This is a genomic window from Amycolatopsis sp. NPDC051102, from assembly GCF_040682815.1.
In the GTDB taxonomy this organism is placed as follows: Bacteria; Actinomycetota; Actinomycetes; order Mycobacteriales; family Pseudonocardiaceae; genus Amycolatopsis.
In genome coordinates this window covers 57,672-169,039 of record NZ_JBFBBT010000005.1, presented here as the reverse complement: position 1 = coordinate 169,039, position 111,368 = coordinate 57,672, and the positions used below count along the sequence as shown (strand labels likewise).

117 protein-coding genes and 1 pseudogene (2 of these 118 cut by a window edge) are annotated in these 111,368 nt (G+C 72.7%); 48 read left to right on the top strand and 70 right to left on the bottom strand.

Annotated features, from left to right (window positions below; all coding sequences use genetic code 11):
- Both phoA and AB0M93_RS18020 read left to right on the top strand, forming a co-directional pair.
- A protein-coding gene (phoA, locus tag AB0M93_RS18025) for an alkaline phosphatase (RefSeq protein WP_364274773.1) crosses the window boundary here: on the top strand, nt 1-655 show its end. Its footprint begins 740 nt before the window's first position; the window shows 655 of its 1,395 coding nt (coding positions 741-1,395); its start codon lies off the left edge, out of view; its stop codon occupies nt 653-655.
- Between the two features lie 102 nt (nt 656-757).
- Nucleotides 758-1,852 carry a serine hydrolase domain-containing protein gene (locus AB0M93_RS18020; protein ID WP_364274770.1) on the top strand — a complete coding sequence of 365 codons (1,095 nt, stop codon included), beginning with the start codon at nt 758-760 and terminating at the stop codon, nt 1,850-1,852.
- Between the two features lie 85 nt (nt 1,853-1,937).
- On the opposite strand, the gene AB0M93_RS18015 is transcribed toward AB0M93_RS18020, so the two are convergent.
- The 4 genes from AB0M93_RS18015 to ggt form a co-directional block, all read right to left on the bottom strand.
- The gene (locus AB0M93_RS18015) at nt 1,938-2,444 is read right to left on the bottom strand and encodes a flavoprotein (RefSeq protein WP_364274767.1); all 507 of its coding nucleotides are present in this window, start codon (nt 2,442-2,444) and stop codon (nt 1,938-1,940) included.
- On the bottom strand, nt 2,441-3,865 hold the full coding sequence (locus tag AB0M93_RS18010; RefSeq protein WP_364274764.1) for a transcription antitermination factor NusB: 1,425 nt from the start codon (nt 3,863-3,865) through the stop codon (nt 2,441-2,443). Before AB0M93_RS18010 ends, AB0M93_RS18015 begins: the two co-directional genes overlap by 4 nt.
- Complete coding sequence (gene fmt / locus AB0M93_RS18005) at nt 3,862-4,788, bottom strand: methionyl-tRNA formyltransferase (protein ID WP_364274761.1); 927 nt, start codon at nt 4,786-4,788, stop codon at nt 3,862-3,864. Before fmt ends, AB0M93_RS18010 begins: the two co-directional genes overlap by 4 nt.
- A 302-nt stretch (nt 4,789-5,090) precedes the next feature.
- Nucleotides 5,091-6,890, bottom strand: a complete 1,800-nt coding sequence (gene ggt / locus AB0M93_RS18000; protein ID WP_364274758.1) for a gamma-glutamyltransferase — start codon at nt 6,888-6,890, stop codon at nt 5,091-5,093.
- A 204-nt stretch (nt 6,891-7,094) separates the two neighbouring features.
- Here ggt and AB0M93_RS17995 point away from each other — a divergent pair, with 204 nt between their 5' ends.
- Together AB0M93_RS17995 and AB0M93_RS17990 are read left to right on the top strand one after the other, a co-directional pair.
- Entirely contained in the window at nt 7,095-7,895 is an 801-nt protein-coding gene (locus tag AB0M93_RS17995; protein WP_364274755.1) for a lysozyme, read from the top strand.
- 196 nt (nt 7,896-8,091) lie between these two features.
- Nucleotides 8,092-9,444, top strand: a complete 1,353-nt coding sequence (locus tag AB0M93_RS17990; protein WP_364274752.1) for a hypothetical protein — start codon at nt 8,092-8,094, stop codon at nt 9,442-9,444.
- Between the two features lie 226 nt (nt 9,445-9,670).
- Here AB0M93_RS17990 and AB0M93_RS17985 read toward each other — a convergent pair whose 3' ends face one another.
- The 13 genes from AB0M93_RS17985 to pyrR form a co-directional block, all read right to left on the bottom strand.
- Nucleotides 9,671-11,767 carry a primosomal protein N' gene (locus AB0M93_RS17985; RefSeq protein WP_364274749.1) on the bottom strand — a complete coding sequence of 699 codons (2,097 nt, stop codon included), beginning with the start codon at nt 11,765-11,767 and terminating at the stop codon, nt 9,671-9,673.
- 183 nt (nt 11,768-11,950) lie between these two features.
- Nucleotides 11,951-13,153, bottom strand: a complete 1,203-nt coding sequence (gene metK, locus AB0M93_RS17980; RefSeq protein WP_364274747.1) for a methionine adenosyltransferase — start codon at nt 13,151-13,153, stop codon at nt 11,951-11,953.
- Between the two features lie 93 nt (nt 13,154-13,246).
- Entirely contained in the window at nt 13,247-14,467 is a 1,221-nt protein-coding gene (coaBC, locus tag AB0M93_RS17975) for a bifunctional phosphopantothenoylcysteine decarboxylase/phosphopantothenate--cysteine ligase CoaBC (RefSeq protein WP_364274745.1), read from the bottom strand.
- Nucleotides 14,460-14,729 (bottom strand): DNA-directed RNA polymerase subunit omega, encoded by a 270-nt coding sequence (gene rpoZ, locus AB0M93_RS17970; RefSeq protein ID WP_072480291.1) that lies wholly within the window; start codon nt 14,727-14,729, stop codon nt 14,460-14,462. Before rpoZ ends, coaBC begins: the two co-directional genes overlap by 8 nt.
- Complete coding sequence (gene gmk, locus AB0M93_RS17965; protein ID WP_364274743.1) at nt 14,726-15,379, bottom strand: guanylate kinase; 654 nt, start codon at nt 15,377-15,379, stop codon at nt 14,726-14,728. The genes rpoZ and gmk overlap by 4 nt, the downstream gene beginning before the upstream one ends.
- A complete protein-coding gene (mihF, locus tag AB0M93_RS17960) occupies nt 15,376-15,693 on the bottom strand; it encodes an integration host factor, actinobacterial type (protein WP_013224622.1) in 318 nt (105 codons plus the stop codon). The genes gmk and mihF overlap by 4 nt, the downstream gene beginning before the upstream one ends.
- 107 nt (nt 15,694-15,800) lie before the next feature.
- Entirely contained in the window at nt 15,801-16,649 is an 849-nt protein-coding gene (gene pyrF, locus AB0M93_RS17955; RefSeq protein WP_364274741.1) for an orotidine-5'-phosphate decarboxylase, read from the bottom strand.
- Nucleotides 16,646-19,960 (bottom strand): carbamoyl-phosphate synthase large subunit, encoded by a 3,315-nt coding sequence (gene carB, locus AB0M93_RS17950; protein WP_364274739.1) that lies wholly within the window; start codon nt 19,958-19,960, stop codon nt 16,646-16,648. Before carB ends, pyrF begins: the two co-directional genes overlap by 4 nt.
- Nucleotides 19,960-21,081, bottom strand: coding sequence for a glutamine-hydrolyzing carbamoyl-phosphate synthase small subunit (gene carA, locus AB0M93_RS17945; RefSeq protein ID WP_364274736.1), 1,122 nt, complete (start codon nt 21,079-21,081; stop codon nt 19,960-19,962). The genes carB and carA overlap by 1 nt, the downstream gene beginning before the upstream one ends.
- On the bottom strand, nt 21,078-21,572 hold the full coding sequence (locus tag AB0M93_RS17940; protein ID WP_364274734.1) for a transporter: 495 nt from the start codon (nt 21,570-21,572) through the stop codon (nt 21,078-21,080). The genes carA and AB0M93_RS17940 overlap by 4 nt, the downstream gene beginning before the upstream one ends.
- The gene (locus tag AB0M93_RS17935; RefSeq protein WP_364274732.1) at nt 21,572-22,858 is read right to left on the bottom strand and encodes a dihydroorotase; all 1,287 of its coding nucleotides are present in this window, start codon (nt 22,856-22,858) and stop codon (nt 21,572-21,574) included. Before AB0M93_RS17935 ends, AB0M93_RS17940 begins: the two co-directional genes overlap by 1 nt.
- Nucleotides 22,855-23,787 carry an aspartate carbamoyltransferase catalytic subunit gene (locus AB0M93_RS17930; RefSeq protein WP_086841743.1) on the bottom strand — a complete coding sequence of 311 codons (933 nt, stop codon included), beginning with the start codon at nt 23,785-23,787 and terminating at the stop codon, nt 22,855-22,857. The genes AB0M93_RS17935 and AB0M93_RS17930 overlap by 4 nt, the downstream gene beginning before the upstream one ends.
- Entirely contained in the window at nt 23,784-24,401 is a 618-nt protein-coding gene (gene pyrR, locus AB0M93_RS17925) for a bifunctional pyr operon transcriptional regulator/uracil phosphoribosyltransferase PyrR (protein ID WP_364274730.1), read from the bottom strand. Before pyrR ends, AB0M93_RS17930 begins: the two co-directional genes overlap by 4 nt.
- Nucleotides 24,402-24,649: 248 nt before the next feature.
- Between pyrR and AB0M93_RS17920 the strand changes: the two genes are divergently transcribed.
- Nucleotides 24,650-25,138 (top strand): helix-turn-helix domain-containing protein, encoded by a 489-nt coding sequence (locus AB0M93_RS17920; RefSeq protein WP_003096372.1) that lies wholly within the window; start codon nt 24,650-24,652, stop codon nt 25,136-25,138.
- Between the two features lie 196 nt (nt 25,139-25,334).
- On the top strand, nt 25,335-25,694 hold the full coding sequence (locus tag AB0M93_RS17915; protein WP_364274727.1) for a VOC family protein: 360 nt from the start codon (nt 25,335-25,337) through the stop codon (nt 25,692-25,694).
- 23 nt (nt 25,695-25,717) lie between these two features.
- Here AB0M93_RS17915 and nusB read toward each other — a convergent pair whose 3' ends face one another.
- Genes nusB through AB0M93_RS17900 form a run of 3 tightly spaced genes read right to left on the bottom strand, consistent with a single transcriptional unit; the run spans nt 25,718 to nt 27,871 of the window.
- Nucleotides 25,718-26,173 (bottom strand): transcription antitermination factor NusB, encoded by a 456-nt coding sequence (nusB, locus tag AB0M93_RS17910; RefSeq protein ID WP_003096361.1) that lies wholly within the window; start codon nt 26,171-26,173, stop codon nt 25,718-25,720.
- Nucleotides 26,173-26,736: an elongation factor P gene (gene efp / locus AB0M93_RS17905; protein WP_176176226.1), complete on the bottom strand. Its 564-nt coding sequence runs from the start codon at nt 26,734-26,736 to the stop codon at nt 26,173-26,175. The genes nusB and efp overlap by 1 nt, the downstream gene beginning before the upstream one ends.
- 46 nt (nt 26,737-26,782) lie before the next feature.
- Nucleotides 26,783-27,871, bottom strand: coding sequence for a Xaa-Pro peptidase family protein (locus AB0M93_RS17900; RefSeq protein ID WP_364274724.1), 1,089 nt, complete (start codon nt 27,869-27,871; stop codon nt 26,783-26,785).
- 68 nt (nt 27,872-27,939) lie between these two features.
- On the opposite strand from AB0M93_RS17900, the gene AB0M93_RS17895 reads away from it, so the two are divergent.
- Nucleotides 27,940-28,359 carry a B-4DMT family transporter gene (locus tag AB0M93_RS17895; protein ID WP_364274722.1) on the top strand — a complete coding sequence of 140 codons (420 nt, stop codon included), beginning with the start codon at nt 27,940-27,942 and terminating at the stop codon, nt 28,357-28,359.
- Between the two features lie 75 nt (nt 28,360-28,434).
- Here the strand turns inward: AB0M93_RS17895 and AB0M93_RS17890 are convergent, their stop codons facing one another.
- The 9 genes from AB0M93_RS17890 to AB0M93_RS17850 all read right to left on the bottom strand — a co-directional run bounded on the left by AB0M93_RS17890 (nt 28,435) and on the right by AB0M93_RS17850 (nt 36,143).
- Nucleotides 28,435-29,916: a beta-xylosidase gene (locus AB0M93_RS17890; RefSeq protein ID WP_364274719.1), complete on the bottom strand. Its 1,482-nt coding sequence runs from the start codon at nt 29,914-29,916 to the stop codon at nt 28,435-28,437.
- A gap of 126 nt (nt 29,917-30,042) precedes the next feature.
- Nucleotides 30,043-30,957, bottom strand: a complete 915-nt coding sequence (locus tag AB0M93_RS17885; protein ID WP_364274717.1) for a GNAT family N-acetyltransferase — start codon at nt 30,955-30,957, stop codon at nt 30,043-30,045.
- Nucleotides 30,954-31,385 (bottom strand): type II 3-dehydroquinate dehydratase, encoded by a 432-nt coding sequence (gene aroQ / locus AB0M93_RS17880; RefSeq protein ID WP_364274715.1) that lies wholly within the window; start codon nt 31,383-31,385, stop codon nt 30,954-30,956. The genes AB0M93_RS17885 and aroQ overlap by 4 nt, the downstream gene beginning before the upstream one ends.
- Complete coding sequence (gene aroB / locus AB0M93_RS17875) at nt 31,382-32,491, bottom strand: 3-dehydroquinate synthase (RefSeq protein ID WP_364274713.1); 1,110 nt, start codon at nt 32,489-32,491, stop codon at nt 31,382-31,384. The genes aroQ and aroB overlap by 4 nt, the downstream gene beginning before the upstream one ends.
- A gap of 8 nt (nt 32,492-32,499) precedes the next feature.
- The gene (locus AB0M93_RS17870; RefSeq protein ID WP_364274712.1) at nt 32,500-33,024 is read right to left on the bottom strand and encodes a shikimate kinase; all 525 of its coding nucleotides are present in this window, start codon (nt 33,022-33,024) and stop codon (nt 32,500-32,502) included.
- Nucleotides 33,021-34,208, bottom strand: coding sequence for a chorismate synthase (gene aroC / locus AB0M93_RS17865; RefSeq protein ID WP_364274710.1), 1,188 nt, complete (start codon nt 34,206-34,208; stop codon nt 33,021-33,023). The genes AB0M93_RS17870 and aroC overlap by 4 nt, the downstream gene beginning before the upstream one ends.
- Before the next feature lie 411 nt (nt 34,209-34,619).
- Nucleotides 34,620-35,261, bottom strand: coding sequence for a zf-HC2 domain-containing protein (locus AB0M93_RS17860; RefSeq protein ID WP_364274708.1), 642 nt, complete (start codon nt 35,259-35,261; stop codon nt 34,620-34,622).
- Nucleotides 35,258-35,770, bottom strand: a complete 513-nt coding sequence (locus AB0M93_RS17855; RefSeq protein WP_364274707.1) for a sigma-70 family RNA polymerase sigma factor — start codon at nt 35,768-35,770, stop codon at nt 35,258-35,260. The genes AB0M93_RS17860 and AB0M93_RS17855 overlap by 4 nt, the downstream gene beginning before the upstream one ends.
- Before the next feature lie 4 nt (nt 35,771-35,774).
- The gene (locus AB0M93_RS17850) at nt 35,775-36,143 is read right to left on the bottom strand and encodes a hypothetical protein (RefSeq protein ID WP_364274705.1); all 369 of its coding nucleotides are present in this window, start codon (nt 36,141-36,143) and stop codon (nt 35,775-35,777) included.
- Between the two features lie 105 nt (nt 36,144-36,248).
- On the opposite strand from AB0M93_RS17850, the gene AB0M93_RS17845 reads away from it, so the two are divergent.
- Entirely contained in the window at nt 36,249-36,686 is a 438-nt protein-coding gene (locus AB0M93_RS17845) for a Rieske (2Fe-2S) protein (protein WP_364274703.1), read from the top strand.
- 114 nt (nt 36,687-36,800) lie between these two features.
- Here AB0M93_RS17845 and AB0M93_RS17840 read toward each other — a convergent pair whose 3' ends face one another.
- Nucleotides 36,801-37,256, bottom strand: coding sequence for a PTS glucose transporter subunit IIA (locus tag AB0M93_RS17840; protein WP_364274701.1), 456 nt, complete (start codon nt 37,254-37,256; stop codon nt 36,801-36,803).
- A complete protein-coding gene (locus tag AB0M93_RS17835) occupies nt 37,253-37,492 on the bottom strand; it encodes a PTS glucose/sucrose transporter subunit IIB (protein WP_072482356.1) in 240 nt (79 codons plus the stop codon). The genes AB0M93_RS17840 and AB0M93_RS17835 overlap by 4 nt, the downstream gene beginning before the upstream one ends.
- A 243-nt stretch (nt 37,493-37,735) precedes the next feature.
- Between AB0M93_RS17835 and AB0M93_RS17830 the strand changes: the two genes are divergently transcribed.
- From AB0M93_RS17830 to AB0M93_RS17815, 4 genes are all read left to right on the top strand, one after another.
- On the top strand, nt 37,736-38,524 hold the full coding sequence (locus AB0M93_RS17830) for a GntR family transcriptional regulator (protein ID WP_364274699.1): 789 nt from the start codon (nt 37,736-37,738) through the stop codon (nt 38,522-38,524).
- Entirely contained in the window at nt 38,521-39,756 is a 1,236-nt protein-coding gene (locus AB0M93_RS17825; protein WP_364274697.1) for a PTS transporter subunit EIIC, read from the top strand. The genes AB0M93_RS17830 and AB0M93_RS17825 overlap by 4 nt, the downstream gene beginning before the upstream one ends.
- Nucleotides 39,757-39,812: 56 nt before the next feature.
- Nucleotides 39,813-40,079 (top strand): HPr family phosphocarrier protein, encoded by a 267-nt coding sequence (locus AB0M93_RS17820; RefSeq protein WP_103335999.1) that lies wholly within the window; start codon nt 39,813-39,815, stop codon nt 40,077-40,079.
- An 83-nt stretch (nt 40,080-40,162) separates the two neighbouring features.
- Nucleotides 40,163-40,978 (top strand): serine hydrolase domain-containing protein, encoded by an 816-nt coding sequence (locus tag AB0M93_RS17815; protein ID WP_364274695.1) that lies wholly within the window; start codon nt 40,163-40,165, stop codon nt 40,976-40,978.
- Between the two features lie 192 nt (nt 40,979-41,170).
- Here AB0M93_RS17815 and AB0M93_RS17810 read toward each other — a convergent pair whose 3' ends face one another.
- Nucleotides 41,171-42,106, bottom strand: coding sequence for a D-2-hydroxyacid dehydrogenase family protein (locus AB0M93_RS17810; RefSeq protein WP_364274693.1), 936 nt, complete (start codon nt 42,104-42,106; stop codon nt 41,171-41,173).
- Between the two features lie 115 nt (nt 42,107-42,221).
- On the opposite strand from AB0M93_RS17810, the gene AB0M93_RS17805 reads away from it, so the two are divergent.
- Nucleotides 42,222-42,635, top strand: a complete 414-nt coding sequence (locus AB0M93_RS17805) for a hypothetical protein (RefSeq protein WP_364274690.1) — start codon at nt 42,222-42,224, stop codon at nt 42,633-42,635.
- 19 nt (nt 42,636-42,654) lie between these two features.
- Nucleotides 42,655-43,314, top strand: a complete 660-nt coding sequence (locus AB0M93_RS17800) for a TetR family transcriptional regulator (RefSeq protein ID WP_364274687.1) — start codon at nt 42,655-42,657, stop codon at nt 43,312-43,314.
- A 19-nt stretch (nt 43,315-43,333) separates the two neighbouring features.
- Here AB0M93_RS17800 and AB0M93_RS17795 read toward each other — a convergent pair.
- The 7 genes and pseudogenes from AB0M93_RS17795 to AB0M93_RS17765 all read right to left on the bottom strand — a co-directional run.
- Nucleotides 43,334-43,897: pseudogene (locus tag AB0M93_RS17795) on the bottom strand (GrpB family protein); the annotation flags it as partial.
- 125 nt (nt 43,898-44,022) lie between these two features.
- Entirely contained in the window at nt 44,023-44,853 is an 831-nt protein-coding gene (locus tag AB0M93_RS17790) for a shikimate dehydrogenase (protein ID WP_364275160.1), read from the bottom strand.
- A 16-nt stretch (nt 44,854-44,869) separates the two neighbouring features.
- Nucleotides 44,870-46,987, bottom strand: coding sequence for an endolytic transglycosylase MltG (gene mltG / locus AB0M93_RS17785; RefSeq protein ID WP_364274684.1), 2,118 nt, complete (start codon nt 46,985-46,987; stop codon nt 44,870-44,872).
- On the bottom strand, nt 46,984-47,445 hold the full coding sequence (ruvX, locus tag AB0M93_RS17780) for a Holliday junction resolvase RuvX (protein ID WP_217709689.1): 462 nt from the start codon (nt 47,443-47,445) through the stop codon (nt 46,984-46,986). Before ruvX ends, mltG begins: the two co-directional genes overlap by 4 nt.
- 31 nt (nt 47,446-47,476) lie before the next feature.
- Nucleotides 47,477-50,137, bottom strand: a complete 2,661-nt coding sequence (gene alaS / locus AB0M93_RS17775) for an alanine--tRNA ligase (RefSeq protein WP_364274680.1) — start codon at nt 50,135-50,137, stop codon at nt 47,477-47,479.
- Between the two features lie 74 nt (nt 50,138-50,211).
- Entirely contained in the window at nt 50,212-50,517 is a 306-nt protein-coding gene (locus tag AB0M93_RS17770) for a hypothetical protein (RefSeq protein ID WP_091308341.1), read from the bottom strand.
- Nucleotides 50,514-50,900 carry a DUF948 domain-containing protein gene (locus AB0M93_RS17765; RefSeq protein ID WP_013224580.1) on the bottom strand — a complete coding sequence of 129 codons (387 nt, stop codon included), beginning with the start codon at nt 50,898-50,900 and terminating at the stop codon, nt 50,514-50,516. The genes AB0M93_RS17770 and AB0M93_RS17765 overlap by 4 nt, the downstream gene beginning before the upstream one ends.
- Nucleotides 50,901-51,029: 129 nt before the next feature.
- On the opposite strand from AB0M93_RS17765, the gene AB0M93_RS17760 reads away from it, so the two are divergent.
- Nucleotides 51,030-51,911: a hypothetical protein gene (locus AB0M93_RS17760; protein ID WP_364274678.1), complete on the top strand. Its 882-nt coding sequence runs from the start codon at nt 51,030-51,032 to the stop codon at nt 51,909-51,911.
- Here AB0M93_RS17760 and AB0M93_RS17755 read toward each other — a convergent pair.
- From AB0M93_RS17755 to AB0M93_RS17745, 3 genes are all read right to left on the bottom strand, one after another.
- Complete coding sequence (locus AB0M93_RS17755) at nt 51,908-52,753, bottom strand: NAD(P)-dependent oxidoreductase (protein WP_364274675.1); 846 nt, start codon at nt 52,751-52,753, stop codon at nt 51,908-51,910. The genes AB0M93_RS17760 and AB0M93_RS17755 overlap by 4 nt on opposite strands.
- 37 nt (nt 52,754-52,790) lie before the next feature.
- Nucleotides 52,791-53,168, bottom strand: coding sequence for a VOC family protein (locus AB0M93_RS17750; RefSeq protein WP_364274672.1), 378 nt, complete (start codon nt 53,166-53,168; stop codon nt 52,791-52,793).
- A gap of 117 nt (nt 53,169-53,285) precedes the next feature.
- Nucleotides 53,286-54,662 (bottom strand): replication-associated recombination protein A, encoded by a 1,377-nt coding sequence (locus AB0M93_RS17745; RefSeq protein WP_364274669.1) that lies wholly within the window; start codon nt 54,660-54,662, stop codon nt 53,286-53,288.
- 143 nt (nt 54,663-54,805) lie between these two features.
- Here AB0M93_RS17745 and AB0M93_RS17740 point away from each other — a divergent pair, with 143 nt between their 5' ends.
- From AB0M93_RS17740 to AB0M93_RS17730, 3 genes are all read left to right on the top strand, one after another.
- Nucleotides 54,806-55,501 carry a TetR/AcrR family transcriptional regulator gene (locus AB0M93_RS17740; RefSeq protein ID WP_364274666.1) on the top strand — a complete coding sequence of 232 codons (696 nt, stop codon included), beginning with the start codon at nt 54,806-54,808 and terminating at the stop codon, nt 55,499-55,501.
- Between the two features lie 32 nt (nt 55,502-55,533).
- Entirely contained in the window at nt 55,534-56,745 is a 1,212-nt protein-coding gene (locus AB0M93_RS17735) for a cytochrome P450 (protein ID WP_364274663.1), read from the top strand.
- A 62-nt stretch (nt 56,746-56,807) separates the two neighbouring features.
- Nucleotides 56,808-57,536 (top strand): YfcE family phosphodiesterase, encoded by a 729-nt coding sequence (locus tag AB0M93_RS17730; RefSeq protein ID WP_364274661.1) that lies wholly within the window; start codon nt 56,808-56,810, stop codon nt 57,534-57,536.
- Here AB0M93_RS17730 and AB0M93_RS17725 read toward each other — a convergent pair.
- From AB0M93_RS17725 to AB0M93_RS17675, 11 genes are all read right to left on the bottom strand, one after another.
- On the bottom strand, nt 57,508-58,389 hold the full coding sequence (locus tag AB0M93_RS17725) for an SGNH/GDSL hydrolase family protein (protein WP_364275158.1): 882 nt from the start codon (nt 58,387-58,389) through the stop codon (nt 57,508-57,510). The genes AB0M93_RS17730 and AB0M93_RS17725 overlap by 29 nt on opposite strands.
- A gap of 139 nt (nt 58,390-58,528) precedes the next feature.
- Nucleotides 58,529-59,713 carry a phosphotransferase gene (locus tag AB0M93_RS17720; RefSeq protein WP_364274658.1) on the bottom strand — a complete coding sequence of 395 codons (1,185 nt, stop codon included), beginning with the start codon at nt 59,711-59,713 and terminating at the stop codon, nt 58,529-58,531.
- Between the two features lie 79 nt (nt 59,714-59,792).
- The gene (locus AB0M93_RS17715) at nt 59,793-60,740 is read right to left on the bottom strand and encodes a DUF389 domain-containing protein (protein ID WP_364274655.1); all 948 of its coding nucleotides are present in this window, start codon (nt 60,738-60,740) and stop codon (nt 59,793-59,795) included.
- Nucleotides 60,740-62,515 (bottom strand): aspartate--tRNA ligase, encoded by a 1,776-nt coding sequence (aspS, locus tag AB0M93_RS17710; RefSeq protein ID WP_364274652.1) that lies wholly within the window; start codon nt 62,513-62,515, stop codon nt 60,740-60,742. The genes AB0M93_RS17715 and aspS overlap by 1 nt, the downstream gene beginning before the upstream one ends.
- Before the next feature lie 156 nt (nt 62,516-62,671).
- Nucleotides 62,672-63,274: an organomercurial lyase gene (gene merB, locus AB0M93_RS17705; protein ID WP_364274649.1), complete on the bottom strand. Its 603-nt coding sequence runs from the start codon at nt 63,272-63,274 to the stop codon at nt 62,672-62,674.
- 166 nt (nt 63,275-63,440) lie between these two features.
- Nucleotides 63,441-65,330, bottom strand: a complete 1,890-nt coding sequence (locus AB0M93_RS17700; protein ID WP_364274646.1) for an intein-containing Rv2578c family radical SAM protein — start codon at nt 65,328-65,330, stop codon at nt 63,441-63,443.
- Nucleotides 65,331-65,418: 88 nt separating this feature from the next.
- Nucleotides 65,419-66,831, bottom strand: a complete 1,413-nt coding sequence (gene sthA / locus AB0M93_RS17695; protein ID WP_364274643.1) for a Si-specific NAD(P)(+) transhydrogenase — start codon at nt 66,829-66,831, stop codon at nt 65,419-65,421.
- Between the two features lie 484 nt (nt 66,832-67,315).
- Nucleotides 67,316-68,620 carry a glutamine synthetase gene (locus AB0M93_RS17690; protein ID WP_364275156.1) on the bottom strand — a complete coding sequence of 435 codons (1,305 nt, stop codon included), beginning with the start codon at nt 68,618-68,620 and terminating at the stop codon, nt 67,316-67,318.
- Nucleotides 68,617-70,350 carry an IucA/IucC family protein gene (locus AB0M93_RS17685; RefSeq protein WP_364274640.1) on the bottom strand — a complete coding sequence of 578 codons (1,734 nt, stop codon included), beginning with the start codon at nt 70,348-70,350 and terminating at the stop codon, nt 68,617-68,619. Before AB0M93_RS17685 ends, AB0M93_RS17690 begins: the two co-directional genes overlap by 4 nt.
- Entirely contained in the window at nt 70,347-71,630 is a 1,284-nt protein-coding gene (locus AB0M93_RS17680) for a SidA/IucD/PvdA family monooxygenase (protein ID WP_364274637.1), read from the bottom strand. The genes AB0M93_RS17685 and AB0M93_RS17680 overlap by 4 nt, the downstream gene beginning before the upstream one ends.
- A complete protein-coding gene (locus AB0M93_RS17675) occupies nt 71,627-73,279 on the bottom strand; it encodes an aminotransferase class I/II-fold pyridoxal phosphate-dependent enzyme (RefSeq protein ID WP_364274634.1) in 1,653 nt (550 codons plus the stop codon). Before AB0M93_RS17675 ends, AB0M93_RS17680 begins: the two co-directional genes overlap by 4 nt.
- 144 nt (nt 73,280-73,423) lie before the next feature.
- Between AB0M93_RS17675 and AB0M93_RS17670 the strand changes: the two genes are divergently transcribed.
- From AB0M93_RS17670 to crcB, 3 genes are read left to right on the top strand one after another with little or no spacing between them, the layout of a single operon-like run.
- Nucleotides 73,424-73,831, top strand: coding sequence for a CrcB family protein (locus AB0M93_RS17670; protein WP_364274631.1), 408 nt, complete (start codon nt 73,424-73,426; stop codon nt 73,829-73,831).
- Nucleotides 73,831-74,163, top strand: a complete 333-nt coding sequence (locus AB0M93_RS17665; RefSeq protein ID WP_364274628.1) for a DUF190 domain-containing protein — start codon at nt 73,831-73,833, stop codon at nt 74,161-74,163. The genes AB0M93_RS17670 and AB0M93_RS17665 overlap by 1 nt, the downstream gene beginning before the upstream one ends.
- Nucleotides 74,160-74,534 (top strand): fluoride efflux transporter CrcB, encoded by a 375-nt coding sequence (gene crcB, locus AB0M93_RS17660; RefSeq protein WP_364274625.1) that lies wholly within the window; start codon nt 74,160-74,162, stop codon nt 74,532-74,534. The genes AB0M93_RS17665 and crcB overlap by 4 nt, the downstream gene beginning before the upstream one ends.
- Here the strand turns inward: crcB and AB0M93_RS17655 are convergent.
- From AB0M93_RS17655 to AB0M93_RS17635, 5 genes are read right to left on the bottom strand one after another with little or no spacing between them, the layout of a single operon-like run.
- On the bottom strand, nt 74,531-74,908 hold the full coding sequence (locus AB0M93_RS17655) for a hypothetical protein (RefSeq protein WP_364274623.1): 378 nt from the start codon (nt 74,906-74,908) through the stop codon (nt 74,531-74,533). The two genes, crcB and AB0M93_RS17655, sit on opposite strands and share 4 nt — an antisense overlap.
- A 55-nt stretch (nt 74,909-74,963) precedes the next feature.
- Nucleotides 74,964-75,914: an LLM class F420-dependent oxidoreductase gene (locus AB0M93_RS17650; protein WP_364274620.1), complete on the bottom strand. Its 951-nt coding sequence runs from the start codon at nt 75,912-75,914 to the stop codon at nt 74,964-74,966.
- Nucleotides 75,911-78,010, bottom strand: coding sequence for a prolyl oligopeptidase family serine peptidase (locus tag AB0M93_RS17645; protein ID WP_364274617.1), 2,100 nt, complete (start codon nt 78,008-78,010; stop codon nt 75,911-75,913). The genes AB0M93_RS17650 and AB0M93_RS17645 overlap by 4 nt, the downstream gene beginning before the upstream one ends.
- Before the next feature lie 20 nt (nt 78,011-78,030).
- Nucleotides 78,031-78,882, bottom strand: coding sequence for a PPK2 family polyphosphate kinase (locus AB0M93_RS17640; RefSeq protein ID WP_364274614.1), 852 nt, complete (start codon nt 78,880-78,882; stop codon nt 78,031-78,033).
- A 17-nt stretch (nt 78,883-78,899) separates the two neighbouring features.
- Nucleotides 78,900-79,055 carry a hypothetical protein gene (locus AB0M93_RS17635; RefSeq protein WP_364274611.1) on the bottom strand — a complete coding sequence of 52 codons (156 nt, stop codon included), beginning with the start codon at nt 79,053-79,055 and terminating at the stop codon, nt 78,900-78,902.
- A 108-nt stretch (nt 79,056-79,163) separates the two neighbouring features.
- Between AB0M93_RS17635 and rocD the strand changes: the two genes are divergently transcribed.
- The 3 genes from rocD to AB0M93_RS17620 all read left to right on the top strand — a co-directional run bounded on the left by rocD (nt 79,164) and on the right by AB0M93_RS17620 (nt 83,211).
- Nucleotides 79,164-80,396, top strand: coding sequence for an ornithine--oxo-acid transaminase (gene rocD, locus AB0M93_RS17630; RefSeq protein ID WP_364274608.1), 1,233 nt, complete (start codon nt 79,164-79,166; stop codon nt 80,394-80,396).
- A gap of 82 nt (nt 80,397-80,478) precedes the next feature.
- Complete coding sequence (locus tag AB0M93_RS17625; protein ID WP_364274605.1) at nt 80,479-81,828, top strand: DUF2252 domain-containing protein; 1,350 nt, start codon at nt 80,479-80,481, stop codon at nt 81,826-81,828.
- A gap of 84 nt (nt 81,829-81,912) precedes the next feature.
- A complete protein-coding gene (locus AB0M93_RS17620) occupies nt 81,913-83,211 on the top strand; it encodes a hypothetical protein (protein ID WP_364274603.1) in 1,299 nt (432 codons plus the stop codon).
- Here AB0M93_RS17620 and AB0M93_RS17615 read toward each other — a convergent pair.
- The gene (locus tag AB0M93_RS17615) at nt 83,198-84,079 is read right to left on the bottom strand and encodes an FAD-dependent oxidoreductase (RefSeq protein WP_364274600.1); all 882 of its coding nucleotides are present in this window, start codon (nt 84,077-84,079) and stop codon (nt 83,198-83,200) included. The genes AB0M93_RS17620 and AB0M93_RS17615 overlap by 14 nt on opposite strands.
- A 27-nt stretch (nt 84,080-84,106) precedes the next feature.
- Between AB0M93_RS17615 and AB0M93_RS17610 the strand changes: the two genes are divergently transcribed.
- Nucleotides 84,107-84,721 (top strand): phosphatase PAP2 family protein, encoded by a 615-nt coding sequence (locus AB0M93_RS17610; protein WP_364274597.1) that lies wholly within the window; start codon nt 84,107-84,109, stop codon nt 84,719-84,721.
- Here the strand turns inward: AB0M93_RS17610 and zapE are convergent.
- Nucleotides 84,675-85,694, bottom strand: a complete 1,020-nt coding sequence (gene zapE / locus AB0M93_RS17605; RefSeq protein ID WP_364274595.1) for a cell division protein ZapE — start codon at nt 85,692-85,694, stop codon at nt 84,675-84,677. The genes AB0M93_RS17610 and zapE overlap by 47 nt on opposite strands.
- A gap of 89 nt (nt 85,695-85,783) precedes the next feature.
- On the opposite strand from zapE, the gene AB0M93_RS17600 reads away from it, so the two are divergent.
- The 11 genes from AB0M93_RS17600 to AB0M93_RS17550 all read left to right on the top strand — a co-directional run bounded on the left by AB0M93_RS17600 (nt 85,784) and on the right by AB0M93_RS17550 (nt 92,637).
- Entirely contained in the window at nt 85,784-86,524 is a 741-nt protein-coding gene (locus tag AB0M93_RS17600) for a pyrimidine reductase family protein (protein ID WP_364274592.1), read from the top strand.
- Nucleotides 86,521-87,075, top strand: coding sequence for a sigma-70 family RNA polymerase sigma factor (locus tag AB0M93_RS17595; RefSeq protein WP_364274589.1), 555 nt, complete (start codon nt 86,521-86,523; stop codon nt 87,073-87,075). Before AB0M93_RS17600 ends, AB0M93_RS17595 begins: the two co-directional genes overlap by 4 nt.
- A complete protein-coding gene (locus AB0M93_RS17590) occupies nt 87,075-87,494 on the top strand; it encodes an Asp23/Gls24 family envelope stress response protein (RefSeq protein ID WP_364274587.1) in 420 nt (139 codons plus the stop codon). Before AB0M93_RS17595 ends, AB0M93_RS17590 begins: the two co-directional genes overlap by 1 nt.
- A gap of 83 nt (nt 87,495-87,577) precedes the next feature.
- On the top strand, nt 87,578-88,015 hold the full coding sequence (locus AB0M93_RS17585; protein ID WP_364274584.1) for an Asp23/Gls24 family envelope stress response protein: 438 nt from the start codon (nt 87,578-87,580) through the stop codon (nt 88,013-88,015).
- Entirely contained in the window at nt 88,012-88,215 is a 204-nt protein-coding gene (locus tag AB0M93_RS17580) for a hypothetical protein (protein WP_364274581.1), read from the top strand. Before AB0M93_RS17585 ends, AB0M93_RS17580 begins: the two co-directional genes overlap by 4 nt.
- 39 nt (nt 88,216-88,254) lie before the next feature.
- Nucleotides 88,255-88,431 carry a hypothetical protein gene (locus AB0M93_RS17575; RefSeq protein ID WP_013224542.1) on the top strand — a complete coding sequence of 59 codons (177 nt, stop codon included), beginning with the start codon at nt 88,255-88,257 and terminating at the stop codon, nt 88,429-88,431.
- Nucleotides 88,428-88,778: an Asp23/Gls24 family envelope stress response protein gene (locus tag AB0M93_RS17570; protein ID WP_364274578.1), complete on the top strand. Its 351-nt coding sequence runs from the start codon at nt 88,428-88,430 to the stop codon at nt 88,776-88,778. Before AB0M93_RS17575 ends, AB0M93_RS17570 begins: the two co-directional genes overlap by 4 nt.
- Nucleotides 88,779-88,780: 2 nt before the next feature.
- Nucleotides 88,781-89,317 (top strand): DUF6286 domain-containing protein, encoded by a 537-nt coding sequence (locus AB0M93_RS17565; RefSeq protein WP_364274575.1) that lies wholly within the window; start codon nt 88,781-88,783, stop codon nt 89,315-89,317.
- Nucleotides 89,314-89,913 (top strand): alkaline shock response membrane anchor protein AmaP, encoded by a 600-nt coding sequence (locus AB0M93_RS17560; RefSeq protein ID WP_364274572.1) that lies wholly within the window; start codon nt 89,314-89,316, stop codon nt 89,911-89,913. Before AB0M93_RS17565 ends, AB0M93_RS17560 begins: the two co-directional genes overlap by 4 nt.
- A 27-nt stretch (nt 89,914-89,940) precedes the next feature.
- Nucleotides 89,941-91,020: an ATP-dependent DNA ligase gene (locus AB0M93_RS17555; protein WP_364274570.1), complete on the top strand. Its 1,080-nt coding sequence runs from the start codon at nt 89,941-89,943 to the stop codon at nt 91,018-91,020.
- A 69-nt stretch (nt 91,021-91,089) separates the two neighbouring features.
- The gene (locus AB0M93_RS17550; protein ID WP_364274567.1) at nt 91,090-92,637 is read left to right on the top strand and encodes an alpha/beta hydrolase; all 1,548 of its coding nucleotides are present in this window, start codon (nt 91,090-91,092) and stop codon (nt 92,635-92,637) included.
- Nucleotides 92,638-92,772: 135 nt separating this feature from the next.
- Here the strand turns inward: AB0M93_RS17550 and AB0M93_RS17545 are convergent, their stop codons facing one another.
- From AB0M93_RS17545 to AB0M93_RS17530, 4 genes are all read right to left on the bottom strand, one after another.
- The gene (locus AB0M93_RS17545; protein WP_364274564.1) at nt 92,773-93,915 is read right to left on the bottom strand and encodes a DUF6596 domain-containing protein; all 1,143 of its coding nucleotides are present in this window, start codon (nt 93,913-93,915) and stop codon (nt 92,773-92,775) included.
- 3 nt (nt 93,916-93,918) lie between these two features.
- Nucleotides 93,919-94,356: a VOC family protein gene (locus AB0M93_RS17540; RefSeq protein WP_364275154.1), complete on the bottom strand. Its 438-nt coding sequence runs from the start codon at nt 94,354-94,356 to the stop codon at nt 93,919-93,921.
- Between the two features lie 11 nt (nt 94,357-94,367).
- A complete protein-coding gene (locus AB0M93_RS17535; protein WP_364274561.1) occupies nt 94,368-94,778 on the bottom strand; it encodes a YciI family protein in 411 nt (136 codons plus the stop codon).
- A 134-nt stretch (nt 94,779-94,912) separates the two neighbouring features.
- On the bottom strand, nt 94,913-95,155 hold the full coding sequence (locus tag AB0M93_RS17530; protein ID WP_364274558.1) for a DUF2630 family protein: 243 nt from the start codon (nt 95,153-95,155) through the stop codon (nt 94,913-94,915).
- A gap of 87 nt (nt 95,156-95,242) precedes the next feature.
- On the opposite strand from AB0M93_RS17530, the gene trxA reads away from it, so the two are divergent.
- A complete protein-coding gene (trxA, locus tag AB0M93_RS17525; RefSeq protein WP_354819370.1) occupies nt 95,243-95,614 on the top strand; it encodes a thioredoxin in 372 nt (123 codons plus the stop codon).
- A gap of 56 nt (nt 95,615-95,670) precedes the next feature.
- On the opposite strand, the gene AB0M93_RS17520 is transcribed toward trxA, so the two are convergent.
- Both AB0M93_RS17520 and pruA read right to left on the bottom strand, forming a co-directional pair.
- The gene (locus tag AB0M93_RS17520; protein ID WP_364274555.1) at nt 95,671-96,600 is read right to left on the bottom strand and encodes a proline dehydrogenase family protein; all 930 of its coding nucleotides are present in this window, start codon (nt 96,598-96,600) and stop codon (nt 95,671-95,673) included.
- A 25-nt stretch (nt 96,601-96,625) separates the two neighbouring features.
- On the bottom strand, nt 96,626-98,254 hold the full coding sequence (gene pruA / locus AB0M93_RS17515; protein WP_364274552.1) for an L-glutamate gamma-semialdehyde dehydrogenase: 1,629 nt from the start codon (nt 98,252-98,254) through the stop codon (nt 96,626-96,628).
- 117 nt (nt 98,255-98,371) lie between these two features.
- On the opposite strand from pruA, the gene AB0M93_RS17510 reads away from it, so the two are divergent.
- Both AB0M93_RS17510 and AB0M93_RS17505 read left to right on the top strand, forming a co-directional pair.
- Nucleotides 98,372-99,925 (top strand): helix-turn-helix domain-containing protein, encoded by a 1,554-nt coding sequence (locus tag AB0M93_RS17510; RefSeq protein WP_364274549.1) that lies wholly within the window; start codon nt 98,372-98,374, stop codon nt 99,923-99,925.
- Nucleotides 99,926-99,944: 19 nt separating this feature from the next.
- Nucleotides 99,945-100,601, top strand: coding sequence for a maleylpyruvate isomerase N-terminal domain-containing protein (locus AB0M93_RS17505; protein ID WP_364274546.1), 657 nt, complete (start codon nt 99,945-99,947; stop codon nt 100,599-100,601).
- Between the two features lie 31 nt (nt 100,602-100,632).
- Here the strand turns inward: AB0M93_RS17505 and AB0M93_RS17500 are convergent, their stop codons facing one another.
- The 4 genes from AB0M93_RS17500 to AB0M93_RS17485 form a co-directional block, all read right to left on the bottom strand.
- Nucleotides 100,633-100,851, bottom strand: a complete 219-nt coding sequence (locus AB0M93_RS17500) for a hypothetical protein (RefSeq protein ID WP_364274543.1) — start codon at nt 100,849-100,851, stop codon at nt 100,633-100,635.
- Between the two features lie 217 nt (nt 100,852-101,068).
- Nucleotides 101,069-102,055: an LLM class flavin-dependent oxidoreductase gene (locus tag AB0M93_RS17495; protein WP_364274540.1), complete on the bottom strand. Its 987-nt coding sequence runs from the start codon at nt 102,053-102,055 to the stop codon at nt 101,069-101,071.
- Between the two features lie 36 nt (nt 102,056-102,091).
- Entirely contained in the window at nt 102,092-102,484 is a 393-nt protein-coding gene (locus AB0M93_RS17490) for a DUF6221 family protein (RefSeq protein ID WP_103350506.1), read from the bottom strand.
- Between the two features lie 494 nt (nt 102,485-102,978).
- On the bottom strand, nt 102,979-103,995 hold the full coding sequence (locus AB0M93_RS17485) for a DNA polymerase domain-containing protein (RefSeq protein ID WP_364274537.1): 1,017 nt from the start codon (nt 103,993-103,995) through the stop codon (nt 102,979-102,981).
- A gap of 88 nt (nt 103,996-104,083) precedes the next feature.
- Between AB0M93_RS17485 and AB0M93_RS17480 the strand changes: the two genes are divergently transcribed.
- From AB0M93_RS17480 to AB0M93_RS17440, 9 genes are all read left to right on the top strand, one after another.
- Entirely contained in the window at nt 104,084-104,806 is a 723-nt protein-coding gene (locus AB0M93_RS17480; protein ID WP_364274534.1) for a TVP38/TMEM64 family protein, read from the top strand.
- Between the two features lie 57 nt (nt 104,807-104,863).
- Entirely contained in the window at nt 104,864-106,531 is a 1,668-nt protein-coding gene (locus AB0M93_RS17475) for a serine/threonine-protein kinase (protein WP_364275152.1), read from the top strand.
- 53 nt (nt 106,532-106,584) lie between these two features.
- Nucleotides 106,585-106,890, top strand: coding sequence for a hypothetical protein (locus AB0M93_RS17470; protein WP_364274531.1), 306 nt, complete (start codon nt 106,585-106,587; stop codon nt 106,888-106,890).
- A 19-nt stretch (nt 106,891-106,909) separates the two neighbouring features.
- Complete coding sequence (gene msrB / locus AB0M93_RS17465) at nt 106,910-107,332, top strand: peptide-methionine (R)-S-oxide reductase MsrB (RefSeq protein ID WP_086849491.1); 423 nt, start codon at nt 106,910-106,912, stop codon at nt 107,330-107,332.
- A gap of 73 nt (nt 107,333-107,405) precedes the next feature.
- Nucleotides 107,406-108,305, top strand: a complete 900-nt coding sequence (locus AB0M93_RS17460; protein ID WP_364274528.1) for a TIGR04222 domain-containing membrane protein — start codon at nt 107,406-107,408, stop codon at nt 108,303-108,305.
- A 66-nt stretch (nt 108,306-108,371) separates the two neighbouring features.
- Nucleotides 108,372-109,295: a TIGR04222 domain-containing membrane protein gene (locus AB0M93_RS17455; RefSeq protein WP_364274525.1), complete on the top strand. Its 924-nt coding sequence runs from the start codon at nt 108,372-108,374 to the stop codon at nt 109,293-109,295.
- Nucleotides 109,288-110,088: a DUF692 domain-containing protein gene (locus AB0M93_RS17450; RefSeq protein WP_364274522.1), complete on the top strand. Its 801-nt coding sequence runs from the start codon at nt 109,288-109,290 to the stop codon at nt 110,086-110,088. Before AB0M93_RS17455 ends, AB0M93_RS17450 begins: the two co-directional genes overlap by 8 nt.
- A complete protein-coding gene (locus tag AB0M93_RS17445; RefSeq protein WP_364274519.1) occupies nt 110,085-110,423 on the top strand; it encodes a hypothetical protein in 339 nt (112 codons plus the stop codon). Before AB0M93_RS17450 ends, AB0M93_RS17445 begins: the two co-directional genes overlap by 4 nt.
- A gap of 64 nt (nt 110,424-110,487) precedes the next feature.
- Nucleotides 110,488-111,368: the 5' portion of a pentapeptide repeat-containing protein gene (locus tag AB0M93_RS17440; protein WP_364274516.1), read on the top strand. Its footprint extends 211 nt past the window's final position; 881 of the gene's 1,092 nt are visible here — the first part of the coding sequence; the start codon lies at nt 110,488-110,490; its stop codon lies beyond the right edge, outside the window.

Sequence of the window (111,368 nt, the reverse complement as noted above, 5' to 3'; positions counted from 1 at the left end):
GGCCAAGGCGGCCGGCTACAACGTCGTCAACACCGCGGCTGACCTGGCCGCGGCGAAGAAGGGCAAGCCGGTCCTCGGCCTGTTCGCCGACGGCAACATGCCGGTGAACTGGAGCGGCCCGGCGGCCGTGCACGGCGGCACCGCGCCGTCGCGCTGCACGCCGAACGCGAAGGTGCCGTCCACCCAGCCGAAGCTGGCCGACCAGACCCGCAAGGCGCTGGAGCTGCTGGACGACCGCCACAGTGACAAGGGCTTCTTCCTGCAGGTCGAGGGCGCGAGCATCGACAAGCAGGACCACGCGGCCGACCCGTGCGGCCAGATCGGCGAGACGATCGACTTCGACGCGGCGATCGCGGCGGGCACGGCGTTCGCCCGCAGCCACCCCGACACGCTGGTGCTGGTGACCGCGGATCACGGCCACAGCAGCCAGATCGTCGAGCCCACCGTCACGCCGGGCCTGACCGCGACCCTGATCACCAACGAGGGCGCGAACATGACGCTGGCCTACGGCACCGCGGAAGCGGGCGGCTCGCAGTCGCACACGGGTACCCAGGTGCGCATCGCGGGCCTCGGCCCGCAGGCGGCCAACATCGTCGGCCTGACCAACCAGACCGACCTGTTCGGCACCCTGAAGCGCGCCCTGAAGCTGCGCTGAGTGGTGGGGCGGGCCCCCGGGTGTCCCGGGTGGCCTGCCCCATGCCCCCTGGTGCCGGCGTTCCCTAGCGTGGGAAGCACCGAGACACCAGGGGGTTTTCTCATGCGGAAGTCATTGCGGGCGGTCACCGCCGGCACGCTCGTCGCGCTGCTCGCAGCTACGACGGCGGCACCGGCGCTGGCGGCGACCGGCCCGCTCCAGAAGAGCCTGGACGCGCTGACCGCCCAGGACGGCGTACCGGGAGCGGCGGCGGTCGTCCAGGACGGCAGGCGGACCGAGGTCACCCGCAGCGGCACGGGCGACGTCGCCACCGGGAAACCGTTCCCGCGCAACGGTTCGTTCCGCGCGGGCAGCGTCACGAAGACGTTCGTGGCGACGGTCGTGCTGCAGCTGGTCGCCGACGGCCGGGTGCGGCTGGACGCGCCGGTCGCGCGGTACCTGCCGGGGCTGCTGCCGGACCAGCGGATCACCGTCCGTCAGCTGCTGCAGCACACGAGCGGCCTGTACAACTACACCGACGACTTCGACCGGACCGACCCGGAAGCGTTGCGCCACCGCGGCGCGGAGCCGGCCGAGCTGGTGGCGATGGCGCTGAAGCACCCGGCGCTGTTCCCGCCCGGCACGAGCTGGTCGTACTCGAACACGAACTACATCGTGGCGGGGATGCTCGTGGAGCGCGTCACCGGACACGCACTGGCGGCCGAGATCGCCCACCGGATCACGGGCCCGCTCGGCCTGCGCGACACGTACCTCCCCCGCCGCGGCGACGAGAAGCTCCCGGCCCCGCACGCGATCGGCTACCTGCCGGCGGGCGGAAAGCTGGTGGACTTCAGCGACTTCGACGCCACGATCGCGGGCGCGGCGGGCGGCCTCGTGTCGACCCCGGCGGACCTCGACCGGTTCTACGGGGCCCTGCTGGCAGGACGGTTGCTGCGCCCGGCCGAGCTGGCGGAGATGCGCCGGACGGTCCCGGCGGACCTCGGCATCCCGGGCGCCGGTTACGGCCTCGGGCTGGGCAGCATCCCGGTGTCGTGCGGAGTGCTGTGGGGCCACGAAGGGGGCATCCCCGGCTTCACGAACTTCGCGGGAGTGGGGCCGGACGGCCGACGGGTGACGGTGGTGCTGAACGAGAACCCGACCCCGGCGGAGACGAGCGGACACCTGATGGCGGCTGTGGACGCGGCGGTGTGTTCGTAGCTCGGCGGCCCGAAACTGTCGGTGGTCACCGGTAGCGTGGAAGACGGGGGGCGCCCCCGCGGGCCGCTGTTCGTGCAGCGCGGCATCACCGGGCTGACGGCAGCAGATCCAGCGCCTCGGTCCACGGCCGCCGCACGTCGAGGCGGTGCAGCGTCACCCCGGCGCCCGCGAGGGTGTCGAGGTGGCGCTGCCACGCCGGGTGGTGCACCCGGGTGTCCTGGATCTGGTACGCCACCACCACCGTGATCCCCGGCGCGCCCAGCACGTCGCCGAGCACCGTCAGCGCCTGGTTGTCCGCGATCCCCAGCGCCAGCTTCGCCACCGAGTTCGCCGACGCCGGCGCGAACAGGAACACGTCCGGGTCCGGGTGCGGCCGCGGCTCACCCGGCAGCCGCGACACGCTGCGGACCGGCAGGTCCGTGCAGGCGGCCACGTCGGCGAGGACGCCGGCCGCGTCGAGCCAGCGGTGGGCCGTCGGCGTCAGCGTGATCGCCGGGCGCCAGCCGCGTTCGGCGGCCGGGCGGGCCAGCTCGGCGGCGAACCGGACGTCCAGCCCGCCGCACGAGCCGGCGACCAGCCCGAGGTTCCTCACGGTTTGCGCAGCACGGCGCAGAACATCGCGTCCGTGCCGTGGCGGTGCGGCCACAGCTGGACGTACGGCCCGTCCCCGAGCTCCGGGACGCCCGGGAAGAACTCGCGCGCGTCCAGCACCTCGGCCTTCAGCCGCCGCGCCGTCTCCGCGAAGACGCCTTCCGTCTCGGCCAGGTGCGGCGAGCAGACCACGTAGGTGAGCGCGCCGCCCGGCCGCAGCAGGTCGTAGGCCGCGGTGATCAGCTCGCCCTGCAGCTTCGTCAGGTCCGCGACGTCGGACGGCTGACGGCGCCAGCGCGCCTCCGGCCGCCGCCGCAGCGCGCCGAGCCCGCTGCACGGCGCGTCGACGAGGATCCGGTCGTAGCCCGGCTCCAGGCCGCTCTCGCGACCGTCGGCCACGTGCACCTTCACCGGCAGGCCGGTCGTGGCCTTCTCGACGAGCTTCGCGCGGTGCGGCGCCTTCTCGACGGCGTCGACGGCCGCCCCGCTCAACGCCGCCAGCGCGCCGAGCAGCGCAGCCTTGCCGCCGGGGCCGGCGCACAGGTCGAGCCAGCGCTCGTCGGAGCCTTCGACCGGCACCTTCGTCGCGGCGATCGCGCAGAGCTGGCTGCCCTCGTCCTGGACCGCGGCCAGCCGCTCGCGGATCGGTTCGGCGTCGGCCGGGTCGCCGGCGCCGGCGGGCAGGCGCACGCCGTAGGGCGAGTAGGGCGCCGGGTCGCCGCCGGTGATCGCGGCGAGCTCGTCGGCGCTGATCTCGCCGGGGCGGGCGACGAGGTGCACCTCGGGCCGGGCGTCGTCGGCTTCCAGTGCGGCCTTGAGCCCGGCGCCCTTGTCACCGAGGGCTTCGGCGAAGGACCGGGCGATCCAGCGCGGGTGCGCGGTGCGCAGCGCGTAGGCCCCGATCGGGTCGGCCGACTCGTCCGGCGCCAGCTCGTCGAGCCACGCCGCTTCGTCCTTTTCGGACACCTTGCGCAGGATGGCGTTCGCGAAACCCGTGGCCCACGAACCGGCTTCCGCGCGCACGAGGTCCACAGTGGACGTCACGGCGGCGTGCTCGGGGATGCGCGTGCGCAGCAGCTGGTAGACGCCGAGGCGCAGCGCGTCGAGCACGGCCGGGTCGGTCTGCTTGAGCGGGCGCTCGGCGCAGGACTCGATGACCGCGTCGAGCAGGCCCTGCGCCCGCGACGCGCCGTACGCCAGTTCGGTGGCCAGCGCCGCGTCCCGGCCGGTGATCCGCCGCTCGCGCAGCAGGTCCGGCAGGACGAGGTTGGCGTAGGCGTCCTTGGTCCGGACGGCCGCGAGGACGTCGAACGCGGCCTGCCGGGCCGGGTCGACCTCCGGCGGGCGGCGCGGCCCTTCCTTGCGCGGTGCCGGACGGCCTCGCTGCGGCCGTGACGGGCGTCGTTCCCTGTGGTCGTTCACCGGAGGCGCTCTCCCTGGTCGATCCTTGTCCCGCGCGCCCAGTCGGTGGCCGCCATCCGTTTCTTGCCGGGTGCCTGGACGTCGCCGAGCCGCAGCGGCTTCGTCGCCGTCCCGACCAGCACCCGTTTGCGTTCGACCACGATCTCGCCCGGCGGCGGGCCGGGTTCGTCGAGCACCGTGACCGGGCCGAGCTTGAACCGCTCGCCGCGGAACTCCGCCCAGGCGCCCGGGTCCGGGCTGACCGACCGGATCTGCCGGTCGACGGCCGAGGCCGGATCGGCGAAGGACACCCGCGCGTCCTCGACGGTCACCTTGGGCGCGTAACTGACACCTTCGGCGGGCTGCTCCCGCGCGACCAGGCTGCCGTCGGCGAGACCGTCCACGGTGGACAGCAGCAGCTTGGCCCCGGACTCCGCGAGCCGCCCGAGCAGGGCGCCGGCGGTGTCGGTGGCCCCGATGGCCTCGGTGACGACGCCGTAGACGGGGCCCGCGTCCAGTTCCTTGACGATCCGGAAGGTCGAGGCGCCGGTGATTTCGTCCCCGGCGCGGATCGCGGCCTGCACGGGCGCGGCGCCGCGCCACGCGGGCAGCAGCGAGAAGTGCAGGTTCACCCAGCCCAGCCGCGGGATGTCGAGGGCGGCTTGCGGCAGCAGCGCCCCGTAGGCGACGACCGGGCAGGCATCCGGCGCGAGCTCGGTGAGCCGCGCGAGAAAGGCGGGATCCCCGGCGCGCGAGGGCGTGAGAACCTCGATGCCGTGTTCGTCGGCGAGGGCACCGACGGGCGACCGGACGACCCGCCGGCCGCGCCCGGCCTGCGCATCGGGCCGCGTGACGACGGCGACGACCTCGTGCCGCCCGGAGTCGAGCAGGGCGCGCAGGGCGGGGACCGCGGGGTCGGGGGTGCCGGCGAAAACGAGCTTCATCGGCCCACCCCCGGCGGAAGCAGGGTTTCAGGTGGCTGGAACATCGCGCCTGAGTCTAGAAGGCCCACCCGAGCAGGGCGCGCCCAGCTCAGGCCTGGTTGTCCACAGGCCGGTCCGGTTGGGGACAACCAGGCACCGGCGGCGCGCTTTCCGGCCTTTCCGTCGGGGGGTGCCGATAGGCTGGACAAGGGCACGCCCCCCAGGGAGGGCGGGGGAGTTTTCGCCGGCCGGTGCCGCCCCGGAGCACAATCCGGCCGGCCCGCCTCACCCGAATCGGGAAAGGCGGGCACCGACCTCGGGCCCTACCAGTGCGCCGGCCACACCACCTGAGCCGCGCCCTGGCCTCGGCGCACCGGTTCGGCCGCGGCCAGCCAGCGGCCGTCGCGCAAGTGCTCCACGCCCGTTGCCGCGCCGATCTCCGCCGGGGCCGTCGAGAAGCCCTGGCCCCTCGCCCGCAGGTCCGCCGTCTCCGGCTGGTCCAGGAATGCCTGCTCCACCTGGGCCTGCGCCGCGTTGCGCTGGGATGCGCGCGGTGCCGCGATCGCGTCCTCCAGCGACAAGCCGCGGTCCAGGCGGCCGAGGATCACCTGCAGCACCGTCGTGATGATCGATGCTCCGCCCGGCGAGCCCGTCGCGAAGAACGGGCGTCCGTGGTCGAGGATGATCGTCGGGGCCATCGACGAGCGGGGGCGCTTGCCCGGGCCCGGGAGGTTCGGGTCCGGGACGCCCGGTGTCACCGGCGTGAACGAGAAGTCGGTCAGCTCGTTGTTGAGCAGGAACCCGCGGCCCGGCACCACGATGCCGCTGCCGCCCTCCTGCTCGATCGTCAACGTGTACGCGACGACGTTGCCCCACTTGTCCGCCACCGTCAGGTGCGTCGTGTTCTCGCCCTCGTACGGCGTCGGCGCGGCCGTCGCGCCCGCCCCGCACGGGACCGGGTGCCGGGGGTCGGCCGGGGCGACCGGGCTGGTCGCCGCCTTGTCCTCGGAGATCAGGCACGCCCGCGTGTCGGCGAAGCGCTGGCTGAGCAGCTCGCGCGCCGGGACGTCGACGAACGCCGGGTCGCCGATCCAGCGGTTGCGGTCGGCGAAGGCGAACCGGGTCGACTCCAGGAAGTACTGCAGGTAGTCGGCCTTGCTCGCGTGCTTCAGGTCGAAGTTCTCGAGGATGTTGAGCGCCTCGCCGACCGTCAGCCCGCCCGACGACGGCGCGGGCATGCCGTAGACGTCGAGCCCCTCGTAGCGCGCGTGGGTCGGGTCGCGCTCGATGGCGCGGTAGGCCGCGATGTCGGCCGCGGTGAGCTTGCCGGGGCGGACGTTCAGCGTCGAGGCCGGGTCGACCGGCGGTTTCTGCACGGTCTTGGCGATGTCCGTGCCGATCGGGCCGCGGTACAGCGCGTCGACGCCGTTGCGTTCCAGCTGCGCGTACGTGGCGGCCAGGTCGGGGTTCTTGAAGACCGTCCCGGGGGCCGGGGGCGCGCCGCCCGGCAGGTACAGCGAGCGCGTCGACGGGAACGCGGCGAACCGCGTGGCGTTGTTCGCGATCTGCGTCTGGAACGTCTGGTCGACGACGAAACCGTTGCGTGCGAGGTTCTCGGCCGGCTTGAGCGACTTCGCCAGCGACCGCGTCCCCCACTTGCGCAGGGCCTCGGCCCAGGTGGCGGGCGTGCCGGGGACGCCGACGCTCAGCCCGCTGGTGACCGCGTCGGCGAACGGCAGCGGCTTGCCGTTCTCGACGAAGAGGTTCTCGTCGGCGGTCTTCGGCGCGGTCTCGCGGCCGTCCAGGGTGTGCACGCGGTGGGTCTTGGCGTCGTAGTAGACGAAGAACCCGCCGCCGCCGACCCCGGCGGAGAAGGGGTCGGTGACCCCGAGCGCGGCCGCGACCGCGACCGCGGCGTCGACGGCGTTCCCGCCGTCGCGCAGCACCTGGGTGCCGATCGCGGTGGCGTCGGCGTCGATGCTGGCGACGGCACCCCCGAACCCGGCGGCGACCGGTGACTTGGGCGTGGGTGTGGCCGCGGAGGCGGGTCCGCTCGCGACGGTGGTCGCGAGCGCGCCGGCAGCGGCGATGACGAGGATTCGGCGGCATCTGTGCGCGGACATGCGGGCGAGTCTGCTCCTCGCGTCCGGTTGCTTCAAGACGGCAAAGGACGCGATTCGCCCGCATTGTCAACTTTTCACACGCTTTAGGGGTTCGAGAAATTAAATCACATGGAGCAGTGACGTTCCGGGGCGCCCTGTAACAGAATCGTGCGGCGCGGCCTGCACACCGCGCACAGCGAGGGCAACCGGAAGGAACAACCGAAGATGACTGCACCAAGACGGACGTGGCGCCGCCTGCTCGGCGCCGCGCTGACGGTCTCGGCCTCCCTGCTGGTCGTGACCGCCGGCACCGCCGGCGCCGCACCGGAGCCGGACAACCACGAGATGGGCGCCTCGATCCGCGCCCACGACGGGGTGGCCCCGGCCGGGCTCGCGCCGGCGTCGGTGGACGCGAGCGTCCCCGGCATCGACGTCAGCTCCTACCAGGGCAACGTCAACTGGGCGTCGTACTGGAGCGCGGGCAAGAAGTTCGCCTACGTCAAGGCGACCGAGGGCACCGGCTACCAGAACGCGTACTTCAGCCAGCAGTACACCGGCTCGTACAACGTCGGCATGATCCGCGGCGCGTACCACTACGGCCGCCCGGACACCTCGGGCGGCGCGGCCCAGGCGGACTACTTCGTCGCCCACGGCGGCGGCTGGTCGAAGGACGGCAAGACACTGCCGGGCACGCTCGACATCGAGTGGGGCCCGAACAACGCCTGCTACGGCAAGACGCCGGCGCAGATGGTGGCGTGGATCAAGGCGTTCAGCGACGAGTACCACGCGAAGACGACCCGCTGGCCGGTGATCTACACGGCGACGAGCTGGTGGAGCCAGTGCACCGCCAACACGGGCGACTTCAGCTCGACGAACCCGCTGTGGGTGGCGCGCTACGCGTCGTCGGCGGGCACGCTGCCGTACAACTGGGGCTTCTACACGTTCTGGCAGTACAGCTCCTCGCCGATCGACCAGGACACGTTCAGCGCGGACATCACGCGGTTGAAGGTGCTGGCGACCGGCTGATTTCGACGGGCCGGGAGCACGCGCAGCGCGTGCTCCCGGGGTCCAGATCCGCTGCCCGCGGCGCCTTGACCAGAGCTCGGATCCGGCGCCACGAAACGGACCTGCTCGGCCGGCGGATCCCCGACTTATGCGGGTTCCGCGGGTGACGCGACCGGCGAAGACTCGGCCGCGTCGCCCACGACGTGGAGGGAAACCCGTGCGCCTGACCGCCTTGCTGCCCCTGCTCGCCGCCGTTCCGCTGGTCGCGTTGCCCGCGACGGCCACGGCCGCGCCCGGCTGCTTCGACCCCGCCGTCGCGCTGACCGTCGAGGAACAGCGCCTGACCGCCGCGTTGCCGGCCGGCGGTCCCCCGGTCGGCCCGGAGCTCGTCCGGCTGGCCGGGTTCGACCCGCTCGTCGCCGAGGTGAAGCACGACCTGTGCGCGGCGCGCACTCCGCGTCGCGCCGAACGCGTCGTCACGCAGGCCGGTGAGCGGCTGTGGCGGACCGCCGTCGACCGCGCCCAGGGCCGCCGTCCGGACCTGGGCACGCTCGACCGGTTCGACGACCGGCCGCTGTACTGGGCGCGGCTGCAGCTGAGCAGCGCGATCCGGCAGTGGCGGCCGTCGTTCGCGCTGCCGGACCGGGCCGTCCTGCTCACGGCGTTCGACCACGGTTCGCGCGGCCTCGACGACGTCCGGTTCCCGCTCGGGAAGACGCGGCGGGTCATGGTGAGCGGCTTCGACCCGTTCCAGCTCGACGGCAGCGGCGTCCGGATCTCGAACCCGGCCGGGGCGTCCGCCCTGCAGCTGGACGGGCGGGTCCTGGACACGCAGGCGGGCCCGGCGGTGGTGCAGGCGGTGAACTTCCCGGTGGTGTGGGGCTACTTCGACGCCGGCATCGTCGAAGCGGCGTACGGCCCGGCGTTGCGTGACCGCGCCCGGCGGCCGGACGTGATCATGACGATCAGCCAGGGCCGTCCGGGCCGGTTCGACGTCGAGCGCTGGGCCGGCGCCTGGCGCGGCGGCTTCCCGGACAACAACAACGCGTCGGTGACGGGCGGCGTCCCGCCGGCGGCGGGCTGGCCGCAGCCGGACGTCCAGTTCATCGAGACCACGCTGCCGTACCCGCGGATGCTCGAGGTGACCGGCGCCTACCCGGTCAACTTCAACCAGGCGTTCTGCGTGTGGCCGGATGCTTCGCAGCCGGGCACGGGGACGCCGGTGTGCCGGTCGGACGCCCCGGCACCGGGCGAAATCGCGGCGTCGGGCGGCGGCGGGGACTACCTGTCCAACGAGTCGATGTTCCGCAGCAACCGGCTGCGCCTCGGCTTGGGCCTGACCTCCCTGCCGGGCGGCCACCTGCACACGCCGGTGCTGGGCCAGCCGACGGCGCCGGAAGCGTTGACGGACACCGACTTCGAGGCACGCCGGCAGGCGATCGCGGCCGAGGTGGTCTCGCTGGTGACGGCGGCCGCCGCGGGCGGCCCGACACCGGCCACTCCGCCGCGCGCCACGGAATCCCCGCGCGCCGCAATCGAATCGCTGCCAGGCACGGTCTTGCCCGGCTGACGCCGTGTGCCCCCGCCGATCACGCGAGATGCCCTTCTGATCGCGAGTGATGCCCCTCCAGTCACGCGAGATTCCCATCCGAGCACGCGAGATACGCGCTCGATCACGTGAAATCCGGGCTCGGACACGCGAGTGCGGAGCTCTGTCCGCGAACTGCTTGTGCGGTAAGGGGCATCTCGCGTGATTGGAGGGGCATCAAGCGGGATTGAGGGGGCGATAGGGGTTGTTAGATGAGGTCCAGGGGGTCCACCTGGATGCGGATGGGTTCCGTGGCCTTCTTGGCGTCCCGGCGGGCCGCTGCCGCGTGGATCGAAGCCGCCAGGGCCTTGCCCTCGGCCCGGGAGACGCGGACCAAAGCCCGCTCGCGGTCCGCGTTGCCCTCTTCGTCGACCTCGCCCAGGGGAACCGGGCCCAGGACTTCGCCGGACGGAGGCAGGGGCAGGTCCGCCAGGAAGCCGGCCACCGCGTCCGGGCTGCCCTCGACGCTGGCCATCCGCATCGCCGGCGGGAAGCCCAGCTCACGGCGCTCCCCCAGCTCCTGGCCCGCGTGCCAGGCCGGGTCCCAGCGGACCAGGGCCTGGACCACCGCCAGCCCCGCCTCGGCGCCCACGATCACTCGGCCACCCGAAGCGGCCGGGCGCACCAACGCCGCCGCCGCCATCCAGCGGCGCAGCGTCTCCTCGCCCGCCCGGAGGTCCTGGCGGCCCAGCAGGGCCCAGCCGTCCAGCAGGAGCGCTGCGCCGTAGCCGCCTTCGGCCACCGGTTCCGCTCCCGGGGTGCACACCACCAGCGCCGGTTTGCCCGGCACCGACGCCAGCACCTCCGCCGCCCCGGACGTGCGGACCGGGATGCCCGGGAACGCGCGGCCGAGCTCCTCCGCCGTCCGCTTCGCGCCGACGATCACCGCCCGCAGCCGGACCGAACCGCACGCCGTGCAGCGGAACGCCGTTTCCGGGACGCCGCACCAGCGGCACGCCGGGGGTTTCGGCTGCCCGTCGAGCGAACCGCCAGGCAGGGCCAGCGGGCCCGCGCAACGGCGGCAGTGCGCGGGTGTGCGGCAGTTGCCGCAGGCCAGGCCGGGGACGTACCCGCGCCGCGGCACCTGGACCAGCGCCGGGAGGTCCGCCGCGAACGCCTGCCGGGCCGCCTCGAACGCCACCGCCGGCAGGCGTGCCACGCGGGCGGCCTCGTCGCGGACGACGTCGAAGTCCTCGCCCACCGGGGTGACGCGCGGGGCCGCGGACCGCAGCGTCGCGCGGTCGGCCAGGACCGCCGCCGCCCAGCCGGATTCGACGAGCAGCTGGGCTTCGGCCGTCCGGGCGAACCCGCCGACCAGCAGGGACGCCTTCGCCGCGTGCGCGCGGTCCATCAGGACGTCCCGGACGTGCGGGTACGGCGCGTGCTGGTCGAGGTGCAGGTCGTCGCCGTCGTCCCAGACGACGAACAGCCCGGGGTCGTGGACCGGCGCGAACATCGCCGCGCGCGTCCCGACGACCACGCGCACCGCACCGCGCAGCACGGCCAGCCAGCGCCGGTACCGCTCCGCGGGCCCGAGCCCGGCGATGAGCGCCACCACGGCGTCCTCGCCCAGCAGCGCCGCGCACGCCTCGTGCACGCGGGTCAGGTCGCGGTGGTCCGGCACCACCAGCACCGCGCCCCGCCCGGACGCCGCGACGGTCCCCGCGGCTTCGGCGAGCCGGCGCGGCCAGTCCTCGCCCGGCAGGGCCTGCCAGACGGCGTTCGCGGGCTTGCCCTCGGCCAGGGCCTCCAGGAACGCCGGGCCACGCTGGTAGCGCGCCCAGGCCGTCGTGTCGGGTGCCTCCGGGACCGCTGCCGGCGCCACCGCCGGCTCCCCCTCGGCCTTGGCGTGCCGCGGCGGGATCGCCAGGCGCAGGACGTCGGACAGCGTGCCGCCGTAACGGTCCGCCACCGCCCGGCAGAGCGCGTGCAGTGACGGCGGCAGCACCGGCTCGGCCGACGTGACGCGGTCCAGGAACGCCAGCTTGCTGCCGTAGTCGCTGGTTTCGCCGCGCTCGATCAGGTAGCCGTCGACCAGCTGCCCGGCGAACCGGACGCGGACGCGGCAGCCCGGCACGGCGGTCTCGTGCAGCTTCTCCGGCACCAGGTAGTCGAAGGTGCGGTCCAGGTGGGCCAGCGGGATGTCGACGACGATCCGCGCGACCGGCCGCTCGGGCGCGGGCGACTGCGCGCCCTTCGCCTTCTGGCCGGGCTTGGCCGGTTTCCGGGCGCGCGAGGGCGCCGCCTTCGGCGAAGGCGGCGGCTCCGGGAGGTCCCAGAGGGCTGCGGGCTCGGAACTGCTCACGCCGTGATCTCTACCAGACCCCACCGACAACGTGACCGGAGAGGCATCTCGCGTGATTGGAGAGCCATCACGCGTGATTGGAGGGGCGACACGCGTGATTGGAGGGGCGACACGGGTGATTCCAGGGAACACGAGGAAGGCCACCCCGGGAGCAACCCGGGGTGGCCTTCACCGGATCGTGTGTCAGGCGCCCGCCGCGGCCTTGAGGGCCTCGGCGCGGGCCGTGCTCTCCCAGGGGAGGTCGAGCTCGGGGCGGCCGAAGTGGCCGTACGCCGCTGTCGGGGCGTAGATCGGGCGCAGCAGGTCGAGGTCGCGGATGATCGCGGCCGGGCGCAGGTCGAAGACCTCGGTGATGGCCTGCTGGATCTTCGACGGGTCGACCGTCTCGGTGCCGAACGTCTCGACGAACAGGCCGACCGGGGCCGCCTTGCCGATCGCGTAGGCGACCTGGACCTCGGTGCGGGAGGCCAGGCCCGCGGCGACGACGTTCTTGGCCACCCAGCGCATCGCGTACGCGGCGGAGCGGTCGACCTTGGACGGGTCCTTGCCGGAGAACGCGCCACCGCCGTGGCGGGCCATGCCGCCGTAGGTGTCGACGATGATCTTGCGCCCGGTCAGGCCGGCGTCGCCCATCGGGCCGCCGATGACGAACCGGCCGGTCGGGTTGACCAGCAGGCGCGCGTTCGACGTGTCGATGCCCAGGCTCTCGATCTCCGGGCCGACGACGTGCTCCTTGACGTCGACGCTGAGCATCCGCTCGAGGTCGATGCCGTCGGCGTGCTGCGAGGAGACGACGACCGTGTCGAGGCGGACCGGCTGGTCGCCGGCGTACTCGATGGTCACCTGGGTCTTGCCGTCCGGGCGCAGGTACGGCAGCACGCCGTCCTTGCGGACCGCGGTCAGCCGCTTCGAGAGGCGGTGGGCCAGCGCGATCGGCAGCGGCATCAGCTCGGGGGTGTCCGAGCAGGCGTAGCCGAACATCAGGCCCTGGTCGCCGGCACCCTGGCGGTTGATCTCGTCCTCGTCCGACTCGACCCGCGACTCGTACGCGGTGTCGACGCCCTGGGCGATGTCGGGCGACTGCGAACCGATCGCGACGTTGACGCCGCAGGAGTTGCCGTCGAAGCCCTTGGCGGAGGAGTCGTAGCCGATCTTGAGGATGACGTCGCGGACGATCGTCGGGATGTCGGCGTAGGCCTCGGTGGTCACCTCGCCGGCCACGTGCACCTGGCCGGTGGTGATCAGGGTCTCGACCGCGACGCGGCTACGCGGGTCCTTCGACAGCAGGCCGTCGAGGATCGAATCGCTGATGGCGTCGCAAATCTTGTCGGGGTGCCCTTCGGTCACCGACTCCGAGGTGAACAATCTGCTGCTAGACGCGGTCACGGTGGCCGTCACTTCCTCACCTAGACGTCGGATGCCCGGGTACTTAGGCACCCCTTACCTGTGCAAGCGTACTGACTATCGCTCGCGGGACGGTCAACGCTTCATGAAGCTCACAACAGCGTCCCACAGAGTGGACGCCAGTTCAGCTTTCTGCGCCAGAGGTAGGGGTTTTTCCGTGGCATCCGCGCCCAGCAGCCAGCCCGAATTGTCCTCGGTGCCGAACGCCTTGCCGTCGCCGACGGCGTTGACGACCAGCAGATCCGCGCCTTTGCGCTTCAGTTTCGCGCGGGCGTGGTCGAGGACGCTGCCGTGTTCGTCGCCGGTTTCCGCCGCGAATCCCACGACGACCTGTCCCGGACGCCGGTTTTGCACCAGTTCCGCGAGAATGTCGGCATTGCGGTCGAGGGTGATCACCGGGTCCGGCTGGTCGTCGGACTTCTTGATCTTGTGATCGGCCCGGTTGGCCGGCCGGAAGTCGGCGACGGCCGCGGCCATCACGACGACGTCCGCGGACCGGGCCGCGGCGTGCACCGCCTGCCGCAGCTCCTCGGCCGTGGAGACGTGCTCGACCACCGCGCCCGCCGGGTCCGGCAGCGCGACCGTGTGCGCGGCGACCAGGGTGACGTCGGCGCCGCGCTGGGCGGCGACGCGGGCGAGCGCGTAGCCCTGCTTGCCGGACGAGCGGTTGCCCAGGTAGCGGACCGGGTCGAGGGGCTCGCGGGTGCCGCCCGCCGAGATCACCACGCGCACGCCTTCGAGGTCGCGCGGGAGGGCGTCGGGGCGGGCCAGCAGCAGCTTCGCCAGGTCGACGATCTCGGCCGGGTTCGCCAGCCGGCCCTTGCCGGTGTCGGCGCCGGTCAACCGGCCCGCGTCGGGCTCGGTGACGATCATCCCGCGCGAGCGCAGCAGGGCCACGTTGTCGCGGGTCGCCGGGTGCTCCCACATCTCCGTGTGCATCGCCGGGAAGAAGGCGACCGGGCACCGGGCGGTGAGCAGGGTGTTCGTCAGCAGGTCGTCGGCCAGGCCGTGGGCGGCCTTGGCGAGGAGGTTCGCCGTGGCCGGGACGACCAGGACGAGGTCGGCCTCCTTGCCGACGCGGACGTGCTGGACCTCGGGCACCTCGGTGAACACGCCGGTGTGCACCGGGTGGCCGGAGAGGGCTTCGAAGGTCGCCGCGCCGACGAAGTTCAGCGCGGCTTCGGTGGGGACCACGCGGACGTCGTGACCGGATTCGGTCAGCCCGCGCAGCACCTCACAGGCCTTGTAGGCGGCGATGCCGCCGCCCACGCCCAGGACGACGCGGGGTTTACTCACCCTCGGTGTGCTCGAGCAGGCCGCCGTGGATCTCGCGCAGCGCGATCGAGAGCGGCTTCTCGCGCGGGCCCGGCTCGACCAGCGGGCCGACGTACTCGAGCAGACCCTCGCCCAGCTGGGCGTAGTAGTCGTTGATCTGACGGGCGCGCTTGGCCGAGTAGATCACCAGCGCGTACTTCGAGCTGACCTTTTCGAGCAGGTCGTCGATCGGGGGGTTGGTGATGCCCTCGAGCTCTTCGGTCAAGGCCACTTGGCTGGTCACTCGTGGTGCTCCACATCTTCGGAAGACTGATCGGTCATCAAGTTTAGCAAGTGCTCAGCTGCTTCCCGCACGTCGGCGTTGACGAGGCGGTGGTCGAACTCCCCCGCCGCCGCCAGTTCACGCTCCGCTTCGGCCAGCCGGGCCTGCACCGCGGCCTCGTTCTCGGTGCCGCGGCCGGTCAGCCGGCCGACCAGTTCCTCCCACGACGGCGGCATCAGCATCACCAGCCGGGCCTCCGGCATGGCCGCGCGGACCTGGCGGGCGCCCTGCAGCTCGATCTCCAGGACGGCCGGGCGGCCCTCGGCGAGGGCCTTCTCGACCGGCTCGCGCGGGGTGCCGTAGCGGTTGCCGGCGAACTCGGCCCACTCCAGCAGCCTGCCGTCGGCGACCATCGCGTCGAACTCCACGCGGTCGACGAAGTGGTAGTGCGCCCCGTCGACTTCCCCGGGGCGGGGCTTGCGCGTGGTGACCGAAACGCTGAACCAGACGTCGGGCTCCAGCTTCCGCAGCTCGCCCACCACGCTCGACTTCCCGACCCCCGAAGGCCCCGATACGACGGTGAGCCGGTGCCGGGGGAAGTCCCCCGTCACCGGCTCACTGCCGCGGTCGGCGCCCCGGTTCACCGGGTAGTCACGACCGGCGCCGTTCACTCGCCGCTGAACTCGGCCAGCAGCGCCTTGCGCTGCCGGTCGCCGAGGCCGCGAAGGCGACGGCTGGGGGCGATCTCCAGTCGTTCCATGGTCTGCTGCGCGCGGACCTTGCCGACGCCCGGGAGGGCCTCGAGCAGAGCCGAAACCTTCATCTTGCCGAGGACTTCGTTCTCCTCGGCCTGCTTCAGCACGTCGACCAGAGTGGTACCGCCCCGCTTCAGCCGCTCCTTCAGCTCAGCACGGATCTTGCGAGCGGCGGCGGCCTTCTCCAGCGCCGCAGCGCGCTGTTCCTCTGTCAGCTGGGGAAGTGCCACGTTTTCCTCCGGTAGTTCTCAAAACTGGGTGGGTGACGCGACGGTACCCACCCGTGAGCACCGGCCACAATGCGGGGGTGCCTGGTGGGGGCCCGTTCCGGCCCCTGCTATTGGCCGTTTTCCTGCGGGTCGGCCAGCTGTTCGGCGACCCGTTCGACCGCTTGGCGCAAAGCCCGTTGCTCCGGACCGTGCTTCAGGATGTCCCGGGACGACGCAGGCAGCACACCAGGCAGGGACGGGCCGAAAACCGCTCGCAAATCCGCCACCGTGGCTCCCTGGGCCCCGAAACCGGGTGCCAGCACGGGGCCGTTCAGCCGCGAGAGATCGAGCTCCCCGGGCGGAATGGTGGCCCCGACGACGACACCCACATCGCCGAACGGTTCCGCGCCTGCGTTGAGTGCCGTCGCGGAGTCGACGATCGCCTGCGCGACCGTGCGCCCGTCGGGCAGCTTCGCGTTCTGCACTTCGCCCGCTTCGGGGTTCGAAGTCCGGGCAAGCACGAAGATGCCGCGGCCCGCCGAGACGGCTGTGGCGGCGCAGGTGTCCAGCGAGCCGAAGCCGAGGTACGGCGAGACGGTGATGGCGTCGGCCGCGATCGCGGCGCCTTCGGCGACGTACGCGGCGGTGTAGGCCGCCATCGTGGAGCCGATGTCGCCGCGCTTGACGTCCAGCAGGACCAGCGCACCGGCTTCGCGCGCGGTTTCGACGACCCGTTCGAGCACCCGGACACCGGCCGCTCCGAAACTTTCGAAGAACGCCGACTGCGGCTTCACGACGGCCGCGTACGCCGCCAGGACTTCCGTGGCGGACAGCGCGAACCGTTCCAGCCCCGAGACGTCCGCCGGGAGCCCCCACGCCTCGATGAGGCCCGGGTGGGGGTCGATCCCGGCGCACAGCGGGCCGCGGGCCGCGACGGCCTTGGCCAGCCGCGCCCCGAACCGCTCTCCCCCGCTCACGACTTCGCCTTCAGCGCCGCCTGGAGCTCCTGCAGGGACTTGACGCCGATGTCGCCCCGGATCAGCGCCTCGATGCCGTGCACGGCCGCCGCCGCGCCCTGGACCGTGGTCACGCACGGGATGTCCCGCGACACCGCCGCGGTGCGGATTTCGTAGCCGTCGACGCGCGGACCGCTGTTCCCGTAGGGGGTGTTGATCACCATGTCGACGCCGCCGTCGAGGATGACGTCCACGATGTTCGGCTCGGCTTCGGTCGAGCCCTCGTAGTGCTTGCGCACCACGGTGCAGGCGATTCCGTTGCGCCGCAGCACTTCCGCGGTGCCGGAGGTGGCGAGGATCTCGAACCCGAGGTCCGCCAGCCGCTTCACCGGGAACACCAGCGAGCGCTTGTCGCGGTTGGCCACCGAGACGAACACCCGGCCGGACGTCGGCAGCGAGCCGTACGCGCCGCTCTGCGACTTCGCGAACGCCTTGCCGAAATCGACATCGACGCCCATCACCTCGCCGGTGGACTTCATCTCCGGGCCCAGCAGCGAGTCGACGCCGTGGCCTTCGGGGGTGCGGAAGCGGTGGAATGGCAGGACCGCTTCCTTGACCGCGACCGGCGAGTCGGCCGGCATCTGCCCGCCGTCGCCCTCGGCCGGCAGGACGCCGCTTTCGCGCAGGTCCTTGATCGTCGAGCCGGTCATGATCAGCGCGGCGGCCTTGGCCAGCGGCACGGCCGTCGCCTTGGACACGAACGGCACCGTCCGCGACGCGCGCGGGTTGGCCTCCAGGACGTACAGGACGTCGTCCTTGAGCGCGTACTGGACGTTCAGCAGGCCCCGGACGCCCACGCCGCGGGCGATCGCCTCGGTGGAGCGGCGGACGGCCTGCAGGTCGGTGTGGCCCAGGGTGATCGGCGGCAGCGCGCACGAGGAGTCGCCGGAGTGGATGCCGGCCTCCTCGATGTGCTCCATGACGCCGCCGAGGTAGAGCTCTTCGCCGTCGAACAGCGCGTCGACGTCGATTTCGATGGCGTCGTCGAGGAAGCGGTCGACGAGCACCGGGTGTTCCGGGGTGACCTCGGTGGCGCGGCGGATGTAGCCGGCCAGGGTCTCCTCGTCGTAGACGATCTCCATGCCGCGGCCGCCGAGCACGTAGGACGGCCGGACGAGCACCGGGTAGCCGATCTCGTCGGCGATGCGCTTGGCGCCCTCGAACGACGTCGCCGTGCCGTAACGCGGTGCGGGCAGGCCGGCCTCGGTGAGGACTTCGCCGAACGCGCCGCGGTCCTCGGCCAGATGGATGGCCTCCGGCGGCGTCCCGACCACCGGGACACCGGCGTCGGCGAGCTTCTTCGCCAGGCCCAGCGGGGTCTGGCCGCCGAGCTGGACGATCACGCCGGCGACCGTGCCGGACGCCTGCTCGGCGTGCACGACCTCGAGGACGTCCTCGAAGGACAGCGGCTCGAAGTACAGCCGGTCCGAGGTGTCGTAGTCGGTGGACACGGTTTCCGGGTTGCAGTTGACCATGACGGCCTCGAAACCCGCCTCCCGCAACGCGATCGCCGCGTGCACGCAGGAGTAGTCGAACTCGATGCCCTGGCCGATCCGGTTCGGGCCGCTGCCGAGGATGAGCACCTTCGGCTTGTCGCTCTGGACGGCCACTTCGGACTGCGCGTCCGGGTCGGACTCGTAAGCCGAGTAGTGGTACGGCGTCTTGGCCGCGAACTCGGCCGCGCAGGTGTCGACGGTCTTGAACACCGGCCGCACGCCGAGGCGGTGGCGCAGGGTGCGGACGCCGTCCTCCCCGGCCAGTTCCGGCCGCAGGGCGGCGATCTGGCGGTCCGACAGCCCGGTGCGCTTGGCGCGGCGCAGCAGGTCGCCGTCGAGCACGGGCGCGTCGCGGACCTCGGCGCCGACCTCGCCGATGTAGGCGATCTGGTCGATGAACCACGGGTCGATGCCGCTTGCCTCGTGGACCTGCTCGACGGTGGCGCCGAGCCGCAGCGCACGCTCCACTTCGTACAGCCGGCCTTCGTGCGGCGTGCGCAGTTCGTCCAAAGTGGACTCCAGCGTCGCGCCTTCCGGGTCGGGCAGCGTCCAGAACCCGGTCGCCTTGGTCTCGATCGACCGCATCACCTTGCCGAGCGCCTCGGGGAAGCTGCGGCCGAACGACATCGCCTCGCCGACGCTCTTCATCGTCGTGGTCAGCGTCGGGTCCGCGCCGGGGAACTTCTCAAAGGCGAACCGCGGCATCTTCACGACGACGTAGTCCAAAGTGGGCTCGAACGCCGCCGGCGTCTCGCCCGTGATGTCGTTCCGGATCTCGTCGAGCGTGTAGCCGATGGCGAGCTTCGCGGCGATCTTGGCGATCGGGAAGCCGGTGGCCTTCGAGGCCAGCGCGGAAGACCGCGACACGCGCGGGTTCATCTCGATGACGACCATCCGGCCGTCGCGCGGGTTGATCGCGAACTGGATGTTGCAGCCACCGGTGTCGACGCCGACCTCGCGCAGCACGGCGATGCCGACGTCCCGCATCACCTGGTACTCGCGGTCGGTGAGGGTCATCGTCGGCGCGACGGTGACCGAATCGCCGGTGTGCACGCCCATCGCGTCGATGTTCTCGATCGAGCAGACGACCACGACGTTGTCGTGCTTGTCGCGCATCAGCTCGAGCTCGTACTCCTTCCAGCCGAGCACGCTCTCCTCGATGAGCACCTCGGTGACGGGAGATTCGGCGAGGCCGGTGGACGCCAGCCGCTCGAGGTCCTCGGGCGTGTGCGCCATGCCGGAGCCGAGCCCGCCCATGGTGAACGACGGCCGGATGACGACCGGCAGGCCGAGCTCCTTGACGGTGTCGCGGACCTCGTCCATGTCGTGGCAGACGCGGGAACGCGGGACGTCGGCGCCGATGGTGCGCACGATGTCCTTGAACTTCTGCCGGTCCTCGCCGCGCTGGATGGCGTCGATGTCGGCGCCGATCAGCTCGACGCCGTACTTGTCGAGCACGCCCCGCTCGTGCAGCGCGACGGCGCAGTTGAGCGCGGTCTGGCCGCCGAGGGTCGCCAGGAGAGCGTCAGGACGCTCTTCGGCGATGACCTTCTCGACGAAGTCCGGCGTGACCGGCTCGATGTAGGTGGCGTCGGCGAACTCGGGGTCGGTCATGATGGTGGCCGGGTTCGAGTTCACCAGGGAGACGCGCAGGCCTTCGCTGCGCAGCACCCGGCAGGCCTGGGTCCCGGAGTAGTCGAACTCCGCGGCCTGCCCGATCACGATCGGCCCGGAGCCGATCACCAGCACGTGCTGGATGTCCGTCCTCTTCGGCATCAGGCCTTCTTCTCCATGAGCGAAACGAAATCGTCGAAGAGGGGGGCCGCGTCGTGCGGGCCGGCCGCGGCTTCGGGGTGGTACTGGACCGAGAACGCCGGGACGTCGAGCGCGCGGACGCCCTCGACCGTGTCGTCGTTGGGGCAGTAGTGGCTGATCTGCGCCGCCCCGAACGGGGACTCGAAGCGCTGGCCCGGCTCGCCTTCCAACGCAAAGCCGTGGTTCTGGGCCGTGATGGCCACCGACCGGGTCGCCACGTCGATCACCGGGATGTTGATGCCGCGATGGCCGTAGCGCATCTTGTACGTGCCCAGGCCGAGCGCGCGGCCAAGGACCTGGTTGCCGAAGCAGATGCCGAACAGCGGGATCTCGCGGCCCAGGACCTGCTTGGTCAGCTCGGTCGCGTGCGTCGTCGTGGCCGGGTCGCCCGGGCCGTTCGACAGGAACACCCCGTCCGGCTCGATCGCCAGCAGGTCGTCCAGCGTCGACGTCGAGGGCAGCACGTGCACCTCGATCCCGCGCTTGACCATCTGGCGCGGGGTGTTGGACTTGATGCCCAGGTCCAGCGCGACCACGCGGAACCGCGTCTCACCCTCAGGCGACACGACGTACGGCTTCGGCGTCGAGACCTGGCCGGCCAGGTCGGCGCCCTCCATCTTCGGGCTGGCGAGGACCTCGGCGACCATCTCGTCGACGGTGCCGAGCGCGTCGCCGGAGAACACCCCGGCGCGCATCGCGCCGAGCTCGCGCAGGTGGCGGGTCAGCGAGCGGGTGTCGACCTCGGCGATGCCGACGATGCCCTGGTTCACCAGCTCCTCGTCCAGCGAGCGCTTCGAGCGCCAGTTGGACGGCGTGCGCGCGGGGTCGCGCACCACGTAGCCGTTGACCCAGATCTTCGAGGACTCGTCGTCCTCGTCGTTCCAGCCGGTGTTGCCGATCTGCGGGGCGGTCTGCACCACGATCTGCCCGTGGTAGGACGGGTCGGTCAGCGTCTCCTGGTAGCCGGTCATGCCGGTGCAGAACACCGCCTCGCCGAGGGTTCGCCCCTGCGCGCCGTAGGCAGCGCCGCGGAACACCCGGCCGTCTTCGAGTACCAGTGCGGCCTGAGCGCGCGCGTTCACTGGGCACCTCCCTTGATCTTGAGCTGTTCGATCCACTGTGGATAGTCGTCGAGGTCGTCGCCGCGGAAGCCGGTGTCGAGGTCGGCGTCACCGAGGCGCCAGGTGATGACGAGCAGCGCGTCGGTGCCCATCACCTTCCCGGCGATCTTCGTGTCGCGCCGGACGCCGGTGACCGCGTCGCGGGGGATCCAGAAGTCGGGCGCTCCCCCGCGTTCGACGGCGACGCCGCCGTCGTGCAGGCGCCAGACCGCGCCGGTGCGCAGCCCCGCGCCGCGGGTGACGATCCGGTCCTGCCAGTTGCCGGCCGTCGTCGTGGCGAGGTAGACACCGGTCGACTCCAGCAGCACCGCACCCGGGTCCGCCGGGATGGCGGGGAACGGCGGCACCTGGACGCTCTGCGAGCGCGCCTTGCGCCGCCAGCCCACGTACATGCCCCAGACGCAGAGCAGGAAGAAGGCGAAGATCGCCAGCACGAGCCAGAAGCGCTCCATCAGCAGATCTTCCCGTCCCGCGCGGTGAGCCGCCCGCGCAGCAGCGTCGCGGTCACCACGCCGGGCAGCCGCATTCCCTCGTACGGGGTGTTGGCCGCGATGCTGGCCAGCTCCACGCCCCGGACCGTCCACTCGGCGTCCGGGTCGACCAGCGTCAGGTTCGCCGGCTCGCCCACCGCGATCGGGCGGCCCTGGTCGGCCAGGTCGCCGATCTCGGCGGGCCGCTCGCTCATCACGCGGGCGACACCGCGCCAGTCCAGCAGGCCGGGGCGGACCATGGTCTCGGCCACGATGGACAGCGCGGTCTGCAGCCCGAGCATGCCCGGCCGGGCCGCGGTCCACTCGGTGTCTTTGTCCTGCACCGCGTGCGGCGCGTGGTCGGTGGCAACGCAGTCGATGACGCCCTCGGCCAGTGCGGTCCGCAGCTTCGCCGCGTCGGACTCGGTGCGCAGCGGCGGGTTCACCTTGTTCACCGGGTCGTAGGTGGCCAGGCGCTCGTCGGTGAGCAGCAGGTGGTGCGGGGTGACCTCGGCCGACACCTTCGTGCCGCGGTCCTTCGCCCAGCGCAGCACGTCCGCCGTCCCCGAAGTGGAGACGTGGCAGACGTGCAGCCGCGCGTTCGCGTGCAGCGCCAGGAGGCAGTCGCGGGCCACGATGGACTCTTCCGCGGCGGCCGGCCAGCCGGTGTAGCCGAGCCGGGCCGCGCGCTCGCCCTCGTGGGCCTGGGCGCCGACGGTCAGCCGCGGCTCCTCCGCGTGCTGCGCGATGACGACGTCGAGCGCGGTCGAGTACTCCAGCGCGCGGCGCATGAGCAGCGGATCCGCGACGCAGAGGCCGTCGTCGGAGAACACCTTCACGGCCGCTTGCGAGTTCGCCATCGTGCCCAGCTCGGCGAGCTTCTCGCCCTTGAGCCCGACGGTGACCGCGCCGACCGGGTGGACGTCGACCAGGCCGACCTCCTGGCCGCGCCGCCACACGTGCTCGACGATCACGGCGTTGTCGGCGACGGGGTCGGTGTTGGCCATGGCGAACACCGCGGTGTACCCGCCGAGCGCCGCCGCGGCCGAGCCGGTGTCGATGGTCTCGGTGTCCTCGCGGCCGGGTTCGCGCAGGTGGGTGTGCAGATCGACGAAGCCGGGGAGCAGCACCTGCCCGGCGGCCTGGATGACTTCGGCGTCTTCCGGGACGTCGACGGCACCGATCGCGGTGATCACGCCGTCCTCGACCAGGACGTCGACCGGATCGCCCTCGCCGTACGGGCGGGCGCCCTTGATCACGGTGCTCACGCGGCGGCTCCTTCGCTGGCCAGGAGGTGGTAAAGGACCGCCATGCGCACGTGGACGCCGTTGCGGACCTGTTCGGTGATGGCCGAGGCCGGCGAATCGGCGACCGCGCTGGCGATCTCCATCCCGCGCAGCATCGGGCCGGGGTGCAGGACGACCGCGTGGTCCGGCAGCAGCTTCTGCCGCCGTTCCGAAAGGCCGTACGCGATGGAGTACTCCCGTGCGGAGGGAAAGAAACCTCCGTGCATCCGTTCGGCTTGGACGCGCAGCATCATGACCGCGTCGACGGCGGGCAGCTCGGCGTCCAGGTCGTGCGAAACGGTCACCGGAAGGCTTTCCACGCCGTAAGGCAGCAACGTCGGCGGCGCGACGAGCACGACTTCGGCGCCCAGGGCCGAAAGCAGGTGGATGTTCGAGCGGGCGACGCGGCTGTGCAGGACGTCGCCGACGATCGCGATCCGGCGGTCCTTGAGGGACCCCAGGCGCTCCCGCAGCGTCGCCGCGTCGAGCAGCGCCTGCGTCGGGTGCTCGTGGGTGCCGTCGCCGGCGTTGACCACCGACGTGCCGGGCTCGGCCAGCCACTCCGAGAGGCGCTGGGCGGCGCCGCTGGCGGGGTGCCGGACGATCACGCAGTCGGCGCCCGCGGCGGCCAGCGTCAGCGCGGTGTCCCGCAGGGACTCCCCCTTGTTGACCGAGGAGCTGGACGCGGAGACGTTGATCACGTCCGCGCTCATCCACTTCCCGGCGATCTCGAACGACACCCGGGTGCGGGTCGAGTTCTCGTAGAACAGGGTGATCACCGTGCGGCCGCGCAGCGTCGGCAGCTTCTTGACCTCGCGGCCGAGCAGCGTGTGCTTCAGCTCGTCGGCGGTGTCGAGCACGGCCGTGGCCAGCGCCGGGTCCAGGCCGTCGGTGGCGAGCAGGTGCTTCACGAGTCCTCTCCAGGGGCTTCCGCGGCTTCCGGGACTTCTGCGGGGCGCAGCAGGACGGCGTCGCGGCCGTCGATCTCGGCCAGCAGGACGGACACGCCCTCGGTGCGGGCGGTCGGCACGTTCTTGCCCACGTAGTCGGCGCGGATCGGCAGCTCGCGGTGACCGCGGTCGACCAGCACGGCCAGCTGCACGGCGCGGGGGCGGCCGTGATCACGCAGGGCATCGAGCGCGGCCCGGATCGTCCGGCCGGAGAAGAGGACGTCGTCGACCAGGATCACGACCCGGTCGTCGATGCCGTCGGCGGGCAGCTGCGTCTGTTCGAGCGCGCGCGGCGGGCGGCGGCGGAGGTCGTCCCGGTAGAGGGTGACGTCGAGGGCGCCGGCCGGCGGGCGGACCCCGGAGAATTCGCCGATCTTGTCGGCCAGGCGGACGGCGAGCGGCGTGCCCCGGGACGGGATGCCGAGCAACACGGGCGGGGTAGTGCTCTCCGCACCGTTCGCGGTCTTTTCGATGACCTGATGGGCCATTCGGGCGATCGTGCGCGCGACGTCGCCGGCCGTCAGGAGCTCGCGCTCCCCGGCCGAACCAGCCGCGCCACGCGGACGTGACGACAAACCGGACTCCTTCCCCGCCTCGCCGGACGGGTCCTTAAAGGACGTCTGTTCCCCTGCTGGTCGGGGCTTTCCCACCGACAGTAGCAGGCACTTTGCTCAGCCTTCCGGGTGGTGTGGCGTGATTCGCGGCAAGCTCCTGCTTGACCTGGTGACAACAATGCGTAACCATTACTCTGAGTATTCGACTCAGCGAGTCCCCCGGCCCGGTCACCCCGACCGGGAGGGGGTGAAGAACGGAGAACGACCAGATGGGCGATTACGCCAAGGCGCTCGGGGCCAAGCTCCGCGGGATCCGCCAGCAGCAGGGCCTGTCCCTGCACGGGGTCGAGCAGAAGTCCGGTGGGCGATGGAAGGCCGTCGTCGTCGGCTCGTACGAGCGTGGCGACCGCGCCGTCACCGTCCAGAAGCTGGCCGAGCTGGCCGACTTCTACGGTGTGCCGGTGGTCGAGCTGCTGCCCGAAGGCCGCGTCCCCTCCGGTGCCGAGCCCGCCACCAAGATCGTCATCAACCTCGAGCGCCTGCAGCAGCTGCCGGCCGAAAAGGTGGGCCCGCTGGCCCGCTACGCGGCGACGATCCAGAGCCAGCGCGGCGACTACAACGGCAAGGTGCTTTCGATCCGCACCGAGGACCTGCGGTCCCTGGCGATCATCTACGACATGACCCCGGGCGAGCTGACCGAGCAGCTGATCGACTGGGGCGTCCTGCCGCCGGAGGCGCGTCCCTCCAAGGAGGACTGATCGCCCGATGCGCTGCACCGACGAGGTGAGCGTTCCCCGGTGGGGCACCGGAGACGCTCACTGACTCGCCGGGGGGGCTCGTTCGGGGGCGAGCCCGCTCGCGGAGAGCGCGAACCACACTCACTTCACCGTTTCTCGCTGCGCGTTAGGGTGACTCATGCCCCTGGGCACGTACCAAGTCAGAGCTTCGATCGCCGTGTCCGACATTCACCGGGCGGTCGAGTTCTACGAAGGCAAGCTCGGCCTGCGGGCGCTGCAGTCCGGCCCCAGCGCCCACGTCGCCGGCGGCAGCCGGACCTACGGATCCGGCGGCGGACCGGCCCTGAACGTGTACCAGTCCGATACCGCCGGGAAGAGCCCGGCCACCCTGGCGACCTGGTACGTCGACGACCTCGACGAGATCGTCGACGAACTCACCTCGGCCGGCGTCGAGTTCACCCGCTACGACCAGCTCGAACACGACGCGAAGGGGATCACGGCCCGGGCCGGCGGTGGGCGGATCGCCTGGTTTCAGGACCCGGACGGCAACACCTTCGCCATCGAAGCCGACGTCTGAGCGGGCCTGGCCTCCGGCCGCCCCTACAGAACCGCGCGGAGGCGGTCGGCGATCGTGCCGATCCGGCCCAGCACGCCGTTGACGAACCTCGGCGAATCGTCCGTGGACAGTTCCTTCGCCAGGCCGACGGCCTCGTCGATCGCGACCGGGTCCGGCACGTCCTCGGCCCAGAGCAGCTCGTAGACCCCGACCCGCAGCACCGCGAGGTCGACCTTCGGCATCCGCTCCAGGGTCCAGCCCTGCGCGTGCTCGGCCAGCAGCTCGTCGATCCGGGCCTTCCGGCCGGTGACGCCCTCGACCAGGCTGATCGTGTAGTCCGCGATCGGGTCGACGTCCGTCGCGCCGACCCGGTCGGCCAGCAGCGTCACCGCGTCGGTGTCGCGCTGCGCGGCCTCGTACAGCATCTCCACCGCGCGACGGCGCGCCTGCCTGCGGCTGATCGCGCCGCCGCGGTTCGGGTGGGGTTTCGACGTCGGCATCAGCTGGAGACGCGGCCCAGGTAACGGCCGTCGCGGGTGTCGACCTTGATCTTCTCGCCGGTGGACAGGAACAGCGGGACCTGGATCTCCGCGCCGGTCTCCAGCGTCGCCGGCTTGGTGCCGCCGGTGGAGCGGTCGCCCTGCAGGCCCGGGTCGGTGTGCTGGACGACCAGCTCGACCGACGTCGGCAGCTCGACGTACAGCGGCTCGTTCTCGTGCACCGCGACCTGGACCTCGGTGTTCTCGAGCATGTAGTTGGCGTTGTCGCCGACGACCTCGGCGGGCACCGTGATCTGGTCGTAGGTGTCACCGTCCATGAACACGAAGTCCTGCCCCTCCTTGTAGAGGTAGGTCATGTTCCGGCGGTCCACCGTGGCCGTGTCGACCTTCGTGCCCGCGTTGAACGTCTTGTCGACCACCTTGCCGGTGAGCACGTGCTTGAGCGTGGTGCGCACGAAGGCGCCGCCCTTGCCGGGCTTGACGTGCTGGAACGCGGTGACGGTCCAGAGCTGGCCGTCCAGGTTGAGGACGAGCCCGTTCTTCAGGTCGTTGGTCGTGGCCACGAGCTTGCAGTCTCCTGTGTCGATCTTCCGGTGTTCGGGGCCGCCGTCAGACGACCACGAGGTTCTTGGTGCTCAGGGTGAGGAGTTCGGGCTCCCCAGCCCGCACGACGAGCGTGTCCTCGATGCGCACGCCACCGCGTCCCGCGAGGTACACGCCGGGCTCGACGGTGACCGCCATACCGGCGGCCAGTGTACCGACGCCCGTCGCGGCGAAGCTGGGCGCCTCGTGGATCTGCAGGCCGACGCCGTGGCCGAGACCGTGCGCGAAGTGCTCCCCGTGCCCCGCGCCGGCGATCACGTCCCGTGCCGCAGCGTCCACATGGGACACTTCGGCGCCCGGCACGACGGCGTCGACGCCCGCCGCCTGGGCGGTGTGCACGAGGTCGTACACCTCCCGCTGCCAGTCAGCGGGCTCGCCGAGGACGAAGGTGCGGGTCATGTCGGAGTGGTAGCCGTCGACGGTGGCGCCGAAGTCCAGCTTCACGAAGTCGCCGCGCTTGAGCTCGGCGTGCGTCGGCTGGTGGTGCGGGATCGCCGAGTGCGCGCCGGCGGCGACGATGGAGGCGAAGCTGGGCGCGGACGAGCCGTGCTCCAGCATCCGGTTCTCCAGGTCACGGGCGACTTCCAGCTCGGTCCGCCCGGGGCGGAGCCCACCGGCGGCGAGCAGGTCGTCCAGCGCCCGGTCGGCGGCGGCGCAGGCCTGGCGCAGGGCTTCGATCTCGGCTTCGTCCTTGACCTCGCGCAGCCGCTCGACCAGGCCGGGGGTCCGTTCGAGCGGCACTTGCTGCGTCAGGGCTTCGTAGGTCTCGACGCTGACGTGCTGGCTCTCGAACCCGATCCGCCCGTAGGTCTTGGTGTCCTTCGCGGCCCTGGCGGCGAGAGCCGCGGCGCTGGCCCGGTCGACGACCGTTTCGAGGTCGGGCACCTCGGCGGCCGACTGGGTGGTGTAGCGGCCGTCGGTGCAGAAGAGCGTCTTGCCGTCGCCGTCGACGTGGAGGAGAACGGCGGCGTTGGAGCCGGTGAACCCGGTCAGGTAGCGGATGTTGAGCAGGTCGGTGACCAGCAGGGCCTCGACACCGGCTCCGGTCAGGAGCCCGCGCAGCGCGCCGCGACGTCGTCCATGGATTTCAGGCACCCGTCCACCCTAGTGCGCGGGCTTCCCGGGGGAAGCGACTCGCCAGTAGGCCGCCTACACTCCGCAGGATGAGCGCCTGGGTGATTCGCGGACTGGGGATGGCGGTGCTGCACGGCGCGGCCATCACGTTGCTGGCCAAGTACGCCGTCTACCACCCGACGGACCAGACGCTGGTGGTCTCCCTGGCCCTGGCGGTCCTGGTGGGGGCGGCGGCGTTGTGGAGCGCCCTGGACGCGTGGCGCGGCCTGCCGGACCGCGGGCGGGTGTGGTTCATTTCGGCGCTGGTCGCCGGCCCGGTGGCGGGCATCCTGTACGTGATCGGGCGCGCGGTGTTCGTGGACCAGACGGGGGTGTCCGAGCTGGGCGGCGCGCTGACCGGCGGGGCGGCGTTCTCGGCGTTGCTGGTGCTGATCCCGGCGGGGCTGGGGTTGTTCGTCGGCGGGCGGCTCGGGCGGTCCGAAGGATCGGGCGAAGAGCCCCCGGCGTAGTTGCGCCTGGCCTCTGCCGCGGCTGGTCGTGAGTGGTAAGGCGCGTTAGAACGCGCCTTACCACTCACGACGCCCTCAGCCCACCAGGGACGGGCCCTTCGGGTAGCCGTCCCACTGGGCCGCGGTCACCGGGCGGGCCGTCGAGCCGTTGTTGCCCACGATGCCGCCGTCGGGGACCCGCCAGCGCTTGCGGTCGTCGAGCAGGAACGCGAAGCCGCGGTCCGGTGCCTCCACCACTTCCGCCCCCGAACGCAGGCGGGCCGCCACCGGGAGCGTCGCCAGCGCCGGCGGTGCCTTCTCCAGCACCTCGCCGGCCAGCGCCACCGCCACCGTGCGCCGGTCCACCCGCACGCGCGCGCCGGCGCGGACCAGGTCCATCGTGCGTTCCGGGGAGGGGGCCGTCACGCCGTCGAACGTCGCGGCGACCCGGCCGGGGTTCGCGCAGGCCTGGCTGCCCAGCAGGTCCAGCCCGAAGTGCCGCAGGTCGCTCGGCGCGTGCGCCCCGCCCAGCGTGGTCGCGCGCACGAGGTCGAACGGCACCCGGTCGCACGGATCGGCCGAAGAAAGCGGCGCGTGCCCGTCCGCGCGGCGGACCAGCCCCGGCCCCTCCTGCCACGGCCCGGGGATCACCACCGGCTGGAACGGGTGCTCGGTGAAGTCCGCCGTCCAGAAGGTGAGGGTCGTGCCGCCGTCGGTCTCGTGCGCGACGACGAACGCGGCGAGCGCCCCGACCCACATCAAATCGGCGCTGAAGCCGTCGACGACCGACCGGGCGCGCGGCCCCGACGTCGACGTGACCGGCACGAACCCGCCGACGTCCAGCGCCTCCACCCCGGACCCGAACGCCGGGTCGCGCGAGCGGAGCAGGAACTGCCCGGCGCCGTTCGGACCGGCGGCGCGGCCGGTGGTGTCGGTGAACATCAGGTAGAACCAGCCGTCGAGGTAGACGACCGAGGGCTGCCCGGCGCCGTAGACGTTCGCGCGGTGCACGTCGTGCGACGGCCCGAGGATCGGCCGCCCGCCCGCGGCCCGCGTCCAGTGGAGGCCGTCGGGGCTGGTGGCGAGCCCGATCGCGTTGCCGAGCGCGTGATCCCCGGCGGCGCCGGTGTAGTACAGGTAGTACGTCGAGCCGACGCGCAACACGGACGGGTCACAGGTGTGCATGCCGTCGAACTGCCCGGGCGCACCGGAGAACACCGCCGCCGGGATCCCGCCGCCGGGTCCGGTGAACGGCCCGTCGAAGGACTGGGCCTGGGCGTAGAGGATGTCGTCGCCGGCGGGTCCGGCGCCGCCGTACTGGCTGCACCACCACATCCGGGTCTGCCCGCGGTCGAGCATGACGGAGGGCCCGTAGTTGTAGACGGCATCCGCCCCGCCGGCGGCGATCACGCCACCACTCTGCCGGGGGTCACCCGAAGCGAGCTTGACATCGCTGGGACGCGGCTGGACGGCGGTCTTCCCCCCGGCGATCGCCGGCTGTTCCCCGGCAGCCTGCGGCTGAGCGTAACCCTGGGTGCAGCCCGCGAGGAGAAGGCCCGCCAGCGCGCTGGCGAACACGGCACGAGCGGGTCGCCGACCCCCACGACGATACGGGCGCACGACACCGGAGTGTAGCGAGAAGCAACCCGTCCGGGTGGCGGCGCTCCTGTTCCGGCGTCACTCGGCCGAGGGCACCCGACCGGGTTAGGACGCGGCAGGCGGCTCCCCCGCCGCGACCAGCTCGACCTCGAACCCGGCCTCGTTCTCCAGGTAGGCCGCGTAGTGGGCGGGGCCGCCCGCGTGCGGGTAGCGGTCCGCGAACAGCGGGCGCCAGCCGTGTGCTTCCGCCCGGGTGGCCAGGGCGTCGACCTCCGCCCGGCTTGCCACGTGCAGCGCCAGGTGGTTCAAGCCCGGCCGCGTGCGCTCGTGCTCCGTTGCGCTCAGCGCCGGCGATGCCTCGGCCACCAGGTACGTCCCGCCGAGCCGCCAGCTGACGCCCGCCGGCCAGCTCTGGTACTCGCGCCAGCCCAGCTCGCCCAGCAGCCAGCCCCAGCTGCGCTTCGCCTCCGCGAGGTCCGGCACCCACAGCTCGATGTGGTGCGGCCGCCCGTGGACCGCGGGCAGGGCCACCAGCACGCGGTGCCGGTCGCCGTAGTGGACGCCGCCGCCGACGTCCAGGAAACCCAGGCGTCCGGCCACCTTGCGGCTCGCCGCGTTCCGCTCGTGGACCAGGGCCCAGATCGCCGGGAGGCCGAGCGCGCGGAACCCGTGGCCCAGCACCGCGCGGGCGGCCTCGGTCGCCAAGCCCTGCCCGGCGTGCGCGGTCTCGACGTAGTACCCCAGTTCGGCCACGCCGCCCGGCAGCTCCCACGACGGCCGCAGGTGCGCGACGCCGATCACCTCGCCGTCGCGCTCGATCACCCAGTGGCCCTGGCCGGCCGGGCCGCGGTAGGCGAGCCGGCGGTCCACCATCGTGCTCGCCACCGCCGGGTCGGCGAAGTCCGCGGCGAAGAACCGGCTCATCTCCGGGTCGGCGAACACTTTCACGACCGCTTCGCGGTCGGCCTCGGTCAGCTGCCGCAGCTGCAGCCGCGGAGTGCTCAGCGACGGCAGGGTCATCCCGGGTGCGCGGCCAGCCAGCGCAGGGCGAGCGGGTAGCCGTCCACGCCGAGGCCCGCGATCACCGCGGTCGCGACGTCCGACAGCACGCTGTGATGCCGGAACGCCTCCCGCTTGTGCACGTTCGAGATGTGCAGCTCGATCAGCGGCGCGGTCAGCTGCGCCGCGGCGTCGCGCACCGCGATCGAATAGTGCGTCCATGCGCCGGCGTTGAGGACCACCGGGTGACCGCCGTCGGCGGCCTCGTGCAGCCAGCCGACCAGCTCGCCTTCGAAGTCGGTCTGCCGGACCTCGACCTCGATGCCGAGCTCGTCGCCGGTCTTGACGCACAGCGCCGCGAGGTCGTCGTGCGTGGTCGAGCCGTAGACCGACGGCTCGCGCTTGCCGAGCCGGCCGAGGTTCGGGCCGTTGAACACGAACGCCTTCACAGCAGCACGCTCCCGCCGCTGCGCGTCGTCTCCGCCGCGATCGCCGAGTACGCGGCCGCGAGCAGCACCGGGTCCGGGCCTTCGAGCCGGCCGGGCTTGGCGAGGCCGTCGAGGACGACGAACCGCAGCGCGCCCGAGCGGGTTTTCTTGTCGCCCTTCATGGTTTCCAGCAGCTGCGGCAGCGCGTCGGCGTCGTAGGTCGTCGGCAGGCCGAGCAGTTTCAGCACGGACGCGTGGCGTTCGGCCGTGGCGTCGTCGAGGCGGCCGGCCAGCCGCGCCAGCTCGGCGGCGAACACCAGGCCGACGCTGACCGCGGCGCCGTGACGCCACCGGTACCGCTCGCGGCGCTCGATGGCGTGGCCGAGGGTGTGGCCGTAGTTGAGGATCTCCCGCAGGTCGGACTCGCGCAGGTCGGCGGCCACGACGCCGGCCTTGACCTGGATGGACCGGCGCACCAGCTCGGCCAGGACGTCGCCGGCCGGGTCGAGCGCCGCGGCCGGGTCCGCTTCGATCAGCTCGAGGATCCGCGGATCGGCGATGAAGCCCGTCTTCACGACCTCCGCCATCCCGGCGACGAGCTCGTTCGGCGGCAGCGTCTCCAGCGTTGCGAGGTCGACGAACACCGCGCTCGGCTCGTGGAACACCCCGACGAGGTTCTTGCCGGCTTCGGTGTTGATGCCGGTCTTGCCGCCGACCGAGGCGTCGACCATGCCGAGCAGCGTGGTCGGCACGTTGACCAGCCGGACCCCGCGCATCCACGTGCCCGCGACGAACCCGGCGAGGTCGGTCACCGCGCCGCCGCCGAGGCCGACCACGGCCCCGCGGCGGTCCAGCCCGATCCGGCCGAGCACCTCCCAGCAGAAACCCGCGACGGTCAGCGACTTGCCGTCCTCGGCGTCCGGGATTTCGACGCGGTGGGCGTCGAGGCCCGCGGCGTTGAGCTCGTCGCGGATGGCCTCGGCCGTGGCGGTCAGCGTGGGCGGGTGGATCAGCGCGATCTTCGAGGCGTCGGCCAGGTGCTCGGTGAGGTCGCCGAGCAGGCCGCGCCCGACCACGACGTCGTAGGGCTGGGCGGTGGCGACCGGGATGCGCACCGGATCAGACACGGGTTGACTCACTCCTTGGCTTCGGCGGGAGCGGCGAGCTCCGCCACGAGGTGCGCGACGATCTCGGCGGGCGACCGGTCGTCGGTGACGATCTCGACGGTGGCCACCTCGCGGTAGACGGGCACCCGCTCGTCGAGCAGTTTCTTGAAGGTGGCGCGGGGGTTCACCCCGGCCAGCAACGGCCGCGCGGAGGACAGCCCGGTGCGCTGCACCCCCGCGGCGAGGCCGACGTTCAGGAAGACGACGGTGTGCCGGGCCAGCCGGGCCCGGGTGCCCGGGGTGAGCGGGGCGCCGCCGCCGAGGGAGAGCACGCCGTCGTGCTCCGCCAGCGCGGTGGCGACCGCCGCTTCTTCCAGTGCGCGGAAGGCGGGTTCGCCGTCCTCGGCGAAGATGTCGGAGATGCTGCGCCCGGTCCGCGCGACGATGTCGTCGTCACTGTCCCGGAACGCGACGCCGAGCGAAGCCGCCAGCAGCGTCCCGATCGTGCTCTTGCCCGAGCCGGGCGGGCCGACGATCACCGCGCGAGGGCTCACCAGCGCTCCTCGAGGGCCTTGAGGTACGCCTCGGCGTTGCGCTTGCTCTCGGCGAGCGAGTCGCCGCCGAACTTCTCCAGCGCGGCATCGGCCAGGACGAGCGCCACCACCGACTCCAGCACGACCCCGGCGCGCGGCACCGCGCAGACGTCGGACCGCTGGTGGATGGCGACCGCGGGCTCACCGGTCTTGACGTCCACTGTGGACAGTGCTTTGGGGACGGTCGAGATCGGCTTCATCGCCACCCGGACCCGCAGCGGCTCGCCGTTGGTGATGCCGCCCTCCAGGCCGCCCGCGCGGTTGGACCGGCGGGTGACGCCGACCGGGCCGGAGCCGCGGTCGATCTCGTCGTGCGCCTGGCTGCCCCAGCGGCGGGCGGTGGTGAAGCCGTCGCCGACCTCGACGCCCTTCATCGCCTGGACGCCCATCAGCGCGCCGGCCAGCCGCGCGTCGAGCCGGCGGTCCCAGTGGACGTGGGAGCCGAGGCCCGGCGGCAGGCCGTAGGCGAGGACCTCGATCACGCCGCCGACGGTGTCGCCCGCCTTCCGCACGGCGTCGACCTCGGTGACCATCGCGTCGGTGCCTTCCTTGCTGAACGCGCGCACCGGGCTCTCGTCGATGGCGGGCAGGTCGGCCGCGACCGGCAGGGGGCCTTCGGGCGCGTCGGCGCCGCCGATCGAGACGACGTGGCTGAGGATCTCGACACCGAGCAGCTGCTTCAGGTAGTTGCGGGCGACGGTGCCCAGCGCGGTCCGCGACGCCGTCTCCCGGGCGCTTGCCCGCTCCAGGACGGGACGGGCCTCGTCGAAGCCGTACTTCTGCATGCCGGGCAGGTCCGCGTGGCCCGGGCGGGGCCGGGTGAGCGGTTCGTTGCGCGCGAGGCCCTCGAGCACCTGCGGGTCGACCGGGTCGGCCGCCATGACCTGCTCCCACTTGGGCCACTCGGCGTTCTCGATCTGCACCGCGACCGGGCCGCCCTGGGTGAGGCCGTGGCGGACGCCGCCGAGGAACTCGATGTGGTCGGTCTCGAAGCCCATCCGCGGGCTGCGACCGAACCCGAGCCGGCGCCGGGCCAGCTGCTCGGTGACGTCGGCGGTGGTGACGGCGACGCCGGCGGGCATCCCTTCGAGCACGGCGGCCAGCGCGGGTCCGTGCGATTCACCTGCGGTGATCCAGCGCAACATGGGCTCAATCCTGTCACGGGCGGGGTCGGGACCGGGACATGCCTCCGGTCATCCCGCAGCGGGGAAGACGGCGCACCGGGTCGTCCGCCGGATTTTCGGGCGGGCATCACTCCCGTGGGCGAAATCGCGGGGTGGTTCGAGGGGGCGGATCACGCGGGGCCGACCGGCCGGCGTGCTCGGACGGTCGGTTCGCGTGACTGGAGAGTCGACTCGCGTGACTGGAGAGTCGACTCGCGTGACTGGAGAGTCGACTCGCGTGACTCGAGGGTCGACTCGCGTGACTCGAGGGTCGACTCGCGTGACTCGAGGGTCGACTCGCGTGACTCGAGGGTCGACTCGCGTGACTGGAGGGGCATCGGGGCGGGGGTGGGGGCATCCGGGGCCCCCTGCGGCCCGGATGCCCCCTTCCCTTCAGAGGGTCAGGCGGAGGAGGGGGCGGCCGGACGTCAGGCGGACTTCGAGGGCCGTCAGGTCCGAGGTCTTCAGGGCCGTGCCGATCACGATGCGGGCCGTGTTGTCCGGGACCGCCTTCCAGGTCGCCAGCTGCGTCTGGGTGCCGTCGCGGGAGATGGCGACCAGCACGTACTCGCCGCTGCTGCGGTCGCCCGTGTAGCTGCACGACATGTCCACCTGCGTGCCCCACGAGAAGGCGTCGAGGCGGGCGTCCGCGCGGACCGGGAACTCGCCCAGTGCCGTCATCGCCACCGACGGCGGCGGGGCAGGCGCAGGTGCCGAAACCACCACCGCCAGCGCGACGCACGCCGAAACCGCCAGGGCGGCCGACGCGGACGTCACCGCCGTCCGGATCCGGCGGCCGCGCCGGACGCGGTGCAGGACCGACGGCAGCAGGTCCGGCGGGGGCATGGCGAGGTCGGGTGGCACCGCGGGCGCGTCGACCCTGGCCAGCAGTCCCGGCAGGCCCGCCAGCTCGCGCACCGAAGCCGCGCAGCGGTCGCACGTGCGCAGGTGCTCCTCGAAGCGCTGCCGGTCCTCGGGGGAAAGCGCTCCCAGCACGTAAGCGGCGTCGAACGTCGCGAACGGGTCTTCGCTCACTGGGTCACCCCCCTCTCCTCGAGCACCAACCGCAACGCGCGCAACGCGTAGTGCGTGCGCGACTTGACCGTCCCTTCGGCGACGCCCAGCCGCAGCGCGGCGTCCGCCACTGAATAGCCCTGGAAGTAACACAGGACCAGCACCTCGCGGTGCCGTTCCGACAGCTCGGCCAGCGCCTCGGCGACCAGCCAGCCCTGCACCGCGCGATCGGTGCCGTCGGCGACAGCGCCCTCCGGCGGCCGGTCGGTGACCACCTCCGACCGGGCCGACGCCGAGCGCCAGCCGTCGATGGCGATCCGCCGCGCCACCGTGAACAGCCACGCCCGCGCCGAGCCCTGCGACTGGTCCAGCACCGCCGGCGACCGCCAGGCGCGCAGCAGCGTCTCCTGGACGACGTCCTCGGCCCGGATCCGGTCACCGGAGGTCAGGTGCAGCGCGTAGGACCACAGCGCCGTCGCGTGCTCCTCGTGCAGCGCGCGCATGAGCGCCTCTTCGGCGACTTCTCCCACGAACTCAGGCCGCGACCCGGCGCCGGTCCTTCACGAACAGCAGCGCCAGACCGCCCACGATGCAGACCGCCTCCGTGATGACGCCCCAGTACTCCGGCTGGCTGTCGAACTGGTCGTGGTTCCCGGCGAACCCGACCGTCGCGGCCAGCACGTACGCGCCGAGCGTCAGCGCCCCGAAGCCGGCCGCGCCCAGCGCGGGCAGCCAGTGCCGCCAGGCCAGCACCGCGATCGCCAGCACCACCCCGGCGATCGCGTCGAGCAGGAACAGCGGGCCCACGATGCCCGGGTAGTCCTCGGTCCACAGGAAGTAGTGCACGCCCGCCGAGCCCAGCAGCGCGGCCGCCACGACGATGCGCAGAACCCAATTCACCATGATCGTTCCTCCACTCCACACCCACTCCGGTAGATACACGAGGCAGAGGTCGATCCGGTTCACCGGAAATTGAACCGAAGGGGGGCCGGTTTCGTTCAGTAGGACATGACAGCCGAACTGCACTCCCGCCGCACCGTCCTGTCCACCGGTGCCGCCGTCGCCGGTGCCGCCGTCGGCGCCGTCGCACTCTCCGCCTGTTCGTCCGAGCCGGGTGCCAAGCCGGGCACCGCGCAGGCGCCGATCGCCGCCGGGACGCCGCTGGTCGCCCTCGCCGACGTCCCGGTCGGCCAGGCCAAGGCCGCCAAGGCCCCGGACGGTTCCGACGTCATCGTGGCCCGCACGTCGGAGTCGGCGTGCGCCGCGTTCAGCGCCGTGTGCACGCACCAGGGCTGCACGGTCGCGCCGAAGGGCGCCGACCTGGTCTGCCCGTGCCACGGGTCGGTGTTCAACGCGCTCACCGGCGAGGTCAAGCAGGGCCCGGCGAAGAAGCCGCTGCCGTCCGTGCCGGTCAAGGTCGAGAACGGGAAGGTCGTGACCGGCTGACGAGCCGGGCGCACGCGTAGGGCCCTTGTGGACGATCGTCCACAAGGGCCCTGCGCGTGCTTTCGGGGGTCCGGGTGGCGAAGCCCCGGTTGCCCCCAGTGTGACAGAAGCGCCTCAGGCGTCCCAGGCGAAGAGCCGGTCGCCGGCGGCGACCTCGTGTCCGGTGTCCAAACCGGACAGCACGTCCGCCGAGGCGTCCAGCGCGACGACCGGGACGATCGCCGAGTAGCCCGCCGCGGTCACCGCCTCCGGGTCCCAGCTGACGACCGGCTGGCCGGCCCGCACCTGCTCGCCCTTGACGACGTGCAGCGTGAAGCCTTCGCCCTTTTCCTTGACCGTGTCGATCCCCAGGTGCACCAGCACGGCCTTGCCGTCCTCCGTCGCGATGACGTACGCGTGCGGGTGCAGCGTCGCGACCGTGCCGTCGACCGGCGCGACCGCGTCCGACCGGCCGCCCGTGGGCTGCACGGCGATGCCCGGGCCGACCATGGCCTGCGCGAACACCGGGTCCGGGACCTCGGTGATCGGCACCACGCGCCCGGCGACCGGGCTGAGGACCTCGAGGCTCACAGCAGGTCCTCGATGTCGCTGGCGATCGTGTCCGCCTCCGGCCCGACGATCACCTGCAGGGCCGTCGACCCCATCTTCACCACGCCCATCGCGCCGGCCTTCTTCAGCGCCGCTTCGTCGACGAGGCTCATGTCCTCGACCTCGCAGCGCAGCCGCGTGATGCAGCCCTCGACCTCGGTCAGATTGTCCGCGCCGCCGAGTGCCGCGAGGATCTTTTCGGGCCTGTCATCCGCCATCGCGGTCTCCTTGATCACTGTTTGTTCCCAACCTGACGCGAACCGCGTGTCCACCTGTACTACGCCGATCGTCGGCATGCACCCCGCCGCGGGCCACGAACGGATAACGGTGGTTGACACCCGTCCGCACGGCGGAGCATCCTGCCCCATCAGATCATTGGTCTAGACCGGAACGTACCAATGTTCCGGGCCGGATGCGAGCACCGGTCCCCCGGTGACGCGAGAACGAGGAGGGTGACGCCGATGAGCGCGGCCGCGCACGTCCCGCCGCCCGACAAGGTTGTCAACGGGCCCACGCCCAAGCACGCCCAGCTGCGGGAGATCCTCCGCCGCACGGTGGAGCGCGAGCTCCCGCCGGGCGCGCCGATCCCGTCGGAACGGGAGCTCGCCCAGCGCTACGGCGTGTCGCGGCTCACGGTCCGGTCGGCGATCGGCAAGCTGGTCGAGGAGGGCCTGCTCGCCCGGGTCCGCGGCAAGGGTACGTTCACCGCGGCCCGGCGGATGGAGCTGCAGCTCTACCTGATGTCGTTCACCGACGACATGCGGAGGCGGGGGCTGACCCCGACGACCGAGGTGGTCTCCGCGGCCACCGAGGTGCCGCCCACCGCCTCGGCACACGCCCTCGGCCTGGCCGAGGGCGCTCCGGCGCACCACCTGGTGCGCTTGCGGCACGCCGACGGCGTGCCGCTGGCCGTCGAACGCGGCTGGTACCACGCGGGCCGGGCACCCGGCCTGCTCGATTTGGACCTGACCCAGTCCATCTACTCGCAGCTGGCCGAGACGTACGGTGTACGTCCCGACCAGGCGTGGCAGACGGTCTGGGCGGAAGGTGCGGACCGCGAGACGGCCCGGCTGCTCGGCATGCGCGCCGGCAGCCCGCTGCTCGTGTTCCGGCGGGTCTCCAGCGCCAACGGCGACCCCATCGAAGACATCACGTCCTGGTACCGGGGAGACCACTACCAGGTGACCATGCAGTTGGACCGGAACACCCCGGAACCCGGTCAACCACCCCACTATGGAGGAACCAGATGAGTTCGACCACCGCGGAGGGGGCGAAGAAGAGCGGCAGCGGTCTCGCCGGTCTTCAGCGCTTCGGCCGTAGCCTCATGCTTCCGATCGCCGTGCTCCCGGCGGCGGGCATCCTGCTGCGGTTCGGGCAGGACGACATGCTCGGCAAGGACGGCCTGGGCTGGAACAAGGTCGCTTCGGTGCTCGGCGCCGCCGGCGGCACGCTGTTCAACTGGCTGCCGCTGCTGTTCGCGGTCGGCATCGCCGTCGGTTTCGCCAAGAAGGGCGACGGCTCGACCGCCGTCGCGGCCGTCGTCGGCTTCTTCGTCTTCAGCTCCGTCGTCCAGGTCTTCGCCCCGCTCAAGGACCTGCCGAAGTACACGGCCGGCGTCACCGAGCTCCAGCCGATCAAGTGGCCCTACTCGGTGCTCGCGGGTGTCGTGGTCGGCATCGTGGCGGCGCTGCTGTGGCAGAAGTACCACCGCATCAAGCTGCCCGCCTACCTGGCGTTCTTCGGCGGTCGCCGGTTCGTCCCGATCATCACCGCGGGCGTCATGGTGCTCCTCGGCGTGATCTTCGGCCTGGTCTTCCACTGGGTCAACAGCGGCATCGAGGCCGCCGGTGACGCGGTCACCGCCGCCCCGGTCGTCGGTGGCGGCATCTACGGCGCGCTGAACCGCCTGCTCATCCCGGTCGGTCTGCACCAGCTGCTGAACGTCCCGGTGTGGTTCATCTTCGACGGCGGCGACATCAACAACTTCGTCGCGGGCAAGATGTCGGCGGGCTCGTTCACCACGGGCTTCTTCCCGATCTTCATGTTCGCCCTGCCCGCGGCCGCGCTGGCCATCTGGCAGACGGCCCGCCCGGCGCAGAAGAAGGTCGTCGGCGGTGTGATGATCGCCGGCGCGCTGACCTCGTTCCTGACCGGTGTCACCGAGCCGATCGAGTTCTCGTTCATGTTCGTCGCGTGGCCGCTGTACCTGTTCCACGCGATCATGACCGGCACCTCGCTGGCGATCTGCAACGCGCTGGGCATCCACCAGAGCTTCAACTTCTCCGCCGGCGCGATCGACTACATCCTCAACTTCGGTGCCCCGGCCGCGCAGAAGCCGATCTGGCTGATCCCGATCGGCATCGTCTACGCGATCATCTACTACGTCGTGTTCCGCTTCGCGATCATCAAGTTCAACCTGCGGACCCCGGGCCGCGAGGACGACTCGATCGAGGCCGACCTCGACCGCACCGCCGCCGCGTAACATCCGTACCGACGTAGCTCCCCCAGCGGGACAAGCACTGTAGCGAGAGGACGAACATGCCGGAGAAACGCGTCGCCGTGGCCAGCAAGGTGGGCCTGCACGCCCGGCCGGCCGCGCTGGTGGCGAAGGCGGCCGCGGCACAGCCCGTCGCGGTGCAGATCGCCAAGGCCGGCGGCAACCCGGTGGCCGCCGGCAGCGTGCTCAACCTGATGACCCTGGCCGCCGGGTACGGCGACGAGGTCGTCATCAGTGCCGAGGGCGAGGGCGCCGAGGAGGCCGTGGAAGCGGTCGCCCAGCTGGTCGCCACCGACCTGGACGCCTGAGCACCGACCCGCCGCGAAGGCCCCCGTACCGGCTCCCCGACAGCCGGTGCGGGGGCCTTCGCGGCGTTTCGTAGGCTGGCGGCATGGACAGCGTGCGCCTGATCGACGAGTGGCCGGTGGACAACGGCGCGACGGCCGTGGTGGCGGCGGACGGGAGCGTCGTGGGCAGCCACGGCGACCCGGCGCGGAAGTTCCGGCTGGCTTCGGTTTCCAAGCCGCTGACCGCCTACGCCGCGCTCATCGCGATCGAGGAAGGCGTCGTCGAACTCGGCACCCCGGCCGGGCCCGAGGGCTCGACCGTGCGGCACCTGCTGGCCCACACCTCCGGGCTGGCCTTCGACGCGCACAAGGCGATGGCCGAGCCGGGCACGCGGCGGCTCTACTCCAACGCCGGGTTCGAGCAGCTGGCCGACGCGCTGGCCGAGCACTCCGGCATCCCGTTCGCCCAGTACCAGGCCGAGGCGCTGTTCGCCCCGCTCGGCATGGCGGACACGACCCTGGAGGGCTCGCCCGCGTCCGGCGCGGTGTCCACCGTGGACGACCTGGCCGCCTTCGCCGCCGAGCTGCAGGCCCCGAAGCTGCTGGACCCGGCCACCGTCGCCGAGGCGACGAACGTCGTGTTCCCCGGGCTCTCCGGCGTGCTGCCGGGCTTCGGCCACCAGAAGCCCAACGACTGGGGCCTCGGCTTCGAGATCCGCGACCACAAGAGCCCGCACTGGACCGGCGCGAACAGCTCGCCGCGGACGTTCGGCCACTTCGGCCAGTCGGGCACGTTCCTCTGGGTCGACCCGGACGCCGGCGCGGCCTGCGTCGCGCTCACCGACCGCGCGTTCGGCCCGTGGGCCGCCGAGGTCTGGCCGCGCTACACCGACGCCGTGCTGGCGGAACTGGGCGCGTGAAACGGGGCCTGCGCGACACCCTTCCCTTTGCCTGAGGGAAAATCGCCGACCGGACGTGATGCCCAACGACCCGGACGGGACAGGGTCCAAAGACCCTGCCGCCGTCCGGACGCGGGTGGTGTCATCCAAGGGTGCAGGCCCGCCGCAGGGCCGGTGCGGGGACCTCGGGCCCCGGCGGGCCGCACGCCTTCTTCACTCCGTCATGACGCGGATCGGTTCGCCCGCCTGGTAGGCGGCGATGTCCTCGACCGCGTCGCCGTAGAAGATCTCGTAGACCTCCTGCGTGACGAAACCGATGTGCGGCGTCAGGACCGCGTTGTCGAGTGTCCTCAGTGGATGGTCGGCGGGGAACGGCTCGGTGTCGTAGACATCCAGCGCGGCGGCGCGGATCTCCTTGCGCCGCAACGCCTCCACCAGCGCGGCTTCGTCGACGATCGGGCCGCGGGAGGTGTTCACCAGCAACGCGGTCGGCTTCATCGCGGCGAGCTCCGCCGCCCCGACCAGGCCGCGGGTGCGGTCGCCGAGCACCAGGTGGATGGACAGCACGTCCGAGCGCGCGAACAGCTCGTCCTTGGTCACCGCGGTGACGCCGTGCGGGTCCGCCTTCTCCTGGGTCAGGTTCTGGCTCCAGGCGATGGTCTCCATCCCGAACGCCTGCCCGATCTTCGCCGCGCCCGCGCCGAGCCGGCCGAGGCCGAGCAGGCCGAGCGTCTTGCCGTGCAGCATCGTGCCGACGGACGTCTGCCAGCCCCCCTCGCGCATGGACCGGAACTCCTGCGGCAGGTTCCGCGACGCGGCCAGGATCAGCGCCCAGGTGTGCTCGGCGGTCGGCTCCCCGATGTAGCCGGTGGCGGACACGACGACGCCGTTGCGCCGCGCCGCGGCCACGTCGATGGCCGCGTTCCGCTTCCCCGTGCTGACCAGCAGCTTCAGGTCGGGGAGGGCGTCGAGCACGGCGGCCGGGAACCGGGTGCGCTCGCGCATCGCGACCACGCATTCGAAGCCCTGCAGCTGGGTGACGACGTCGGTCAGGGGCTCGGTGAAGACCGTGATGTCGGCCTTGAGGGATGCCCAGTCGCCGAAGGTGAGGGCGACGTTCTGGTAGTCGTCGAGGATCGCTATCCGCATGGACGTCACCGTAGCCGGGCCGCGACATCCTCGCGGCGTGACACGGCTCTCGCTTGAACGTGTTCAAAACGAGGGCTACCCTCCTTCTTGAACACGTTCAAATCCAGGAGGAACCATGGACCGCATCGTCGTCGCGTACGCCCTCTACCTGCTGATCAGCATTCCGCTGACCGTGCTCGTGGCCCGGACGCTGAGCAAGCACGGCCGCACCTTCCTGGCCGAGGTCTTCGCCGACAGCCCGGGCCTGGCCAACGCCGTCAACCAGCTGCTGGTCGTCGGCTTCTACCTGGTCAGCCTCGGGTTCGTGACGCTCTTCCTGACCAGTGGCGCCGACATCACCACCGCCCGGGAGGTGTTCGAGATGCTGTCGGTCAAGATCGGCACGGTGGCGCTCGTCCTCGGTGCCATGCACCTGCTCAACGTCCTGGTGTTCAACGGCATCCGGCGCCGCCACCTGACCCCGAAGCCCGCCCCGGTGCCGTTCCCCTACCCGGGCGTGCCGCAGGCCCCGCCCTTCCCCCAGCACTGACGGCGCTACCGTGCAGCGCGTGGCCAAGAGCGAGGAAACGCGGTCCCTGATCGTCACGACCGCGATGCGGCTGTTCACCGAGAACGGCTACAACCGCACGACGATGCGCGCGATCGCCGCCGAGGCGGGCGTCTCGGTCGGGAACGCCTACTACTACTTCTCGTCGAAGGAACAGCTGGTCCAGGGTTTCTACGACGAGATGGCCGGGCGGCACCTGGCGGCGGCCCGCCCGCTGCTCGACGGCGAAGCCGGCTTCGCCGCCCGCCTGCGGGCGGTGCTGCTGTGCTGGCTCGACGTCGCCGAGCCCTACCACCGCTTCGGCACGCAGTTCTTCGTCAACGCGGCCGACCCGGAGTCGCCGCTGAGCCCGTTCAGCGACGACTCCTCGGCCGCCCGCGAAGCCTCGATCGGCCTCATGCGCGAGGTCGTCGAGGGCTCCGACGTGAAGCTCGACCCGGAACTGCGCGCGCAGCTGCCGGAGCTGCTGTGGCTCTACCAGATGGGCGTGGTGCTGTTCTGGGTCCACGACCGGTCGGCGGGCACGCAACGCAGCCGGATGCTGGTGGAGCGCAGCGTGCCCCTGCTGGCCCGGCTGGCCGCACTCTCCCGGCTGCGGGTGTTCCGCCCGGTCAGCCGGGAGATCGTCGGCCTCATCCAGGACCTGGCCAAGCGGGACTGAAGGTTCACCCGGCCTGTCCGGCCCGCGCCCGGCCGAGGATCTCCTCGACCACCGCGGTCTTGGCGTCGGCGTAGTTCTGGACGTACTTCCACGTCTTCGCGGCGAGTTCACGCTTCTTCGCCGCGTACAGCTCGCGCTCCTCCGGGTGGGAGCGCAGGCGGTCACGGAAGAGCCGGTAGCGCGCTGTCTGGCCGTTGCCCGGCGAATGGACGTGCAGGTTGATGTCCGTGTCCGGGCCCTTGAAACAGCGGTGCTTCTCCCAGTCCGGCTCGCGGATGACGAGCCGGTAGCCCGCCGCCTCCAGCGCCGGGACGTAGGCGTCCTCGTCGGCGGAGTCCGGCACCTCCAGGAGGATGTCGATGATCGGCTTCGCGCACAGGCCCGGCACCGACGTCGAGCCGACGTGCTCGAGCACGAGTACCCGCTCCCCGAGGGCGCCGCGGATCCGCTCGGCTTCGCGTTCGAAGAGCCTCGGCCACTCCGGGTCGTAGTCGGCGAGCGTGACGGTCGAGTTGAGCTTCGGCGCTTCGCCGACCCACGCCCCCTGGACCTCGGCGTCGCTCAATGCTTCTTGGCTGGTCATGAATCCCCTTCTCCAGCAGGAAATACGTCCCGCACGGCCGGCGGGCCGGGAACGTGCGCGCGGCTTCGGCCGTGCGCAAGGCAGTCGGCCAGAATATCGAGGCTGCGGATCTTCGTGAAGGGGTTTCAGCCGATCGGCAGCGGCAGCAGGTTCCCGGTCGCGGCGCGCAGCGCGTCCCGCATCGCCGCCCGCGGGGCCGGGCGGCCGGTGAAGTGCTCGGCCTGGCCGAACGCCTGGTGCAGCAGCATGTCCAGGCCGGTCGCGAGCCGGCCGCCGCGGGCCGCGACCGCTTCGGCCAGCGGCGTCGGCCACGGGTGGTAGATGACGTCGAGGACGTGCGCGACCACGGCGAGCTCGGCCACGTGCGCGACGACCGCGTCCGGCGGCACGGTGTTCACCAGCACCGCCGCCCCCGCCGCCAGTGCCGCGAAGTCCGTCTCGGACCAGCGCAGGACGTCGACGTCGAGCGAAGCCCGTTTCGCCGCATCCAGGGTTTCGCCGGCCCGGGCCGGTTCGCGCACGACCAGGCGCACCTGCCGCACGCCGAGATCCGCCAGGCCGACCACCGCCGCCGCCGCGGTGCCACCCGCGCCGAGCACGATCGCGGTGTCCCCCGGCGACGGCTCGTAGCCGCCGGCCGCCCGCAGCGCGCCGGTGACGCCCTCGACGTCGGTGCAGTCCGCGAGCCAGCCCGCCGGAGTGCGGACCAGGGTGTTGGCCGCGCCGACGGCGGCCGCGCGCGGTGTCACCTCGGCCGCGTGGTCCAGTGCCGCGCGCTTGCCCGGCATCGTCACCGAAAACCCGGCCCACTCCGGGCCGAGGCCGTCGACCAGCGCCGGGAGCTCCGCGGCGCCGGTCTCGATCCGCTCGTACGTCCAGCCCGTCAGGCCGAGCGCGGCGAACGCGGCGCCGTGCAGCACCGGCGACAGCGAGTGCGCCACCGGTTTGCCCAGCACCGCGGCCTTGCGCGGCTCAGAAGACACCGCGTGCCTTGGCGAGGTCGACGTTCTTCCGGTGGTCTTCGTTGGTGACCGCGAAGCAGGACAGGCCGTTCTTCTCGCACTTGACGAAGTACACCCAGGCGCCGTCCGGCGGCTTGACCGCCGCCTTGATCGCGTCCGGGCTCGGCACCGCGATGGGCGTCGGGGTCAGCCCGGTCATCTTGTAGGTGTTGTACGGCCCGGGTCGCTCCCGGTCGTCGTCGTTGGTCGCCAGCGTCGGCCGGTCCAGCACGTAGTTGACGGTGGAGTCCATCTGCAGCCGCATGTTCTGCGCCAGCCGGTTGTAGATCACCCGCGACAGCTTGCCGAAGTCGGCCTTCACCGCCTCGCGCTCGATGATCGAGGCGATGATCAGCGTCTGGTACGGCGTCATCCCCGGACCGGTCGACTTCGGGGTCAGCCCGGCGTTCTGGATCGCCTCGGCCGAGCTGTGCACCAGCTGCCCGAGGATCTCCTGCGCGGTGGACCCGGGCTTGACGTCGTAGAGCCCCGGCGCGATCAGCCCCTCCAGCCGGCGGTCCTTGCGGTCGGCCTTGTTGGCGGGCTCGATCGCCCAGTCCGGCACGCCGAGCTGCTTCAGGTCCGCCGCGTCGACGGCCTTGCGCAGGTCGTCCGCCGAGACGCAGGTGCTCTTGCCGTTGAGCTGGGCGCAGGACGCCTTTGCCATCAGGCTGTACACGCCGGGCGTGACCTTGCCGTCGGGCTGGGTGATGTCGTCGAGCTGCGTGTACGGCCGGATTTCCAGCTGCCCGACCCGCGCGTCCGGGGTGGTGATCCGCTCGACCGCGCTGGCGCCGGACATGTGCGACTTCATCACGTAGAAGCCGTGCTGGACCCGGGCGAGCTTCGGGTTGCCTTCACCCGCCTTGACGAACGCCTTGCTGCTGGCGACGACGCCCGCCGTGACGAGCTTCGCGCCGATCGCCGACGTCGTGTCGCCGTCGTCGACCTGGAACACGACGTCGTCGGTGCCGGCGCCCTCGAAGTCGTCGTAGCCGAAGATCCGGTTGAAGCCGTACCAGGCACCGCCCGCGAGCAGGGCGATCACCGCGATCGCGGCGACCCAGCCCAGGGCGCGCTTGCCCTTCTTCTTCCGCGGCTTCTCCGGCTCTTCGTCGTAGTCGTCGTACTCCCCGTCGTACTCCTGGTCGTACTCGGACTCGTCGTAGTCCGCGTATTCGTCGTACTCGTCGTAGTCCGCGTACTCGTCGTCCCCGGCGAGCTCCTGGGGCTCCTCGCGCGGCGCGCGGGGCGGCTCGGCCGGGGGCGGCGGGGCGAGGGCGGGCAGGACGTCGGTGACCGGTTCTTCGCGCACCGGCGGGACCGGCGGGCGGCGCCGGCGCGGCTCGGCGCCGGGTTCGGGCACGCCGGTGGCCCGGTCACCCGGCTGCGCGGGCCGCCGGAGCGGTTCGGGGGCCACGCCGGGCTCCAGCGCCGCGCGACGCCGTCGCGAGTCGGCGGCGTCGGGTACGTCGGGTGCGGGCCGGCGGCGGGTGGGCGGCGCGGCGGCTTCCCTCGGCTCGGGGGCCGGGCCACGACGGCCCGCCGTCGGCTCGGCCGGGTCGGGCTCGGCGCGGCGCCGTCGCGGGGGCGCCGGTTCGATGCGCTCGGGCAAGGCGCGCCGCCGGCCTTCGGCCTCGTCGGGGTCCGGCGCCGCACGGCGGCGGCGCGGGGCCGGTGGCTCCACCTCCGAGCCCTCGTCGAGGCCGTGGCGGGCGCGGGCGGCGCGAGCCGGGGCGGCCCGCCGCTCCTGGGGGTCGACTTCGTCGTCGGCCGGGGGCAGGGTGCCCGGCGGCTCGAGGCGGCGGCGACGGCCGGACGGCGGTGCGTCCCGGCGCGGGTCGTAGGCCGGCGGCTCCGCGGGCCGGGCCCGGCGGGAGGGCTGCGGCAGGTCGTACTCGCCGCTGGGCGCCTGCACGCGGCGCGGCGGCAGCTCGTGCTGCCCGCTGGGTGTGCGGCGCGGTTCCGCGGCCCGCGGGTCGCGCGGGTCGGTGCGGCGCGGGGCGGGCCGGGACGGCGGCGGGGTGGCCGCTTCCGGCTCGCGCAGTCTCCGGCGCCCGCGTGGGGGCTCGGGTGGCTGCTCGTTCATCGGTCTCCCTCCCGGGCGCGGTGCGCAGCGGCGGCGTCGATCCAGGCCTGCAGGATCTCGACGGCGGCGGCCTGGTCGACCACCGCGCGCTGCTTGCGGCCTTTGACCCCGCGCTGGGAGAGGATGCGGGATGCGGTGACCGTGGTCAGCCGCTCGTCGCCCAGCCGGACCGGCACGGGCGCTATCCGCCCGGCCAGGCGTTCAGAATACGCGATGGCCAGCTCGGCCGCCGGGCCCTGGCGGTTGGCGAGGGTTCTGGGCAGGCCCACGATCACCTCGACCACCTCGTGTTCGGTGACGAGGGCGGCCAGCTGGTCCAGATCACTGTCGTCGGTCGCATCGCGGGAGAGGGTAACCAATGGCGAAGCGAGCAGGGGGGCGGGATCGCTCAGTGCCACCCCGACCCGGACGGATCCGACATCCACGCCCAGCCGGCGGCCCCGGCCCGGATCGCCCACACCGGGACGGTCCGGGCCGCGGTTTCCGCGGTTAACCAATGCCGGCAATCGCCGAGCGAAGGGCCGTGACCGCCTCGGCCGCACCGGCCGGGTTCGTGCCACCGCCCTGGGCCATGTCGGGCTTGCCGCCGCCCCGGCCGCCGATCTTCTCGGCGAACGACGGCACGAGCTTGCCCGCGGCGATCCCCCTCTCCTGGGCCGCCTTGGTCGTCGCGACGACGAAGCTCAGCTTCTCACCGGCGGGCGAGAACAGCGCCACCACGCCGGGCCGCGAGCCGAGCCGGCCGCGGATGTCGGAGGCGAGCGCGCGCAGGCCGTTGCCGTCGACGTCCGGGACGACCTCGGCCACCACGGTGACCCCGCCGATCTCCTGCGCCTTGTCGACCAGCGCGCCCGCCGAGCCCAGCACCTGCTGGGTCTTGAGCTGCGCGATCTCCTTCTCGGCGTTCTTCAGCCGGGTCAGGACGTCGTCGATGCGGCCGGGCAGCTGGTCCGACGGCACCTTGAAGGTGTTCGCCAGCTGCGAGACCAGCAGCTGCTCCTTGCGGACGTACTTGAGCGCGTCCGTGCCGACCAGCGCCTCGACGCGGTGCACGCCCGAGCCGATGGAGGCGTCGGAGACCAGCTTGACCAGGCCGAGCTGGCCGATCCGGTCGACGTGGGTGCCACCGCAGAGCTCGCGGGAGTAGTCGCCCATGTCGACCACGCGGACGTCGTTGCCGTACTTCTCGCCGAACAGCGCGACCGCGCCCAGCTCGAGGGCCTTGTCCTTGGTCGTGGTGTAGCTCTGCACCTCGACGTTGGTCTGCAGGTAGTCGTTGACCTCCTGCTCGACCTCGGTCAGCACGTCCGCCGACACCGAGCCGGGGGTGGTGAAGTCGAACCGCATGCGGCCCGGCGAGTTCAGCGAACCCGCCTGCGCCGCGCGCTTGCCGTACGCCCCGCGGACGGCCGCGTGCACCAGGTGCGTCGCGGAGTGCGAGCGCTCGATGGAGAGGCGGCGGTGCGCGTCGACCGAACCGGTGAGCTTGGTGTCCAGACCGACCTCGCCCTGCTCCACCTCGACGCGGTGCACGTACAGGCCCGGCACGATCTTCTGGACGTCCAGGACCTTCAGCTCGACGCCGTCGCCGAGAAGCACACCGGTGTCGGCGACCTGGCCACCGCTCTCGGCGTAGAACGGCGTGCGGTCGAGGACCAGCTCCGCCTTCTTGCCCGCGGAGACGCTGCGGACCGGCTGCCCGTCTTCCAGCAGCGCGACGACCTTGGCCTCGGCCTGCAGGTCGGTGTAGCCCAGGAACTCGGTTTCGCCGTGCTGCTCCAGGACCTTCCGGTACTCGGAGAGGTCGCCGTGGCCGGTCTTGCGGGCCGCCGCGTCCGCCTTCGCGCGGGTCCGCTGCTCGTTCATGAGCGTGCGGAAGCCCTCTTCGTCGACGGTCAGGCCCTGCTCGGCCGCCATCTCCAGGGTCAGGTCGATCGGGAAGCCGTAGGTGTCGTGCAGCTGGAACGCCTTGTCGCCGGCCAGCACGTCACCGCCGCCGCGCTTGGTCTCCTCGGCCGCCATGTCGAAGATGCGCGAGCCGGAGGTCAGGGTCGAGAGGAAGGCCTCCTCCTCGATCCGGACGACCTCGTTGATGCGGTCGAAGCCGGAGACCAGCTCGGGGTAGGTCGGGCCCATCGTGTCGCGCACGACGCTCGCGAACGCCTGCAGCACCGGCTCGTGCACGCCCAGCAGGCGCGAGGAGCGGATGATGCGGCGCAGCAGGCGGCGCAGCACGTAGCCACGGCCGTCGTTGCCCGGGGTGACGCCGTCACCGATCAGCATGACGCCGGTGCGGGCGTGGTCGGCGATCACGCGGAACCGGACGTCGTCGGCGTGGTTGCTGCCGTAGCGGCGGCCCGAGAACTCCTCCGCGCGGCCGATGACCGGGCGCACGAGGTCGGTCTCGTAGACGTTCTCGACGCCCTGCAGGATCGTCGCGACGCGCTCGACACCCATGCCGGTGTCGATGTTCTTCTTCGGCAGCTCGCCGATCGGCGGGTGCCCGAGCTTGGGGCTCAGGTCGCCGCGGACGTCCTGCATGAAGACGAGGTTCCAGATCTCGATGTAGCGGTCCTCGTCGGCGACCGGGCCGCCCTCGCGGCCGTACGCCGGGCCGCGGTCGTAGTAGATCTCCGAGCACGGGCCGCCGGGACCGGGCACGCCCATGTCCCAGTAGTTGTCCTTGCCGTCGCGGGCCTGGATGCGCTCGCCGGGCAGGCCGGTGAGCTTGCGCCACAGCCCGGCCGCCTCGGAGTCGTCGTTGTAGACGGTCGCCCAGATGCGGTCCGGGTCGAGGCCGAAGCCGCCTTCGCTCTGGGGCTTGGTGATCAGCTCCCAGGCCGCCTCGATGGCGCCTTCCTTGAAGTAGTCGCCGAAGGAGAAGTTGCCGGCCATCTGGAAGAACGTGTTGTGCCGGGTGGTCTTGCCGACCTCGTCGATGTCCGGCGTGCGCACGCACTTCTGCACGGAGGTCGCGCGCGGGTACGGCGGCGGCGCCTCACCGAGGAAGTACGGCTTGAACTGCACCATGCCGGCGTTGACGAACAGCAGGTTCGGGTCGTCGAGGATCAGCGGCGCGCTGGGCACGCGCGTGTGGCCCCTGCCCTCGAAATGGCGCAGGAAACGATCGGTGATTTCGTGTGTGTCCACGGGTCAAGTCCTTGTGCTGGTGGTGCAGAACGGGGTCGGACGGCGGCGGCGGAAGGGTTCCGGGCAGGCCCGGATCAGCCCTCCGCCCGGCGAGCTCGCCGGACCGGGCGCCGCGCGGCGGCGGCGTGCCGTCCTTCGGCGCGGGGCGCCGTGACGCCCGTCCGCTCCTCGACCATGTCGTGCAGCTCCTGTTCCCGCTCGTTCATGCCCGCGCGCACCTCGGCGCCGAACGAACCCACGGCGCCGGCCAGCTCGCGCACGGCGTCCCCCAGGTTCGATGCTAACCCGGCCGGAGTGGCCTGACGAGCGGTTTCGGCGGCCTTGCGGGAGAGCACGACGCCGGTGACCACGCCGACGCCGAGCCAGAACAGCCGCTTCATTTCCCGGCCTTCCTGGCGGCCTTCAGCGCGCTCTTCTTCTTGCGCGCCTTGATCGCCTTGGACAGCCCGTAGGACAGCGCCGCGGTCTTGACCAGCGGGCCGCCCAGGGTCGCGGTGAACACCGACGCCAGCGCGGAGACGTTGCCGGTGACCGCCTGCGCGTTCGCGGTGATCCCGTCGACCCGCTCGAGCTGGGTGTTGACGTGCGTGATCGTCTCGTTCGCGCCGATCAGCAGCGGATCGGTGTTGCTGTTGGTGCGCTCGATCGCCTCGGTGGCCGCGTCCAGCGTCTTGCCGAGCTTGATCAGCGGGATCGCCAGCAGGACGACCAGCACCACGAATGCTCCTGCGGCGATCAACGCGGCGATCTGCCCTGCCGACACGGGCCCTCCTCGGTTCAGGGGTCGGGATGCCGCCTGAGGTTACCGCCTGGCCGGGTCCCCGACCGTGTCACCCCGCCGGGCCCGGAAAACGCGTCGCTCCGGGCCCCGGCGGCGCGGTGAACCTGGACGATGGAACACGACAGCGGACCCGGCGGGAGAGTGCTCGCCGGGCCGGGCGGCACCGCGGCCGACGTGCTGTCCGGGCTGCCCGGCGCCGACCTGACCACGGTGCAGCTCGAGATCGCGCGCCGGCGCGCGGCCCGGCTGACCGGGCCGGAGGTGCTGCGCCGGCACCGGGCCGACCGGTCCGCGGCACCGAGCCCGCTGTCGTTCCCCCTGCTGCGCCGGGTCGAAGATGTCGTGCTCGGCACGGCAGCGGGCTTCGACCTGGTGCCCCTCTCGCCGCTCGTCCCGCTCGGCACCCATTCGGCGGTCGCCGGGGTGGCCCAGCACCGGGTGGTGCCGACCGGCCGCGGCACCGAGGTCGCCGCCGACCCCACCACCGGCCTGGCCCCGGAGGCGGCGGTCCGGCGCTCGTCGGAGGATGTCGTCCGCCTGGCCACCGTGCAGCGCGTGGTGCGGGCCCAGCAGGTCGCGGCGGGACTGTTCGCGCACTTTTCGCTGTTCGGCGCGGTGACGGCCGGCCGGGACTCCGGCGACCTGGCCTTCGAACGGCAGCACCTGGCCGAGCACGCCGGATTGCCGGCCGCCGCCTGCCGGGCGCTGGGTGCGTCCGCGGTCGAACTCGCCGTGACCGTGCTGGACCCCCGGTTCGAGGGTCTGCTCGACGCGGTGCCGGAGGTGCCGGTCCGCCCGTTCCCGGAGCGCGAAGGCGGCCGAGGCGGGTACTACACCGGCCTCTGCTTCAAGGTGTACGAGTCCTTCGGCGGTGAGCTCGCCGAAGTGGGTGACGGCGGCTTCACGCTGTGGACGCAGAAACTGCTGGGCAACGCGAAGGAACGCCTCCTGACAAGCGCCCTGGGCGTAGACCGGCTGGCGACGCTCCTCTAACGCTCCTTCACCACCGCGCGGTACAGCACGGCCATGTCCTCGTCCCCGTGGCCGGCTTCGACCGCCGCCTCCAGGTGGGCCAGGACCGCCTTCGCGCCCGCCACGTCGACGTCCTCGCCGGCGGCTTCCACGACCAGGCGGGCGTCCTTCGCCGCCAGGCTCGCCGGGAACGCCGGCGGGAACTCGCCGGCCAGCATCGCGCCGCCCTTCGCGTGCGCGTAGCCGACGTCGAGGCCGCCGCCCTTGATCGTCTCCAGGAACGACTGCGGGTCCAGGCCCAGGGCGCGGGCCAGGCCGAGACTTTCGGCCGTGCCGTTCGTCAGCGCGAGCACCCAGGCGTTCATCACCAGCTTCAGCCGGCTGCCGTTGCCCGCCAGGCCGAGCCACTGGGTCTTGATGGCGACCGCGTCGAACACCGGCGTCGCCTTGGGGCGGGCCTCCTCCGGGCCGGACGCCAGCACCTGCAGCTGCGCCTGCTCCGCGGGCTGCCGGGTGCCGAGCACCGGCGCGTCGACGAACACCACACCCGCCTCCTCCGCCAGCGCCGCGAGGCGGTCGGTCCAGTCGAGGCCCACCGTGCTCATCTGGAGCCACAACGTCCCCGAAGCGGGCGAAGCGGCTTCGAACGCTTCGGCCACGGCTGGGCCATCGGCGAGCATCGTCACGAGGATGTCCGCGCCGTCGGCCGCGGCCGCTGCCGAGGAAGCGACCGTGGCCACATCGGACAGGTGTTCGGCCTTGTCCCGGGTCCGGTTCCAGACCCGGACGTCGAGGCCCGCCTTGGCGATGTTGGCCGCCATCGGCGCGCCCATGATCCCGGTTCCGAGAAACGCGACAGTCATGCCGCCATCGTGGCCGACGCCGGCCGCGGCCGCGCGCTCAGTAGTCGCCCAGCAGGCAGAACGGGTGGCCCGCCGGATCGGCGTAGACGCGCCAGCCCCGGCCGCCGAGGTCCGGGTCGAGCAGCCGGCCGCCGTGCGCGAGGACCACGTGGTGCGACTCGCGGAAGTCGTCGACCTCGAAGTCGAGGTGGAACTGCTGCGGGTGCGCCGGGTCCGGCCAGCGCGGCGGCCGGTGATCGAGGGCCCGCTGGAACCCCAGGACCATCCCGTCCACGTGCAGGGTCGACCAGTCCTCGTCCACGCGCCACCGCGGGTCGGGGCGATCCACCTCGCCGCCGAGCAGGGCCTGGTAGAAGCGGGCGAGCACCAGCGGTTCCGGACAGTCCAGGACGATGCACTGCAGCGTCGCGGGCACGGGCACGCCTCCTGCGGGGGTCGGGTCACCTTCGGAGCATGCAGCTTACGAAACCGGATGATCTTGACCGCCGCGGCCCGCGAAGATGATCAGGGACCGGCGATTCGTCCGTTCACCTCACCGGTCGCCGCGGATCGTCCGGCGCAGCTTGGGGACGCGCTCGGCCAGCGGCCGCTCGGCGCCGCGCTGGGTGGGCTCGTAGTAGTCGCGGCCGACCAGTTCGTCCGGCGGGTACTGCTGGGCCAGCACGCCCTCGGGCACGTCGTGCGGGTACCGGTAGCCCTGCGCGTTGCCCAGCTTCTTCGCCCCCGCGTAGTGCCCGTCGCGCAGGTGTGGCGGGACGGTCCCGGCCAGCCCCGCGCGGACGTCCGCCAGCGCGGCGTCGATGCCCTTGACCACCGCGTTGGACTTCGGCGCGGTGGCCAGGTGCACGGTCGCCTGCGCGAGCGCCAGCCTGCCCTCCGGCATGCCGATGAACTGCACCGCGTGTGCCGCCGCGACCGCCGCCTGCAGCGCCGTCGGGTCGGCCATCCCGATGTCCTCGCTCGCGTGCACGACCAGCCGCCGCGCCAGGAACCGCGGGTCCTCCCCCGCCTCGATCATCCGGGCCAGGTAGTGCAGCGCGGCGTCCACATCGGACCCGCGGATCGACTTGATGAACGCGCTGATCACGTCGTAGTGCTGGTCGCCGTCGCGGTCGTAGCGGACCGCCGCCTTGTCCACAGTGGACTCGACGATGGGCAGGTCGATCGTCTTCGCCTCGGTGGCCGACGCCGCGTCGGCCGCCGCCTCCAGCGCGGTGAGCGCGCGGCGCGCGTCCCCGCCCGCGAGCCGGACGAGGTGGGCGCGCGCGTCCTCGGTCAGCGTCAGCTCGCCGCCCAAGCCGCGTTCGTCGGCGAGCGCGCGCTCGATCAGCTGCGTGATGTCCGCGTCGGTCAGCGGACGCAGCTGCAGCACCAGCGACCGCGACAGCAGCGGCGAGACGACGGAGAACGACGGGTTCTCGGTGGTCGCCGCGACCAGCAGCACCGTGCGGTCCTCGACCGCGCCGAGCAGCGCGTCCTGCTGGGTCTTGGAGAACCGGTGCACCTCGTCGATGAACAGCACGGTGTTCTCGGCGTTGTACTGGCGGCGCCGCCGGGCCTCCTCGATGACCCCGCGGACCTCCTTGACGCCCGCCGAAAGCGCCGACATCGCGACGAACCGGCGGCCGGTGGCGATCGAGACGAGGTTGGCCAGCGTCGTCTTGCCCGTGCCGGGCGGGCCGTAGAGCAGCACCGACGCCGGCGCGGCGCCCTCCACCAGCCGCCGCAGCGGAGCGCCTTCGCGCAGCAGGTGCTGCTGGCCGACGACCTCGTCGAGCGAGCGCGGCCGCATCCGCACGGCCAGGGGCGAGCTCGCCGGGTCGGCCTGCGGTTCGGCCGCGTTCGACTCCGTGCGCTCCGGCGGAGGCGCGATGTCGGCGTTCACGGTGAAGAGCTCGTCCTGTGCCACACCGATGACGTTAACCGACCCCACCGACAGAACCGCTTGCCCCGGTCCCCGGATCGGCGCTACCGTCGTGCTGACCGGTTGACCGAAAGTGCGAATCCGGTCAATAGGTCAAACTCTCAACGAAACCGCAGGTGGACGACCGCATGAGCCATCCCAACCGCGAGCGCGCCGACCGGATCCTGGACGCGGCGGGCGAGCTGCTGCTGCGCATGGGCTACCGCAAGGTGGCGGTGGACGACATCGCGCGCGCGGTCGGCATCGGCAAGGGCACCGTCTACCTGCACTGGCGCAACAAGGAGCTGCTGTTCCAGGCGCTGATGATGCGCGAGTCGGCCGACCTGACCGACGAGGTCCTGCGGGCGATCAAGGCCGACCCGGCGATGATCCTCCCGCACCGGATGATCCCCGGGTCGTTCCTGATCACGCACCGCCGCCCGCTGGTGATGGCGATGCTGCGCGGCAACGCCGAGATGTTCGGCTCCCTCGGCGACCTCGCGCTGCACAAGCAGCAGGACGTCCTGCGCGCGCAGTTCGAGGAGACCATGCTGCGCCACGGGCTGATCCGGGCCGACGTGCCGAACCTGAGCTACGCGCTCAGCGCCTCGACACTCGGCTTCTACCTGGGCGACACGCTTTCGCACGAGTTCGAGGACGTGCCTCTCGAAGAGAAGGCGGCCGTTCTCGCGCACCTGATCCGCACCGCGTTCGAGCCGCCGGGGGAGCCCGATCCCGGCGTGGTCGCGGAGGTGTCGGCAGTACTGAGCTCGGCGCTCGAGGAGCTCGTCTCGAGCTACCGCAACGGGATCTACGCACACGATCCCACCAGGGCACCCGGGTAGGCCCCGGGGCCACACAGGGGAAAGGGGCGGAAATGACCACCACACTCGCCGACACCTGGGGACTCCACGAATCCCAGTTCTGGCTGCGGGGGAAGCAGCCGGAGAAGCAGGTCGAGTTCGCCGCGGAACTGGGGATGTGGAACGTCTACGGGCACCCGGAGACCGAGGAGATCCTCCGCGACCCGGCGACGTTCTCCTCCGACACGTCCCGGCTGGTGCCGAAGGAAATGCTGCCGGAGGCGGACGAGGACGCGCTGGCGGCGGGCAGCATCCTGCAGCTGGACCCGCCACTGCACAACAAGATGCGCAAGCTCGTCAGCCGCGCGTTCACGCCGAAGGTGGTGGCGGACCTCGAGCCGCGGATCGCCGCGATCACCCGTGAGCTGCTCGACGCCGCGCCCGCCGGCGGCCGCTTGGAGCTGGTGGCCGACCTGGCCTACCCGCTGCCCGTGATCGTGATCGCCGAGCTGCTGGGCGTCCCGGCGAGCGATCGGTACCTGTTCAAGGGCTGGGTGGACCGCATGTTCGAGTCCGCCGACCAGGTTTCGCTGGTGAAGCAGGACGAGAAGCAGAACGAAGCGATCAAGAAGTCCCTGGAAGGCCAGAAAGCGCTCATCGAGTACCTGGGCGGGCACGTCGACGAGCGGCGCAAGCAGCCGCGCGAGGACCTGCTGACGAAGCTGGTCGAGGCCGAGCTGGACGGCGAACGGCTGTCCCGCGCCGAGGTCGTCAACTTCGCGAACATCCTGCTGCTGGCCGGCCACATCACCACCACGATGCTGCTCGGCAACGTGGTGCTGTGCCTGGACACCTACCCGGAGTGGGACGAACCGGCGCGCGCGGACCGGTCGCTCGTGCCCCCGGTGATCGAGGAGTCGCTGCGGTTCCTGACGCCGTTCGCGGCGGTGGGCCGCACGACGATGCGCGAGGCGGAGGTCGGGGGCGTCACCGTGCCGGCGGACCAGATGCTGCTCTGCTGGGTGGCGGCGGCCAACCGGGACGAGCGGGTGTTCGCCGACCCGGGGAAGTTCGACCCGCTGCGCGACCCGAACCCGCACCTGGCGTTCGGCCGCGGCATCCACTTCTGCATCGGCGCGCCGCTCGCGCGGCTGGAAGGCCGGGTGGCGCTGAACATCCTGTTCGACCGCTACCCGGCGTTGCGCACGATCCCGGGTGAGCCGCCGAAGTTCCAGGTCAACCCGAACATGACGGGGGTGCGCGAGCTGCCGCTCACCACGGCGTGACCGCGTTGCGCCCTGGGCGAAATCCCTCGCCCAGGGCGCTTCGCGTGCCCGAAGGTGGGGCGATGAACGTGGCCGTGCTGTCCGACATCCACGGGGTGCTGCCGGCGCTGGAGGCGGTCCTGGCGGAGCCGGACGTCCGGGCGGCGGACCGGATCGTGCTCCTGGGCGACCTGCTCGCCGGGCCGATGCCGGTCGAGACCCTCGAGCGGCTGCAGGCGCTCGGCGACCGCGCGGTGTGGGTCCGCGGCAACGCCGACCGCGAGCTGGCCGAATCGGCCCGCACCGGCGGCACGTTCGTCCCGGACCCGATCTTCCCGTGGGCGGCGCGGCAGCTGCGTCCGGCCGACCTGCCGGTGCTGGACGCGTTGCCGCTGACGGTCACGTCGGGCGACGTGCTGTTCTGCCACGCCACCCCGCGCAACGACACCGAGATCGTGCTGGTGGATTCTCCGCCGGAGCGCTGGGCGGAGGTACTGGACGGCGTGACGGCGTCGACGGTCGTCTGCGGGCACACGCACATGCAGTTCGCCCGGTTCGCCGACCGCAGGCTGGTCGTGAACCCCGGCAGCGTCGGGATGCCGTACGGGGCAAGGGGTGCGCACTGGGCCCTGCTCGGCGAAGGCGTCCAGCTGCGGCGCACGGAGTACGACGCCGAAGCGGCGTGCCGGTATCTGGTTTCGCGGTCGGCATATCCGGACATCGAAGAATGGGCGGACTACTTCGTCCGCAACCCGGTTTCGGACGTCGAAGCGTTGCGGGTGTTCAGCGGGCGCGGAACGAGTTCCACATGATGACGGCGGCGTAGGGCAGGAATTCGCGGCCGCGGCGCCACAGCCACGGGATGCCCTTGAGCACCAGCCACCCCACGTGCCCCGCGGTGCTCGGCTCGACCCCGCCGCCGCAGGTGAGGCTCACCGGTTCCGGCACGTCGAACCCGGCGTCGGCGAGCAGCCCGGTGAAGCCGCTCGCGAGCATCCGGTGCCCCAGCTCGGAGGGGTGCAGCCGGTCGACGCTCCACGACGTCAGGTCGTAGGCACCGGGCAGCCGCGCGAGATCGAGGCACGAGACACCTTCCCGCGCGACGACCTCGTCGATGGCCGCGTTGAGCTCGGCGACGCGGGCACTGAGGGCGCGTTTCAGCGACTGCGGGAGGCGGAAGACCTTGCTGTGGTCGTGGAACCGGACGGGCAGCACGGTGGTGCCGGTCTCGGTGAGCCGGCGGATCACCTCGGTGAGGTCCGCGGCGACGCGAGCGGCGTCGAAGTCGGGCCGCAGGGTGTCGTTCATGCCGGCGACGACGAGCGCGACATCGGGCCGATGGGCCACGGCGGCGGGCACCTGTTCGGTGAGCACGCACCGCATCCGCGCCCCGGCGAAGGAGGGATTGAGGTAGCCGTCCTCGGCGACCCCGAGCGCGGCGGCGACCAGCGGGCCGACCCCACGCCAGCCGGCCCGTCGCGGAAGGGGATCCCCGAGCCCGACGGCGGTGGAGTCCCCGAGCACGACCAGGCGCCGCGCTTGCCTTCGCGGCAGCGGCGGAACCGCGGCCAGCTTGGGCCGGTCCGGCTGTCGCCCGGGCTGCCGTCCGGGTTCGGGGAGTTCGGGAGTGACATCGACGCTCATCACGGTCACGCTGACGACCATCGGCCACGCAGGCTCACAGGCGGTGAGGTCGAGGTAACGCGCCTGCGACACCGGGCCTAATTCTTGACGCGGACCTCACGACGGCCGGAAGCCGCAACCAGCCATCCCCATCACGGCCGCACTGTGGACAGCCGAGGTCTCAGCGGAACGCCGGATAGAACGCCAGGTCGGCGTGTGGTCCCAGCCGCGCCGCCAGTGCCGCCGCCACGCGGGCCGCGAACTCCGACAACGCCGTCATCCGGACGTACCCAGCGTGCTTCGCCAGGTCCCGCCACCACGTCACGAACGCCGCCTCGCGGCTCACCGGGGCCGCGTGGCGGGACAGGTTCAACGAGCTCAGCTCTTCGCCCGTGATCAGCCACACCCGCAGCAGCTCGCTCGCCGTCAGGTGCGTTGCCAGGACCTCGTCGTCGGCCAGGGCCGGCCACGTGCTCACCACCTCCGCGCGCCAGGCCGCGATCATCGCCTCGCTCATGCCCGCCGGGAGGGCCAGTGCGTCCGGCCAGCTCGCGAACGGCAACCTCAGGTGGGCCGCGTCGACCAGGGCCGAACGGACGCAGCCGTACTCGAAGTCGAGGAACCGGACGCCCTGGCCCGTCACCAGGTTGTTGTCCGGGCTCAGCTCGACCGGGCTGAACGCCCGGAAGCCCGCCGCCCGCGACTGGTCCAGCGCCGCCGTCACCTGGGCGCGGACCTCGTCCGGCACCGGGATGCCCAGGCGCTCCTGGATCAGCGGCGGCACCCGCGCGCACAGCTCGTCGACGCCGCCGGATTCCGTCTTCGCCGGGCCGCCGAGGCGGCGCAGCAACGCGTTGAAGTCCGCTTCGCGCCCGGCCGTGCTCGCGTGCAGGCGGCCCAGTGACCTGGCCCACGACAGCAGGGCGCGCTCGGCCGCGCGGGAATCCCGTGCGTAGAGCTTGTCCTCCAGCGTCGGTGTGCGGCCGAGGTCCTCCAGCACCAGCACGCGGTCGCGGCCGTCGTGGGCCAGCAGTTCCGGGCACATCCGCTCGTCCGGCGCCAGGGCCGTGAACAGCTGGTAGCTGACCGCCTCCTGGGCGAACGGGTCGGCTCCCGCCGCCGGCTGGTCCGGGTAGTGCTTGATGACCAGCGTGCGCGGCAACGCGAACGACGACGACACCACCCGCGCCCGGACCACCGTCGCCGGCCCGCTGCCCGCGAGGTCCTCCGGCGAGACGAGGGTGATCGCACTGCCGAACCGGCGCGAGAGAACGGACTCGCCCGCCGCGACCGCCGCGGCGACGGCGAGCTGCTCGGCTCCTGCCCCGACCCCAGCGTCGCCGGTGGAGGAGGTGTCGACTGTCATTGTCACCGACCCTACTCGTGACTGAGCAACCATGACTACTGACATCCGGACAGAAAGGCGCATCCCGCCCGAAGGCGGGTCACCCCCGTGAAAGCGGACGCCTTCCCACCGCTGAACGTTGCCCATTCCGGCGCACGATCAACACAATGGCCGCTGCTGCAACGATTCCGAGAAGGTTGACCAGCAGCTGGCCGACGGACTGGAGACACCGGCTCCACTCCCCCGCCACGGCCGCGACGACCGCGTACCCCGCCGCCGGCACCGTGGTCACCGAGATGAACACGCCCACCAGCGCCGCCGACTTCGCCGACGTCATGGCGAGCATCCCGGCGGCCCCGGCGAGCATCGCGACGACCAGAGACGGTACGCCGACCGAGAAGACGAAGTCGACTTCGTGGTTCCGCTCCAGCCGGAACGCGTCCGCGCCGAAGACTTCGGTCACGTGCACCAGCAGCGCGCCGCCCAGCGTCACGACCATCGCCAGCGGGAAGCCGAGGGCCAGCGCGGCACCGGCCCGGCGGACGAGGTCCCAGCGGCGCAGGACGAGCCCGACCGCGAGCGCGGCGAGCGGCCCGAACTCCGGGCCGACCACCATCGCGCCGACGATCGTCACCGCGGAGTTCGTGAGCACGCCGGCCGCGGCCAGCAGGCAGGCGATGGTGAGGAACGCCAGGAACGTCACGTTCAGCCGCGATTCTTCACCCGTGCGGCCCAGCAGTTCCTGCCACACGACGGCGTCCGCACCCTCGCCCGGCGCCGCCTCTTCCGCCTCGTCGGCGGCGTCGGACAGCGCCGTGTCGAGCGCTTCGAGCGTGATGCCGCCGGTGTGGTCGAGGTCGAGCACGCACAGCGCGTCGACGATCTCGTCCGCCGCCTCGCGCGCGATGTCGGCCTCGACGAGGTCGCCTTCGGGCGAGACGGCGGCGCCGCGGTGCACGATCAGGTGCGCGGTCCCGGCGTGGGCCCGCAGGATGTCGAGCGCCGAAGCGGTCTTGTCCGGCGGGCACACGGCCCTCAGGTGCAGCACTAGTTCTGCGGCGGAGCGGCCGGTTTCGCGTCGATCCCGGCCTCCTTGCGCTGCTGCGCGGTGATCGGCGCGGGCGCCGCGGTCAGCGGGTCGTAGCCGCCGCCGGTCTTCGGGAACGCGATCACGTCACGCAGCGAGTCGGCCTTGGCCAGCAGCATGACGATCCGGTCCCAGCCGAACGCGATGCCGCCGTGCGGCGGCGGGCCGAAGGCGAAGGCGTCGAGCAGGAAGCCGAACTTCTCCTGCGCCTCCTCCTCGCCGAGGCCCATCAGCTGGAAGACGCGCTTCTGGACGTCGCCGCGGTGGATACGGATCGAGCCGCCGCCGATCTCGTTGCCGTTGCAGACGATGTCGTAGGCGTAGGCCAGCGCGTTGCCCGGGTCCTGCTCGAACTTGTCGATCCACTCCGGCGTCGGCGAGGTGAACGCGTGGTGCACCGCGGTCCACTTGCCGGAGCCGACGGCGACGTCGTCGCCGATGTCCTCGACCGGCGCGAACAGCGGCGCGTCGACGACCCACACGAACGACCAGGCGTTCTCGTCGATCAGGCCGAGCCGCTTGCCGATCTCGTCGCGCGCGGCACCGAGCAGCGGCTGCGTGCTCGACGCCTTGCCGGCGGAGAAGAAGATGCAGTCGCCCGGCTTGGCGCCGGCCGCGGCGGCGACGTTCTCGCGCTCGGTCTCGGACAGGTTCTTGGCGACCGGGCCGCCGAGCGTGCCGTCCTCGTTCACGAGGATGTACGCGAGGCCGCGCGCGCCGCGCTGCTTCGCCCACTCCTGCCACGCGTCGAGCTGGCGGCGCGGCTGCCCGGCGCCGCCGGCCATCACGACCGCACCGACGTACGGCGCCTGGAACACGCGGAACGGCGTGTCGGCGAAGAACTCCGTCATGTCGGTGATTTCGAGGTCGAAGCGCAGGTCCGGCTTGTCGGAGCCGTACTTGGCCATCGCCTCGTGGTAGGTGATGCGCGGGATGGGCCGCGGGATTTCGTGCCCGATCAGCTTCCACAGCGCCGAGACGATGTCCTCGCCGAGCGCGATGACGTCGTCCTGCTCGACGAAGCTCATTTCGATGTCGAGCTGGGTGAACTCGGGCTGGCGGTCGGCGCGGAAGTCTTCGTCGCGGTAGCAGCGGGCGATCTGGTAGTACCGCTCCATGCCGCCGACCATGAGCAGCTGCTTGAACAGCTGCGGCGACTGCGGCAGGGCGTACCAGGAGCCGGGCTTGAGCCGGGCCGGCACCAGGAAGTCGCGCGCGCCTTCGGGGGTCGAGCGGGTCATCGTCGGGGTCTCGATCTCGACGAAGTCCTGGGCGTGCAGCACCTCGCGCGCGGCGCGGCTGACCTCGCTGCGCAGCCGCATGGCCGCGGCCGGGCCGCTGCGGCGCAGGTCGAGGTAGCGGTGCTTGAGCCGGATCTCTTCGCCGACGTCGACCCGGTCGTCGATCGGGAACGGCAGCGGCGCGGACTCCGACAGCACCTCGAGCTCGGTCGCGAGGACCTCGATCTCGCCGGTCGGGATCTCGGCGTTCGCGTTGCCCTCGGGGCGCTCGGCGACCTCGCCGACGATCTTCACGCAGAATTCGGAGCGCAGCGCGTGCGCGCGCTCGGCCATCTCGCCTTCGCGGAAGACGACCTGGGCCACGCCGCTGGCATCGCGGAGGTCGATGAAGATGACGCCGCCGTGATCGCGCCGCCGGGCCACCCATCCGGTGAGGGTGACGGTCTGTCCGGCCTGTCCGGCACGCAGGGTGCCGGCGTTGTGAGTGCGGAGCACTGCGACTGCTCTCCTTCGACATGGGTGGTTCACGCTGCTTGAAAGGCTAACGAACCACTCAACGCTTTCGGGGGTCCGGGTGGCGGAGCCCCCGGCTCGGGGCGAAGCCCCGAATGTCACAGCGTACGACGTCGGCAGGCTGCTTCCGCGCGGTGGTCAGAGGACGTACTTGGGCCGGATCTCCAGCGCCGCGACCAGCCGGTGCGCCTGGGCCAGGTAGGCCGCCACCTGGTAGATGCGGCCGCCCGGGTTCGCCACCAGCCAGCTCGCCGCCGCGGAGGCGGAGGCGAAGAACGGCTGGCCCGCGCACGCGACCGCGTCGGCGCCGTCCACGCCGAAGCCGAGGTCGACCGCCGCGACCACCACCGTCGGCGGGTCGACCAGCAGGATCGCGTTGGAGGTCAGCTCGATGCGGATGCGGGTCCCGGTGACCGGGCAGGTCGCCGTCGCGTGGACGCGCTCGCCGGTGGCGATGGCCAGCAGGAACATGTCCACCGTGCCGTCGGGGCCGGCGCCGAGGGTGCCTTCGGCCGGTTCGAGGCGGTGGCGGGCGCCGCGCGGGGCCGGGCCGGTGGAGACCAGGTCGCGGTGCAGGGTGAAGCCGATCAGGTCGACCAGCCGCCGGGCTTCGGCCGGGGGCACGCCGACCGTCGCGGCCAGCCGGTCGACGCCCACCGGGTGCCGGCCGGCCCGTGTCAGCTTGAGCGCGGCCCAGGCGAGCCGGGCAGCCGCGACACGGTCGGTCTGCGAGGTCGTCACGTCCGGCTCCTTCCGGGGTCGATCCCTCCGACGTTAGGCGCCGGTGACACGCCACGACAACGACACGATCGGACATTTTGCCGCAAGCCGAAGACACCGGGGCGCGAACGGGCCCGGATTGACGCGAACGGCGCAGTGCGTCACCCGGTCGGTCCACAAAGGACTCTCAGAGCAGGCGCAGCTGTTCCGCCGGAACGCCGGCCGGCGCGGACACCGCCGGGCCGCGCAGGTCGAAGCCGGTCTTGGCGTCCAGGCCGTGCCGGCGCAGCAGCGGCGCGACCCGCTCCGCGAGCCGTTCCCGGTACGCCTTCCGCACGTAACTGCCCCGCGCGTACAGCTCGCGGTACCGCGGGACGAGCTCCGGGTGCGTGCCCGCCAGCCAGCGGCCGAACCACTCGCGCGCGCCGGGCCGCAGGTGCAGCGCGAACGCCGTGACGCTCGACGCGCCGACGTCGGCGAGCTGCGCGAAGAGCGCGTCCAGTGCCTCGGCCGAGTCGGTCAGCCACGGCAGCACCGGCGCCACCAGCACCGAACACGGCAGCCCGGCGTCGCGGGCCTTGCGGACCAGCTCCAGGCGCGCCCGCGGGCTCGGCGTGCCGGGTTCGAGGCGGTGCTGCAGCTCTTCGTCGAGCAGCGCGATCGACACCGCGAGCCCCACCGGTACGTCCTGGGCGACGTCCTTCAGCAGCGGCAGGTCCCGCGCCAGCACCGTGCCCTTCGTCAGCACCGACAGCGGCGTGCCGGACCTCGCCAGCGCCGTGATGATGCCCGGCATCAGCCGGTAGCGGCCCTCGGCACGCTGGTAGGGGTCGGTGTTGGTGCCCATCGCGACGGGCTCGCGCCGCCACGACGGTTTCTTCAGCTGCGCGGCCAGCACCTGCGGTGCGTTGATCTTGACGACCACCTGGGTGTCGAAGTCGCGGCCGGCGTCGAAGTCGAGGTAGGTGTGGGTGTTCCGGGCGAAGCAGTTGTGCGACACCATGCCGTCGGCCACGAAGTCGCCGGTGCCGGTGGTGATGTCGAACAGCGGCAGCTGCAGGCCCAGCGCCTCGATCGCTTCGACGCGGCGGCGGCTCGCCCCGATCGCCGCGCCTTCGAGCGACCGCTTCCAGGCCACGGCGGGGTTGCTCACGTGCAGGAACCGCAGCACCTCGCCGACGCCGCCGAGCAGCCGGATCTCCTGGCGCGTCGGGAACTTCGGCACCTCGTCGAGCTGGCTCGCGAACCCGAACCGGGCGAGCGCGGCGGTGAAGGCGTCGGCGATCTCGGGCTCGTCGTGCGACACCGCGAGCACCCCGCGGCCGTAGCCGCCCGCGAGGTCGAAGACGCCGGCGAGGAACCCGCGCTGCCAGTGGGCGTCCGGATCGGGCGGCACCTTGAGAAAACCGACCGAAGCGCCGAAGTCCGGCAGGTACTCCAGCGCCCGCGCGGCGGCGTCCGGCTCCGCGGCGAACCCGCCGGAGCGCAGCATCCCGCAGAGGTAGCCGGCCCGGTAGCCGAGCGTCTCGTCGGGCGTCGGGGCGAACCGGCCGACGCCGATCAGCTCGGTGCCGGGCTCCAGGTGCGGCCGCTGCGCGGCGCCGAACTTGCTGCCGGTGACGTGCTTCCAGCCCTTGCTCGTGAGGAACCGGTGATCGCCGCCGGCGACGAGCCGGGTGCCGTCTTCGAGCGTCACGCGGTAGGCGGCGCGCAGGGTGGTCCAGTGGGCTTCGACCCGGGTCGGGACCAGCCGCCGGGAGGCACCGTGGCCGCGGGTGCCGTAGATCTCGTCGCCGACCTTCAGATCGGACAACGCCCGCGTGCGGCCGTCGGCCATGAGGATCCGGGTGCCGCCTTCGAGGCAGTAGGTGCAGGCGTGGGAGCAGCCGCGGTAGGGGTTGACGGTCCAGCCGAACGGCACGCCGGAGCCGGCCGGCACCTTGTTCAGCACCGACCGCGCGTGCACCTCGTGAAAGGTGACGCCGTCGAATTCCGGTGACCGCACCGAACGCACCAGGCCCTCCAGCCCGGGCAGTGCCGGTTCACCCTCCCCGCTCCGCTGCCGATCCCATCGCACGCCGTCAGTCGAACATATGTTCTAGACGAGTGTCAAACCGGTTCGCGGCGGGAGGATCACGTGGTGCTGGTGTGACCAATGAGGTCCGTCAGGACGAAAACCGGTCCAGCGCCCGGATCTTGTTCGTCGCGTCCAGTGCCGCCACCTTGTACGCCTCCGACAGCGTCGGGTAGTTGAACACCGCGTCCACCAGGTAGTCGACCGTACCGCCGCAGCCCATCACCGCCTGTCCGATGTGGACCAGGTCCGTCGCGCCCGTGCCGAACACGTGGACGCCCAGCAGCTTGCGGTCCGCTGTGGACACCAGGAGCTTCAGCATGCCGTAGCTGTCGCCGGTGATCTGGCCGCGGGCCAGCTCGCGGTAGCGGGCGATGCCGACCTCGTACGGCACCGACGACGACGTCAGCTGGGCCTCCGTCGCGCCGACGTACGAGATCTCCGGGATCGTGTAGATGCCGATCGGCTGCAGCGCGCCCAGCTCGTTCGCCGGCTCGCCGAACGCGTGGTAGGCCGCCAGCCTGCCCTGGTCCATCGACGTCGCCGCCAGGGCCGGGAAGCCGATCACGTCGCCCACCGCGTAGATGTGCGGCACCGCCGTCCGGTAGTTCTCGTCGACCACCAGCCGGCCGCGCTCGTCCGCGGCCAGGCCCGCCGCCTCCAGGTTGAGCTCGCCGGTCATGCCCTGGCGGCCGGCCGAGTACATCACGCCGTCGGCCGGGATGCGCTTGCCGCTGACCAGGGTCGTGATCGTCGCGTCGTCGGACACCGCGACGTCCGCGACCTTCTCGCCGAAGCGGAACGTGACGCCGAGGTCGCGCAGCTGGAACTTGAGCGACTCGACGATCTCCGGGTCGCAGAAGTCGAGCATGTGGTCGCGCTGCTCGACCACGGTGACGCGCGAGCCGAGCGCGGCGAACATCGACGCGTACTCGATCCCGATCACCCCGGCGCCCACCACGACCAGCGACGACGGGATCTGCTCGAGCCGCAGGATCTCGTCGGAGTCGAGCACGCGGGCGGCGTCGAAGTCGACCTGCTTCGGCCGCGCCGGCCGGGTGCCGGTGGCGATCACGACGTGGTCGGCCGACAGCGTGCGCCGGTCGCCGCGGTGGCGGCCCTCGACGACCACGGTGTGCGCGTCGGCGAACGAGCCGGTGCCGTCGATCAGGTCGATGTGGTTGCGCATCAGCTGCGCGCGCACCACCTGGACCTCGCGCCCGACGACGTGCTGGGTGCGCGCCAGCAGGTCGGCGATGGTGATGTCCTGCTTGACCCGGTAGCTCGCGCCGTACAGCTCGCGCTGGTTCATGCCGGTCAGGTAGAGCACCGCCTCGCGCAGCGTCTTGGACGGGATCGTGCCGGTGTTGACGCACACCCCGCCGACCATGTCGTGGCGGTCGACGATCGCCACCCGCTTCCCGAGCTTCGCCGCGGCGATCGCGGCCTTCTGCCCGCCGGGGCCCGAACCGATGACGATGAGGTCGTACTCGTGCTCGCTCACGATGTCGAGCCTGCGCACCCGGCGGCCTCGGCGCAACCCCCCACCGGTGAAGATCCGCCGGCAATGCCGTCTCGGGGTTGGGGTGAGCGCGGTCGCCGCGGTCGGTCGCGCTGGTGGCGTACCTCGTCGTGCACGCCGGCCTGGCGCAGCCCCGCCGGCTGATCGCCGGGCTCGAGCGCCAGTGCGTCGAACGGTGCGACCTGATCTGCCGGACGCCGTCGGGCGACGCGGGCACCGGCGCCGGCCGCCGCGCGCCCTGCGCCGACTGCTCGACCGGCCCGGCGCCGAGGTCCGGCGGGCGGCGGCGCCCGGGCTGGTCATCGAGCTCGCCGGGCCGGCGCGCGCGGAAGGCGCCGCCGTGGCCACCGGCCGCTGCTTCGGCTCGGCGCGCCGGCTCCCGCCGGCCCCGGTGGCCGACTGGCTGCGCAGTGCCACCGTCCGTAGTCACAATCAGGCGTCGGGGTGGCGAACCGCAAAAAAAAAATCAGGACCGCAAAGAACCCCGCAACCGCTGCCAATCGGTCACGGTATCCAACCCGGACTCGATCTCCTCACCCAGCAGAGCAGCCAGCTGAGCAGCAACATCACCCCCGAGCAGCTCCCCGACCCGATCCACCAGCGACAAAGCCTCCCAAGGCGACGCCGCCAGCGAACCCACCACAGCCCCAGCCTCCGGCGGCGCCAGATTTTCTTCCAACCCGAACCGTCCAGCGGCCAGCAAGGCGGCCACCACGAGATGAGGCTGCGCATCGGCCCCGGCGAACCGGAACTCCAGCCGAGGACTCGACGACGCCCCGGCAACCCGCACCGAAGCGGTCCGGTCGTCATACCCCCAGCGAATCTCACGCGGCGAAAACGGCGCAGTCCGCAGCCGCACGTAGCTGTTCCACGTCGGCGCCCAGACACCGGTCAACGCCCGCGCATCCCGCAGCACACCGGCCAGGAACCCACCCAGCAGATCCGGCGCCGAACCGTCCACCGCGGACAAGGAAAGATGCACATGTCCCGAACTCCCCTGCCCTACCTCGGGCGCAGCGAGGTAGTCGGCGGTGACACCATGACGAGCCGCAACCCGCCGCACGATCAGCTGCTGTAACAAGACGTCATCACAGGCAGCCAAGGCGTCACGATGCCGAAGCACGATCTCGTACTGCCCCGGATGGCATTCCGCCCGCGCACTTTCCACCCCCAGCCCGGCATCGTCCAGCGCCGTCCGCAGATCGCGCAGCAACGGCGTCAGCCGTTCGGTCCCGCCCACGGCGTAGTCGACCCCGTGCGAGGTGAGCGGCCCGGCGGAGTCACGAAAAACCACCTCGTGCTCGATACCCACCGACGGTACGAGCCCCAGCCCCTCCAGCGCGGCGAGCTGCCCCCGCAACACCTCACGCGGCGCGAGCTCGGCGGCGGCCCCGGAAGGCCATTCGGCGTCGCACACCACGGCCCAGGTCCGATCCCCCAGCGGAACGGCCGAAGCCGCGTCCGGCCGCACGCGCAGATCGCCGAACCCCGCCAAATAGCCACCGAGCACCCCGGACGCGGGCAGCGGATCCCGCGACGGCGTCCAAGCGAAGACATAGCTGCAAACGCCGTAACCGTCGTCGAGCGCCGAAGCGGCGAAGGGCGCGGCCAGTTCCACCGCGGCGAACCGGGCGTGCGGGTCAGGGACGAGCAGGAGCAGCCGGGCGCCGTCTTCGGCGAGGACACCCCGCAGCACCGCCTCCCCCGCCGCGGCCGCCGCCCGCCGGGCGGCCAGCGACCGCGGCCCGGCCGGCCGCGCGAACGCCGTCACCACGCGCCGTCCGGATCCGCCGAGTGCAGCGGATTCGGCACCCGCCCCCAGCGGACGTCGAACTCGTCGTCGCGTTCCACCTTGTCGAAGCCCTGACCGGCGAAGTGCTCCCGGTTGAGCGTGACACGCTCGACGTCCGGCGCGAACAGCCGGCAGGCATCGAAGCGCGCGGCCACGTCCGGGTTCTCGTCGCGGTAGCGGGCGGTGATCTCCCGCACCGGCGCCCAGAACGCGGCCCGCGGCAGCCCCAGCTCGTCGAGCAGGACCTCGGCCCAGAACCGGAACTGGCCGGAGAACACGGAGCTGAACAGCGACTGGGCCAGCAGGTGCGCAGGCCAGCGCAGCATGTCCGCGGCGGCCTCCGGCGGGAGGGACGTGTAGCTGTCCAGCTGCTCGTCGAGCAGGTCGACCCCCTGCGCGAAGTCCTTGATCAGCACCCGCTGCGGGACCCCGGCGGCGTCGACGACGAGGATGAGGTTCTGGCCGTGCGGGCAGAAGCCGACACCGTGGCGCAAGAGCCACTGCAGCAACGGCGTCAGCAGCAGATCGAACAGCCGCGTCAGCCACACCGTCGCGTCGCCGCCGCCGATCAGGTGCGTCAGCACCGAAACGCCGTCGGGCCCGCGGTAGGGCAACGCGGCGAACGAAATCGCGCGCTCCCCCGCCGCGACCTGGATGGGCTCGCGCCACAGGGCACCCAGGGTTTCGTGGAACCGGTACGGCAGCTCCTCGATGTGCCCGAACAGCGGGTGCTTGACCGACACGCTCGCGACTTCGCCGAGCAGCCCGAACCGGTACTCCTCGGTCAGCAGCGGATCGGCCGCGCTGATCCGGCGCAGCCACGACGTCACCGACGGCCCCGCGAGCGTGGCCGCCGAGTTGAGCCCGCGGTAGACGAGCGTGTTCCGCACCGAAACCGCGGTCTTGACGTCGTGGCGGCCCGGCGTGCTCACGTTCGCGAGCGTCCGGACCGTCTGGTGCGGCCGGTAGGCGTCCGTGCTCTCGCCGAGGTCGATCACGACGCCGGTGGCGAGCTCGGCGGCGTAGAGCGTGCCGACGATTTCGTCGGCCTGCCACGGGTGCACGGGCACCCAGACGTAGTCCTCGGGCGCCCGGGCGGCGAAGTCCCGGCGCAGGTCGCCGAGTTCGGCGTCCAGCAGCGCGTCCCGGCTGAGCTCGTCGACGCAGCGGAACTCGGCGTGCCCGGGGTGCACGGCGAACCAGCGCAGCCGCAGGTCTTCCCCGGATTCGGGGGCGTACCGGGCGCGGTCGCGGGCGGAGAAGCCGACGCGGCCCTTGTTGAGCACCAGCCGCGGGTGGCCGGTGAGGTGCCCGTCGGCCCGGTTGTAATCCATTGTGGACAGCTCGGCTGCGGTCGGCGCACGGCGCAGCCGGGCGGCCTCGTTGGCGACCGTCGCGGTCAGCTCGGCCAGCACGTCCGCCAGCCGCAGGCCGCTCAGGCCCAGCACCGCGCGGGCGTCGACGACCAGGGTGCGCGGATCGGTGACCGGCTCGCCGCCCCGCCGCGCGCTGCCCGGTTCGACCGTCCAGGCGTCGAACGCGCCGCGCCGGGCGCGGAAGGTGTAGCTCACGCCGTCCGGGAGGTCCAGCCGGTAGCCGTCGCCGTCCGCGACGGGCTCCAGCATGTGCTCGTAGGACAGCTCGCCGAGCATCTTGTGCGTGATCAGGGCGCCGGCCGCGCGCCAGGCGGCCGCCTCGTCGATCGTCAATTCTCCTCCAGGCCGAACGTGGTGAAGGCGGTGCGGCCGGGCAGCTCGTGCACGGTCCGGCCGCACACGGCGTTGAGGATCACGGCCGCCCGCCAGGCGCCGAGACCGAGGTCGGGGGCACCGGGGCCGTGGGTGTGCCGCTCGGCGTTCTGCACGAACAGCGGCCCCGGCACGTCGAGGGCGACGCGGTAGCCGGCATCGACGACCAGGCGCCCCCGCTGGTCGCGGTGGACGGCGTCGCCGAGCCCGGCCAGCAGCGGTCCGGTCGGCGTCTCCGCGTAACCGGTGGCCGCGACGACGGCGGCGGTGCGCACGGTGCCGCTGCGGCCCTGCTGCGCGTGCCGCACGCCGAGCTCGATCTCGCCGTCCACAGTGGACGCGGAGACCACCTCGACGCCGGGGGTCAGCACCGCGCCGGGCGGCCCGGCGATGCTGCGGCGGTAGAGCTCGTCGTGGATCGCGCCGATCGTTTCGGTGTCGATGCCCTTGTACAGCTGCCACTGCGTGGGCAGCAGCCGGTCGCGGACGGCGTCCGGAAGGCTGTGGAAGTACCCGGTGTAGTCCGGGGTGAACTGCTCCAGCCCGAGTTTCGAGTACTCCATCGGCGCGAACGCCGGCGTCCGCGCCAGCCAGCGCAGTCCGTCCACAGTGGACCGGGAGCGCAGCAGGTCGAGGACGACCTCGGCCCCGGACTGCCCGGACCCGACCACCGTGACGCTGTCCGCGGCCAGCAGCGCGTCCCGGTGGGTCAGGTAGTCGGCCGAGTGCAGCACCGGGACGGCCGGGTCGGCCACCAGCCCGCGCAGCGGTTCCGGCACCGACGGCACCGAGCCGACACCCAGCACGACGGCGTCGGCGAGCACCGGCTCGGTCCCGGCGACGGTCAGCTCGAACGCCGCTTCGGTGTCGTGCCAGCGGACGCCGGTGACCTCGTGGCCGAACCGGCACGACGGCAGCCGGGCAGCGGCCCAGCGGCCGTAGTCGTCGTACTCGGCGCGCGGCAGGTGGAACCGCTCGGCGAAGTAGAACGGCAGCAGCCGCCCGCGGTCGCGCAGGTAGTTCAGGAAGGAGAACGGGCTCGTCGGGTCGACCAGGGTGACGAGGTCGGCCAGGAACGGCACCTGCAGCGTCGCGCCCTCGACCAGCAGGCCGGGGTGCCAGCGGAACTCCGGGCGCGCGTCGAAGAACACCGCGTCCAGGCCGTCGACCGGGGCGGCCAGCGCCGCGAGCGAGAGGTTGAACGGCCCGATCCCGATCCCGGCGAGGTGGTGGCGCCTCACGAAGCGACCGGGCTTTCCCGGCCGGCCACCAGTTCGGCACCCGCGGTCGCGGCGATCCGGTCGAGCAGCGGGCGGTAGTCGCCGCCGGTCGTGCCGGGGTGCAGCAGCGTGAGCTTCAGCCACAGCCGGTTCTCGCCGCCCGGCCCGGTCGGCAGCGCGGCGCGGCCGACGACCGCGGTGCCCGCTTCGAGCAGGGCGCGGCGCACGCGGGCGACGAGCTCGTCACCGGCGTCGCCGCCGAGCTCGTCGGCGACCGACGGCCGCAGCACCACTGTGGACAGTTCCGGCGTGCCCCACAGCCGCAACCCGGGGTGGTCGTCCACGAGCCGGGCGACCTCGGTGGCGGTGGTGCAGCAGCGTTCGACGAGCGCGCCGAGACCGTCGGTGCCGAGCGCGTGCACGGTGACGGCCATCCGGAAGGCGTCGGGCCGCCGCGACGTCCGGATCGACCGGCCGAGCAGGTCGGGCAGGCCGGCTTCGGTGTCGTCGTCGGCGTTGAGGTACTCGGCCCGGACGGTGAGCGCGGCGAGGTCGGCGGCCTCCCGGGCGGCGAAGAGCCCGGCGGCGACCGGCTGCCAGCCGAACTTGTGCAGGTCGAGGGCCACGGAGTCGGCCAGCTCGAGCCCGGCGAGCTTGGTCTTGAGCGACTCGCTGCAGAGCGCCATGCCGCCGTAGGCCGCGTCGACGTGCAGGCGCGCCTGGTGCCGGCGGCAGATCCGGGCGATTTCGGGCAGCGGGTCGAGGGTGCCGGTGTTGGTGGTGCCGGCGGTGGCGACGACGACGGAGTCCGGCGTGAGGACGCCGGCGAGGGCGCCGGGCAGCATCCGGTCGCCTTCGCAGGGGACGACGACGGGGGCGGGCAGGCCGAGCAGCCAGGCGGCGCGGGCGACGCTGTGATGGGCGTTGGCGCCGCAGACGGGCTGGGCACGGGGGTTGCGTTCGCGGGCCAGAAGCAGGCCGAGGAGGTTGGACTCGGTGCCACCGGTGGTCACGACGGCATCGGGGGTTTCGGCGCGCGGGTAACACAATCGGGCGATTCCGGCGGTGAACTCCCGCTCGAGTTCGCTGGCGACGGGCGCCTGGTCCCAGGAGTCCATGGAGGGGTTGAGCGCACTCGCGACGACATCGGCGGCCACGGAGACGGCAAGCGGCGGGCAGTGCAGGTGAGCGGCACAGGCGGGATCGGCAGGATCGGCCGACCCGGCGGCGAGAAGCCGGCTGAGCTCTTCGAGGGCGGCTTCGGCCCCGACGCCGGTCCGGGGCAGGGCGGACGGAAGCCGGTGGGCGGCGGCGGGTTCAGCGTGAGGGGCGGCTCCCGGGGCGGACCGGAGGCGACTTGCTTCGGCGGCGACGGATCCGGCGCCTGGCACGGTCGCGGCCGGATCCAGCGCGCCGCGGGAGGCGGCAGCCGTCTCGGTGGCTGCCTGTCGGCCCGCCCCGCCCGCGGGCACCGGCCCGCCGGCCGCCGTCGCCTGGTCGAGCTCGCCGCGCTCGGCCACCAGGGCCGCCGCCACCGCGGCCGGGCCGCCTGCCGGGACCGGGCCGCCGCGCTCGGCGATGCCCGCCGCCATTCCGCGGAGGGCCACCGGGATCAGCTCGCCGAGCCGGTCCGCGCCGCCTTCGCCACCGGCCAGCCCGTCTGCCCGCATGTGCCCCGCCTTCCTTAGGGTTGCCTTGCCTACGCTGAGCCACAGTACGGCGACCGGCGGCTGCCTGTCATCCGGTCCCGTCCAGCATGCTCGACCGGGTGGCGGGAACGCGTCGGCCATCGGGAGTAGGTTCAGCGCGAGGAGGTGATCACCGTGCCCGCGACCCGGTGGGACGTCCTGCTGGCCATCGCCGCCGGCGGCGCGCTGGGCAGCCTCGCCCGGTACGGCCTGTCCGTGGCGATCCCGCACGCCCGCGGGGAGTTCGCGCTCGCGACGCTGCTCACCAACGTGCTCGGCTGCCTGCTCATCGGTGTCCTGATGGCGATCCTGACCACCACCGCGCGCCCCCACCACCTGCTCCGGCCGTTCCTCGGCGTCGGGATCCTCGGCGGGTTCACGACGTTCTCCACGTTCGTCACCGACACCCTCGACGCGGCGACGACCGGGCGCATACTGGGTTCGCTGGCCTACGCGGTGGCGTCGGTGGCGCTGTGCCTGACCGCGGTCGCCGCCGGTCTCACCGCAACGCGAGCTGTGCGAAGGGGACGTTGATGGAAGGACCCGCGACCCGCCTGACGATCTACATCGGCGAAGACGACCACTGGCACCACAAGCCGCTCTACCACGAGATCGTCCGCCGGGCGCGCGACGCCGGGCTCGCGGGCGCTTCGGTCCTTCGCGGCGTCGAGGGTTACGGCGCGTCGTCGCTGATCCACACGACGCGGATCCTGTCGCTGTCGGAAGACCTGCCGCTGGTGATCGTGATCATCGACGACGAGGCGAAGCTGCGGACGTTCCTGCCCCGGCTGGACGAGCTGATCGGCGAGGGACTGGTGACACTCGACCAGGTCGAGGTGGTCCGCCACGGGGGGCGGACGGAGTGACGCCGGTCCTGGTGGCCGTGGGCGGAGCGGCGGGGTCGGTGCTGCGCTACTTGACCGACCGCCGCATCCAGCACCGGCGCGACTCGCCGTTCCCGTTCGGGACGCTGACGGTGAACATCATCGGCTCGTTCATCCTGGGCTTCCTGAGCGGCTGGCTCCTGCACGGCGCCGAGCCGTCCTCGGTCCGCGCCCTGGTGGCGGCGGGCTTCTGCGGCGGCCTGACGACGTTCTCGACGTTCGGGTACGAGACGGTCCGGCTGTTCCTGGAGAAGACGCGGCTGTACGCCGTGCTGAACGTGCTGGCGACGGTGGTCGCAGGCCTGGCCTCGGGGGCGCTGGGCCTGCTCCTCGCGACCGGCGTCTTCGCCTAGCGGTCCGGACGCCGCATCCGCCGCTGCACGCGGCCGAGCGCCTCGTCGAGCCGCGTGGCCCGGCCGTTTTCCCGGCCCGCGCGGCGCTCGAGCTTCCACTCGACGTACTCGGCCAGCGTGGTGTGGGCCCACTTGCGCTTCACCCGGCGCCGGCTCCGCAGCAGCCGCAGCTCGGCCGCCTCGGCGCGGGCTTCGTCGGGCACACCGGTCGCCGCCCGCAGCGCGAGGTTCTCCCGCGCGCGGTTCGCGCGGCGGGCGAACGCCTTGCTGCGCGGCAGGTCCTTGCGCGTCGACTTGGCGTTTTCGCCGTAGTCGTCGCGCCGGTCCTTCAGGTAGCTGAGCCGTTTCTTCTCCGGCGGTGTCCTGCGCTTCATCCGTCCTCCTCCGGCGCCCAGGAAACACCGGGCGCCGGCGGAGGGCAACGGGATATCAGCGCGGCGCCAGGCCGCGCACCTGCTCGAACGGGTCCTCGCCGGTCGGCAGCAGGGCGATGATCGGCGTCGTCAGCCCGTTGTCCACGTAGGACTGCACCTGCTCGCGGCAGGACTCCACGCTCCCGTGGATGACCAGCTCGTCCACGACCGAGTCCGGGATCACCTGGTTCGCCTTCTGCCGGTCGCCGGCCGCCCAAGCCTCGTGCATCGGGGCCAGCGCCTCGCCACGCCCCAGCCACTCGTGGAACGCCGCGTACACCGGCACCGTCAGGTAGCTCGAAATCAGCATCCGCCCCAGGCCGCGTGCCGCTTCCGCGTCCTCCGTCGGGCAGACGAAGATCCGGGCCGCCAGCTCGACGTCCGGACCGACCACCGAACGCACCTGCGGTACGTCCGAAGCGGCCAGCCAGTTCGTGATCGCGCCGTCCGCTTCGCGGGCCGCCAGGCGGAGCATGCCCGGGCGCAGGGCCGCCAGCATGATCGACGGCGGCGGGTCGGCCGGGCGCTCCAGGCGGAACTTCGAGACCGCGAACGTCTCGTACTTCTCGCTGACCTTCTCCCCCGCCAGCGCCGTGCGCAGGAAGCGCAGCGTGTCCCGCGACCGCGCGAACGGCTCGTCGAAGGAAGCCGCGTTCCACTGGGACACGATCACCGGCGACGACGCGCCGATGCCGAGGACGAACCGGCCCGGGGCCAGCTCCGCCACCGTGGCCGCCTGCATCGCCAGCAGGCCGGGGCCGCGCGTGTACACCGGGACGATCGCCGTGCCCAGGCGCAGCTGCGGTGCCCACTGCGACGCCAGCACCAGCGGGGTGAACGCGTCCGTGCCCGCCGTCTCGGCCGTCCACGCGTCCGTGTAGCCCAGGTCCGGCAGCTGTTCGACCAGCTCGCGGTGCGCCGTCAGCGGCACCCCGGTCAGCGGGATCGTGAGGCCCCAGCGGCTCATGCAGTCTCCTTCTCGACGGCGGACAGCTCGCGCAGCAGCCAATCGACCTGCGTGCGCATCAGGTTCTCCGCGACCTCTTCGGCCTGCGGCGTCATGTGGGTGGCGCCCGCCAGCGGCAGGAAGACGTGCGGGCGGCCCTTCGCCAGCAGCGCCGACGACAGGCGCAGCGAGTGCGCGACGAACACGTTGTCGTCGGCCAGCCCGTGCACGATCAGCAGCGCGCGGCTCAGCTCCGCCGCGCTCTCGATCAGCGAGTTGTGCGCGTAGCTGTCCGGTTCGTCCTGTGGCTTCCCGAGGTACCGCTCGGTGTAGTGCGTGTCGTACAGCGACCAGTCGGTGACCGGCGCGCCCGCGACCGCCGCGTGGAAGACGTCCGGCCGGCGCAGCACCGCCAGCGCCGAGAGGTACCCGCCGTAGGACCAGCCGCGGATCGCCACGCGTTCCACGTCCAGCTCGGGGAACTGCGCGGCCGCCGCCTGCAGGGCGTCCACCTGGTCCTGCAGGGTGACGTCGGCGAGCCGCCCGTGGATCTCGCGCTCCCACACCGCGCCGCGGCCTGGCGTGCCGCGGCCGTCCGCGACGAGCACCGCGAACCCCTGGTCGGCCAGCCACTGCGACGTCAGGAACGCGTTGCGGCTCTGCAGGACGCGCTGGGCGTGCGGCCCGCCGTACGGGTCGAGCAGCACCGGCAGCTTGCCCTCGCTCGGCTCGTACCCGCGCGGCAGCAGCAGCGCCGCACGCAGGTTCCGCTCGCCCAGCGTCAGCCAGGTCAGGTTGGGCACGATGTCCGGGTCCACAGTGGACGACTCGATCGACGCCACCGGCGAACCGTCCCGCAGGACCGACACGCGCGGCCCGCTGTGCTCCAGGCTCCACGACGAAAGCACGGTGACCGCGGCGGACCCGGCGCCCACGTGCACGCCGTCCACAGTGGACAGGCGGCGCACCGAGCCGCCTTCCGTGCGGAAGACGTGGATCTGGGTCGGGTCGTCCTCCGACGCGCTGAAGAGGATCTCGTCGCCGACGTCGAGCACGGCCCGCAGCTGCAGCCCGGCCGGCGTGACGGCCTCGCCGCCGACGAAGAGCCGGTGGTCGCCGTCGACCATGCCCTCGACGACCAGCCGGCCGTCGGGGGTCCAGGCCGGGACGCCGCCGACGATGTCGATCCAGTGCTGGTCGGCAGCGGTGTGCACGACCGACGTCGAGCCGTCGGTGACGTCCAGGGCGAGGACGTCCATCCGCTTCTGGTCGCGCGGCTGCACGGCGAGCAGCGGCGCGCCGCCGGCCGACCAGTGCACCGACGCCAGGTACTCCCAGTCGCCCGGCGCGACGTCGACGCGCGAGCCGTCCAGGCCGAGCACGGACAGCGACACCAGCGCGTTCGTGGTGCCCGCGGCCGGGTAGGCGACGACGTTCGCCGGGTGCTGCGGGTTGGCCGGGTCGGCGATGGTCCAGCGCGGCACCGGGCCGCGGTCGGAGCGTTCGGCGAGGATGCTGCGGCCGTCGGGGGCCCACCAGTAGCCGCGGGTGCGGTCCATCTCCTCGGCGGCGATGAACTCGGCGAGGCCCCAGGCGATGTCCTCGCCGTCCTCCTCGACCAGCACGCGGTCGTCGCCGGACGCCAGCTCCAGCACGTGCAGCCGCCGGTCCTGGACGTAGGCGACGTGCGTGCCGGCCGGGCTGGGCCGCGGGTCGATGACCGCGCCGTCGACGCGCAGCGTCACCTCGCCCGAAGCGAGGTCCAGGGTGTAGAGCTTGCCCGAGAGCGAGAACACCGCGACGGTGAAGGCCGCGTCGACGCCGTAGTGGACGACACCGCCGCCGGTCTCGCGGGCCCGTTCGCGCCGCGCGCGCTCTTCGGCGGGCAGCTCCTCCTCGCCGGGCAGCAGCTCGGCGGCGTCGACGAGCTTCGTCTCGGCGCCGGTCGCGAGGTCGGCCGACCACAGGCTGTGCCGGGGGTCGGTGCCCGACTCCGCGCGCAGGAACAGCACGCGGGAGCCGTCCGGGGCGACCCGGAACTCCTTCGGCGCGCCGAGGGTGAAGCGCTGGGTCCGGGCCTGCTTGCGGAGGAACGGGAGGTCGTCGACATCGGTCACGCCCGCACTCTTCCAGACGATCACGCCGGGGCGCCAACGCCCTTCAGCTTGGCCAGCTCGGCGTCGACGTCGTAGTCCGGCTCGGGGAACCGAGGCCGCAGGTCGGCGAGGGTCTCGATCAGCAGCTCGGCGACGGCCCAGTTGCGGTACCACTTGTGGTCGGCGGGCACCGCGTACCAGGGCGCCCGCTCGGTGGAGGTCTTCTCGAAGATGCCGGCGTAGGCGTCCTGGTAGGCCGGCCAGTGCGAACGCGCCTCGAGGTCGCCGGGGTTGTACTTCCAGCGCTTCTCGGGCGTGACGAGCCGGGCCTTCAGCCGCTTGAGCTGCTCCTCCGGCGAGATGTGCAGGAACACCTTGAGGACGGTGGTCCCGGCGTCGGCCAGCTCCTGCTCGAACGCGTTGAGCTCGGCGTAGCGGCGCTGCCGTTCGGCCGCGGTGAGCAGCCCGGACACCTGCGGGACCAGGATGTCCTCGTAGTGCGAGCGGTCGAAGACGCCGATCTGCCCGGGCGCGGGCAGCTGCTTGCGGATCCGCCACAGGTATTCGTGACGCTGCTCGGCCGCGGTCGGCTTCTTGAACGCCGCGTACCGGACGCCCATCGGGTTGACCAGGCCGAGCACGTGCGAGACCGTGCCGCCCTTCCCGGAGGTGTCCATGCCCTGCAGCACGAGCAGCACCCGGCGCGGGCTGCCGCCGACGCCCTCGGCGAACAGCGCCTCCTGCAGCGCCGACAGCCGCTTCCCCGCGCTGTCGAGCCCGGCGAGGGCCTTGGCTTTCTTGCTGGGCCCGACCGGGGCCGAGCCCGGGTCGGGCAGCTCACCGCCGACGCGCAGCGCGTCCCGGACCCGGCTTCCGTCGTCCTTCTTGGCCATCCAGCGAAACTACCCGGTCAAGCGGCGGCTTTCGCGGCGAAGAGGTCCAGGAGGGCACCGTCCACGGTCCGCTCGCACCAGCGCCCGGCCGGCTTCGGCTCGAGGACGGCTTCGGCGAGGTCGCCGAAGCCGATGTCGTGCTGCCGCGGCCACCAGCTGTCGAAGGCCGTCAACGACCACGCATTGTTTCGGGGGTGTGAACACGATATTGCGCAACGAACAACGGGTGAAAGCAACGATTCCCGGCTGAACTCTGCGTGTTCTGCCTCTAACCTGAACACATGACGACGTTCGCCGGCCGGGAGACCGCCGCCCCCACCGCCGCGAGCTTCATCGAGCTCGACGAGCGGTGGAGCACGCACAACTACCACCCGCTGCCCGTCGTGATCGCCGAAGCCTCCGGTGCCTCGGTGACCGATGTCGAGGGCAAGTCCTACCTCGACTTCCTCTCCGGCTATTCGGCCCTGAACTTCGGCCACCGCCACCCGGACCTGATCGCCGCCGCCGTGGCCCAGCTCGGGCGCGTCACGCTGACGTCGCGGGCGTTCCACCACGACCAGCTCGGCCTGTTCTGCCGCGAGCTGGCCGAGCTGACCGGCACCGAGCTGGTGCTGCCGATGAACTCCGGCGCCGAAGCCGTCGAGTCCGCGGTCAAGATCGCCCGCAAGTGGGCGCACCGGGTCAAGGGCGTGCCGGACGGCACGGCCGAGATCATCGTCGCCGGGTCGAACTTCCACGGCCGGACCACCACGATCGTGTCGTTCTCCACCGACGAGACCGCCCGCGCCGACTTCGGCCCGTTCACGCCGGGCTTCGTCACGGTGAAGTACGGCGACGCGGCCGCGTTGCGCGACGCGATCACCCCCCGCACCGCCGCGGTGCTGCTGGAGCCGGTGCAGGGCGAGGCCGGCGTCGTCGTGCCGCCGGAGGGCTACTTCGCCGACGTCCGCGCCGCGTGCGACGAGCACGGCGTGCTGCTGATCGCCGACGAGATCCAGTCGGGGCTGGCCCGCACCGGCACGGTGCTGGCGCTGGACCACGAGGGCGTCCGCGCCGACGTCTACACCCTCGGCAAGGCCCTCGGCGGCGGCATCCTGCCGGTGTCCGCGGTGGCCGGCCGCCGGGACGTGCTGGGCGTGCTGAAGCCGGGCGAGCACGGCTCGACCTTCGGCGGCAACCCCCTGGCCTGCGCGGTCGGGCGGGCGGTCGTCAAGCTGCTGGCGACCGGCGAGTTCCAGCAGCGGTCGACGGAACTGGGCGCCCACCTGCACGCCCGCCTGAACGCGCTGATCGGCAGCGGGCTGTCGGAGGTCCGCGGCCGCGGCCTGTGGGCGGGCATCGACATCGCCCCCGGCGGTCCCTCCGGCCGCGAGGCATCGGTGGCGCTGTCCGCACGGGGCGTGCTGTGCAAGGAGACGCACGAGCGCACGCTGCGCGTGGCTCCGCCCCTGGTGATCACCCGCGAGGAACTGGACCGCGGCATCGACGCGATCACCGAGGTGATCCGCCCCTGAAACCACCCGGACGCCGCCGGGTGAGCCTCCCGCCCCGGCGGCGTCCGGGAGCACAATGTCCCCTTCGGACGTTGTGCCCGGTATGGGATCAGGGGAACGCCCGCTGGTGGGCACCGAATGCGTGACACCGGCCGAGCTGTACGAGCAGGGAAAGCGGCTCCGGGAGAAAACACCCGTAACCGCACACGACCACAAGGCCGCAGCGAAAGACCGGCCGTCGCCGCAGCAGTACTTCGAAGCCAGCAACGCCGGGCGGCTGCCGGAACTGGCCGAGCTCCGGCGGGCACGGATGCTCGCCTCCCCCTTCACCTTCTTCCGCGGCGCCGCCGGGCTGATGGGGGCCGACCTCGCCGGCACGCCGGCCTCCGGGCTGACCGCCCAGCTATGCGGTGATGCCCACGCGGCGAACTTCGGGCTCTACGGCACGCCCGAAGGCGGCATCGTGATGGACATCAACGACTTCGACGAGACCGTGCCCGGCCCGTGGGAGTGGGACCTCAAGCGGCTCGCCGCCAGCCTCGTGCTCGCCGGCCGTGAAGGCGGCATCGGCGAAGCCGGCTGCCGCGAGGCCGCCGAAGACGCCGTGAAGTCCTACCGCCGGACCATCCGCGCGCTGGCCGAGCTGCCGTTCCTGCGGAGCTGGAACGCGCTGCCGGATTCGTCGGTGCTGTCGAAGGCGCGGGCCGGCGAGCTGATCGACGACTTCGCCAACGCCGCCGAGAAGGCCCGCAAGAACGACAGCGCGAAGGTGTCCGCGAAGTGGACCGAACGCGTCGACGACCACGAAACCGGCCTGGCCCGGCACCGGTTCGTCGAAGACCCGCCCGTGCTGACCCACGTCGACGAGCGGACCGCGGCGGCCGTCGCCGCCGGCCTGGTGTCCTATGTGGACACCCTGCGTGAGTCGCGGCGCACGCTGATCGCGCGGTACCGGCTCGCCGACGTCGCCTTCCGGGTCGTCGGCACGGGCAGCGTCGGCCTGCGCAGCTACGTCGCCCTCCTGCACGGCAACGACGACGAAGACCTGGTGCTGCAGGTGAAACAGGCGCAGCGGCCCGCGCTGGCGCCGTACCTGGACCTGCCCGCGGCGGCGCACGAAGGGCAGCGCATCGTCGACGGCGCCCGGCTGGTGCAGGCCGAGACGGACATCCTCCTCGGCTGGACCACGATCGACGGTGTCCCGTTCATCGTCCGGCAGTTCCGCAACCTCAAGGGCGACATCGACCCGGCGGCACTGGAAAAAGACCACCTCGACGACTACGGCCGGCTGGCCGGGGCGCTGCTCGCCCGCGCCCACACGCGATCGCTGCACCCGAAGCTGCTCTCGGGCTACTTCGCCGACGACTCCGAGCTCGACGAGGTGATGGGCGCGTACGCCGTGCGGTATGCGGACCGGACGGAGGCCGACCACGCCGCCTTCTCCCGTAGCTGACCGGACAGGAAGCCGGTCAACGCTGGAGAACAACTTCCCTGCCGTGCTAGACGTTCGTGAACGGGTGACGGCGGAGGAGGCGGCGTGGCGGATCTCAAGCGGCGGTCGGTGCTCACGGGCGCGGTCGCGACGGCCCTGGCGGCCACGGCGGCGCCCGCGCTCGCGGCTCCCCGGCGCCGGGCGTTCCGGCTGGGCGTCAACTACACGCCGTCGACGCGCTGGTTCCACATGTGGGAGGACTGGCGCGAGGACGACCTGCGCCGCGACCTGCGCGACATCGCCGAGCTGGGGCTCGACCACATCCGGATCATGCTGCTGTGGCCGGCCTTCCAGCCCGAACCGCACCTGGTGAGCGGCGAGAAGCTCGACCGCCTGCACCGGTTCCTCGACCTCGCCGGCGCGGCCGGGCTGGACGTCGAAGTGACGGTGTTCAACGGCCACATCTCGGCCCGCTACTGGACGCCGAACTGGCTGCAGACGACACCGGAGCCGGTCAACTGGTTCACCGACCCGGCGGCCCTCGACGCCCAGCGCGCGCTGCTGGCCGCCCTCGCCGAGCGGATCGGCCGGCACCCGCGGTTCCTCGGCTTCGACCTGTCGAACGAGCCGTACTACTACTGGGCCTCCTACGCCGGTCTGTCCGTCACCCCGGCGCAGGCGGACGCGTGGGCCCGCACGCTGTGCGCCACCGCCGAGGAAGTGGCCCCCGGCAAGGCGCACACGGTGGGCTGCGACCGAGCGCCGTGGGACAACGGCACCTACTTCACCCGCGCCGGGCTGGCGGACGCGGGCAACGTGGTGGCGATCCACCCGTGGACGTCGTTCTTCGGCACGCTGAAGACGGACCCGCTCGCCGCGTTCGCCACGCACAACGCGGAGCGGCTGATCCAGGTCGCCCAGGCCTACGCGACGGACCCGGCGCGCCGGGTGTGGATCCAGGAGGACGGCGCGGCACCGTCGATCCACTTCAGCGACGCGACCCGCCCGCAGTACGGCGAGTGGCTGTCCCGCTCGATCCGCAACGCGGCTTCCTGCGCCCACACGCTGGGTTTCACGTGGTGGTGCTCGCACGACGTGAACCCGGCGCTGGTGCCGAACCTGAACCCCCTGGAGTACGACCTGGGCCTGTACACGAACGACCGCCGGCTGAAGCCGGCCGGCCAGGCGCTGAAGGCGCTGGTGGCGGAGTTCGACCGGACCCCACCGCAGCCGGCCCCCAGGACGACGGCGATCGTGGTCCCGGACCTGGTCCCGACGGCGGGCAACGACCGGTTCTTCGAGCTGGCGGCCGAAGGCAAGCGGGTGGCGTTCGTGCTGCAGAGCCGCGCTTCGGACGCGGCCTACCTCCGGGCCCGCGGCATCACCGAGCTCATCCAGCCGTGACCAGCGCGGCGACGTCCGCCGCGCAGCCCCAGGCCAGCGTGATCCCCGCGCCCCCGTGGCCGTAGCAGTGCACCACGTCGCCCGTCCGCTCCAGCCGCACCTCGCGCCGGAACGGGCGCAGCCCCACCAGTGACCGCAGCACCTTCGCTCCCGCCAGCCGCGGCTCCAGTTCGCGGCAGCGGCGCAGGATGTCCGCCGTCACGCCGGGGTTCGGGTCGGTGTCGCCGCGGCCCGGCTCCTCCGTGCCGCCGCACACCGCGTGGGTGCCGTGCGGGATCACGTACGTCACGCCCGGGCCGGTCTCGTCGACCACGAACTCCGCCAGGCCCGGGTCGGCCACGTGCACCACCTGGCCGCCGACCGGGACCATCGAGCCGTCGCCCGCCAAGGGGCCTGCGCCGAGACCCGCCGCGTTGACCACCACATCCGCGTCGAGACCCGAAAACGACGTCAAGGTCCGATACTCGACGCGCACGCCCAGCGCGCGCACCCCGGCCAGCAGCCAGCTCAGGTACACCGGCGTGTCGACCACCGCCGTCGTGAACTCCACGCGGTCGCCGTCGCGGGCCGCGCCGACCGCCGGGAGCCACTGCGGGTCGGGTGCCCCCGGCGCCAGCAGGACCCGGCCGCGGCGGAAGCGGAGACCCGGGGCGTCCTGTCCGCGGAACACCGCGAGGCTGGCCGCGGTCCACCGGACCACGCGCTCGTCGAGGCGGTGCCCCGGCGGGTACACGACCCCGCCTGCCACCGCCGATGTCGACTCGGCCGGCGGGGCCGCCGCCACGACCGTCACCTCGTGCCCCGCCTCTGCCAGCCGGTACGCGCTGGTCAGCCCGGCCATCCCGGCACCGGCGACTGTGACCCGCATCCGCTCCTCCCAAGGTCGGCCCCTCGCATGGTGACGCACCGGCGGCGTCCGGTGGGCCGCGGGGGCCCGGCTACCCTCGCGCGGGTGAGGTCGATCGCCGCGGTCTGCGGTTTGTTCGCGCTGCTGCTGGGCCTGCCGTTCGCCGGCGGGAGCACACCCGGCGCGGTCGACGACGCCGCCGCCGCGGCCGTCGCGCACCTGAGCCCCGGCGTGCTGCGGGCGCTGGTGTTCCCGACCGAGCCGTACGTCGTGATCGCGCTGGGCCTGCTCGCGGCCGGCCTGTGCCTGCGCGCCGGACGGCGGCCGGAGGCCGCGCTCGCGCTCGCCGTGCCGGTGCTGGCCATCCTGCTGACGACGTGGCTGCTGAAACCGCTGTACGACCGGTGGAAGAACGGCACCCTCGTCTACCCGAGCGGCCACACGGTGAGCCTGGTCGCGGTGCTGACCGTGCTCGTGCTGGTCACGCGCCGGGTGGTCGTGGTGGTGCTGGCGGCGGTGGCGCTGCTCGCCGCGACGGCCGGGCTCGTCGGCCTCGGCTACCACTACCTCACCGACGTCGCCGGCGGGACGCTGTGGGCCGTCGCGGTCGTGCTGTTCAGCTGGCCGGCGCGGCGTCCCGAGCCAGCGCCGTCAGCCGGCTGACCGCGCGCAGGTACTTCTTGCGGTAGCCGCCGTTCACCATCTCCTCGGTGAACAGCGACGGCAGCGGCTCGCCGGAGACGACCAGGGGGATGGCGCGGTCGTAGAGCCGGTCGGCGAAGGCGACCAGCCGCAGCGCCACGTTCTGGTCCGGCGCCGGGTGGACGCCGCGCAGGTGCACGCGGGTGACGCCGTCGAGCAGCCGTCCGTAGCGGGACGGGTGCAGCTCGGCGAGGTGGGCGCACAGCGCGTCGAAATCGTCCACTGTGGACCCCTCGTGGGCCTCGGCCGACGACGCCAGCTCGTCGGCGGAAACCGGCGGCGGGGCGTCCGGCAGGCCGCGGTGACGGTAGTCCGGGCCGTCGACGCGCACCACGCCGAAGCGGGCCGACAGCGTCTGGATCTCGCGCAGGAAGTCCTCGGCGGCGAACCGGCCCTCCCCCAGCTTCTCGGGCAGCGTGTTCGACGTCGCCGCGACGAACACCCCGGCGTCCATCAGCTCCTGCAGCAACCGGGTGACCAGCGTGGTGTCGCCCGGGTCGTCGAGCTCGAACTCGTCGATGGCCAGGATCCGGTGCTCCGACAGCCGCCGCACGGCCTCGGCGAAGCCCAGCGCGCCGACCAGGTGGGTCAGCTCGACGAACGTGCCGTACGCCTTGGGCGAGGGCGCCGCGTGCCACGTCGAGGCGAGCAGGTGGGTCTTGCCGACGCCGAACCCGCCGTCGAGGTAGAGCCCCATCGGGCCGGCCGGCTCCGGGGACCCGCCGAACAGCTTGAAGCGCTTCTTCTCCTTGCGCGCGGCCACCTTGCCCGCGAATGCCGAGCACTCCTCGACCGCGGCGGCCTGGCTGGGCTCCTCGGGGTTCGGGAGGTAGGTCTCGAACCGGACGGCGTCGAACCGCGGCGGCGGCACCAGCGCGCCGATCAGCTCGTCGGCGGACAGCTCGGGACGGCGGCCGATCAGGTGCGCGGGCATGGTCGCAGAGCCTATCGGCGCCGCAGGTGCCGGTGAGCGGGCATATGCCCCGGTAGAGACGTGCTTCACGTCCGTGCTGGGATGACCGGGTGCAGAGTGTGTGGCCCGATCGGACGGGCGAACTGACCGGTTCGGACCTCGAAGAGATCTACGCCTACCCGGAGAACCTGGACCGTCCCTGGGTGCAGGTGAACTTCGTCGCGTCCGCCGACGGCGCCGTCGAGATCGACACGACGTCCGCGGGCCTCTCGCACGCCGCCGACCGGAAGGTCTTCCTGCTCGGCCGCGAGCTCGCCGACGTGATCCTGGTCGGCGCCGGGACCGCCCGCGCCGAGAACTACCGCGGCGTCGTCGCGGGCCCGAAACGCCTGGAGCGCAGACGCCGGCTCGGGTTCACCACCGTCCCGCCGATCGCCGTCGTGACGCGCACCGCGGACCTGGACCCGGCGTCCCGGCTGTTCACCGAAACCGCCGTCGCCCCGATCGTGGTCACCACGGACACCGCCGACACGCGCGCCCTCGAAGCCGCCGGCGCCGAAATCCTGCGTGCGGGCGGCGAGGACGTCGACCTGCCCCGCGCCCTCGCGCTGCTCGCCGCCCGCGGCCTGCGCCGGGTCGACTGCGAAGGCGGCCCCGGCCTGTTCGCCCGGCTCGTCGCCGCCGACCTCGTCGACCAGCTGTGTCTGACCGTCGCACCGCTGCTGGTGGCCGGGACCGCCGGCCGGATCGCCGCGGGCGCCGCACCCGACGTCCCGCGCCGGCTCGCGCTGGCCTCGGTCCTGGTCGAGGACGGCTTCACGCTCCTGCGCTACCGCCGGGACGCCGGGTGAGCGACGACGCCGAGCTCCTCGCCCGGGCCGCGGGCGGCGACGAAACGGCGTTCGGCTCGCTGGTGCGGCAGCACACGCCCCGGATGTACCGGGTCGCGCTGCGGATCACCGGCAGCGCGGCCGAGGCCGAGGACGTCGTGCAGGAGGCGTGGCTCGCCGCGTGGCGGTCGCTGGCCGGGTTCCGGCAGGAGTCGGCGGTGTCGACCTGGCTCTACCGGGTCGTCACCAACAGCGCGCTCGCCGTGCTGCGCCGCCGCAAGCCGACGGTCTCGCTCGACGACCCCGCGCCGCAGTCCACAGTGGACAACGCGCTGCTGGCCGCGGCGGTGCCCGGCCCGGAAGGCCGGGTCGTGCGGGCCGAAGAGGTCGACGCCGTGCTGCGCGCGGTCGGCCGGCTGGAGGTGTCCCAGCGCGTGCCGCTCGTGCTGCGCGAGCTGGAGGGGCTGAGCTACGAAGAGGTCGCCGAAGTGCTCGACGTGAACGTGGGTGCCTTGCGTTCCCGGCTGCACCGGGCCAGGGTGGCGCTGCTCGCCGAGTTGAGGGAGCGGTGATGGCCGAGACCGAAGATCCCGAGTCCGATCCCCGCTGGGACGCCGTGCGCGCCGCGGCCCGGCGCCGGGTGCCGACCCCGCCCGGCCTGGTCGAACGCGTGCTGCGGGCGGTCTCGCGCGGCCGTCGCACCGCGGTCGACGTGCCCGGCGAGGCGGGCCGCCTGCGCGTCACCGAAGGCGTCGTCACCCGGCTGGCCGCCACGATCGCCGCGGACCGGGCCCCGGACGGCGTGCGGGTCTCGGCCGTCGCGGTCGAGGACGACGTCGTGGAGGTGCTGGTGTCGGTCCGGTTCGGCGTCGTCGCCGACGAGGCCGCCGAAGCGCTGCGGCGGGACGTCACCGCCGAACTGGCCCGGCAGCTCGGGACCGCCACGGCGGTGAACGTGCACGTCGTGGACGTCCACCCGGAGGGAAGTTAGCCCGATCGGGCGACATTGCGTGAGGGTGGTGCCCGCCCGGGCATCGTATGGGCGGAAGCCCGCCGCGAGAGGAGCCCGCACCCATGCACCCGGAACGGACCGAGAGCCCCGGCACGGTCACGCCGCTCAACGAGGAGGGCGCCGCCGGCCGCACCACCATCTCGTCGCTGGTGGTGCAGAAGGTCGCCGGCCTGGCCGCCCGCGAGATCGCCGGCGTGCACGCGCTCGGCGGCGGCGGGGTGTCGCGCGCGCTCGGCGCGCTGCGCGAACGGATCCCCGGCTCCGGCACGGTCACCACGACCGGCGTGTCGGTGGAGGTCGGCGAGAAGCAGACGGCGATCGACCTCGACGTCGTGGTGGAGTACGGCGCGCGCATCACCGACGTCGCCCGCGCGGTGCGGCGCAACGTGATCACCGCGGTCGAGCAGATCACCGGCCTCGAGGTGATCGAAGTGAACATCGCGGTCAACGACATCTTCCTGCCGGGCGAGGAAGAAGCCGAACCGGCGCGCGTGGAATGACCCGGCCGCACCGGGCGGCCTTCCGGGCGTTCGTCCGCACGAACCACCCGGACGCCGGCGGCGACCCGGCGGAGTTCGTGGCCGGGCTCGCGCGGTTCCGCGAGTCCCGTTACGACGCCCCGGTGAGGTTCGTGGCCCGCCGTCGCGGCTTGGCGGCGCTGCTCACCCGCTTCCACCGCCGTCCGCCCCGCGTGCGGTGACTTTCCGTCCCAGTCCCAGTTCCAGTCCAAGGAGGACACGTGAACGCAACGCAGACCGGGCTCCTGGCCGGCCTCATCCTCGGCCTGGCCGCGACGCAGGGCTTCACCGCGTTCCTGGTGACACTGGCCGTCGGGATCATCGGGCTGGTCGCCGGCCGGGTCCTCGACGGCGAACTCGACCTCGGCGAGCTCTTCGGCAAGGGCCGCGACAAGTGAGCCCCGCCCTGGACGTGCCGCGGGAGCTCGCCGACCCCGGCGAGCGCGGCACCCTCACCATCGGGCACGCCGTGGTCCGCAAGGTCGCCCAGCACGCCGCGGACGGCGTGCCCGGCACCGCGCGGGAGGGCCGCAAGGGCGCGAAGGCGAAGGTCGGCGGGCACGACAACGACGTCGACCTCGCGCTCGACCTCGCCCTGCGCTACCCGGCGGCGATCCGCGCGGTCGTCGGCGACGTGCGCGAGAAGGTGACCGAAGAGGTCGAGCTGACCACCGGCTACCGCGTCCGGACGCTGGCCGTGACGGTGTCCGCGCTGCTGCCGGACGCGCCGCCGAGGGTGCGGTAGCCGTGCGCCCGTTCGTCCGCATCCTCGCCACCCTGCTGGGCCTGGCCTTCGCCGCGGCCGGGGCGCTGCTGGCCCTGGAGGTCGGCTGGCACTGGTGGCGCCCGGGCTCGCCGCCGCTGCTGGTGCCGTGGCCGCGGTGGCAGGCCGGGCTCGCGTCACTGGGCTGGGACGCCTACGCGGTCCGGGTCGGCGCCGGGGTGGTCGCCGCCGCGGGCTTGGTGCTCATCGGCTGCGCGCTCGCCGCGGGCAACCGCGCGGTGCGGCTGACCGACCCGGCCGATGACGTGAGCGTCTCGACGTCACCGCGCTCGCTGGCCCGGCTGGTCGGGCTCACCGTGCGCGCGCAGGACAACGTGGCCGGAGCGTCGGTCACGGCGAGCGCCCGCCGCATCCGCGTCCGCGCGAAGAGCACCCTCGAGAGCGAAGGCGAGCTGCGGCCGCGGCTGCTGGCCACGGTGTCGGCCCTGCTCGACGAGGTCCCGCTGGTGCGGCGGCCGAAGGTCTCGGTCGTCGTCGACTCGCCGAAGGACCGCCGATGAGCCGCTCGGTCGCCGCGAAGGCGCTCTCCCGTTCCTACACCGGCGAACGCACGCTGACGTTCCTGGTCGGGTTGCTGGCCTTCCTCGGCGGGGCACTGGCGCTGGTGGTCGGCTTCGGCTGGCTCGGCGAGTTCCGCGGCCGCCGCCCGCTGCTGGACCCGCTCGCGGCCGGCTGGCTCGGCGAGCACGCGACCCCGGCGCGGATCGCCGCGATCGTGCTCGGCGTGCTGCTGTTCGTCGCGGGGCTGCGGTGGGCGGTGCGCTCGCTGCGCCCGGAACCCCGCCCGGACCTGGACCTCGACCGCACGGAAGGCGCGGAACTGGTGGTCACGGCCGCCGCGATCGCCGGCGCGGTCCAGGCCGACGCGGAACGCCTCGGCGGCGTCAGCCGGGCCCGGGTCCGCGCGGTGGGCTCGCGCACTTCTCCGGCGTTGCGCATCACGCTGTGGCTGCACGAAGGCACCGACCTCAAGGGCGTCTGGGCGGACCTCGGCGCGCAGGTGCTGACCAGGGCCCGCGAATCGCTCGGCCTGGCGTCGCTGCCCGCCGCGGTCCGCCTGGAACTCGACACGAGCCCGGCCAAACGCGTGCGCTGAGCCGGGGTTTTCCGCAGAATGCGGGGCATGCCCCTACCGCTGCAGCCGCCGCTGAAGCCGATGCTCGCCAAGCCCGCCAAGGCCATCCCGGACTCCGGTGGCCTGCTGTTCGAACCGAAGTGGGACGGCTTCCGCTGCATCGTCTTCCGCGACGGCGACGAGCTGTACCTGCAGTCGCGCGCGGAAAAACCGCTCAACCGGTACTTCCCCGAGGCCGTCGCGCGGCTGCTGGACATCCTGCCGCCGCGGGTGGTGCTCGACGGCGAACTCGTCGTCGCCAAGAACGGGCGGCTCGACTTCGATGCGCTCACCGAACGCATCCACCCCGCCGAAAGCCGGATCACGCTGCTGGCCGCCGAGCAGCCCGCCGAGTTCGTCGCCTTCGACGTCCTCGCCCTCGGCGACGACCTGCTGCTCGACGAGCCGACGTCGGTGCGCCGGGAACGCCTCACCGACCTGGCCGGCGACCGCTTCCCGCTCACCCCGGCCACCACCGACCCGGACACCGCGCGGCACTGGTTCGAGCTGTTCGAGGGCGCCGGGCTCGACGGCGTCATCGGCAAGCCCCTGGACGAGCCGTACACGCCCGGCAAGCGCGCGATGCTCAAGTACAAGCACCTGCGCACCGCCGACTGCGTGCTCGCCGGCCTGCGGTGGCACGTCGACGGCGGCCCGGGCGAACTCGTCGGCTCCTTCCTGCTCGGCCTGCACGACGAAAAGGGCGTGCTGCACCACGTCGGCACCGTCGGGTCGTTCCCCAAGGACCGCCGCCGCGAGCTGGCCGAAGAGCTGGCGCCGCTGGTCACCGACGGCGAGGACCACCCCTGGGGCGGCCGGGCCACCGGCGAGGCGCAGCGCATCCCCGGCGGCATCACCCGCTGGCGCGCCACCGAACACGAATGGGTGCCGCTGCGGCCCGAGCGCGTCGTCGAGGTCGCCTACGAGAACACCGAAGGCGGGATGCCGTCGCGGTTCCGGCACAACGCGCGGTTCGTGCGGTGGCGGCCCGACCGCGAACCCGCGTCGTGCGACTACGGCCAGCTCGACGAGCCGGCCCGCTACGACCTCGACGCCGTCTTCCGCGGCCAGGTCGTGCGGACCCGCTAACCCGCGTCCCACACCGGCCGTGCGAAGCTCGGCCCTGCCCCTTGATCGATGAGACGTGAGGACCCGCCCGTGCGCCGCCGCCGTACCCGTCTCCTGGTCGCGCTGCTCGCCCTGGCTTCCGCCGCGGGCTGCGCCGCGGGGCCGTCGGTGCGGCCGGCGCTGGTCGAGAACGACGGGAAGACGACCGGCAGCACGCCCACCCGCACGCCCGGGGTGCCGCTGCCGCCGCTGGGCGAGCCGCAGTCGCCGTCGCTGAAGTGGGCCGACTGCGACGACGACACGCGCCAGCGCATCGGCACCCCCGCCGTGCCGGACAGCCTGCACTTCACCTGCGCCCGCGTCACCGCGCCGCTCGACGCGCCCGGCGAGCCGCGGCGGTCGGTGGTGCGGTTGCTGGCGCTGAAGGCCGGCAGCGGGCCGGTGCCGCTGGTCGTGGTCAACGACGTCGACGGCGAGCCGGGCAGCGTCTACGCGGCGCGGCTGGCCGCGACGCTGCCGCCGGCGTTCCTGGAGAAGTTCTCGCTGATCGGCCTGGACCGGCGCGGCACCGGGCTCTCCGGCGCCGCGCAGTGCGTTCCCCCCGACATCCGGCACGACCTCATCGACGCCGACCCGGCCCAGGGCGGCCTCGCCGACGTGCTGGACGCGGCCCGCAAGGCCGGCCAGCAGTGCGCCATCGAGCTGGACGACACCCAGACCGCGCTGGACAGCTGGCGCGCCGCGGGCGACCTCGACGAGCTGCGCAAGCAGCTGGGCATGGACCGGCTCGACGCGCTCGGCCACGGCGACGGCTCGAAGGTGCTGGCCGAGTACGCCGTCCGCTTCCCCGCCCAGGTCGGCCGCATGGTCCTCGACGGCGTGCCCGACCCGGGCGCCGACACGGCCGCGGTGCTCGACGCCGTCGCCGCCGGCGCCCAGTCCACATTGGACGCCTTCGCCGCGGACTGCGCGGCGCGGCACTGCGCACTGGGCGACCCGAAAGCGGCACTGACCGCGCTCACCGACCAGCTGCGGCGCACCCCGGCGGTGACGGCCGACGACGTCCCGTTCGGCCCGGGCGTCGCGATGTTCGCCGTCTACTCGGGACTCACGCAGCGTTCGCGGTGGCCGGAGCTGGCCGACGCGCTCACCGCGGCCCGCACCGGGAACATCGAACCCCTCGCCGCGTTCGTCTCGCCGGTGCTGGACGACACGCGCGCGCAGCCGTCGCGGATCGACGCCACGATCGCGACCCGCTGCAACGACAGCCAGACGCGCCTGTCGGCCGACCAGCTCGAGCAGGTCGCCGCCGGGATGCGCGCGAAGTACCCGCAGTTCGGCACGGTCGTCGCCCAGCAGCTGGCCTGGTGCGGCCCGTGGCCGGTGCGGACCGAGCCGCTGCCGGCCCCGGGCGCACCGGGCGTCCCGCCGATCCTGGTCGCGGCGACCGCGACCGACCCGGTGACCCCGCAGGTCGGCAGCACCCGCGCGGCCGACCAGATGCCGTCCGCGGTGACGATCACCTGGCAGGGCGCGGGCCACGGCGCCCTCGGCGCCTCCCCCTGCATCACCGACGCGGCCCGCGCGTTCCTGGTCGACGGCAAAATCCCGGCCGACGGCACCCTCTGCCCCGCGTGACCCCCGAGTCAGCACGCGTGATTGAAGGGTCATCTCGCGTGATTGAAGGGTCGACACGGGACCAGCGCCGTGTCGACCTGCCAATCACGCGTGTCGGCTTCCGGATCACGCGTGTCGGCTGTCCACGCACGCCGGTCAGCTCTGGTGGGTGTTGAGGCGGGCGGCCTGGCGGGTCAGGTGGTCGGCTTCGGCGAGGCTGGACGCCTTCCGGGCCGCCTCGGCGTACAGCTTCGCCGCTGCCGGCAGGTCGCCGTCGCGTTCGTGGAGGTACGCCGACACCGCCGTGTAGCGGGGCAACGACGTGTCCAGCTCCGCGAGGGCCGCGAGGCCGGCGCGCGGGCCGTCCGCTTCGCCGACGGCGACCGCGCGGTTGAGCCGCACGACCGGGCTGCCGGTGAGGCGTACCAGCTCGTCGTACCACTCGACGATCTGCACCCAGTCGGTCTCGGCGGCGTCCTGGGCGTCGGCGTGCAGGGCCGCGATGGCCGCCTGGGCCTGGAACTCGCCCAGCCGGTCGCGGGACAGCGCCCGCTGCAGGATCGCCACGCCCTCGGCGATCAGCGCGGTGTCCCAGCGGGAGCGGTCCTGCTCGGCCAGCGGGACCAGGCTGCCGTCCGCCGTCGTCCGGGCGGCGCGCCGGGCGTGGTGCAGCAGCATCAGCGCCAGCAGCCCCGCCACCTCGGGGTGGTCGATGGCCGCCGCCAGCTGCCGGGTCAGCCGGATGGCCTCGGCCGCGAGGTCGACGTCCCCGGAGTAGCCCTCGTTGAACACCAGGTAGAGCACGCGCAGCACGGTGGCGACGTCGCCGGGCTGGTCGAGCCGCACCCCCGACACGGTCCGCTTGGCGCGGCTGATGCGCTGCGCCATGGTCGCCTCCGGCACCAGGTACGCCTGCGCAATCTGCCGGGTGGTCAGCCCGCCGACGGCCCGCAGCGTGAGCGCGACCGCCGAGGACGGCGTCAGCGACGGGTGCGCGCACAGGAAGTACAGCTGCAGCGTGTCGTCCACGCCCGCCGCGGGCCCGGGTGCCACCTCGGCCTCGACGACGTCCTCGCGCCGTCGCCGGGCGGCGTCCGCGCGGGTCGCGTCGAGGAACTTGCGCCACGCCACGGTGACCAGCCAGCCCTTGGGGTCCCGTGGCTGGTCGGCCGGCCAGCCGCGCAGCGCCTCGACCAGGGCCTCCTGGACGGCGTCCTCGGCCGCCGCGAAGTCGGCTCCGCGGCGGACGAGGACACCCAGGACGCCCGGGGTGAGGCTCCGGAGCAGGGCTTCGTCCACGGCTCAGCCGATCCGCTCGGCCAGCTCGACGATGATCCCTTCGGGCCCGCGGACGTAGCAGAGCTTGAAGCTGTCCTCGTACTGCACCAGCTCGCCGACGAGTTCGCCGCCGTGCGGCCGCAGCCGCGCCAGGACCTGCTCGATGTCCGCCACCTCGAACAGGATGTGCCGCAGGCCGGGCGCGTTCGCCGGCGCCTCCGGGTCCCCGCCCGGACCCGCCGGGGCCCGGTACCGGATCAGCTCCAGCTTCCCGTGGCCGTCCGGCGTCCGCAGCATCGCCACGTCCGACCGGACGCCGGCCAGCCCGACGATCCGGTCGACCGCCCGGCCCTCGACCGTCATCTCGCCCTCGACCTCGAGCCCCAGTTCGGCGAAGAACGCCTTCGCGGCCTCGAGGTCCCCGACGACGATGCCGACGTGCTCCAGCCGCGGCAGCACCATGGTGTCCCCCGTCATTCCGTGATGGTGGGCGGCGCCGTCAGGAACGGGCGCAGCTCGAGCCACTCGTGGATCGGCTCGCCGTTCGGGCCGGGCGCGGCCGACAGCTCCGCGGCCAGCTCGAGGGCGCGTTCGTAGCTGTCGACGTCGATCACCGTCCAGCCGGCGATGAGGTCCTTGGTCTCGGGGAACGGGCCGTCGGTGACCGGCGGCCGCCCCTCGCCGTCGTAGCGGACGAACGTCCCCTCCGGGGCGAGGGCCTGGTGTTCGACGAACTCGCCGGTGGCCACGAGCTTGTCCCCGAAGTCCTGCATGTACTTGATGTGCGCCGTGATCTCCTCCGGCGTCCACTGGTCGATGGTCGTGTCGCAGTTCGCCGGGGCGGGCGCCCCGCGGTAGTGCTTCAGCAGCAGGTACTTCGCCATCGTGGTGCTCCCTGGGGTGTGTGACGGCCCATTCTGGCCGCTTCCACCCCGGGGACGGAGCCGGTTCGGGCGTTTCGACATCGCCGGGGAAGATTTTCCGGGCGGCCGCCCCGCGAGGAGCGGCCGCACGGGCCTTACTGGCGGTAGGACTCCACCTCGGAGACCGGGCGGGCCTCGGCCTCGTCCGGGTTCTCGTGGAACTCCGTCTTCGCGCGCCGCTGGCGCAGCAGGTCCCAGCACTGGTCGAGCTGCTGCTCGACCGCGGTGAGCCGGTCGCGGTCGCCGCCGCTGAGCCCCACGCCGACCGAGCGCGACCGCAGTTCGTGCTCTTCCGCGATCAGCTCGTCGATCCGGCCCAGGATCTCGCCGTCGGCCATCTGTTCCTCCTCGTCGCCGGGTGCGCTCGGTGCAGACGCTACCCCGGCCCCGGGAATTCCCGCCGCGCCCGGTTCGTTGACCAGGGCATGAGCACCGTTGAGCTGACCGCCGAGAACTTCGACCAGACGGTAACCGACAACGAGTTCGTCCTGATCGACTTCTGGGCGAGCTGGTGCGGGCCGTGCCGCCAGTTCGCGCCGGTCTACGAGAAGGCCTCCGAGAAGCACGAGGACATCGTGTTCGCGAGCGTCGACACCGAAGCGCAGCAGCAGCTCGCCGCCGCCTTCGACGTCCGCTCCATCCCGACGCTGGCCATCATCCGGGACAAGACCCTGATCTACGCCCAGCCGGGCGCGCTCCCCGAAGCCGCGCTCGAAGACCTCATCAAGCAGGCCCGCGACGTCGACATGGACGAGGTCAAGCGCAAGGCCGCCGAAGCCGAGGCCGAACAGGCCTGACCACCACCACACGCCGAAGGCCGCCCGGGAGTCCCGGAGCGGCCTTCGGCGTGTCGTCAGGAGCGCGTCGCGAGCCCGCGCAGGAAGAACGCCAGGTTCGCCGGGCGTTCGGCCAGCCGGCGCATGAAGTAGCCGTACCACTCGTCGCCGTAGGGCACGTAGACGCGCATCCGCGCACCCGACGCGGCGATCCGCGCCTGCTCCTCCGGCCGGATGCCGTAGAGCATCTGGAATTCGTGGTCGTCGTCCGTGCGGCCGTTCTCCTCGGCCAGCGCGGCGGCGATCCCGATCATCCGCGGGTCGTGCGAGGCCACCATCGGGTAGCCCTGCCCGGCCATCAGGACGCGCAGGCAGCGGACGTAGGACTTGTCCACCTCGGCCTTGTCCTGGAACGCGACGGTCTCCGGTTCGGCGTACGCGCCCTTGCACAGCCGCACCCGCGATCCGGGCCCGGACAGCTCGCGGCAGTCCTGCTCGGTGCGCCGCAGGTACGCCTGCAGCACCGCGCCGACCCACGGGTACTCGCCGCGCAGCTCGCGCAGGATGCCGAGCGTCGAGTCCGTGGTGGTGTGGTCCTCCATGTCGAGCGTCACGGTGGCGCCGACCGCGTCGGCCGCCGCGCAGATCTTCCGCGCGTTTTCCAGGGCGACGTCCTCGCCGTTCGCCGGCAGGAACTGCCCGACCGCCGACAGCTTCACCGAGACGTCCGCGCCCTCGGCCAGGCCCTCCGCGGCCAGCGCCGACAGCACGGCTTCGTAGGCCGCGACGGTCGCCGCCGCCTGCGCGGCGTCGGTGGTGTCCTCGCCCAGGTGGTCGAGGGTGATCCGGCGGCCGTCCGCGGCCAGTTCCCCGGCCACGCGGACGGCGTCGGCGGTCTCGGATCCGGCGACGAACCGGCGCACCACGGATCGCGTGGCGGGCACGGCCTCGACGAGCCGCCGGACGCCCTTCGACCGGGCGGCGGCGAGCAGTGGGGCACGCAGCATGACGGTCCTCCAGTCTTGCGGGAGCTCAGCCCTGGTGCGGGTAACGCACGCTGGTCGGCGGCACGAACGTCTCCTTGACCGAGCGGGGGCTCGTCCAGCGGAGCAGGTTGAAGATCGAGCCGGCCTTGTCGTTGGTGCCCGAGGCCCGCGCACCGCCGAACGGCTGCTGGCCGACGACGGCGCCGGTCGGCTTGTCGTTGACGTAGAAGTTGCCCGCCGAGAACTTCAGCGCCTCGGCGGCCTTCGCGACGGCGGTGCGGTCGTTCGCGATGACCGCGCCGGTCAGCGCGTAGGCGGCGGAGGAGTCGATCAGCTTCAGGACGTCGTCGAAGCCGCCGTCCTCGTAGACGAACACCGAGAGGATCGGGCCGAAGTACTCGGTGCTGAAGATTTCGTGCTTCGGGTCGTCCGAGACGAGGATCGTCGGCTGGACGAAGTAGCCGACGCTGTCGTCGGCGGTGCCGCCGGTGAGGACCTCCACCGAGCTGTCGCCCTTGACCCGGTCGAACAGGGCCGTGTGCTTGGTGAACGCTCGCCGGTCGATGACCGCGCCGCCGAAGTGCGAGAGGTCGGTGACGTCGCCGTAGGTCAGCGCCTCGGTCTCGGCGACCAGGCCGTCCTTGAGCTCGTTCCAGACGCTGCGCGGGATGTACGCGCGCGAAGCGGCGGAGCACTTCTGGCCCTGGTACTCGAAGGCCCCGCGGACCAGCGCGGTGCGCAGCACGTCGATGTCGGCGGAGGCGTGCGCGAGCACGAAGTCCTTGCCGCCGGTCTCGCCGACCAGGCGCGGGTAGCCGCGGTAGCCGGCGATGTTCGCGCCGACGGTGCCCCACAGGTGCTGGAACGTCGCGGTCGAGCCGGTGAAGTGGATGCCGGCCAGGTCGCGGTGGGTCAGGGCGACCTCGGAGACGGCCTTGCCGTCACCCGGCAGCAGGTTGATCACACCCGGCGGCATGCCCGCCTCTTCCAGCAGCCGCATGGTCAGGTGCGCGGCGAACGACTGCGTCGGCGACGGCTTCCACAGCACGGTGTTGCCCATCAGCGCGGGCGCGGTGGGCAGGTTGCCGGCGATCGCGGTGAAGTTGAACGGCGTGATCGCGTAGACGAAGCCTTCCAGCGGCCGGTGCTCCATCCGGTTCCACACGCCCGGCGAGCTGATCGGCTGCTCGGCCAGGATGCGGCGGCCGAACTCGACGTTGAAGCGCCAGAAGTCGGCGAGCTCGCAGGCGGAGTCGATCTCGGCCTGGGTCGCGGTCTTGGACTGGCCGAGCATGGTGGCGGCGTTCAGGGTGGCGCGCCACTTGCCGGTGAGCAGGTCGGCCGCGCGCAGGAGGATCGCGGCGCGGTCGTCGTAGGACAGCGCGCGCCACTCCGGCGCGGCCTTCGCGGCCGCCGCGATGGCGTCGGTCGCGTCCTGCCGGGTCGCGCTGTGGATGGTGCCCAGCACGTGCTTGTGGTTGTGCGGCTGGACGACGTCGATCTTCTCGCCGCCGCCGGGGCGCTGCTCGCCGCCGATGGTGACGGTCAGGTCGACCGGTTCCGCCTGGCCCAGCCGCTTCAGCGCACCCTCGAGCTCGGCGCGCTCGGCGCTGCCCGGCGCGTAGGTCAGCACCGGCTCGTTCGTCGGGGCGGGGGTCTGGGTCACGGCGTCCACGGCGGCTCCTTTGCTTTGTGTCCAGGTGCCCCGAACGGTAACTCCGGACACGTGCCGGAGGGTTGTCCGAACGGCTAAAATCGCTCGTATGATCTTGGCCGATCGGATAACCCCGCCGTGACGTCGCTGCGCCACGTCCTGGCGACCCTCGGCGAGCCGCTCGTCGAGGTCGTCGTGGCCCCGCACGGTCTCGGCGTCGACGTCACCGACGTCGTCATCCTCGACCCGGAGGACCCCCTGGAGGCGTCCCCCGGCGACCTGGTGCTGGTGATCGGCGCGCGCGGCCGGGCGGCGGCGCCGGCGATCCGGGCGGCCGGGCGCGGCGGCGCGGCCGCGGTGGCGGTCAAGGGCGCGACCGGCGCGGATGTCGCCGCCGACGCGGGCGTCGCGCTGCTCACCGTCGGCGCCGAAGCGCGCTGGGAGCAGGTGGAAGCGCTGGCACGCGGGGTCGTCGAAGTGGCGCGCGCGGGCGGCGAGGCGGCCAGCGGCGAGGTGCTCGGCGACCTGTTCGCCCTGGCCCAGACCATCGCGACGCTCACCGGCGGCCTGGTCAGCATCGAGGACACGGCCAACCGCGTGCTCGCGTACTCGCGGGCGGGCGACGAGGTCGACGAGCTGCGGCGGCTGTCGATCCTCGGCCGCGAAGGCCCGGAACGCTACCTCGCGATGCTGCGCGAATGGGGCGTCTACCAGCGGCTTCGCGCCGGTGAAGGGATCGTGCGGATCGACGAGCGGCCTGAGCTCGGCATCCGCCGCCGGATCGCCGCGGGCATCCACGCGGGCAAGCAGCCGCTCGGCACGATCTGGGTCCAGGAGGGCGCCCAGCCGCTCACCGAACGCGCCGAGACGGCGCTGCTCGGCGCGAGCCGCACCCTGGCGCCCCAGCTGATCCGCGCCCGCACGCTGCCGAGCCCTGAGCTGCGGTTGCGCGAAGACCTCCTGGCCAGCCTGCTGGAAGGGCGGCTGGACGCGGAGTCCGTCGCCGACGACATCGGCGCCGACCCGGCTCGCCCGGCGCAGGTGCTGGCGTTTTCGCTGGAGCGCTCGGACAACCGGCAGCTCCGGCGGGCCGAGCTGGTCCACCTGATCGCCGTCCACACCGCGGCCTACCGGCGCAGCGCGCTGGTGAGCGTGATCGGCGGCCGCGTCTACGCCCTGCTGCCGGACCTGCCCGAGCACTCCGACGCGGCGGTCCTGGCGCTGGCGCGCGAAATCGCCGCCACCGCCCGCCGTCACCTGGACGTCCCGGTCCGGGCGGCCCTCGGCGGCGTCGTCCCCCGGCTGTCGGACGCGGCCGCGTCCCGGGGCGACGCCGACCGGGTCCTGGCGGCGATGACGCGCGGGCGCTGGGCGGCCGACGTCGCTTCGCTGGCCGACGTCCGCGCCGAGGTGCTGTTGTCGGAGGTGCTGGCCTACCTGGGCTCGCAGCCGCGCATCCGCGACCCGCGGCTGACGGCGCTGGTGGAGCACGACACCGAGCACGGCGGGATCCTGGTGCCCGCCGTCCTGGCGTGGCTGAACGCGTTCGGCGACGTCCGGACGGCGGCCCGGGTGCTGAACATCCACCCGAACACGGTCCGGTACCGCGTCCGGCGCGCGGCGGAAGTGTCCGGAGTGGACTTCGACGACCCCGCGCAGCGCCTGCTCACCCAGCTGCAGCTGCGGCTGTGACCCTGTTAGCTTCGCGCTCGTGGATCTCTTCTCGCGCACGTGGGCGGCGTTGCGCGCCGCGGTCGCTTCGCTCCCCGACTCGGCCTTCGCCCAGCCGTCGGGTTGCCGGGGGTGGCTGGTCCGGGACCTGGTGTGCCACCTGGTGATCGACGCCCAGGACGTGCTGATCACGCTGGTGACCCCGGCTGCCTCGGCGGTGACGCACGACGCGGTGACGTACTGGGCGGTGTCGGACTCACCTCCGTCGGGCGACGACCCGCTGGACGCCCTGATCGTCCGGCTGGCGGCGGCGTACGAGGACCCGGCGCTGCTGAAGTTCCACCTCGACGACGTCGGGGCGGCGGCGGGCCGCGCGGCCGACCTGGCCGACCCGGGAATGCGGGTGTCGACGCAGGAGATGGTGCTGACGGCGGGCGACTACCTCTCGGCGTACGTGCTGGAGTGGACGCTGCACCACCTGGACCTGGTGGCCCACCTGCCGTCGGTCGCGGGGCCGCCCGCCGAGGGCCTGGCGCGGACGCGGGTGCTGCTGGAGCGGATCGCGGGGACGGCGTTCCCGGCGTCGTTCTCCGACACCGACGTCCTGCTGGTGGCGACCGGCCGGCGCGCACCCTCCGAAGCGGAGACCGCGGAGCTGGGCGGCTTGGCCGCGCGGCTGCCGTTCGTGCTCGGGTGAGGCAGGGCGCCCTGCCTCACCCGAGCTCACCTCACGCCTTCACCAGGCTGAACCGGCGCTGTTCCACGTCGATCCGCTCGATGCGGACCCGCAGCCGCGTGCCGGCTTCCGGCGCCGCGTCGGTCACCAGCAGGCCATGGATGCCGTCCGCGACTTCGACGAACGCGCCGAACGGCAGCACCCGGGCCACGACACCGTCGAGGACGCCGCCCTCGGCGTGGGCCGCGACGAACTCCTGCCATGGGCTCATGCGATTTCACCTCCTTCCCGCGCACGTCCCGATCAGGGGGTTGCGTGCGGGGAGGTGGCGGCCCCCGGGGCCGCCCGGAGGTCACGGCACAGCCGGGTACCCCGTCTGCTCACGGCTCGAGGCCGACCCGGCAGTCACCGGGAAACGGTACCGCCGTCGCCCGGAAATGTGCGACCGGTAATTCTCCGACGCGATATCCGGCCATCGGGAAATCGGCTCACACGAGCGCGTTCAAGCCGGCCAGTTCGGCAAGCGCGGCGAAAGAATCGAAACGGGCGGATTGGTCGTAGGCGGCCGTCGTCGCCAGGACTTCGTCGGCTCCCGCGGCCGCGACGAGCGTCCCCAGCCGGTCTTCCACCTCGGCCGGCGTGCCCGAGATCTGGCCGTCGAGGGTCTCGTCGAGCCGCCGTCGCTCGCGGTCGGTCATCGAGCGGGCGAGGATCTCGCCGGGCGGGTCCAGGGGCGGGAAGACGCCGTGCGAGCGCGAGTAGACCGTCGCCCAGGCTTCGGAGACGAGCAGGCGCCGCGCGTCCGCGGCCGAGTCCGCCACCGCGATCGCCATCGACACCACGACGTACGGCTCCCGCGCCCACTCGCTCGGCCGGAAGCCGTCCCGGTAGCGCGTCACGGCTTCGGCCAGCGCGCGTTCCCCGCGCACGGGCGCGATCACCAGCGGCAGCCCGAGTTCGGCGGCGAGGTCCGCGCCGGAGCCGGTGGCCAGCAGGAACGGCGGCACGCGCAGCCCCTCGGCCGGGTAGGCGTGGACGCCGGGGTGCTCGCCCGCGAAGAACCCGAGCAGCTCACGGACCTGTGCCCCGAAGCCGTCGGCCGCGTCCTTGCCGTGCCCCAGCGCTTCGCGGACGCCGGCGGTGAAGCCGACCGACCGGCCGAGCCCCATGTCGATCCGGCCGGGATGAAGCGCTTCCAGGACACCGAATTGCTCGGCCACGACCAGCGGCCGGTGGTTCGGCAGCATGACGCCCCCGGTCCCGACGCGGATCCGGCCGGTCGCCCCGGCGACGGCGGCGGCCAGCACGGTGGGCGCGGACCCGGCGACACCGGGCACGCCGTGGTGTTCGGACACCCAGAACCGGTGGTAACCCAGCCGTTCGATGCCGGCGGCGAAGGCAACGGTGTCCCGCAGCGCACGGGCGGACCCGCCGTCGCGCCGCACCGGCGAGCGGTCGAGCACGGAGAACCTCACGCCGGGTGCAACGCCCCGCGTGGGCCGGGATTCCCGTCAGGGACGCCAGCGCTCGCTGTACTCCGGGTGGTCGGCGTAGGGCAGGGCCAGCAGGCGCAGCGTGAGGCACCAGTTGGAGCCGGCCTCGTCGGCGGGCACGTGGCAGGTCTCACACCAGTATTCGCTGCCGTAGAGCGGAAAGCCGGGAACCTTCTCCGAGACCGTGGTGCGGTGGGCGAGCAGGATCCGCCGGGTCGCCTCGATCTCGTTGATCATCTGGTTGACGACGTCGAGCTCGAGGTCGGTGAGCCCGCGGATCTTCTGCTCCACGGCGACCTTCGTCTCACCGCGGTTCATCGTCTCGCCGGCCTTCGCCTTGTTGACGGCCTGCATGATCAACGCCTGCCGCGCGCCGACGCGGGCAGCGAGGAATGCGATCAGGTCGTCCACGCAGAGCCTCCCTCCTCGAACCCGCCCCCCGATGGCCCCGGGGAGTCGCCGATTCGGAACGGCACGTTACGCCGTCGAAGACCAAGATCGTGACACGGAGATCGGCCGTGCAACATTTGTGACCCGAAAGGCGACAGCGGGCGCCTGCGCGATCACTCGCCGCATCGCCGACTGGAGCATTCGGCGCAGCGTGGACAAGCATTTCCGCCGGCGCTGTGGTTCTTGTTACAGAGGCACCATCAGTCGTTGCGGGCCTTGCTCGGCCCGCAACTGCCGTACCTCCCGCCGGCTCCGGCTCCCGTGCCTCGGCGGCGGCGGTGGCCGTGGGTGGTCGACGGGCTCGCCGTGGTGGCCGCTCTGGCGGCCGGTGTCGTGCCGGCGCTCGCCTTCGACGGCAAAGCCCTGCCTGGACAAGGCGCAGCACGCCCCGTGCGCCGGACCGGGCGGCACGTGGGTCTCCGGGACCGCGGCCGGCTGCCGCAAGCCGTGACCTTTCAGTCGTTGCGGGCCTTGCTCGGCTGGACCCGTTTCGGCTCGCCCGGCATCTTCGGGTAGTCCGCTGGGTACGGCAGCTCGCCCAGCCCGTGCTCCCGCGCGTCCCGCTCGTACCACTCCAGCGCCGTCTCCAGGCCGAACGGGGAAGCGTCCATCGGGGCGTGCAGGTCGCCGTGCTTCTCCAGGAACTCCGGGATCGTCAGGACGTCGAAGTCGTCCGCGTCCACTTCGCCCAGCAGGTCCCATGTCAGCGGGGTCGACACCGTCGCCCGCGGGGTGCCGCGGACCGACCAGCTCGAGGCCACCGTGCGGTCGCGGGCCGCCTGGTTGTAGTCCAGGAACACCCGGCCGCCGCGCTCCTCCTTCCACCACGCGACCGTCGCCTTGTCCGGGATGCGGCGGGTCACCTCGCGGCCCAGTGCGATCACCGCGTGCCGGACCGCCACGAAGTCCCACTCCGGGCGGATGCGGACCAGCACGTGCACCCCGCGGCCGCCGGAGGTCTTCGGGTAGCCCGTCAGCCCCGCGTCCGCCAGGACGTCGCGGACCACCATCGCCACCTCGACCGCGTCGGCGAAGCCCGCGCGGTCCGGCGGGTCGACGTCGATGCGCAGCTCGTCCGGGTGGTCGGTGTCGGCGCGGCGGACCGGCCACGGGTGGAAGTCGAACGTGCCCAGGTTGGCCGCCCACGCGAACACCGCGGGCTCGGTCGGGCACACCTCCGCCGCCTTGCGGCCGGACGGGAACGTGATCTCGGCGGTCGAGACCCACTCGGGCGCGCCCTTGGGCACGCGCTTGGCGTAGAACCACTCGCCCTCGACGCCGTCGACGTAGCGCTTCAGCGTCGTCGGGCGCTCGCCGATCGCGCGCAGCAGCGGGCCGCCGACGGTGATGTAGTGCTCGACGACCTGGCGCTTCGTGATGCCGCGCTGGGGGAAGTAGACCTTGTCCGGGCTCGTGACGCGGACCGTGCGGCCGCCCACCTCGTACTCGACCGGGTCACCGTGCTTGGGCATGCGGCCACGCTAGCGGTGATCGCCCCGCCCGGCCCCCGCGAAAATGCCCACCGGAGGGCCCTACCGGCCGGCCGGTAGGCTGGCGCGGGTGTCCGGCCGCACCAAGCTGATCTGCGCGCTCGCCGTGCTCGCCGCCTTCGCGGCGGCCGCGGTGCTGCTGCCGATCCCCGGTCCGGCCGAACTGCGGTCCTGGGCCGCCGCCACCGGCCCCGCGACGCCGCTCGTGCTGCTCGTCGCGTACTCGCTGCTCACCGTCGCCCCCGTTCCGCGCACGGTGTTCAACCTCGCCGCCGGCCTGCTCGTCGGCACCACCGCCGGGATCGCGATCGGCCTGGTCGCCACCACGATCGCGGCGGCGCTGTCCTTCGGGCTGGCCCGGCTGCTCGGCCGCGACCTGGTCACCCGGCACCTGCACCGGTCGGCCGTGCGGACGGTCAACGACCGGCTCAGCGACGGCGGCACCCTGGCCATCACGTCCCTGCGGCTGATCCCCGTCGTGCCCTTCGCGCCGTTCAGCTACCTCTGCGGGGTGTCCTCGGTGCGGCTCGCCCCGTACCTGGCCGGTACGCTGCTCGGCAGCGTGCCCGGTACGGTCGCGGTAGTCGTCCTCGGCGACGCGCTGACCGGCGACACGCCGCCCGCGTTGCTCGCCTGTTACGGCGTGTTCGCCCTGGCCGGGGCGATCGGGCTGGTCAAGGTGTTCAAGAAGCGGGCACCGGGCGAAGCGGGCCGCCGGACCGGCTGGCTGACGCGAACTCCTGCGCGGCCGACCGCTACACTCGATCGGGTGCGCGAAGCGGAAACGCGCTGAGCAGGGCCACCACCACCGGGAATTTCGTCAGGAGCAGTCGCCATCGACACCGGTCAGCTGATCGCCGGGCACTACCGCCTCGTCGAGCACATTGGTAGCGGTGCCATGGGCGTGGTGTGGCGCGCGACGGACGTGCGCCTCGAGCGCACCGTCGCGATCAAGCAGATCCTCCCCCAGCCGGGCGTTTCCGAGACCGAACGCGACAACATGCGCCAGCGCGCGATGCGCGAGGCCAAGAACGCGGCCCGGTTCCAGCACCCGAACGCGATCGTGGTGTTCGACATCGCCGAGCACAACGGCGACCCGTGCCTGGTGATGGAGTACCTGAACGGGCCCAGCCTCTCCACGATCCTCGCCGAGGAGGGCACGCTGCCGCTCGGCCGGATCGCCCGGATCGGCGAGCAGGTCGCGTCCGCGCTGGTGGCCGCCCACCGCGCCGGGATCGTGCACCGCGACGTCAAGCCGGGCAACATCCTCATCGACGAGACCGGCACCGCGAAGATCACCGACTTCGGCATCTCCCGCGCGGCCGGCGACATGACGCTGACGGCCACCGGCCTGATCGGCGGCACCCCCGCCTACCTGGCGCCCGAGCTCGCGCGCGGCGCGGACCCGGTGCCCAGCTCCGACGTCTTCGCCCTCGGCGCGACCCTCTACCAGGCGATCGAGGGCACCACGCCGTACGGCAACACCACGAACCAGCTCGCCCTGCTCTACGCGGCGGCGAACGGCCAGATCAACCCGCCGGTGCAGGCCGGGGCGGCCACCGCGCTGCTGATGAGCCTGCTGCGCAGCGAGCCGGGCGAGCGGCCGAGCATGGCCGAGGCCCGCGAGCGGCTGGCGGCGCTGGCCCGGACCGAACCCGGCGGCATGACGGCGTCGCCGCCGCTGCTGTCCGGCGGCGCGGGCCGCAAGCCGGCCGCGCCCGCCGACGGCGGCGAGCGCCCGCCGTGGCAGCGGACCGAGAACCAGGCGCCGTCCTCGCCGCCGGTCGGCACGCCCGCCCCCGCGGCGAAGGCCGCGAACAAGGCACCGTCGAACCCGCCGCGCCCGACCGCGGCGTTCATGCCGATGCGGTCGCCGGCCGCCCCGCCGAACACGCCGCCCAGACCGATGCCCGCGGCCGCGCCGACGGCCAGGGCGCCCCAGTACTCGTCGAACACCCCGAAGCCGGACAACAAGCGCAAGTACGCGCTGTTCGCCGGGGCCGGCGCCGCGGTCGTCGTGGTCGCGGTGATCGTGTTCCTGGTGCTGAACTCCGGCAGCGGCAACACCGGTGGCTCGCAGACCGCCCAGTCGCCGGCCCACCAGCCCACCACCGGTCAGGACACGCCCAAGACCACCGGGTCGAGCAGCAGCTCGAACGTCTCCGCCAAGCTGGGGCAGACCCCGACCGACTCGCCGGTCACCAACTTCACCGCGGCCGGCCAGCTGGTCATCGACTACTTCAGCGACCCGGCGGCCCACTGGGACATGCTCACCCCGGCCGCCCAGCAGGTGTACGGCAGCCAGGACAAGTACCAGGCGTACTGGGACGAGAACAAGAAGAACATCAACGGGCCGACCCGGGCGCACGCCGACTCCGGCGGCAACGAGGCCGACGGCTCCCTCATCATGAACGTCAACGTCGGCAACGGGCGTCCCGGGTTCCGGCTGGTCAACGTCGGTGGCCGGATCCTGATCGACGCCAACACGCAGCTCGGCGGCTCGAGCCCCAACAACTGAGAGTTAACGCGCGTTCAGTGGGCTGACGGGCCCGGATGGCCTACCGTGGTGGCATGGCCGACGACGGAGCTTCGCTGCCGGGCCAGAATCCTCGCTTCCACGAGGACCTGGTCGGCCTGGACCCGTACGACCCGGAGGCGCTCGCGTTCGCCGAGCACCTCGACCGCATCGAGCGGTGCGGCCCGAACTTCACCATCGAAGCCGCTCTCGACGGGGTGGCCGACTTCGCCGACTCCAGCAACCGCCTGGGCGGGCTGCGCTACTGGGTGTCGGCGCTGATCGTGGTCCTCATCGTGCTCGGCGTGATCGTGGCCGCATGGGACATCGTCGTGCACGCCCTCGCCTGGCTCGCGGCGTAACGTGGATCGGGTGAAAGGTATGAAACCCGTTGTCGGCGCCACCCCGCGCGTCGTGAAGTCCGAGCAGGAGTGGCGGGCGCAGCTCAGCCCCGACGAATACGCCGTGCTCCGCCAGGCGGGGACCGAACGGCCGTTCACCGGTGAGTACACCGACACCAAGACCACCGGCGTCTACGAGTGCCGCGCGTGCGGTGCCGAGCTGTTCCGCAGCGACACCAAGTTCGAGAGCCACTGCGGCTGGCCGTCGTTCTTCGACCCGGCCGACTCCGACGCCGTGCTGCTGCGCGAAGACCGCACCATGGGCATGAAGCGGATCGAGGTGCTCTGCGGCTCCTGCCACAGCCACCTCGGGCACGTCTTCGAGGGCGAGGGCTACCCGACCCCGACCGACCAGCGCTACTGCATCAACTCCATCTCGCTGAAACTGGTACCCGAGTCCTAAATCCTCCTTAAGCGAGCAACCGCCGCCCTTCCTCGGACGTAATCTCCGCACACGGACGAGGGAGGGCGGACTCATGACCGACACCTGGGGCATTCCCGGACCGGTTTTCGCGGGCCTCTACGGAGGCCTGCTGCTCCTGCCGGCGCTGGCCGTGCTGGTCAGCCGCGCGCTGCTGGCGCGGGGCCGCGCCGGCGGCTCGCCCGCGCGCGCCGAAGAGCTCGCGCTGCTGACCGGGGGACGGGCCCGCGCGGCGGAATTCGTCGTCGCGCGCCTGCTCGACCAGCAGGCCGTCCGGCTCGACGGCACGGGCAGGCTCTCGCGCGTCAAGGGCTCGGCGGCCGACGACCTGGGCCGCGCGGCCCTGCTGAAGATCGGCAAGCACGGAGCTTCGCTCGAGCGGGTCCGGGCGACGGTCGCCGACCACCCGGCGCTGCGGGAGCTGGAAGCCGAGCTGATCGGCCGGGGCCTGCTCGCCGACGCGCGGAAGGTGCGCTCGGCCTGGGTGCTCGCCGCGGTGGCGTACTGGCTGCTCGTGGGCTTCGGCGTGGTCCGGCTGATCGCCGGGGCGAGCACCGGGCACCCGGTGGGGTACTTGCTCGGCCTGCTCGCGGCCGGGGCGGCCGCGGCGATCGTCGTGACGGTCAAGGCCCGGAACACCCCGCCGGTCAAGGCCACCGCGGCCGGGCGGGCGGCCGCCGAGGAGGCGCGCCGCGCCGGCACCCTCGTCGCGGGGGCGGCCGGGGCGGTCGCGGCGGGCGGCTTCGAGGAGCACCCCGAGAAGGACGTCCGGCTGGCCGTCACCCGCGCCAAGCAGCAGTCGGCAGCGCGGACCCAGCGTCGGGCCCGGTTCGCCGGCGCCGGAGGCGGGACCGCCGTCGGCTACTGGGGCGGCAGCTCGTGCGGTGGCGGCGGCAGTTCCTGCGGGGGCGGCAGCTCCTGCGGCGGTGGCGGCGGCGGGGGTTGCGGCGGTTGAAACGCCGACGCGAGCGCGTGCGTCTCACAGCTACGGTAACCGCGACACACTGAGGGGAGACGGGCGATGGACGACCCGTGGGGCATTTCCGGACCGGATTTCGTGGTCCTCTACATCGCGTTGCTCGGCGCGGTCCTGCTGGTCAGGGTCGTCGTGTCCGGGATCGTGGCCGCCCGCGCGATGCGGGCGGACCAGGCGCACCCCGGCCCGCCGCCGACGGTGTACCAGCTCGCCTTCCTCGCCGGCGGCCCCGACCGGGCGACCGACGCGGCGATCGCGGCGCTGGTCGAACGCGGGCAGCTGCGCGTCAACAGCTACAAGCAGATCAGCAAGACCGGCTCGCGGCCGGTGGAACCGCTGGAGCGGGCCGTCTTCGACGTCGCCAAGCTGAAGACGACCGCGATGATCCGGGCGAAGGCCCGCGCTTCCGCGGCGATGCGGGCCCTGGAGGAGGGCCTCGACCAGCGCGGCCTGCTGGTGTCGGCCACGGCGAAGCGCCAGGCGAGGACGTTCGGGCTGCTGCTGCAGCTGGCCGTGCTGGCCTTCGGCGTGGTGCGGCTGGTGAACGGCATCTCGCTGGGCCGCCCGGTCGGCATCCTGGTGTTCCTGGTCCTGGTCGCCGCGGTGCTGGCGATCGTGGCCGCGGTCCGCCGGTCGAAGACGGGCGCGCGGCAGCCGTCGGCCGCGGGCCACCGGCTGCTCGGCCAGGCCCGCGCCGCGGCGAGCGGCCCGGTGCCGGCCGGCATGCTGGCCGGCGGCGTGCTCCTCGGCGGGGCGGCGGCCGCGGTCGCGCTGGGCGGCTGGGCGATGTACCCGGACGAGGAGCTGAGCGCGGCTCTCACCCCGCCGATGGGGTCGTTCGGCGGCGGGGGCTCGTCCGGGTCGTCGGGGTCGTCCTGCAGCAGCGGGTCGTCCTGCTCGAGCTCGTCGTGCAGCAGCGGTTCGTCGTGCGGCGGGGGCGGCTGCGGCGGAGGGGGCTGCGGTGGGTGAGCTGGGCATCGGGATCGGCTGGCGGCACGAGCTCGACCTGTCCATCGCGCGGCTGCCGGGCGTGGACTGGGTCGAGGTCGTCGCCGAGAACCTGCACGCCGACCACCTGCCGGAGACGCTGGTGGCGCTGCGCAAGCGCGGCCTGCCGGTGCTGCCGCACGCGGTCTCGCTGTCCCTCGGCGGCGCCGAGCCCCTGGACACCGGCCGCGTCCAGCACCTGGCGGAGATCGCGCGGGCGCTGGACGCGCCGCTGGTCAGCGACCACGTCTGCTTCGTGCGCGCGGGCGGCCTGGACTCGGGTCACCTGATGCCGCTGCCCCGCACGCGCGAAGCGCTGGACGTGCTGGTGGCGAACGTGCGGCTGGCCCAGTCCATCGTCGACGTGCCGTTCGCACTGGAGAACATCGCCGCGGTGCTCGACTGGCCGGACGCGGAACTGACCGAGGAGCAGTTCCTCACCGAGCTGACCGACCGGACGGGCTGCCGGCTGATCATCGACGTGGCGAACCTGTACGCCAACGCCCGCAACATCGGCACGGACCCGGAGGCGTTCCTCGACGGCATCCCTTGGGAGCGGCTGGCGTACGTGCACATGGCGGGCGGCGTCGAGCGCGACGGCGTCTACCACGACACGCACGCGCACCCGGTGCTGCCGGAGGTGCTGTCGCTGCTGACGGAGCTCCGCCGCCGCACGGATCCGCCAGGGGTGCTGCTGGAACGCGACGACGACTACCCGAGCGACGCGGAGCTGGCGGCTGAGCTGTCGGCGTTGCGCGCGGCGGTGACGACGTGAGCCGCGCGGACCTGGCCCGGCGCCAGGCGGAGCTGCTGCAGGCACTGCTGGCGAACGGCCCGGCCCCGGACGGTTTCGACGCTTCGCGGCTGCGGGTGGAGGCGGCTGTGCTGCGGCGGAAGCACGGGCGGGTGCTGGCGTATCAGCGGCCCGAGCTGGCGGAGGCACTGGGCGAGCGCTACGGGCCGCTGTTCGCAGAGTTCAGCGCGGGCCGCCCGAAGAAGGCGACGGAGAGGTCGGGGGCGTACGCGGACGAGTTCGCGACGTGGCTGATCGAGGGCGGGCACCTCCCGAAGCCGAAGCGGCGGCTGGCCGACCGCCTGCGGCGCCGCTGAGGCGACTTCGCCGATCGCCATCTCATCCGGTAGCGACCGCACGCGGCCGGGCGATTGGCTCGGCATGGAGCATGCGAAACGAGCACGAGGGGCGCTGGCGCAGCTCTGGCGCCGACGCGCCGGGACGTGGTGGTGGGCGATCGCCGTGATCGTGGTCCCGGTCGCGGTGATCGCCGCGTCGGCCGTCACGGTCCTGCTGACGTCCGTCAGCGCGGGAAGCTCGCAGGACCGGATCGAGCTGATCAAGACCGGGCTCACCGTCGGGGCCGGCACCGGCGGCGTCGTCGCCCTGGTGCTCACGGGACGGCGGCAATGGGCCACCGAACACGACTCCGCCGAACGACGCCTGACCGCACTGTATCTGCAGGCCGTCGAGCAATTGGGGTCCGGCAAGTCCGCCATCCGGCACGGCGGGCTCTACGCACTCGAACGAGTCGCTCAGGACAACCCCGCCCAGCGCCAGACGGTCGTCAACGTGCTCTGCGCCTACCTGCGCAACCCTTATGCCCTCCCGGTGGCGCCGGGTCCACGGCGGCTGGGAGCACCTCGCCGGCCGAAAGCCGGCGAGCTTCCGCTCCGCGCGCGGGTGCCGGTACCGGTTCCCTCGCCCAGCGGCGTGGCCGCCGCCGAAGCATGGCAGGAGCGCGAAGTGCGGTTGACCGCCCAGCACATCCTCGCGCAGCACCTCAGGCCCGGCGAAGACGCCGACCGTCCTCTCGACACGTTCTGGCCCGGCATCGACCTCGACCTCGCCCGGGCCACGCTCATCGACTTCGACCTGAGCGGAGCCCGCGTCAGGACGGCCCGCTTCGGCGGGGCCACGTTCGACGGACGCACGGACTTTTCGGGCACGAAATTCGACGGGGAAGCCTGGTTCAGCAGAACCCGGTTCGCCGGCGAAGCCCGCTTCGCCAACGCGGAATTCGGCGGGGCCGTCGTTTTCGA

Excerpts from the sequence above, each read along its gene's own strand:
- AB0M93_RS18020 (WP_364274770.1), top strand. The coding sequence starts at position 758 with ATGCGGAAGTCATTGCGGGCGGTCACCGCCGGCACGCTCGTCGCGCTG.
- fmt (WP_364274761.1), bottom strand. The coding sequence starts at position 4,788 with ATGAAGCTCGTTTTCGCCGGCACCCCCGACCCCGCGGTCCCCGCCCTG.
- ggt (WP_364274758.1), bottom strand. The coding sequence starts at position 6,890 with ATGTCCGCGCACAGATGCCGCCGAATCCTCGTCATCGCCGCTGCCGGC.
- AB0M93_RS17995 (WP_364274755.1), top strand. The coding sequence starts at position 7,095 with ATGACTGCACCAAGACGGACGTGGCGCCGCCTGCTCGGCGCCGCGCTG.
- carB (WP_364274739.1), bottom strand. The coding sequence starts at position 19,960 with ATGCCGAAGAGGACGGACATCCAGCACGTGCTGGTGATCGGCTCCGGG.
- AB0M93_RS17940 (WP_364274734.1), bottom strand. The coding sequence starts at position 21,572 with ATGGAGCGCTTCTGGCTCGTGCTGGCGATCTTCGCCTTCTTCCTGCTC.
- AB0M93_RS17920 (WP_003096372.1), top strand. The coding sequence starts at position 24,650 with ATGGGCGATTACGCCAAGGCGCTCGGGGCCAAGCTCCGCGGGATCCGC.
- nusB (WP_003096361.1), bottom strand. The coding sequence starts at position 26,173 with ATGCCGACGTCGAAACCCCACCCGAACCGCGGCGGCGCGATCAGCCGC.
- AB0M93_RS17895 (WP_364274722.1), top strand. The coding sequence starts at position 27,940 with ATGAGCGCCTGGGTGATTCGCGGACTGGGGATGGCGGTGCTGCACGGC.
- AB0M93_RS17885 (WP_364274717.1), bottom strand. The coding sequence starts at position 30,957 with ATGACCCTGCCGTCGCTGAGCACTCCGCGGCTGCAGCTGCGGCAGCTG.
- aroC (WP_364274710.1), bottom strand. The coding sequence starts at position 34,208 with ATGTTGCGCTGGATCACCGCAGGTGAATCGCACGGACCCGCGCTGGCC.
- AB0M93_RS17850 (WP_364274705.1), bottom strand. The coding sequence starts at position 36,143 with ATGGTGAATTGGGTTCTGCGCATCGTCGTGGCGGCCGCGCTGCTGGGC.
- AB0M93_RS17845 (WP_364274703.1), top strand. The coding sequence starts at position 36,249 with ATGACAGCCGAACTGCACTCCCGCCGCACCGTCCTGTCCACCGGTGCC.
- AB0M93_RS17835 (WP_072482356.1), bottom strand. The coding sequence starts at position 37,492 with ATGGCGGATGACAGGCCCGAAAAGATCCTCGCGGCACTCGGCGGCGCG.
- AB0M93_RS17830 (WP_364274699.1), top strand. The coding sequence starts at position 37,736 with ATGAGCGCGGCCGCGCACGTCCCGCCGCCCGACAAGGTTGTCAACGGG.
- AB0M93_RS17825 (WP_364274697.1), top strand. The coding sequence starts at position 38,521 with ATGAGTTCGACCACCGCGGAGGGGGCGAAGAAGAGCGGCAGCGGTCTC.
- AB0M93_RS17820 (WP_103335999.1), top strand. The coding sequence starts at position 39,813 with ATGCCGGAGAAACGCGTCGCCGTGGCCAGCAAGGTGGGCCTGCACGCC.
- AB0M93_RS17815 (WP_364274695.1), top strand. The coding sequence starts at position 40,163 with ATGGACAGCGTGCGCCTGATCGACGAGTGGCCGGTGGACAACGGCGCG.
- AB0M93_RS17810 (WP_364274693.1), bottom strand. The coding sequence starts at position 42,106 with ATGCGGATAGCGATCCTCGACGACTACCAGAACGTCGCCCTCACCTTC.
- AB0M93_RS17805 (WP_364274690.1), top strand. The coding sequence starts at position 42,222 with ATGGACCGCATCGTCGTCGCGTACGCCCTCTACCTGCTGATCAGCATT.
- mltG (WP_364274684.1), bottom strand. The coding sequence starts at position 46,987 with ATGAACGAGCAGCCACCCGAGCCCCCACGCGGGCGCCGGAGACTGCGC.
- AB0M93_RS17770 (WP_091308341.1), bottom strand. The coding sequence starts at position 50,517 with ATGAAGCGGCTGTTCTGGCTCGGCGTCGGCGTGGTCACCGGCGTCGTG.
- AB0M93_RS17760 (WP_364274678.1), top strand. The coding sequence starts at position 51,030 with ATGGAACACGACAGCGGACCCGGCGGGAGAGTGCTCGCCGGGCCGGGC.
- AB0M93_RS17755 (WP_364274675.1), bottom strand. The coding sequence starts at position 52,753 with ATGACTGTCGCGTTTCTCGGAACCGGGATCATGGGCGCGCCGATGGCG.
- AB0M93_RS17740 (WP_364274666.1), top strand. The coding sequence starts at position 54,806 with ATGAGCCATCCCAACCGCGAGCGCGCCGACCGGATCCTGGACGCGGCG.
- AB0M93_RS17735 (WP_364274663.1), top strand. The coding sequence starts at position 55,534 with ATGACCACCACACTCGCCGACACCTGGGGACTCCACGAATCCCAGTTC.
- AB0M93_RS17730 (WP_364274661.1), top strand. The coding sequence starts at position 56,808 with ATGAACGTGGCCGTGCTGTCCGACATCCACGGGGTGCTGCCGGCGCTG.
- AB0M93_RS17725 (WP_364275158.1), bottom strand. The coding sequence starts at position 58,389 with ATGGTCGTCAGCGTGACCGTGATGAGCGTCGATGTCACTCCCGAACTC.
- AB0M93_RS17720 (WP_364274658.1), bottom strand. The coding sequence starts at position 59,713 with ATGACAGTCGACACCTCCTCCACCGGCGACGCTGGGGTCGGGGCAGGA.
- AB0M93_RS17675 (WP_364274634.1), bottom strand. The coding sequence starts at position 73,279 with ATGCGGGCAGACGGGCTGGCCGGTGGCGAAGGCGGCGCGGACCGGCTC.
- AB0M93_RS17665 (WP_364274628.1), top strand. The coding sequence starts at position 73,831 with ATGGAAGGACCCGCGACCCGCCTGACGATCTACATCGGCGAAGACGAC.
- AB0M93_RS17655 (WP_364274623.1), bottom strand. The coding sequence starts at position 74,908 with ATGAAGCGCAGGACACCGCCGGAGAAGAAACGGCTCAGCTACCTGAAG.
- AB0M93_RS17650 (WP_364274620.1), bottom strand. The coding sequence starts at position 75,914 with ATGAGCCGCTGGGGCCTCACGATCCCGCTGACCGGGGTGCCGCTGACG.
- AB0M93_RS17640 (WP_364274614.1), bottom strand. The coding sequence starts at position 78,882 with ATGGCCAAGAAGGACGACGGAAGCCGGGTCCGGGACGCGCTGCGCGTC.
- rocD (WP_364274608.1), top strand. The coding sequence starts at position 79,164 with ATGACGACGTTCGCCGGCCGGGAGACCGCCGCCCCCACCGCCGCGAGC.
- AB0M93_RS17625 (WP_364274605.1), top strand. The coding sequence starts at position 80,479 with ATGGGATCAGGGGAACGCCCGCTGGTGGGCACCGAATGCGTGACACCG.
- AB0M93_RS17615 (WP_364274600.1), bottom strand. The coding sequence starts at position 84,079 with ATGCGGGTCACAGTCGCCGGTGCCGGGATGGCCGGGCTGACCAGCGCG.
- AB0M93_RS17610 (WP_364274597.1), top strand. The coding sequence starts at position 84,107 with ATGGTGACGCACCGGCGGCGTCCGGTGGGCCGCGGGGGCCCGGCTACC.
- zapE (WP_364274595.1), bottom strand. The coding sequence starts at position 85,694 with ATGCCCGCGCACCTGATCGGCCGCCGTCCCGAGCTGTCCGCCGACGAG.
- AB0M93_RS17590 (WP_364274587.1), top strand. The coding sequence starts at position 87,075 with ATGGCCGAGACCGAAGATCCCGAGTCCGATCCCCGCTGGGACGCCGTG.
- AB0M93_RS17585 (WP_364274584.1), top strand. The coding sequence starts at position 87,578 with ATGCACCCGGAACGGACCGAGAGCCCCGGCACGGTCACGCCGCTCAAC.
- AB0M93_RS17580 (WP_364274581.1), top strand. The coding sequence starts at position 88,012 with ATGACCCGGCCGCACCGGGCGGCCTTCCGGGCGTTCGTCCGCACGAAC.
- AB0M93_RS17560 (WP_364274572.1), top strand. The coding sequence starts at position 89,314 with ATGAGCCGCTCGGTCGCCGCGAAGGCGCTCTCCCGTTCCTACACCGGC.
- AB0M93_RS17555 (WP_364274570.1), top strand. The coding sequence starts at position 89,941 with ATGCCCCTACCGCTGCAGCCGCCGCTGAAGCCGATGCTCGCCAAGCCC.
- AB0M93_RS17540 (WP_364275154.1), bottom strand. The coding sequence starts at position 94,356 with ATGGTGCTGCCGCGGCTGGAGCACGTCGGCATCGTCGTCGGGGACCTC.
- AB0M93_RS17535 (WP_364274561.1), bottom strand. The coding sequence starts at position 94,778 with ATGGCGAAGTACCTGCTGCTGAAGCACTACCGCGGGGCGCCCGCCCCG.
- AB0M93_RS17530 (WP_364274558.1), bottom strand. The coding sequence starts at position 95,155 with ATGGCCGACGGCGAGATCCTGGGCCGGATCGACGAGCTGATCGCGGAA.
- trxA (WP_354819370.1), top strand. The coding sequence starts at position 95,243 with ATGAGCACCGTTGAGCTGACCGCCGAGAACTTCGACCAGACGGTAACC.
- AB0M93_RS17520 (WP_364274555.1), bottom strand. The coding sequence starts at position 96,600 with ATGCTGCGTGCCCCACTGCTCGCCGCCGCCCGGTCGAAGGGCGTCCGG.
- AB0M93_RS17500 (WP_364274543.1), bottom strand. The coding sequence starts at position 100,851 with ATGAGCCCATGGCAGGAGTTCGTCGCGGCCCACGCCGAGGGCGGCGTC.
- AB0M93_RS17485 (WP_364274537.1), bottom strand. The coding sequence starts at position 103,995 with ATGCCCAAGCACGGTGACCCGGTCGAGTACGAGGTGGGCGGCCGCACG.
- AB0M93_RS17470 (WP_364274531.1), top strand. The coding sequence starts at position 106,585 with ATGGCCGACGACGGAGCTTCGCTGCCGGGCCAGAATCCTCGCTTCCAC.
- msrB (WP_086849491.1), top strand. The coding sequence starts at position 106,910 with ATGAAACCCGTTGTCGGCGCCACCCCGCGCGTCGTGAAGTCCGAGCAG.
- AB0M93_RS17460 (WP_364274528.1), top strand. The coding sequence starts at position 107,406 with ATGACCGACACCTGGGGCATTCCCGGACCGGTTTTCGCGGGCCTCTAC.
- AB0M93_RS17455 (WP_364274525.1), top strand. The coding sequence starts at position 108,372 with ATGGACGACCCGTGGGGCATTTCCGGACCGGATTTCGTGGTCCTCTAC.